The 115,343-nt window shown below is 63.1% G+C and carries 97 protein-coding genes (1 of these 97 running past the window's edge); 36 read left to right on the top strand and 61 right to left on the bottom strand.

Annotation, left to right across the window (positions count from 1 at the left end; translation table 11 throughout):
* On the bottom strand, positions 1–14 hold the start of the coding sequence (locus tag GTP41_RS27325) for an RAD55 family ATPase (RefSeq protein ID WP_229502736.1). It extends 196 nt beyond the left edge of the window; 14 of the gene's 210 nt are visible here — the first part of the coding sequence; the start codon lies at positions 12–14; its stop codon lies beyond the left edge, outside the window.
* Entirely contained in the window at positions 4–303 is a 300-nt protein-coding gene (locus GTP41_RS04885) for a hypothetical protein (RefSeq protein ID WP_161024453.1), read from the bottom strand. Before GTP41_RS04885 ends, GTP41_RS27325 begins: the two co-directional genes overlap by 11 nt.
* Positions 304–707: 404 nt before the next feature.
* Between GTP41_RS04885 and GTP41_RS04880 the strand changes: the two genes are divergently transcribed.
* Positions 708–1,115, top strand: a complete 408-nt coding sequence (locus GTP41_RS04880) for a response regulator (protein WP_161024452.1) — start codon at positions 708–710, stop codon at positions 1,113–1,115.
* On the opposite strand, the gene GTP41_RS04875 is transcribed toward GTP41_RS04880, so the two are convergent.
* From GTP41_RS04875 to GTP41_RS04860, 4 genes are all read right to left on the bottom strand, one after another.
* Complete coding sequence (locus GTP41_RS04875; RefSeq protein WP_161024451.1) at positions 1,078–2,088, bottom strand: GGDEF domain-containing protein; 1,011 nt, start codon at positions 2,086–2,088, stop codon at positions 1,078–1,080. The two genes, GTP41_RS04880 and GTP41_RS04875, sit on opposite strands and share 38 nt — an antisense overlap.
* A 113-nt stretch (positions 2,089–2,201) precedes the next feature.
* Positions 2,202–2,480, bottom strand: coding sequence for a hypothetical protein (locus GTP41_RS04870; RefSeq protein WP_161024450.1), 279 nt, complete (start codon positions 2,478–2,480; stop codon positions 2,202–2,204).
* 15 nt (positions 2,481–2,495) lie between these two features.
* Complete coding sequence (locus tag GTP41_RS04865; RefSeq protein WP_161024449.1) at positions 2,496–2,843, bottom strand: hypothetical protein; 348 nt, start codon at positions 2,841–2,843, stop codon at positions 2,496–2,498.
* A gap of 25 nt (positions 2,844–2,868) precedes the next feature.
* Entirely contained in the window at positions 2,869–3,186 is a 318-nt protein-coding gene (locus GTP41_RS04860) for a hypothetical protein (protein ID WP_161024448.1), read from the bottom strand.
* A 197-nt stretch (positions 3,187–3,383) separates the two neighbouring features.
* On the opposite strand from GTP41_RS04860, the gene GTP41_RS04855 reads away from it, so the two are divergent.
* The 6 genes from GTP41_RS04855 to GTP41_RS04830 all read left to right on the top strand — a co-directional run bounded on the left by GTP41_RS04855 (position 3,384) and on the right by GTP41_RS04830 (position 6,780).
* A complete protein-coding gene (locus GTP41_RS04855; RefSeq protein WP_161024447.1) occupies positions 3,384–3,608 on the top strand; it encodes a hypothetical protein in 225 nt (74 codons plus the stop codon).
* Positions 3,609–4,288: 680 nt separating this feature from the next.
* Positions 4,289–4,558, top strand: a complete 270-nt coding sequence (locus GTP41_RS04850) for a hypothetical protein (protein WP_161024446.1) — start codon at positions 4,289–4,291, stop codon at positions 4,556–4,558.
* A gap of 36 nt (positions 4,559–4,594) precedes the next feature.
* Complete coding sequence (locus GTP41_RS04845; protein WP_202419626.1) at positions 4,595–5,722, top strand: sensor histidine kinase; 1,128 nt, start codon at positions 4,595–4,597, stop codon at positions 5,720–5,722.
* Positions 5,723–5,780: 58 nt separating this feature from the next.
* A complete protein-coding gene (locus GTP41_RS04840; RefSeq protein ID WP_202419625.1) occupies positions 5,781–6,077 on the top strand; it encodes a transcriptional regulator in 297 nt (98 codons plus the stop codon).
* Between the two features lie 68 nt (positions 6,078–6,145).
* Positions 6,146–6,358 (top strand): hypothetical protein, encoded by a 213-nt coding sequence (locus GTP41_RS04835; RefSeq protein WP_161024445.1) that lies wholly within the window; start codon positions 6,146–6,148, stop codon positions 6,356–6,358.
* A 212-nt stretch (positions 6,359–6,570) separates the two neighbouring features.
* Positions 6,571–6,780: a cold-shock protein gene (locus GTP41_RS04830; protein ID WP_161024444.1), complete on the top strand. Its 210-nt coding sequence runs from the start codon at positions 6,571–6,573 to the stop codon at positions 6,778–6,780.
* A 93-nt stretch (positions 6,781–6,873) separates the two neighbouring features.
* Here the strand turns inward: GTP41_RS04830 and GTP41_RS04825 are convergent, their stop codons facing one another.
* The 6 genes from GTP41_RS04825 to tssF all read right to left on the bottom strand — a co-directional run bounded on the left by GTP41_RS04825 (position 6,874) and on the right by tssF (position 16,452).
* Positions 6,874–7,134, bottom strand: a complete 261-nt coding sequence (locus GTP41_RS04825; protein WP_161024443.1) for a PAAR domain-containing protein — start codon at positions 7,132–7,134, stop codon at positions 6,874–6,876.
* A 22-nt stretch (positions 7,135–7,156) separates the two neighbouring features.
* The gene (locus GTP41_RS04820) at positions 7,157–8,749 is read right to left on the bottom strand and encodes a tetratricopeptide repeat protein (RefSeq protein ID WP_161024442.1); all 1,593 of its coding nucleotides are present in this window, start codon (positions 8,747–8,749) and stop codon (positions 7,157–7,159) included.
* 5 nt (positions 8,750–8,754) lie between these two features.
* Positions 8,755–10,743: a phospholipase D-like domain-containing protein gene (locus GTP41_RS04815; RefSeq protein ID WP_161024441.1), complete on the bottom strand. Its 1,989-nt coding sequence runs from the start codon at positions 10,741–10,743 to the stop codon at positions 8,755–8,757.
* A 30-nt stretch (positions 10,744–10,773) separates the two neighbouring features.
* A complete protein-coding gene (locus GTP41_RS04810; RefSeq protein ID WP_161024440.1) occupies positions 10,774–13,542 on the bottom strand; it encodes a type VI secretion system Vgr family protein in 2,769 nt (922 codons plus the stop codon).
* 82 nt (positions 13,543–13,624) lie between these two features.
* Positions 13,625–14,659: a type VI secretion system baseplate subunit TssG gene (tssG, locus tag GTP41_RS04805; protein ID WP_161024439.1), complete on the bottom strand. Its 1,035-nt coding sequence runs from the start codon at positions 14,657–14,659 to the stop codon at positions 13,625–13,627.
* Entirely contained in the window at positions 14,623–16,452 is a 1,830-nt protein-coding gene (gene tssF, locus GTP41_RS04800) for a type VI secretion system baseplate subunit TssF (RefSeq protein WP_308700832.1), read from the bottom strand. The genes tssG and tssF overlap by 37 nt, the downstream gene beginning before the upstream one ends.
* 134 nt (positions 16,453–16,586) lie before the next feature.
* Between tssF and tssK the strand changes: the two genes are divergently transcribed.
* The gene (gene tssK, locus GTP41_RS04795; protein WP_161024438.1) at positions 16,587–17,939 is read left to right on the top strand and encodes a type VI secretion system baseplate subunit TssK; all 1,353 of its coding nucleotides are present in this window, start codon (positions 16,587–16,589) and stop codon (positions 17,937–17,939) included.
* Here the strand turns inward: tssK and GTP41_RS04790 are convergent.
* The 10 genes from GTP41_RS04790 to gcvA all read right to left on the bottom strand — a co-directional run bounded on the left by GTP41_RS04790 (position 17,882) and on the right by gcvA (position 35,083).
* Positions 17,882–20,338 (bottom strand): glycoside hydrolase family 31 protein, encoded by a 2,457-nt coding sequence (locus GTP41_RS04790; protein ID WP_161024437.1) that lies wholly within the window; start codon positions 20,336–20,338, stop codon positions 17,882–17,884. The genes tssK and GTP41_RS04790 overlap by 58 nt on opposite strands.
* Positions 20,325–21,590: a sugar MFS transporter gene (locus GTP41_RS04785; RefSeq protein ID WP_161024436.1), complete on the bottom strand. Its 1,266-nt coding sequence runs from the start codon at positions 21,588–21,590 to the stop codon at positions 20,325–20,327. The genes GTP41_RS04790 and GTP41_RS04785 overlap by 14 nt, the downstream gene beginning before the upstream one ends.
* A gap of 21 nt (positions 21,591–21,611) precedes the next feature.
* Positions 21,612–24,056 carry a GH92 family glycosyl hydrolase gene (locus tag GTP41_RS04780; protein ID WP_229502753.1) on the bottom strand — a complete coding sequence of 815 codons (2,445 nt, stop codon included), beginning with the start codon at positions 24,054–24,056 and terminating at the stop codon, positions 21,612–21,614.
* A complete protein-coding gene (locus GTP41_RS04775; RefSeq protein WP_161024435.1) occupies positions 24,056–24,979 on the bottom strand; it encodes a carbohydrate kinase family protein in 924 nt (307 codons plus the stop codon). Before GTP41_RS04775 ends, GTP41_RS04780 begins: the two co-directional genes overlap by 1 nt.
* The gene (locus GTP41_RS04770; protein ID WP_161024434.1) at positions 24,972–26,189 is read right to left on the bottom strand and encodes an AGE family epimerase/isomerase; all 1,218 of its coding nucleotides are present in this window, start codon (positions 26,187–26,189) and stop codon (positions 24,972–24,974) included. Before GTP41_RS04770 ends, GTP41_RS04775 begins: the two co-directional genes overlap by 8 nt.
* Before the next feature lie 21 nt (positions 26,190–26,210).
* Positions 26,211–27,197: a LacI family DNA-binding transcriptional regulator gene (locus GTP41_RS04765; RefSeq protein ID WP_161024433.1), complete on the bottom strand. Its 987-nt coding sequence runs from the start codon at positions 27,195–27,197 to the stop codon at positions 26,211–26,213.
* A gap of 95 nt (positions 27,198–27,292) precedes the next feature.
* On the bottom strand, positions 27,293–29,926 hold the full coding sequence (locus GTP41_RS04760; protein ID WP_161024432.1) for a beta-mannosidase: 2,634 nt from the start codon (positions 29,924–29,926) through the stop codon (positions 27,293–27,295).
* A gap of 64 nt (positions 29,927–29,990) precedes the next feature.
* A complete protein-coding gene (locus tag GTP41_RS04755) occupies positions 29,991–33,068 on the bottom strand; it encodes a TonB-dependent receptor (protein WP_161024431.1) in 3,078 nt (1,025 codons plus the stop codon).
* A 207-nt stretch (positions 33,069–33,275) separates the two neighbouring features.
* Positions 33,276–33,998 carry a carbohydrate-binding family 9-like protein gene (locus tag GTP41_RS04750; protein ID WP_161024430.1) on the bottom strand — a complete coding sequence of 241 codons (723 nt, stop codon included), beginning with the start codon at positions 33,996–33,998 and terminating at the stop codon, positions 33,276–33,278.
* A 179-nt stretch (positions 33,999–34,177) separates the two neighbouring features.
* Positions 34,178–35,083: a transcriptional regulator GcvA gene (gene gcvA, locus GTP41_RS04745; protein WP_260115119.1), complete on the bottom strand. Its 906-nt coding sequence runs from the start codon at positions 35,081–35,083 to the stop codon at positions 34,178–34,180.
* Positions 35,084–35,196: 113 nt separating this feature from the next.
* Here gcvA and gcvPA point away from each other — a divergent pair, with 113 nt between their 5' ends.
* The 5 genes from gcvPA (at position 35,197) to ygjK (ending at position 44,296) form a co-directional block, all read left to right on the top strand.
* Entirely contained in the window at positions 35,197–36,579 is a 1,383-nt protein-coding gene (gcvPA, locus tag GTP41_RS04740) for an aminomethyl-transferring glycine dehydrogenase subunit GcvPA (RefSeq protein WP_161024428.1), read from the top strand.
* Positions 36,576–38,162, top strand: coding sequence for an aminomethyl-transferring glycine dehydrogenase subunit GcvPB (gene gcvPB, locus GTP41_RS04735; RefSeq protein ID WP_161024427.1), 1,587 nt, complete (start codon positions 36,576–36,578; stop codon positions 38,160–38,162). The genes gcvPA and gcvPB overlap by 4 nt, the downstream gene beginning before the upstream one ends.
* The gene (locus tag GTP41_RS04730; protein ID WP_161024426.1) at positions 38,159–39,292 is read left to right on the top strand and encodes an ATP-NAD kinase family protein; all 1,134 of its coding nucleotides are present in this window, start codon (positions 38,159–38,161) and stop codon (positions 39,290–39,292) included. The genes gcvPB and GTP41_RS04730 overlap by 4 nt, the downstream gene beginning before the upstream one ends.
* Positions 39,293–39,326: 34 nt before the next feature.
* Positions 39,327–41,840 carry a TonB-dependent receptor gene (locus GTP41_RS04725; RefSeq protein WP_161024425.1) on the top strand — a complete coding sequence of 838 codons (2,514 nt, stop codon included), beginning with the start codon at positions 39,327–39,329 and terminating at the stop codon, positions 41,838–41,840.
* A gap of 86 nt (positions 41,841–41,926) precedes the next feature.
* Entirely contained in the window at positions 41,927–44,296 is a 2,370-nt protein-coding gene (gene ygjK / locus GTP41_RS04720) for an alpha-glucosidase (RefSeq protein WP_161024424.1), read from the top strand.
* Here ygjK and GTP41_RS04715 read toward each other — a convergent pair.
* The 4 genes from GTP41_RS04715 to GTP41_RS04700 are packed head-to-tail and all read right to left on the bottom strand — an operon-like array spanning position 44,232 to position 49,907.
* Positions 44,232–45,680, bottom strand: coding sequence for an amino acid permease (locus tag GTP41_RS04715; protein ID WP_161024423.1), 1,449 nt, complete (start codon positions 45,678–45,680; stop codon positions 44,232–44,234). The genes ygjK and GTP41_RS04715 overlap by 65 nt on opposite strands.
* A gap of 7 nt (positions 45,681–45,687) precedes the next feature.
* The gene (locus tag GTP41_RS04710) at positions 45,688–46,143 is read right to left on the bottom strand and encodes a beta-galactosidase subunit beta (RefSeq protein ID WP_161024422.1); all 456 of its coding nucleotides are present in this window, start codon (positions 46,141–46,143) and stop codon (positions 45,688–45,690) included.
* Positions 46,140–49,124 (bottom strand): beta-galactosidase subunit alpha, encoded by a 2,985-nt coding sequence (gene ebgA, locus GTP41_RS04705; RefSeq protein WP_161024421.1) that lies wholly within the window; start codon positions 49,122–49,124, stop codon positions 46,140–46,142. The genes GTP41_RS04710 and ebgA overlap by 4 nt, the downstream gene beginning before the upstream one ends.
* Before the next feature lie 3 nt (positions 49,125–49,127).
* Positions 49,128–49,907, bottom strand: coding sequence for an SDR family NAD(P)-dependent oxidoreductase (locus GTP41_RS04700; RefSeq protein WP_161024420.1), 780 nt, complete (start codon positions 49,905–49,907; stop codon positions 49,128–49,130).
* Between the two features lie 185 nt (positions 49,908–50,092).
* On the opposite strand from GTP41_RS04700, the gene GTP41_RS04695 reads away from it, so the two are divergent.
* Both GTP41_RS04695 and GTP41_RS04690 read left to right on the top strand, forming a co-directional pair.
* Positions 50,093–50,380: a hypothetical protein gene (locus GTP41_RS04695; protein ID WP_161024419.1), complete on the top strand. Its 288-nt coding sequence runs from the start codon at positions 50,093–50,095 to the stop codon at positions 50,378–50,380.
* Between the two features lie 84 nt (positions 50,381–50,464).
* Positions 50,465–51,007: a hypothetical protein gene (locus GTP41_RS04690; protein WP_229502735.1), complete on the top strand. Its 543-nt coding sequence runs from the start codon at positions 50,465–50,467 to the stop codon at positions 51,005–51,007.
* On the opposite strand, the gene GTP41_RS04685 is transcribed toward GTP41_RS04690, so the two are convergent.
* From GTP41_RS04685 to GTP41_RS04670, 4 genes are all read right to left on the bottom strand, one after another.
* Entirely contained in the window at positions 50,954–51,547 is a 594-nt protein-coding gene (locus GTP41_RS04685) for a hypothetical protein (RefSeq protein ID WP_161024418.1), read from the bottom strand. The two genes, GTP41_RS04690 and GTP41_RS04685, sit on opposite strands and share 54 nt — an antisense overlap.
* Positions 51,548–51,558: 11 nt before the next feature.
* Positions 51,559–52,494 carry a WD40 repeat domain-containing protein gene (locus tag GTP41_RS04680; RefSeq protein ID WP_161024417.1) on the bottom strand — a complete coding sequence of 312 codons (936 nt, stop codon included), beginning with the start codon at positions 52,492–52,494 and terminating at the stop codon, positions 51,559–51,561.
* Positions 52,491–53,627, bottom strand: coding sequence for a 3D domain-containing protein (locus tag GTP41_RS04675; RefSeq protein ID WP_161024416.1), 1,137 nt, complete (start codon positions 53,625–53,627; stop codon positions 52,491–52,493). The genes GTP41_RS04680 and GTP41_RS04675 overlap by 4 nt, the downstream gene beginning before the upstream one ends.
* A gap of 118 nt (positions 53,628–53,745) precedes the next feature.
* Positions 53,746–56,061: a DNA polymerase II gene (locus GTP41_RS04670; RefSeq protein WP_161024415.1), complete on the bottom strand. Its 2,316-nt coding sequence runs from the start codon at positions 56,059–56,061 to the stop codon at positions 53,746–53,748.
* Between the two features lie 118 nt (positions 56,062–56,179).
* Here GTP41_RS04670 and GTP41_RS04665 point away from each other — a divergent pair, with 118 nt between their 5' ends.
* Entirely contained in the window at positions 56,180–56,659 is a 480-nt protein-coding gene (locus GTP41_RS04665) for a porin (protein ID WP_161024414.1), read from the top strand.
* Between the two features lie 49 nt (positions 56,660–56,708).
* On the opposite strand, the gene GTP41_RS04660 is transcribed toward GTP41_RS04665, so the two are convergent.
* Positions 56,709–58,049: a S41 family peptidase gene (locus GTP41_RS04660; RefSeq protein ID WP_161024413.1), complete on the bottom strand. Its 1,341-nt coding sequence runs from the start codon at positions 58,047–58,049 to the stop codon at positions 56,709–56,711.
* A gap of 142 nt (positions 58,050–58,191) precedes the next feature.
* Between GTP41_RS04660 and GTP41_RS04655 the strand changes: the two genes are divergently transcribed.
* A complete protein-coding gene (locus GTP41_RS04655) occupies positions 58,192–60,549 on the top strand; it encodes a S9 family peptidase (RefSeq protein ID WP_229502734.1) in 2,358 nt (785 codons plus the stop codon).
* A gap of 66 nt (positions 60,550–60,615) precedes the next feature.
* Here GTP41_RS04655 and GTP41_RS04650 read toward each other — a convergent pair whose 3' ends face one another.
* The 3 genes from GTP41_RS04650 to GTP41_RS04640 are packed head-to-tail and all read right to left on the bottom strand — an operon-like array spanning position 60,616 to position 63,519.
* Positions 60,616–61,065: an acyl-CoA thioesterase gene (locus GTP41_RS04650; RefSeq protein WP_161024412.1), complete on the bottom strand. Its 450-nt coding sequence runs from the start codon at positions 61,063–61,065 to the stop codon at positions 60,616–60,618.
* A gap of 16 nt (positions 61,066–61,081) precedes the next feature.
* Positions 61,082–62,311, bottom strand: a complete 1,230-nt coding sequence (locus tag GTP41_RS04645) for a M20/M25/M40 family metallo-hydrolase (RefSeq protein ID WP_161024411.1) — start codon at positions 62,309–62,311, stop codon at positions 61,082–61,084.
* Positions 62,311–63,519 (bottom strand): urate hydroxylase PuuD, encoded by a 1,209-nt coding sequence (locus tag GTP41_RS04640; protein WP_161024410.1) that lies wholly within the window; start codon positions 63,517–63,519, stop codon positions 62,311–62,313. The genes GTP41_RS04645 and GTP41_RS04640 overlap by 1 nt, the downstream gene beginning before the upstream one ends.
* A gap of 113 nt (positions 63,520–63,632) precedes the next feature.
* Here GTP41_RS04640 and GTP41_RS04635 point away from each other — a divergent pair, with 113 nt between their 5' ends.
* On the top strand, positions 63,633–64,562 hold the full coding sequence (locus GTP41_RS04635; RefSeq protein WP_161024409.1) for a LysR family transcriptional regulator: 930 nt from the start codon (positions 63,633–63,635) through the stop codon (positions 64,560–64,562).
* Between the two features lie 52 nt (positions 64,563–64,614).
* On the top strand, positions 64,615–66,384 hold the full coding sequence (locus tag GTP41_RS04630) for an allantoate amidohydrolase (protein ID WP_161024408.1): 1,770 nt from the start codon (positions 64,615–64,617) through the stop codon (positions 66,382–66,384).
* Here GTP41_RS04630 and GTP41_RS04625 read toward each other — a convergent pair.
* From GTP41_RS04625 to GTP41_RS04605, 5 genes are read right to left on the bottom strand one after another with little or no spacing between them, the layout of a single operon-like run.
* A complete protein-coding gene (locus GTP41_RS04625; protein WP_202419623.1) occupies positions 66,359–67,297 on the bottom strand; it encodes an alpha/beta hydrolase family protein in 939 nt (312 codons plus the stop codon). The genes GTP41_RS04630 and GTP41_RS04625 overlap by 26 nt on opposite strands.
* A gap of 38 nt (positions 67,298–67,335) precedes the next feature.
* The gene (locus tag GTP41_RS04620; protein WP_161024407.1) at positions 67,336–68,424 is read right to left on the bottom strand and encodes a CaiB/BaiF CoA transferase family protein; all 1,089 of its coding nucleotides are present in this window, start codon (positions 68,422–68,424) and stop codon (positions 67,336–67,338) included.
* A 1-nt stretch (position 68,425) separates the two neighbouring features.
* A complete protein-coding gene (locus GTP41_RS04615) occupies positions 68,426–70,558 on the bottom strand; it encodes an FAD-dependent oxidoreductase (RefSeq protein WP_161024406.1) in 2,133 nt (710 codons plus the stop codon).
* 12 nt (positions 70,559–70,570) lie between these two features.
* On the bottom strand, positions 70,571–71,776 hold the full coding sequence (locus GTP41_RS04610) for an acetyl-CoA C-acetyltransferase (RefSeq protein ID WP_161024405.1): 1,206 nt from the start codon (positions 71,774–71,776) through the stop codon (positions 70,571–70,573).
* A 10-nt stretch (positions 71,777–71,786) separates the two neighbouring features.
* Positions 71,787–72,923: an acyl-CoA dehydrogenase family protein gene (locus GTP41_RS04605; RefSeq protein ID WP_161024404.1), complete on the bottom strand. Its 1,137-nt coding sequence runs from the start codon at positions 72,921–72,923 to the stop codon at positions 71,787–71,789.
* Positions 72,924–73,017: 94 nt separating this feature from the next.
* On the opposite strand from GTP41_RS04605, the gene GTP41_RS04600 reads away from it, so the two are divergent.
* Entirely contained in the window at positions 73,018–73,653 is a 636-nt protein-coding gene (locus GTP41_RS04600; RefSeq protein WP_161024403.1) for a TetR/AcrR family transcriptional regulator, read from the top strand.
* A 9-nt stretch (positions 73,654–73,662) separates the two neighbouring features.
* On the opposite strand, the gene GTP41_RS04595 is transcribed toward GTP41_RS04600, so the two are convergent.
* The 8 genes from GTP41_RS04595 to aptA all read right to left on the bottom strand — a co-directional run bounded on the left by GTP41_RS04595 (position 73,663) and on the right by aptA (position 84,589).
* Positions 73,663–74,898 (bottom strand): Zn-dependent hydrolase, encoded by a 1,236-nt coding sequence (locus GTP41_RS04595; protein ID WP_161024402.1) that lies wholly within the window; start codon positions 74,896–74,898, stop codon positions 73,663–73,665.
* Between the two features lie 37 nt (positions 74,899–74,935).
* A complete protein-coding gene (gene hydA, locus GTP41_RS04590) occupies positions 74,936–76,327 on the bottom strand; it encodes a dihydropyrimidinase (RefSeq protein WP_161024401.1) in 1,392 nt (463 codons plus the stop codon).
* Between the two features lie 2 nt (positions 76,328–76,329).
* Positions 76,330–77,808 carry an NCS1 family nucleobase:cation symporter-1 gene (locus tag GTP41_RS04585; RefSeq protein WP_161024400.1) on the bottom strand — a complete coding sequence of 493 codons (1,479 nt, stop codon included), beginning with the start codon at positions 77,806–77,808 and terminating at the stop codon, positions 76,330–76,332.
* Complete coding sequence (preA, locus tag GTP41_RS04580) at positions 77,805–79,091, bottom strand: NAD-dependent dihydropyrimidine dehydrogenase subunit PreA (protein ID WP_161024399.1); 1,287 nt, start codon at positions 79,089–79,091, stop codon at positions 77,805–77,807. The genes GTP41_RS04585 and preA overlap by 4 nt, the downstream gene beginning before the upstream one ends.
* Positions 79,091–80,458 (bottom strand): NAD(P)-dependent oxidoreductase, encoded by a 1,368-nt coding sequence (locus GTP41_RS04575; RefSeq protein ID WP_161024398.1) that lies wholly within the window; start codon positions 80,456–80,458, stop codon positions 79,091–79,093. The genes preA and GTP41_RS04575 overlap by 1 nt, the downstream gene beginning before the upstream one ends.
* A 12-nt stretch (positions 80,459–80,470) precedes the next feature.
* Positions 80,471–81,973: a CoA-acylating methylmalonate-semialdehyde dehydrogenase gene (locus GTP41_RS04570; RefSeq protein ID WP_161024397.1), complete on the bottom strand. Its 1,503-nt coding sequence runs from the start codon at positions 81,971–81,973 to the stop codon at positions 80,471–80,473.
* A 15-nt stretch (positions 81,974–81,988) separates the two neighbouring features.
* On the bottom strand, positions 81,989–83,104 hold the full coding sequence (ald, locus tag GTP41_RS04565) for an alanine dehydrogenase (RefSeq protein WP_161024396.1): 1,116 nt from the start codon (positions 83,102–83,104) through the stop codon (positions 81,989–81,991).
* A gap of 168 nt (positions 83,105–83,272) precedes the next feature.
* Positions 83,273–84,589: an omega-aminotransferase AptA gene (aptA, locus tag GTP41_RS04560; protein ID WP_161024395.1), complete on the bottom strand. Its 1,317-nt coding sequence runs from the start codon at positions 84,587–84,589 to the stop codon at positions 83,273–83,275.
* A 155-nt stretch (positions 84,590–84,744) separates the two neighbouring features.
* Between aptA and GTP41_RS04555 the strand changes: the two genes are divergently transcribed.
* Positions 84,745–86,199, top strand: a complete 1,455-nt coding sequence (locus GTP41_RS04555; RefSeq protein WP_161024394.1) for an aminotransferase-like domain-containing protein — start codon at positions 84,745–84,747, stop codon at positions 86,197–86,199.
* Positions 86,186–86,812, top strand: coding sequence for a TetR/AcrR family transcriptional regulator (locus tag GTP41_RS04550; RefSeq protein ID WP_161024393.1), 627 nt, complete (start codon positions 86,186–86,188; stop codon positions 86,810–86,812). The genes GTP41_RS04555 and GTP41_RS04550 overlap by 14 nt, the downstream gene beginning before the upstream one ends.
* On the opposite strand, the gene GTP41_RS04545 is transcribed toward GTP41_RS04550, so the two are convergent.
* The 3 genes from GTP41_RS04545 to GTP41_RS04535 are packed head-to-tail and all read right to left on the bottom strand — an operon-like array spanning position 86,809 to position 88,836.
* Positions 86,809–87,762 (bottom strand): diguanylate cyclase domain-containing protein, encoded by a 954-nt coding sequence (locus GTP41_RS04545; protein ID WP_161024392.1) that lies wholly within the window; start codon positions 87,760–87,762, stop codon positions 86,809–86,811. The two genes, GTP41_RS04550 and GTP41_RS04545, sit on opposite strands and share 4 nt — an antisense overlap.
* Before the next feature lie 16 nt (positions 87,763–87,778).
* Positions 87,779–88,462 (bottom strand): hypothetical protein, encoded by a 684-nt coding sequence (locus GTP41_RS04540; protein ID WP_161024391.1) that lies wholly within the window; start codon positions 88,460–88,462, stop codon positions 87,779–87,781.
* Positions 88,462–88,836 (bottom strand): VOC family protein, encoded by a 375-nt coding sequence (locus GTP41_RS04535; protein WP_161024390.1) that lies wholly within the window; start codon positions 88,834–88,836, stop codon positions 88,462–88,464. Before GTP41_RS04535 ends, GTP41_RS04540 begins: the two co-directional genes overlap by 1 nt.
* A gap of 79 nt (positions 88,837–88,915) precedes the next feature.
* Between GTP41_RS04535 and GTP41_RS04530 the strand changes: the two genes are divergently transcribed.
* The 6 genes from GTP41_RS04530 to GTP41_RS04505 all read left to right on the top strand — a co-directional run bounded on the left by GTP41_RS04530 (position 88,916) and on the right by GTP41_RS04505 (position 92,416).
* Entirely contained in the window at positions 88,916–89,467 is a 552-nt protein-coding gene (locus GTP41_RS04530) for a GNAT family N-acetyltransferase (RefSeq protein ID WP_161024389.1), read from the top strand.
* Between the two features lie 117 nt (positions 89,468–89,584).
* The gene (locus GTP41_RS04525; RefSeq protein ID WP_161024388.1) at positions 89,585–89,824 is read left to right on the top strand and encodes a hypothetical protein; all 240 of its coding nucleotides are present in this window, start codon (positions 89,585–89,587) and stop codon (positions 89,822–89,824) included.
* The gene (locus GTP41_RS04520; RefSeq protein WP_161024387.1) at positions 89,817–90,713 is read left to right on the top strand and encodes a sensor histidine kinase; all 897 of its coding nucleotides are present in this window, start codon (positions 89,817–89,819) and stop codon (positions 90,711–90,713) included. Before GTP41_RS04525 ends, GTP41_RS04520 begins: the two co-directional genes overlap by 8 nt.
* Positions 90,714–90,716: 3 nt before the next feature.
* Positions 90,717–91,514 (top strand): LytR/AlgR family response regulator transcription factor, encoded by a 798-nt coding sequence (locus tag GTP41_RS04515; protein WP_161024386.1) that lies wholly within the window; start codon positions 90,717–90,719, stop codon positions 91,512–91,514.
* 78 nt (positions 91,515–91,592) lie between these two features.
* Entirely contained in the window at positions 91,593–92,018 is a 426-nt protein-coding gene (locus tag GTP41_RS04510) for a VOC family protein (protein WP_161024385.1), read from the top strand.
* Positions 92,018–92,416: a VOC family protein gene (locus tag GTP41_RS04505; RefSeq protein ID WP_161024384.1), complete on the top strand. Its 399-nt coding sequence runs from the start codon at positions 92,018–92,020 to the stop codon at positions 92,414–92,416. Before GTP41_RS04510 ends, GTP41_RS04505 begins: the two co-directional genes overlap by 1 nt.
* Position 92,417: 1 nt before the next feature.
* On the opposite strand, the gene GTP41_RS04500 is transcribed toward GTP41_RS04505, so the two are convergent.
* The 7 genes from GTP41_RS04500 to xapA all read right to left on the bottom strand — a co-directional run bounded on the left by GTP41_RS04500 (position 92,418) and on the right by xapA (position 101,080).
* Positions 92,418–93,632, bottom strand: a complete 1,215-nt coding sequence (locus tag GTP41_RS04500) for a nucleoside deaminase (protein WP_161024383.1) — start codon at positions 93,630–93,632, stop codon at positions 92,418–92,420.
* A gap of 2 nt (positions 93,633–93,634) precedes the next feature.
* Positions 93,635–94,039: a cytidine deaminase gene (locus tag GTP41_RS04495; protein ID WP_161024382.1), complete on the bottom strand. Its 405-nt coding sequence runs from the start codon at positions 94,037–94,039 to the stop codon at positions 93,635–93,637.
* 111 nt (positions 94,040–94,150) lie between these two features.
* A complete protein-coding gene (gene deoA, locus GTP41_RS04490; RefSeq protein ID WP_161024381.1) occupies positions 94,151–95,473 on the bottom strand; it encodes a thymidine phosphorylase in 1,323 nt (440 codons plus the stop codon).
* 90 nt (positions 95,474–95,563) lie between these two features.
* Positions 95,564–97,951, bottom strand: a complete 2,388-nt coding sequence (locus GTP41_RS04485) for an aldehyde dehydrogenase family protein (protein ID WP_371867274.1) — start codon at positions 97,949–97,951, stop codon at positions 95,564–95,566.
* Between the two features lie 12 nt (positions 97,952–97,963).
* Positions 97,964–98,926 (bottom strand): deoxyribose-phosphate aldolase, encoded by a 963-nt coding sequence (deoC, locus tag GTP41_RS04480; protein ID WP_161024380.1) that lies wholly within the window; start codon positions 98,924–98,926, stop codon positions 97,964–97,966.
* On the bottom strand, positions 98,923–100,116 hold the full coding sequence (locus GTP41_RS04475) for a phosphopentomutase (RefSeq protein WP_161024379.1): 1,194 nt from the start codon (positions 100,114–100,116) through the stop codon (positions 98,923–98,925). The genes deoC and GTP41_RS04475 overlap by 4 nt, the downstream gene beginning before the upstream one ends.
* A gap of 124 nt (positions 100,117–100,240) precedes the next feature.
* The gene (gene xapA / locus GTP41_RS04470; RefSeq protein ID WP_161024378.1) at positions 100,241–101,080 is read right to left on the bottom strand and encodes a xanthosine phosphorylase; all 840 of its coding nucleotides are present in this window, start codon (positions 101,078–101,080) and stop codon (positions 100,241–100,243) included.
* A gap of 222 nt (positions 101,081–101,302) precedes the next feature.
* On the opposite strand from xapA, the gene GTP41_RS04465 reads away from it, so the two are divergent.
* The 3 genes from GTP41_RS04465 to GTP41_RS04455 are packed head-to-tail and all read left to right on the top strand — an operon-like array spanning position 101,303 to position 104,220.
* Positions 101,303–102,403 carry a carbohydrate kinase gene (locus GTP41_RS04465; protein ID WP_161024377.1) on the top strand — a complete coding sequence of 367 codons (1,101 nt, stop codon included), beginning with the start codon at positions 101,303–101,305 and terminating at the stop codon, positions 102,401–102,403.
* 3 nt (positions 102,404–102,406) lie between these two features.
* Complete coding sequence (locus GTP41_RS04460) at positions 102,407–103,333, top strand: pseudouridine-5'-phosphate glycosidase (protein ID WP_161024376.1); 927 nt, start codon at positions 102,407–102,409, stop codon at positions 103,331–103,333.
* Positions 103,318–104,220, top strand: coding sequence for a LysR family transcriptional regulator (locus GTP41_RS04455; RefSeq protein ID WP_161024375.1), 903 nt, complete (start codon positions 103,318–103,320; stop codon positions 104,218–104,220). The genes GTP41_RS04460 and GTP41_RS04455 overlap by 16 nt, the downstream gene beginning before the upstream one ends.
* 361 nt (positions 104,221–104,581) lie before the next feature.
* Here GTP41_RS04455 and pcp read toward each other — a convergent pair whose 3' ends face one another.
* The 4 genes from pcp to GTP41_RS04435 form a co-directional block, all read right to left on the bottom strand.
* Positions 104,582–105,238: a pyroglutamyl-peptidase I gene (gene pcp / locus GTP41_RS04450; RefSeq protein ID WP_161024374.1), complete on the bottom strand. Its 657-nt coding sequence runs from the start codon at positions 105,236–105,238 to the stop codon at positions 104,582–104,584.
* Entirely contained in the window at positions 105,235–106,185 is a 951-nt protein-coding gene (locus tag GTP41_RS04445) for a DUF979 domain-containing protein (RefSeq protein WP_161024373.1), read from the bottom strand. Before GTP41_RS04445 ends, pcp begins: the two co-directional genes overlap by 4 nt.
* The gene (locus GTP41_RS04440) at positions 106,182–106,880 is read right to left on the bottom strand and encodes a DUF969 domain-containing protein (protein ID WP_161024372.1); all 699 of its coding nucleotides are present in this window, start codon (positions 106,878–106,880) and stop codon (positions 106,182–106,184) included. The genes GTP41_RS04445 and GTP41_RS04440 overlap by 4 nt, the downstream gene beginning before the upstream one ends.
* Positions 106,881–106,961: 81 nt before the next feature.
* Positions 106,962–109,211 (bottom strand): TonB-dependent receptor, encoded by a 2,250-nt coding sequence (locus GTP41_RS04435; RefSeq protein ID WP_161024371.1) that lies wholly within the window; start codon positions 109,209–109,211, stop codon positions 106,962–106,964.
* Between the two features lie 390 nt (positions 109,212–109,601).
* Here GTP41_RS04435 and GTP41_RS04430 point away from each other — a divergent pair, with 390 nt between their 5' ends.
* The 5 genes from GTP41_RS04430 to GTP41_RS04410 all read left to right on the top strand — a co-directional run bounded on the left by GTP41_RS04430 (position 109,602) and on the right by GTP41_RS04410 (position 115,264).
* Entirely contained in the window at positions 109,602–110,600 is a 999-nt protein-coding gene (locus GTP41_RS04430) for a BMP family lipoprotein (protein ID WP_161024370.1), read from the top strand.
* An 81-nt stretch (positions 110,601–110,681) separates the two neighbouring features.
* Complete coding sequence (locus GTP41_RS04425) at positions 110,682–112,211, top strand: ABC transporter ATP-binding protein (RefSeq protein WP_161024369.1); 1,530 nt, start codon at positions 110,682–110,684, stop codon at positions 112,209–112,211.
* Between the two features lie 2 nt (positions 112,212–112,213).
* On the top strand, positions 112,214–113,296 hold the full coding sequence (locus GTP41_RS04420; protein WP_161024368.1) for an ABC transporter permease: 1,083 nt from the start codon (positions 112,214–112,216) through the stop codon (positions 113,294–113,296).
* A gap of 4 nt (positions 113,297–113,300) precedes the next feature.
* The gene (locus GTP41_RS04415) at positions 113,301–114,272 is read left to right on the top strand and encodes an ABC transporter permease (RefSeq protein WP_161024367.1); all 972 of its coding nucleotides are present in this window, start codon (positions 113,301–113,303) and stop codon (positions 114,270–114,272) included.
* Positions 114,273–114,397: 125 nt separating this feature from the next.
* The gene (locus GTP41_RS04410) at positions 114,398–115,264 is read left to right on the top strand and encodes a transporter substrate-binding domain-containing protein (protein WP_161024366.1); all 867 of its coding nucleotides are present in this window, start codon (positions 114,398–114,400) and stop codon (positions 115,262–115,264) included.
* Positions 115,265–115,343: the final 79 nt, after the last annotated feature.

Raw genomic sequence — 115,343 nt, 5'->3', positions numbered from 1 at the left:
ACCTTATTGCTCATGCTTGAAATCCTCGCCCCAGGCACCCAGGGCATCGTCTCCCCACGCCGCACGCAAAATGCCGACGGTCAGGGAATCGCCAATTAATGAAGCCACGAGGTCAATGAAACTGGCCAGCAGGCACACGCTGGCAGCCAGTGCTTCCTCATGGGTACGGGTGGCCAGTTTCGCCCGTAGATTGTCCAGTCCAGCCTCAGTGCTGGAAGCCGATTCTGCTTTGATCCATTGAAAAGACTGCGCTGTCAAGAAGAGGGTTCGCTCCAGCAAGTAACTAAAGCCGTCGTCGCTCACCAGTGATGCTACTTGCGCGCGCAAGGGCCGCAGCAGTGTCAGCAGCCCGCTGCCTGGCTCGCCAGCAGGCAAGGAGGATAGTAGCGCCGTGATCTGTTGGTGCCGGGCCCGAGGGTTTTCCATAAGAATCTGAATACACAGCGAAGTTGATCCGGTTGGACATTGCATGCATTCAGCCAGGACAATGCCGCAACGTCCTGTGCAATTGGCTGGAAGTCATTCGAGAACGGTTGCAATGTTAAATCATATACCATTCCCCCTCCCTACGATAGGCTAACCTTCAAAGTGTGCGCTATCGTGCGACAGGGGCTGGCCGGCACCACTATCCTGACGTTTCCAAACATTACATATGAGCCATTTCCTCGCTCTAGCCTATCGTGTAGGGGTCGCAATGACACTAGACCATGGAAACGGACAACTTTCGTTCACGGGTACTGCTGGTCGACGACAACCGGGATGCGGTCGACATGGTGTCGCAACTTCTCCAGTTCTATGACATCGACAATAAGGTCGCCTACGATGGCCTGACGGCCATCGCGCTGCTCACGGCCTGGCCGGCCGATATCGTTTTCATGGATATTCAAATGCCCGGCCTGAACGGGTACGAGACAGCGGCAGCCATGCATGCATTGCCTGGCTGCGCGGAATTGCCGATTGTCGCCTGGACTGGCTGGGATGGCTGCGGCAGCAGCGACGCCGTGCTCGCGGCACAAATGGTGCATCGCCTGGACAAACCATTCGAACTCAGCGAACTACTGGCCTTGATCGGGCGTTTCAGCGCGCAGGCGATGCCTGGGCCGCCGGCTGCATAACCTGGTCGGTCAGGCCACGCTTCTGGCGGTACATTTCCGCATCGGCACGCGCCAGGTAGCCGGACAACGGTTCCTGACTGGCGATATCGCAATTGATCACGCCAATGCTCAGCGACATCAGGTGGCGGTCATCACGGCAAGCATTGAACTGCGCAATCTTGGCATCGATGCGTTCGATGATGGCACGCGGCGTCGCATTGTCAAACGTGAAGGCCGCAAACTCATCCCCGCCCACCCGCCCTACTACATCGGCATGGCGAAAGGCACTGCTGAAGATGGTTGCCGCATCGCGTATCAAAACATCGCCGGCCGCATGCCCAAATTTATCGTTGACCAGCTTTAAGCCATTCACGTCGGCGAAGATCACCGCACATGCCAAGCCCTGCCGGCGCGCAATGAGCAAGCATTGCTCCGATTTGGCCAGGAAGCCGCGCCGATTCTGCAGGCTGGTCAGTTCATCCAGCGCGGCCTGCTCGCGCACCTCCAGCATTTCATGCTCGCTGGCCCGCAGTTCTTCCACGTGGCGCGACTCAGTCACTGCCCGGATCTTGAATTGCTCATCATCCCGATGCATCTGGGCCAACAGGCTAGCTAAACGGGCCCCGGCAAGTTCAGCAAGGCAGGGCAGCAGCTGGCGCGCATTCCGCAGTACCGCCCGCGCGGGCGGTGCTTTCCAGCGCAGCGCAATATGTCCGCCGCTCACGCCGTCGGTAAACGGCGCCGCGATTTCCCGCCCATCGTCAAGCGTCATCGCGGCGCCAGAGCCTTCATGCGCACTGGCAGCGGCCGCCTGGCGCACGCGCTGGCAAATGCCATGGTTCAACTCAAGGTGAACGTCTTGCCGCACCAGATCCAGGCAATAGCAGCTATCGCCGCTGTCGCCGCTGACTACGATCAGGATCGCGTCGGGGCCCAATTCCGACAAGTTTTTCCCGACTGTACGCAGGATAGATTCGATATCGTTGGCGCCCATCAGTCCCCTGGCAATGCGCAGGAGCGAGGTCAGTACGTTTTTGGTCGGAGAGCGCGAGCAGTCCTGTTGATGCGCACCATGCAGTATCGGGAGCTTACTCATCGCAGCCGGGCTCAGTTCCGCCCCGCCGCTTCAGGGGCTGCACGGCGCTCCCGGCTGGCCTGCAAGCGACTGCGCGCGTCGCGCACCTTCAAACGCTTTTCCCACCAGCCGTAGTCGCACAAGGTCTCCTTGGCGAGCGCGACGCAGTGCTCATAATCGGGCGACTGCTCGGCACACGTTGGCACCGGGGGTTCAATGCCCTGCGCCATACAGTAGCGCACGGCATCATCGAGATCCCCCTCTTCCAAGAGATCGCGGCACACCGTTGAATGAATGAGTGCGAAATTCACGCTAACCACCCTTGGCTACAAATTCGGATGCCGCGCCGCAAAGGCGATCGCGTCACATAGTTGGCCGTAGCGATACCCGCCATACAGGTAGTGTCCCTCGATAAAGGTGATGCCGTGCATGCGCATCATGCTCTCGTCCGCGTCATCCGGATGGTAAGCCGCCCGCCAGTCGGGCTGGAAAGCTGTATCGCGCTTGAAGCTCGCCTTGCCATGCTCGGCGACCGCATAGCGCAAGGCATCGCGGAACACATCGTAATGATGCTGGCGGAAAACATAGCGCCTCCCATCAAAAGAGATCTCGAAGCGCGCCGCCAGGCTCTCGTCCGATTCCTGGCGCTCGCCGCTAATATTCTGACTTTCCATGATCTTGCTCCTCAGCGCAGCCGCGCTATGGCAGTTGGTGCTTCATCGCCTCGGACTCGCTGGCCGCAATACGTTCCTCGCGGACACTAACCGGATCGCCGGAATCATCCACCAGACCAGCCGCACGCTCTGCATCGGCATGGGCGCCGGCGGCTTCATTCCCTTCGAGCATCTCCTCGTCCACCGGGGGGCGCAGCATATCGCGCAGCATGCCGCGCAGCTCGGCCAGGTCAGGCTTGAGCCCACGCCGGCGGCGCTGGCGGATGTAGTGTTGAATTTCTGATTCCTGTTCGGCGCTGAGAGGCAGGCCACGGAAGGAGAATTCCGGTCCAGGGTCATTCATGAAGACGCTCCTGCTTGGTAACTTCAGACCAGTGTACGCCTAATCCCCCGCGGGCGTCGGCCTGCAGCTTGTGCTTGCCAATCCATGCTTTACCTATGCTGCCCAGCGTCCGATACGAAATACCAATGGCCCGAGCATCCGCAAGGTGCTAACTTCCCTAATCCAGCGAGTGGGATCACACGCGAAGCGAGGAAATCATGGGCACCATCTATTCTGACCGCAGGCTCGACGAAGAACAGTTTCGCCACCTGGACCATGCGATTACACTGGCTCGTACGCATGGCTGGCACTACGCAGTCGTGTACCTGCGCAATCATCACGTTGCGGACTCGACTATCCAGCGCGTCCTGTTTGGCGAGTGGCAACTGCGGCGGGTACCCGCCAACACGCTCATCATCTATCAAAGCATGGCGGCATGCTGATGGCAGGCCTACCTGCGCTGCCAGCGCCGGTCATGCCACCTCATTAGCAGCTGCGCCGTGACCCCGTGGCCGCGGATCGAGGCAGCCACCACGCCCAGGGGCAATGTCACCAGGTCCTGTGCGCCAGCGCCCGCCACGCCATGATTCAAGGCGAACTCCAGGTAGTACACCGAACCGATGCCACGGATGCCCAGTCATCCGACCAGCATCTTCTTGCGCAGGGGAATGCCCGCCCCGGCCATCCCCAGCACCATCGATACCGGGCGCACTACCAGGAGCGAGAGCGGGGCGAACCACCATAAGCTGCCGGGGCTTCCCCGCGCGCGTCATGGCGCCGCTGGCATGATGCGAATTGGTTGCCGATTCCGCCATGCCCTTCCTCATCGCCCGCGTACCGCTAAACGAGAAGTTGCGCGCGCTGCGCAGCGAAAGCCTATCAACGCAGCGGCATCGTTGATCGGGTGCAGGTCGATCACTGAAACGCCGAATGGCCCCAACAAGAGGCCAAGCCCCAGGAAGACCATCGCACCGCTGAGCGGAAGGCGGGACACCAGGGTTCCCGCCAACATCATCGCGATCAGGATCAGGCTGCCATCAGGGCCCCGCAGCGTTAGCACAGGCAAATGAACGTGCGTCCCCTTCCCTCGACAGCGCCTATAATGAAATGATGGGAGGCTGGCATGGGAAGAATGCTGCAGTGGAAGGCTTCATATCGCCGAGCAGATGGCAGTCATGGCCGCGTTTATCTTGACCCAAGCAAAGTTCCCCTTGGCGTCGCGCTCATGGATTCCATCCTTCGCTGGGATACCGATCAGCACTACCAGGTGACAGCGGCAGCGGCGCCTGCCGATCGGCTCACGCAAGCAAGAGCATTCTTTATGCTGAACCACATAACTGCATTATGTGTGCGGTCGCTGGACGATGAGATCGATGCGACTTCCGATGCGTGACACAGCATCACCCCCAGTTCCGACACAGGAGGCGGTATGCTGCACAATTTCCTCACTAATAATCGCAGCGAGCTGATTGCCCGTTGCCGGGACAAGGTGGCCAGACGCGAGCATTCCGCCACACCACAGCAATTGTTACATGGGATCCCACTGTTTCTGGACCAGTTGATCGTTGCCTTGCGCAGGGAAGCAGCGGCGTCCGGCGACCCCGTCGGCACGCCTGGCACAACCACGACCGACGTCAGTGCGCAAGCGGCAATCGGCGCATCGGCCACACTGCACGGCAAGGACATGCTGGACCTGGGCTTCAACGTTGACGAAGTGGTGCATAACTACGGCGACCTGTGCCAGGCTATAAGCGACCTGGCCGTCGAACGCGATGCGCCCTTTACGGTCGACGAATTCCGGACACTGAATCATTGCCTTGACGTCGCCATCGCGCATGCCGTCACCGCCTTCAGCCAGCAACACGAGGTGCAGGCGGCGGATCGCCATGACGCCGAAGAGAACCAGCGCATGGGCTTCTTTGTGCACGAACTACGCAACCACTTGGGCACGGCGCAGCTCGCACTTGCCGCCTGCAAAACGGGTAATCTGCCTTTGGACGGCGCCACCGGCAGCATCCTGGCACGCAGCTGCAATGGCATGGGCATCATGATCGACGGCGCCATTGAACTGGTGCGCGACGCGCACCAGCGTGAGGCACAAAGCCGGTTCGCGCTGGCCGACTTCATCGCCGAAGCGGAGGCGACAACGTCGCTGGCGGCCAGCGCCAAAGAATGCCGCCTGCAGGTGCCAACGGTGGACCGGCGCCTGGCCGTCCAGGGCAACCGGCCAATGCTGCTTGCAGCGCTGGTCAACCTGCTGCAAAACGCCTTTAAATACACCCATTCAAACACGGTAGTAACGTTGACCTGTCACGCGGTTGGCGACAGCATTCTGATTGAAGTGGCGGATCACTGCGGCGGTATTGGCGCCGGCCTGGCGCAACGCATGTTCCAGCCATTTGAGCAGGGCGCTGGAGACCGCACGGGCCTGGGATTGGGCCTGACCATCGCCCGGCAATTTGTGGAGGACAATGGCGGCCGCCTGAGCGTGCGCGATGTGCCTGAGGTAGGCTGCGTCTTTACCATCACCCTGCCCTATTGCACTATGCCAGAGTAGTTCCCGACAGCGGCGCCAGCGCCTATACTGTAAGTGCTAGTTCACTGTAGGAGGTACCATGCAACTGATCGAAACCGACGATGTCGCGGAATTCGAAGCCATCCTGCGCAGGCACCGGATGGCACGTAGCGACTTTTCATTGAGTGCCACCGACACTACCGACCCCAAAACCGACGAGATACCTGCATTGCAAGGCGAGCTTACGGTCCGCCGTACCTCCACCGGCCAGGTCCGGCAATACCTCATCAGTGACAGCACGTCATGGCTGGAGCTGTTCCGCAACGACATCCGTGGCGGCGCTTTCGTCGGCCAGGATAGCCTCGGCACGTGCGCCCACATGAAACGCCAAGGCTAGGCGATACGTGATAAACATAGTAATCGCGGGCCGTTGTGCAATACTCCATGCATACAAGGGAGGGCGCAATGGACCAGCTGACCAAGCCAACACGGCGTGAGGACTTGTGGACCGCGGAGACGGTGCAGTATGGCGTCACCCTGCGCACCATTATCGGGCTGGCCGAGGCGCAACGCTATTTGCTCTCGCGCTGCGTGCCGCTTCATGTCGTGGAACGAGTCCTATCCGTCGCCGAGCAACCACGCCGGATGCTACAGCGCATCGAGATCACCGCCGCATAGGCAGCCACGTTACGTCGAAATCGTTAGGTGTGCAACCCAAAGACATGTATATTGAATGCAGTGCGTATGAAGCACCGCAAATAGTTGCTGGTCTCCCTCCTGTCTTGCCGCCTGCGGCAACTCCCGTCTGATTCCCTCGCTTGCTGTCCTTGCTTGTTGGCGCATTTCGCCGGGCTTAGCCCGACTCAACACATCTTTTAAGAGGTTCACTCATGACTACGCAAACCGGAATCGTAAAATGGTTCAATGATGCCAAGGGCTTTGGCTTTATCACACCTGACGCGGGCGGCCCAGACCTGTTCGTCCATTTCCAGAATATTCGCTCGAATGGCTTCAAATCGCTGGCTGAAAACCAGCGCGTCTCGTTCGACCGCAGCCCAGGGCCGAAAGGCGAAAAGGCTACCAACGTGGCGGCATCCTGACTTCGCAGGCAGGTAAATAGTTCCTTCAACTTGCCGCGCACAATCCAAGACGCCGGGTTGTGCGTGAACGCGGGGCACACCAGCGGCCATATATCACCATGTGAGCGATGCGATCAACTTCGCGCCGCATGCGGTCGAATCTCCATCATATGCATATGGTTTCGACTCGTGTTTTGCCCCATCGCCTCTCGCTTCGATTGGATAGGTGCCTTTGCATTGCGGACAAAATGTCATATCCGATTTTAGCGCCGCCTCCTTTCCCATAACTTTGGTGCCCGACGACGTGCTGATAACTTGGCCGCCATGATCAGTTTTGTCGTTCACGCGAATTACCCCACGGCCTTCATGTTTCATCTTTCCCTCCTTAGCATTTCGTTCATAGCAAGTTCACCGGCTCGGAGTCCATCAGATGCCAAGTAATCTCCGGCACAGGAATTGGGAAAAGCCAATCGCGCTGGGGATCGGGAAATGCTTGCCCCTTAACGAGCCAAGCCTGCCGCCAATACAAATTGATGGCAGCATGCAAAGGGTGGTCTGGAGGTACCCAAGGCTGCCAGGTTCCCGAAACCGGACAAATGGCCCCTGATGGGAGGGAGATCGGGGGCTCCGGTCGCCGAACTATTCGAACCATGCCCGCAGGAGCCTGTGGATCCACTGCGCCATGGTCATGCTTGATCGTGTCCCAGCGCCGCCAGACGATGCCGGCAACCGGGCCATGCGCGGATGTAAAACGCTGGAACTCTTCACCTCGCCGGTATAGCCCTGGTGGAACGGCCGCCAGTTGCGCACCCTCTTGCGCACTCAAGCCGGTGCCAAGCGGTTGCCAATAGCCCTCTACGGGTGCGATTGGGGCCTGTGTGTCCTGGCCCGTATCGCGCAAGGCGAATGCAGCATCGAGGTGGAAGCGACCGGAGCGCTGGGATGATGCGCTCGCCTGTGGTGGTATCGGTTGCGGACTTACTCCACGTGCGGCGTTGAGCAGCGTGTCGCGGTCGCCGTTCCAAGGGGGCAGTATGGCGGGAGGGAGTGGCAGAACCCTGTCAAGGTTAGGAAAGCGGTCGCTAGGATCAAAGCCAAGAGCCTCAGCAAATAGTCGATATCGCTCCGAACGGGCCGGGTCGATATGCGGTGCCGCCATCTCTTCCATTTCAAACGGCTTCCCGAACTCTATCAGCAGCGAATTCGCGCAAGCCTCAGAACCCAACTTAACCCCCGCATGCAGTACAACTAAAGCACGCGCCCTGTCTTCGTGGGTCGTCTCTCTGAAAGGCTGATTCGTATGAGAGAGAGCTAACTGATATGCCGCATCCGCATCACCCTGCCCGTAGGCGCACTCGAGCATTTTCCTGCCAACAGGAAGATTGCCCCAAAACGAACCATCCGGATCATCCCATATAGCATTCAACTTTCTCCCGAGATATGCCATCGCTGCGGGATTTCCCATTTCAGCGGCCCTTTGCCAGAACGCATAGGCACGCGTCGCGTCAGCTTTCACGCCTGTGCCGTTCATGTAATACGTTCCCATTCGATCGTATGCCGCGGGAACACCGAGGCGCATCGCTTCTTCAACAAGTTCAACGGCAGCCTTTTCACCATGCTCGGGATCGTGTCCCGCCAGATACAGACTGGCTAGGTTAAGGATCGCTTTCCAATGCCGCCGTTCAGCTGCCTGACGAGTAAGCTGGACAATCTTCCTATAATCACGTCGGGGAGGGTATATTTCTGCACTATCAAGTGCGAGCGCCTCCCGGAACCATAGGTCGGCTTGCGCATCAATGGGGGGCAGCCGCTGCGCCTCGATCTCACACTTGAATGACGACATGTGAGGGTTGAACAGTGGTAAGTCCTGATGACGCGACGGTACACGTGCGGAGTCATTGGTATTCATTTTGCAGGCGCTCAACGCGAGTAGGAACATCAATAGAGGACGGCGAGTCCACATTGTGGATAAAAAACGAAGCAAACTCATTTTGCTCACCCCAAACGGACCAGCGACTTTCGATCATCTCCAAAAGGGAGTAACAGACCCGAGATATCCAAGCCCATGCCTTTCCGGGTTTGGTTAATCCACATACGCTCGGTCCAGAGACGAAACGTGACAGATATCTCTCCTGCGCTTCCATGACCGCCGCTAAGTTCTTGCCCGCCAAACTGAGCCCAGATGCGGCGACGCAGTTCACGCACTTTATCTGGAGCGATCGCTGCTAGGTTGATCTCACTATCAACCGCCATACTCCGCTGATTCAAGTTCGCACTGCCCAGCGTCACATAAGTGTCGTCTATCAAGAGCAGTTTCGAGTGAATATAGATTTCTCGATAGCGCCATGTTCCATTTTTTGAATCACAGGCGTAGAGCATGGCGGTGCAAATCTTCAAGCCATAACTGTCTTGGAGCATTTTCAGACTCGGCTTCTCAATGCGATTTGCGTCCACGACTACTTCTGGCAAGGCGGGGGCGAAGGAAAATGGTTGGCCGATACCCCCCATGAACGTAGGCTTTTGCTCATTACTGGCCTTGATCATCCCGCATTGCCCAGTCATGCCCTCTTGTTGCCCCAGCGTAGCCAGTGTGTCGTAGGTGCGCGGTATCATGCTTCCTCGCTCTGGACGGGGTATCACTATAAAGACGTGAAGAAGTGGCATATCACGCTCTGATTTCCCGCTAGCTCCGCTTACGGAATTCCACTTATCCATGACAGTTTTACGCGTCTTCATGAGGCGTTGCGCCCACTCCGTGTACTGGAAATACTGGTTTTCCAAGTAAATGTAACCCGTCCCAAGCGCCGCTTGATCGGTCGCCTGAAAGTAGGCGTCCCTAATAGTCTTATCTTTCTCAGCCGGTTGGGTTCTTACAATCTGCACAGTCGAATCACCTGTTCTGGCCTTACGCAAACAAGTCTCTGGCATACTTGCCGGTTTCACTTTTCCGCTGGCGCGATCCGTCGGTTTTGATGCGCCGAGGCGCTCCCAAGCCTTAATGAAGTTCTGATGAACAGAAAGCAGCGCGCGCCCTCCATCAATTCGGCAGGCATAGTCCCGCATTGGCCTAACATACTTACATCCGGGCGTCGCCACGCCACCGACAGTAACTTCGAATTCCCGTCTCGGATCATCCAAACGGTGCTGTGAAGAATCCCAATAGTCGGTGAGCGAATTTAGTCCCATAACGTACCCGACCGCCCCCCTTCCTTCATCATGAAAAAGATCAATCAGGATTGGCTTCTGGTGATGGGTACCAAAACGAACCAGGCCTTGCCGTTCAAGGCCGAATCGGGCGCCATTTGATGGCTGGTTCGGTTCACTTAAAAGACTCTTTGCGATGGCATCTGCGTCTCCGCTATGCATGCGAACTTCAATGTTTTCCAGCTTTTCAAGATGCTTCCCAAACGCTGCATCGTACCAATCCATGCAGTAATTGCGCCGAGCCAGAGTCGAAAGCTCCAAAGAGTTAAGATCAGTTCTAGGCCTTCCCATCAAATCCACTCGTGCCAGTGCAAGGCTATGCAGCGCATTGGTCGGTCGACGCGTCGTGTGAAGGCTACGACGCCTGGAGTCTACAGCGTGGGTGTATCCCGGCATGTTGCGTGGATTAGCCAGTCGGACTGCATACGCGTCGTACCACACCAGTAAACGCACCTTGACGCCACGCCTGCCAGCTGCGATCAACAAGTCGCCGTAGGTCTCCCCTCTTGGCCAGTGGTCGCCACCGTTTCGAATTAACTCCATGCCCGGATCGAATCCCCAACAACAGAGGTCGATGCTCGCCTTGGCGGTTTCGATACTCTTGGCGATGTCCGCAAATGCGTCTTGGCCCCCAATGAAAAAGGTTAGCTTATTGTTATGTGATATGGGATGAGTGCCGGCCATGTTGGCCTTCTCCAGCAACCACTGCGGCGTGCTGGTCGAGGTGCGTTTTACCTCGTCGATGTGTGTAGTTTCGGTCCTCTTGATCGGATCTGCCATAGCTGCCCCCTGTTCGATTCTTAACGCACCTCAGTCGTGCTGCCGTCCATCCGTGGTGTCATCCATTGCGCGGAAGCCTTGGTTGGAGAGGGTTTCTTCGCTCTGTTCCCCTTCCTTCTGTTCTTCAAACCTGTCTGACACATCCAATAAAAAGTCTTCGCCGTTTGCCAGCGAGATCTTGTAGTTCGGGGTTCCATCCTCGTGCGGGATGACGATGCGTCCCAATCTATCCGTCAGCCCCTCCTTGATCTTGACTCCGCCTTTGAGAACTTCGTATGGGACGTCGGCTAGCGGCGCTCCCGTTCCATGTCGCCGTATGCTGCTATGCAGCTCGCCCTGTTTCGGCTCAGAGGCTTCTTCCTCTGGAGGCTGGGGACGGTTACGTGGGCTGAGGGTCTCCAGGTTGCCGTGAAAGATCGTGGGCGATGGAGTGAAGAACTGCACTTTCTCGCTGATCTCGATCATTGAGCTAGCGCCGTGCAGGCGCACTCCCTTCCGTCCGCGAATCTCGACCCAGTCCGATTCGCTAATCAGTGAAAGAACCTTTTTCGCGACAGCTTCGATGTCGTCATCTTTGGCGCGTATAGATACCTTTCCAGATGCAGCTATTAGCTTCATTCCGGCTTTGCGAACAAATAGCCTGAACGTTTCGCCGATACTGGCAAACAAGCTGTCGCCGGCAGCCAAGGACAGGCTTCTGCCGGTTGTCAGCGCTGTATGCTCTTCGCTAGCGATATGGGTCGAGCGCGCCGATGTGGTCTCGATGCCTGCGGGACTTGCTATCAGTAGGTGTGGGTCCTTGAACTCGGAACAGCCCTCTCCAGCTCCATCTCCTTCGATGTCTGCGTTCTGGGAATCGATGGCACTTGCAGCGGCAGCTTGCTGACCTTGGCCCTCCTGAGCCTTGTACTGTTTCGCTTCTTCGGCGAGGGACTTGTGCCTGTCGCTGGCTGCCACCAAGCGGCTTAGGGTTTCCTGCATACTCGTCGCGTGCGACGCTGCATTGGGACGACACTCCGTCGTAATCAACATGCCCTTCCCCGCTCGCATCACGCCCCATGCATTGGTAGTCAGCTCCCATCCCTCACCGCGTGCATCCATCCGGCCTTGCGCATTCTCGATCCGGGTGATGCTGCCTAAAGAAAGCTGGCTGCATTGATGGTCGCTTTTGAGCTGGACTTGCATCGCGTCCTTGGTGTCGTCCAGGATCAGGTGGTTGCTTTGCCCGCCGTTCGCGCTCTTTAACTCGCGGCTGCGTAATCCGCTCAACGCCTGCTGGCCAGGTAGGTGCCAAGGCGGCATGTTCTGGCGGTTGTAGACCACGCCGACCACGATTGGCCTGTCGATATTGCCGTCCATGAACTGGACGACGACTTCCTGGCCGATGCGCGGCAGGCACATTTGACCGAGATTTGCTCCAGCCATGGGCATCATGACGCGTATCCAGGGCGAGCTGGCCTGGTCGAAGGTTCCAATCCGGTCCCAATGGAATTGCAGTTTTACGCGGCCTAAGTCGTCGGTGTAGATGTCCTCACCGGCTGGGCCGACGACAAGGGCTGTTTGCACGCCAGGATTGACGCATGCTTCGCTGTTGTGGCGGAGCCCTGGACGCCAGGAAATGTCGCCGCGTATGCAGGTCAGGGTGTTGTTGTACTCCGACTTGCCATCGCGCCCCGCCGGGTAGTTGTTGCTGGCGGTGTGTTCGACCGAGACGATCAGGTAATTGCGCGAGGCGATGCTGGGTTTCGGCCTGTCGCCTGGAGTGGGGCGGCGTTCTTCTGCGCTGAAGTGGCCGGCGAGTGTAAACAGGCGACCTGGCTGCGCGGCGCGATCATTGCCGCTGGCCTCGAAGTACTGGGTGTTGCGCTCGCGACCTTCCAGCCTGCGCCGTGCCAGCGCATCGCCTTCGTCGCGCTCGGAGTAGGCGTAGGCGCCGGCGTTTTCATACAGCTCGTAGTCGTCTGCCGCATCGCCCTGGAGATTGAGCGAGTCGGCGCTGGCAACCTGAGGCAGCGGGCTCTCATAGTCAAAGCTGGCGAGGGACAGCTTGCTGGAGCCCAGCTGTCGCGTGGCTTGCCAGTCGCGGATGCCATCGCCATCCTGCGGGCCGACCTGGGCGCGGAAGTGCATGGCGTCATCTGCACCGCTGACGTGTGCGGCGTCGATAGCGTCGGCCTGCAAAGAGCTGTCGCTGAGGACCAGCGTATGGCCGTCGGCCCTATGCTCGTAGCTGTAGTAAAGGCCTGCGTCCTCCCAGCGGCGGTGCAGGTGGTTGTAATCGGTTTCATTGTGCTGGTTGGCGACGGTGAGCTTCTTGTCGGCGTACTCAAGGCTCATCCTGGTGCGCCAATCGCGCTGGCGGTAGTTGGCGAAAGTGGTTTCTGTCAGTTCGAGTACGCTGCGGTAGTGGAATGAGACGTTGTCCTTGCGCAGTTTGGCGAAAGCCAGCCAGGGCTCCAGGACCATCTGGTAATAGGCGAAGCCGCCATCTGTTTTGACGAAGCGGAACGAGCTCACATACCCATTCATGTAACGCAGGCTCCCGTCTTCGCGCACCAGCGAGATAGTCACCATCCTGGCCATCATGCTTTTGAGCGTAATATGCACGTCGTCCGATAAAACCTCGGCTTCGATGCGGAAGTCGCGCGACAGCTCTTCGCGCATATGGACTTTGTTGACCAGCATCGTCGCGCGCGGGCCGTCTTCGCGGGGTAGATCCATGCGTATCAGGCGATTGTGCTGCGATTGGGCGCCGAATACGGACAACGCCTTGATGCCTGCCTCCACGATGCCGTCCATCTTTGCTCCTTCGCGCGATGTTGTGGTCCTTACGCCCCTTGGAAACTATAGGTGGGCGACGCTGGCCAGGTTTTGATAAGCCTCAAACTGCTGCGCTGCGACGGCTTGGCTTGGGTAGCAGGTAGTCAATCGATGCCCTGCTTACCTTTCCGCTGCGGCCAACCAGAAAGGCGTCCCATGCCAGGCGCCGCGCGGCACCTGGCATGCTTCGCAATACCACACGCTGAATGCAAGATGGTCGAAGCAGGAGCCGCACCGCAACCTCCACCTTATCCAGCCCGAATAACGCCAATACGTCCGCTAGCGCTAAGGCGGCCGGTTCGCGCGGCAGGAAGCGCTCCACATCCTCCGGTTCAAGCGGGCCAATGTTCAGCCGTATGGCTGTATCCCTCCGCCTGATTCGTCGTCCCAAGGCAGCGCCATAGCCCAGGCGCGCAACGCTTCCACCAAGCTTGCTTCGCTTACTGTCAGGTATCACGTCCCACGCGGCGACAAAGGATTCGAGCTGGATTGGTACGTCAAAGTACGTGGTCAGAACGCGCGAGACGGAGGTCGGCGCCACAGGACGCGTGCCCAGAATCGCTGCGTAATAACCCAAAAAGTGAGGCGCGACGCCTGGCAGGCCGCCAAACGCTTCGGGTGGAATTCCCGCAAGGGCCGTCAAGAACGGCAGCTGCTCATCCCGGCCTTGCAGGTTGAGCGATTGCTCCAGCCGGTGTTTGGCCCAGGCGTTGAAGTACAGTGTCACCATCCGCTGGGAGAACAGATTGAAGAAGGCATGCGGAGCTTCGTCCGAGTTTCTGTGACGGGCCGCTGCTATGCGCTCTGTCATATGCAAGGGCAGTGTCCCACATACGCCCAGCAAGCCGAAGAAGCTGGGCGTCAAAGTGATCCGCGCGCCATCGCCGCGCAGCGCGGAAACTTCGCTGGGTGGAAAGCTCAAAGACAGGCTGTTCTCAAATCGCAGCACTTCGGCCATCACGCGCTCTGGCGGCATTCCGTTCTGGCCCACCCAACGGAGCAGGATGCGCATCGCCTGTACAAACTGGAAGCGCTCAGGCGCTTCAAGCAGCTCCTGGATTACGCTAAGGTCTGATAGCCGCTGCGTGGTTGGCATCGCATAAGCTCCTTTTCGGTCTGCCGTGATATCACTACAAGTTCGATAAAGCTGTTCACCTGTGCGTACAATCCGAGAAACTGGTCTACTACTTCGACAAATAGCGACAAGCCGCTTCCAACGAAGGCTTCTTCATCCAGCGTCAGTCGCACTTCTGTCCCGTGTACCAGCGAGGTGCCGAACTTGTTGCGTAGCCAGGTAGCGGTCTCGCGGCTTGCCAGTCCAACGATGCCCTCGATCTGCCGGCTCGAAACCGGTGACTGCGGCAAGTCGTACAAGGACAGCATTGCGCGAAAGGCCGGCAGTCCGTCCTGGCATAAACCATGGTGGTTCAATGCCAGGTGCGATATCAGCCGCCAATGCAAGCCGAAGCCGCGCCCCCAGCGCAGCGCCTTGCTTGGCTTGCGCAGGAAGCGCGCGGCAAAGCCGGCGGCGTCACGGATCGGTGTCAGGCTGCCGTCACGCTCGCCTTCGCGCAAAAGGTGCGGCAAGTCGCGGTTGGTGCAGTTCATTTGAATCGACAGGCTGGCGCTTTCCACCGCCTCCGGATTGAAATCGCCATCCATGAGCGTTATGCGCTTTTCCTGGCCTGGACTGATTTCAGCGAGCGCATCATCGTGGCGAAGCATCCAGTAGTGTCGATTTACAGCAGGGTCATCACCATAGCGCTGCGAGTAGAGGGGGCGGAACTCGGTGACGGTCTCCTGCCGTTCGCGCCGGCGGACCATGGTGACTGACTCGATCGAATACACCTCGTAGGCCTCCGGATGCGTTGCGTCGGCGGAAAGGACGTAGTCGGCTGTCCGGTGCGTTACGGCGACAGGTTGGCAGGGGCGTTGGAACAGGTTGACTGCGGGACTGCAGCCCAATAGGAGGTTGGTCTCCGACAGCATTGCAAGCAGTCGAGCCAGATGCGAATCAGGCCGGATGCCGCCGATGGCAAGGTGCAGAGTGAGCGAGCTACCATTCTGGGGCAGATGCGTGCGAAAAGGCGCTAAGTCGATATCGAAAAATCCGAACTTCTCGGGGTAGGCAAAGTACTCGCTGAAAATGCGGTAGGCGGCGTGCGAGCGGGCATCGAATGGTGTCAGTGCCTCGGCTTCGGCGAATCCGACTCGCTTCAATGGTGCGGTCTTCAGGGGAATCCAGCGTCCGGCTTCCACCTCGATGAATGCACCCACCGTCCGCATGAACAGGGCGTCCCTCAGGGCTGCGCAAAACGATGGCTCGCCGTCGATGAAGACGCGCAGTGCGCCCAGTTGCGTTGGCAGGCCTCCTTCAATGCGGATGCTTAGTGTTGAACAGGCAGTATGGGGCATCGCCATGCCGGCGGGCGGCCGCGCAAGCGCTTCGAAGCGTGCGTCAGTCAGTCGTGCCGGGGTCAGGGTAATGTCATACGCGGTCTGGAATCGGCATCGCACGCCGCGAACCATGGCGGTGTCCATCTCTGTGCCTCGCGGGATAACGAGCATCGGTGCGGCGTCTGCCGATCTGGCGCTGGGATAGCTCGCGCGAACGATCGAGCATGAGGGAAACGGTCGCAGGAAATGCGGGAAAAGCGTTTCGAGGAATGCCTCGGTGAACTCCGGGTAGCTGTCGTCAAGCTTCTTGGCTATCCGAGCCGATAGCAAGGCTGTCGATTGAATCAACTGCTCTATATGCGGATCTGGGCAGGTATCTTCGTCCAGCTGCAGCTTGCCGCCTACGCTGGGATAGCGTTCGCAAAACTCGCGACCGAGCTCGCGCAGATAGACCAGTTCCCGTTCGAAGTATGGCAGCAAGTCCTCCATCATCGCTCCTCGTTTGGCGTGCAAGCATCAGGCAATCGTCGCACAGCAAAAAGAGTGGCCTATGAGATTTGTCAATAAACTTCATGGAGAAGGCTTCAAACTCAATGGACGTGCAACGCCTGTCTAAGGAGAACAGAATGACCTTGTCATTGAAAGTACTGTGGTCCGAGGGCTTAACGCTGGATGCCCAGCACTTCCAACAACTTGACCGTTACCACGAGGCCAGGCTGCAGCACATTGCGTCTGTGCTGAACCCGTTCTCCTGGGGTGTACAAAAGGCCCGCTGGACGATCGAGGGCGGCAGCAATAGCCTGCTCCATGCGCACGCATTGACGATTATCTTCAGGGATGGCGAAATCTATCAAGCGCCCTTCCCTGACGAACTGCCCTTGCCGATCGACCTTGGCACGCTGGATCCCGACGAGCAATGCTTCGTCTTCTATGCGGCGCTGCCATTGCAAAAGGCCCACGGCGGGAACCTGTCGGGATCAGATGCCCCGCGCGATAGCGCAAGGTATGCCTCGGTTGAGGAGGAGACGCCAGATCTCTATACAGACGGAATCAACGTCAGCGTCACCTACCTCACCAAGAGCGTTCGCCTGCTGACCCATCTGGACGTTCGCGATGGCTATGACTGCATCCCTTTGCTGAGAGCCCGGCGCAAGGCAGATAGCACCTTTGAGATTGATCCCACGTTTATACCACCTTGCGTTTCGGTCAGCGCCAGTCCCGCATTGGAGGAAATCCTGCGCAGCCTTATCGGCAATCTGAGCGCAAAGTGCGAATCGCTTTATCGCCTTCAGCGCCAGCCACGCGGCCACACGATCGAGGTACCCAGCGGCGATGCATCATCCTTCTGGATGCTGAACATCGCGTTAGGTGCAAGTGCAGTCTTGATGCATATCGCAAAGTCCGGGCATACCCATCCCGAGCGCTTGTTCGAGCGCCTGCGGGAACTTGCCGGAAGCTTGATGGCTTTCTCGCGGAAGTACACCATCTCGGACCTGCCCGCATACAGCCACGAAGATCCCGCTCCAGCGTTCCACGCCATGAGTTCAATGATCCGCGATCTGCTGGATACTGTCGTCAGCTCAAAGTACATCACCATTCCATTGACCGTCAGCGACAACAGCATGCGGTATCAGCAGGGACGGCTGGATAGCAGCCTGGCCGCGGGGAAGGCTTCGTTCTATATCTCGGTCAGCGCCAACATGCCGGCACTGAACCTGGTGGCCGAGGTGCCACGCCAGCTCAAGGTGGCCTCGCCGGATGCGATCGACGGTCTGGTTAGAAATGCCTTGCCGGGGGTGCAGCTGGTCTACATGCCACAAGTACCAACGGAGGTTCCGGTTCGACCCGACACCTATCATTTCTCGCTTGAGAACAGAGGTGAGCTTTATGAGGCAATGTTGAAATCCCAGGCAGTTGCCATCTACGCCCCCAGCACCTTCTCAGACCTGAAACTGGAGCTATTTGCCATTACCGCTTGACGGTTGCGGTCTTTCGACATCAATCGCCCCGCTGGCCATATCCGGAGCCAGAACCACGCGACTCGTTGCTGGAGCATTGATTTCTGATCCATAGACATGAAGCGCCAGCGCTTTCCACCACGGCTTCCAGTCGCCTTGCGCTGTTCGAACACCACGCGCACGCCGGTCGGCGATTCTTCACAGCGGATTCTCTGGCGCAGGTAAGCGCCGCGCTGATAGCCAAGGCTGGTGCCGTCGTCGGCGTAGATCTCGCCCGCGCAGTCGGGGCCGGGATAGATGTGGAGCTCCAGTGCGCCTTCCGGTGTGGCTGTGGTGCTTTGCACGAGCGGCTGCTTGGGGATGATTGCGCCGGGGCGGACGTAGATCGGAAGCCTGGCGATGTCGGGGGTGAGGCTTTCGCTGTCGCCTGCAAGGCGGCGGCCGGTCCAGTAGTCGTACCAGCCCTTGGCCGGCAATTCCACTTTGTAGTCCCCGGGCGATTCAGGCGTGGGCGACGGTGCTACCAGCAGGTCATTGCCGAGCATGAACTGGTCTTCGGTGCCGCCAAGGCGGTCGCCTTTTGCGAGCACCTGCGGGATGTTGAGGAAGACTGGGCGCAGCATGGGGATGCCGCTGCGGCTGTTCTCTTCCGCTGCGGCGTAAAAATAGGGCATGAGCCGGTAGCGTTCCTCGATGAAGCGGCGGCGGATCTCGACATGCGTGGCGTCGCCGACCCATGGTTCCTGGGCAGGGCGGTTGGTTTCGGCGTGGGCGCGGAACAGGGGCGTGAAGGCGCCGATCTGGAACCAGCGGGTGAGAAGTTCCGGCGATGGATGCTCGCCGGCGTAGCCGCCGACGTCGTTGCCGGCGAAGGAGAAGCCGCTCATGCCGAGGTTGAGCAACTGGTGGATGCCCATTTTGAGGTGCTGCCAGCTCGACGCGTTGTCGCCGGTCCAGGTGGCAGCGTAGCGCTGGCCGCCGGCGTAGGTGGCGCGGGTCAGCACGAAGGGGCGGAGGTCGGGCTGCAGCCGGCTCACGCCTTCGTATGTGGCGCGGGAGTTCAGTTGGCCGTAGACGTTGTGCAGTTCGGCGTGGCTGGTGCTGCGCGGTGCGAAGTCGTCGCTTTCGATCCGGTGCACCACGTCGAGCGGCATGGTTTTGCTGGCGACGTTGAAGATGGAGGGCTCGTTCATGTCGTTCCAGAATCCGGCCACGCCATCAGCCAGGAAGCCTGCGTACAGGTCGCCCCACCAGCGGCGTGCTTTGGCGCGGCTGAAGTCGGGGAACACGGAGGCGCCCGGCCAGACATCGCCTGAGTAGTACTTTCCGTCAGGGAGTTTCAGGAACACGTCTTGCGCCGCCCCGCTGTCGTAGGCGGCGTAGCCCTGCCCCGGTGCGTTGGCGATGTGCGGGTCGGTGATCAGCACCAGGCGCAGGCCTTGCGCGCGCAGGTCGCTGGCGAGCTGGCGCACGTCTGAGAAGGCGTTGCGGTTGACGGTGAACGGGCGCGCGCGGTCCTGGTAGTCGATATCCATATAGATCACATCGGCGGGCAGGCGTTCGGCGCGCAGGCGCTGGGCGATGGCGCGCACTTCGGCGTCGGTCTTGTAGCTCCACTTGGATTGCTGAAAGCCGAGCGCCCATTGCGGCGGCAAGGGCGCGGTTCCGGTCAGACGGGCGTACTGCTGCAGCACGTCCTTGGGCGCGGGGCCGGACATCACGTAGTAATCGACTGGGCCGCCTTCCGCGCTGATGGCAAGCACGTCGCGCTCGGTCTTGCCGAAATCGAAGGTGCTGCGCCATGTGTTGTCGAGGAATACACCGTAGGCTTGGCCCCGGTCGCCAACTGCCATGAAGAACGGAATCGATTTATATAAGGGGTCGGTAGCCTGGTTGAACTTGTAAGCGTCCGAGTTCCACATGGTGTAGGCGCCGCCTTTGCGGTCGAAGGTGCCGGTCTTATCACCAAGGCCGAAAACATGGTCGGCGCCGGCTAGCTTGCCGCGCAGGCGGAATCCGCCTGTCGCGGACAGGGCCGAGCGGCCGGCCAGATCGGCAAGCAGTACCTTGCCGTTGCCGTCCAATACTTCGGTTTGCAGCGTACGGTGGTTGATGCGTGCGCTGATGCCCGCTCCACGCAGCTGCAGCGCTTCGCGGTTGCGGCTCACATGCAGCGGATGGCGTGCCGCGCGCGTGGCGGCGGACACCGCCCATGAGGCGTCTTCCGGCAGCTTGCCACGGCCCATGCGGATGCGCATGATACCGCTGGCGGGGGTGCTGACTTCCAGTACGACGCCGCCGCTCGCGAGGACGAAGCGGTCAACTGTTTCGGCGCGCAGTGCGCCTGCGGAGAACAGCGCCGTCAGCAGCGCCAGGAGTGGTGCTGCGCGGCGGCGCGGGCGCGGACTACTTGGGCGCATACATGGACGCGTATTTGGCGCCGAAGTACAGGATGAATGCGTAGCAGGCGGCTGGCAGGACGAAGGACAGCTGCACGCCGATCGCGTCGGCCAGCGCACCCTGCGCGAACGGTACCAGCGCGCCGCCGACGATCGCCATGCAAAGAATGCCGGAGCCCTGCCCCGTGTATTTACCCAGGCCGTGCAGTGCCATGCTGAAGATGGTTGGGAACATGATCGAGTTGCACAGGCCTACCGCCAGAATCGCCCACATGGCAACGCTGCCGGTGCCGAAGGACGCGGCCAGCACCAGGCCGATTGCCAACAGTGAGTTAACGGCCAGGGTTTTGCCCGGACTGGCCACGCGCATCACGACGAAGCCAATGAAGCGGCCAATCATGGCGCCACCCCAGTAGATGCTGACGTAGTGCGCCGCGTCGGCATGCGCCAGGCCGGCAATGTGCGCCTCGCCGAGGAAGTTGATAAGGAAGCTGCCGATGCTGACTTCCGCCCCCACGTACAGGAAGATGCCGATCGCGCCCAGCACAAGGTGGCGATGCGCCCAGGCGGAGCCGTGGCCCTCACCTGCCAGCGGTGCGTCCTCGCTGTCTGCGATCTGCGGCAGTTTGGCGAAGGCGAACAGCACGGCCAGTAGAACCAGTGCTGCGGCCAGCGCCAGGTAAGGTCCGCGCACGGTGGCTGCTTCGGCTGCGGCGCCGAGTGCCGCGCCGGCGCTGGACAGGATCAGCAGGCCGCCAATGGCCGGGCCGATGGTGGTGCCAAGGGAATTGAAGGCTTGCGTCAGGTTCAGGCGGCTGGAGGCGGTGCGGGCCGGGCCGAGCACCGTTACGTAGGGGTTGGCCGCGACCTGCAGCACGGTGATGCCGGATGCGAGCACGAAGAAGGCCAGCAGGAACAGACCGTAGCCGCCGAAGGAGGCCGGGTAGAACAGCACACATCCGCCAGCCGCGATCAGCAGGCCGGTGACGGCGCCCTTCTGATAGCCGATGCGGCGGATCAAAGCGCCCGCCGGCATGGATACGATGAAGTAGGCGCCAAAGAAGCAGAGCTGCACCAGCATGGCCTGGAAGTAGGTCAGCGTGTAGATCGCTTTCAAGTGCGGGATCAGGACATCGTTCAGCGAGGTAATCAATCCCCACATGAAGAACAGGATCGTGATGATGACCAGCGCGCTGGTGTTGGTGCCGTTCTGCACGCCGTCCGCCACTTGCGGTGGCGCGGTGGAGGCGCTGTTGTGTGCCATGTTTGCCATGCTTGTCTCCTCTTTTGTTTTTTACATGCCAGCCGGTGGGCGCGGCAGGTCGCTGCTGCGCGTGCCCCAGCCTTTGGTGTCAGGCTGCGGCGTCAGCTTGTAGCTCAGGGTGCCCGCCGCTTGCAGCTGCTCCCAGTCCAGCCATACGCGCGACAGCGGGCGGCCGCCCCATTGCACGGACTGCACGAAGCGGCGCTCGCCGGGCTTGGCCTCCGGCGCTTCGATGCGCAGGATACGGCCTTGCGGCAGGTCGATCTCGGCGCGGGCGAAGCGCGGCGCATGCAGCAGGAAGCGGCCGCTGCCCGGCGTGTCCGGGTACAGGCCCAGGGCGCTGAACAGGTACCAGGCCGACATGGTGCCCAGGTCGTCGTTGCCGGTCACGCCGCTTGGGCCGTTGCCGAACAAGGTTTCCGCCGCGCGCAGCACAGTGGTGGTTTTCCACGGTTGGCCCATCAGCGTGTACATCCACGGCGCGTGCAGGTCTGGCTCGTTGTTCGGGTTGTAGCGGAACTGGCTGTAATAGCTATAGGCACCCACCACCCACGATTTGCGTACGGCGGCGGGATCGGCGTGCACCGCATCGTAATCAAAGAACTGGTCCAGGCGGTTCAGGGCCTTGTCGGTTCCGCCCATGGCTGCGGCCAGGCCGGGCACGTCTTGCGGCACCAGCCATTGGTACTGCCATGCCGTGCCTTCGTGGAAGCCGCGCTCACCGCGCGGGTCGTACTCGCGCCCTACTTCGGCGAACCAGTTGCCGTCCTGCACGCGCGGACGAGGGAAGCCGCGCAGGCCGGTCGGGGTATCGACCACGTTCGGGTCCCATACTTTGCGCCAGTTCAGGGCGCGCTTCTCCAGGGCCTGCGCGTCTTTGGCGTGACCCAGCGACTTGGCCATCACGGCCAGCGCGCTGTCGGCCAGCGCATACTCCATGGTGGCGGAAGCGCCGTGGTGCGGGTCGATGTCCATGCCCTTGGCGACAAAGCTGCGGTCGTACTGCACAAAGCCGTTCTTCAGGTAGCTAGGGTTGCCGGCACGGCCTTGGGCGCGGTTGCGGTGCGGCGGCACGCCGAAGGCGTTTTCACGCAGGGCGGCGTAGGCTTCCCGCTCGCGGCCTTTTAGGGCGCCGTAACGCCACAGGTCAACCATGAATGGCGTGACCGGGTCGCCGGTCATCACATTGCTGTCGAAGTTGGCGTAGCCCCAGCGCGGCAGCCATCCGCCTTCGCTGCGGATCTTCAGCACGGAGTTGGCGATGTCGCGTGCGCGCTCGGGGCGCAGCAGGGCAAGCAACTGGTTCTGCGCGCGGTAGGTGTCCCACAGCGAGAAGAACTCGTAGTAGGTCCATCCTTGGGCGGTGTGGATGGCGTCGTCGTAGCCGCGATAGCGGCCGTCGGCATCGCTGCCGGTCAGCGGTTGCAGCAGTGCGTGGTACAGCGCGGTGTAGAACACGGTGCGGTCGTCGTTGCTGCCGCCTTCAACGCGTACGCTGCGCAGTTCTCGTTGCCAGGCCGCTTGCGCCTGTGTGCGCATGGCGTCAAAGCTGAGCGGCTTGGCGTCGGCCATGCCTTCCGCGCGCAGGTTGATGCGGGCGCCCTCGGCATCGACGTGGGAGATGGCGCTGACCGCCGTCACGGCGCTGCCGTGCTTCAGGTCAAAGCTTAACCAGACGCCATGTGGGCGTGCTTCGCCTTGCTGGCTGGGGCCTTTCGCGCCCGGCCAGCCGCCACGGTCGTCCCAGATGCCGTGGGCGGCAAAGGGCTGGTCGAAGACCATGCGGAACCAGGTGGTGTACTGGGCGCCGCCGCAGAAGCTCTTGGTGGTGATCTTGCCTTCGATGCTGCGCTCATCCAGCACCTTCACTTCACTGCCGACCACGGAGTGGCGTTCATTGGCCTGGCCGATATTCAGCAGCACGTGGCCGGTGCCGGCGCCGGGCGCAAAGGTGTAGCGTTCCGCTGCGGCGCGCGTCAGGGCGGTGGTTTCGGCGGTGATGCCGCCGTAGCTGGTGAGCTTGACCTTGTAGTAGCCAGCCTGGCCTACTTCGCCTTCGTGGGTGTACTCGGCGGCGTAGCGTTTCTGATCGAAGGCGCCTGGCTTGCTGGTGTCGAAATCGCCGCCTGGTCCGATGCGGCCTGTCACCGGCAGCACCGACAGTTGACCGCCCTGTTCCCAGCATCCAGCTCCGGAGAGGAAGGAGTGCCCGAAGCCGCGAATGCGCGGGTCGCTGTAGCGCCAACCGGCGTAGTGCTCGCCGATCGGGCTGACCTGGATCATGCCGAAGGGGGCGGATGCGCCGGGGAAGGTATTGCCTTCGTCCTGGGTTCCGATAAAGGTGTTGACCGGGCGCTCGGAGGTCTGCGCGGCGAGTGGCACTGCCATGACTGGCAGGAGCGCAATCAGGGCAAGGCGCGCGAGGCGCAGCATGCGCGGGGCGTGTGTTGGAATCTCAAGCGGGGTACGGCTCATCACTTTACCTCTCCTTCGAGTACGGCGAACAAATGGTTCATGGCGGACGGCTGCGGCGGGGTGGCGCCGGCCTGCTGGCAGGCGGCGGAGCCGGCGGCCAGTGCTGCGTGCAGGTGCGATTGCAGCGTGCGGCCTGGATGACGCGCAAGGCTGTGCAGGAGGCCGGCCACGCTGGCGTCGCCTGCGCCCACGGTGTCCACCACCGTGACGGCAGGTGCGCGCGCGTCGGCGCGTTGCGGGCCGTGGTACAGGGTGGCGCCCTGGCCACCGCGCGTCAGCAGGCAGTATGCGTCGGGCTTGAGGGCGCGCAGCTGCTCTAGCGCGGCGTCGAGCGACAGGCCGGGGAACAGGCCGCGCAGGTCGTCGTCGGAGACTTTGACCACGTCGGCCAACGCCGCCATGCGCTGCAGGGTCGGCGTGTAGCGCTCGTCCATCAGGTTGCGGAAGTTGGGGTCGTAGCTGATCGCCACGCCCTGCCCTTTCAGTTGCTCCGCCAGCGCGACCAGGGTCGATGCCAGCGGTTCGCGCGCCAGGCTGATGCCGCCGAAGTGAGCCCAGCGCAGCGCGCCGGACCAGCCATCCGGCAGCGCGGCGGGGTCGAAATGCAGGTCGGCGGAATCGTCGCCGATGAAGAAGTAGCGTGGCGGCTCGCCTTGTTCCACGATCGCCAGCAGCGGCGAACGGTCCACGCGCTGCAGCAGGCGCATATCCAGTCCCACCGCTTCGCTGGCGTCCCACAAGGCATTGCCGAACCTGTCGCGGCTAATGGCGCCGGCAAAAGCGGTGCGTTCGCCCAGCCCGGCCAATGCCCGCGCCACGTTCCAGACCGAGCCGCCGACGCGGCTTGCCCACTGTTCTTCGCCCTGCTGGATCATGTCGGTCAGCGCCTCGCCGGCGCACAGCATCAGCGGCGCGTCATGCATGGCCGCCCTCCGCCAGCGCCTTCACGATGTCGTAGCAGGCGCCCATGGTGTGGTAATCCACCTTGCCGGCGGGGCTCTTTTCGTCGCTCAGTTTGCGGTTCTCGCGGTCCAGGATGCGGAACCACGCGCCATGCTCGTGGTCGACCATATGGGTCCAGCTGTATTCCCACAGGCGCTGGTACCAGTCCCAGTAGTCGGCGTTGCCGGTGCGCTGCGCCAGCATGGCTGCCGCCGCCGCGCTTTCGGCCTGCACCCAGAAGTACTTGTGCCAGTCGCAAATGGCCAGGTCCGGCGCCAGCGAGTAGCACAGCCCCCCATGCTCGGCGTCCCAGCCCTTTTCCAGCGCCACGCGGAACAGGCGTTCCGCGGTGGGCAGCAGCCAGCCCAGGTCTTCTTTCAACACGCTGCTACCCCACTTTTCCAGTTGCAGCAGCAACTTGGCCCATTCGGTGAAATGGCCCGGCTGGTAGCCCCAGGGGCGGAACAGGTTTTCCGGATCGTCGAAGTTGAAGCGCCAGTCCGGCTGCCATTCCTCGTTGTAGTGCTCCCAAATCAGTCCGCCGCAGCGCTGCGCCTGGCGTTGCGTGATGTTGAACGCCACGGTGTAGGCGCGCTCCAGGTAGCGCCGTTCGCTGGTCGCCTGAAAGGCCGCCAGCAATGCCTCGCAGGCGTGCATATTGGCATTCTGCCCGCGATAGCTGGACAACATGCTCCAATCGGCGCTGGCTTCATCGGCGTACAGGCCGGATTGCGGGTCCCAAAAGCGGCGCTCCATCAGCTCGAAGGTCTCGCCGATCCATGGGCGCGCTTCTTCCACGCCGGCCAAGGTGGCGTGCGCGTAAGCCAGTAGCACAAAAGCCTGGCCGTAGGCATGCTGGGTGCCGTCCTCCACGCGGCGGCCGTCCAGCATCCAGGCATAGCCGTCGCCGTCCGACCGGCGGTGCGCTTCGCGCAGGAAGCGCACCGCATGGCGCGCGCCTTCCAGGTATGCCGGGTCGTGGAAGTGGCGGTAGGCCATGGCGTAGGTGAAGACAAAGCGCGTGCTGCTTACCAGGTGGCGGTGCTGCGCGTCGTAAATGCTGCCATCGTCCTTGAAGAAGTGGAAAAGGCCACCGGCCGGATCGATTGCGCGCGGGTGGTAGAAGCGCATGGTGTGCTGCGCATGGGCGAGCAGAACGGCCGGGCTGCGAAAGTTCGGGAAATTAGGCATGGGATTTCAGGGTTGGGGGTGTTAGTCGTCGAAGCTGCTCTCGCGCACAATCATCTGGACCGGCACGGTGATCTGGGATGGTCCTTCGTCCTGCTTGTTCAGCAGCAGCTCGATGCCCGCCTTGCCCAGTTCTTCCTTGTCGACATGGATGGTGCTGAGCGGTGGGATGGCGGCGGCCGCGGCGGCGATATCGTCGAAACCGACAATGGCAATGTCGTGCGGGATCTTCATGCCCTCGCCCAGGCAGTACTTCATGGCCGCCAGCGCCGTGCTGTCGTTGTAGCAGAAGACAGCGTCGGCCGGCTTGGGCAAACTCAGGATGCTGCGCATGGCTTCCACCACGCCCTCGTCGCCTTCGCCCATGGTTGGCACGATAACTTCCAGGTTGGGGTCGGCATGCACCTTGGCGTCGAACAGCGCCTGGCGGAAGCCGCGATTGCGTTGCTGGATGCTGTAATGCGCGAGAGAGCCGGAGAGCATGGCAATGCGTTTACGGCCGCAACGCAGCAGGTGCTGGGTCGCCAGGTAGCCGCCGCGCATATTGTCCGGGTTGACGGAGGTGAAGCCGCGCCAGTGCATATCCACCAGCACAATCGGCTTGCCGACTTGCTGCAGGGTTGCCAGCACTTCCGGCTCGAAGAAGCCGGCGCAAACAATGGCGTCCGGCTGGTGCAGGCGGATCTGCGCCAGCACCGGCTCCGCCGGGCCGACGGCGATAAAGGACAGGGCGACACCTTCGCGCCGGCAGGCGGCTTCCGCCCCCTGCAGCACCGGCGAGAAAAAGGGGCTGGAGGCGAGCGTATTGTGCTGGTTGTGCAGCAGGAAGGCGATGCGGCGGATGCGGCCCTTTTTCAGCTGGCCGAAATCGTAGCCCAGGCGCATGGCGGCTTCGCGCACCTTGTTGCGCGTTTCCTCTGTCATGCCGACCTGGTTTTTCAGCGCGCGCGACACCGTGCCGATGGATAGACCGGTGGCTTCCGCAATGCCGCGCAGGGTAACCTGGCTCATGGATCTTGTCTCCGAAATTCTTTTTTATTAAACGCTACTTTTTATATCAGCCGCCTATGAAGAGCGTCAATCAATGGCGTGGATTTGGCGCGCTTTTAGTTTGTTTTACTAAACACGGTACGCAGCCGCAGCGCCTTGCGCAGGGCGGCCAGCGTAGCGCGGGATGACACGCGCAGGGTCGCGCTTTCACCCGGCAGCAGGGTCAGGGCGTTATCCGCCACATCGGCCTCGATTCCGCCGAAATCGACCCATACGCCGCGCGCCAGGTTCTCCGCGCGTAGCTGCAACACAAAGCCTTTGCCGTCTTGCTGCAAGTGCGCCGACAGGCCGGGGGCTGGCCAGAGCAGATCTTTCGCCGCCTGGAAGTACACCACATGCCTCGCGACCGGCTCGCCTGCCGCTTGCAGCTCGAAAACGGCAATGGTGCTGGCCGGGTCGGCGCTGCCAAGCAGCTCGGCGTCGGTATAGCTTGCGACGCGGGTTGCCGCCAGCGCGGCCAGTGTGCGCTGCTGACGCTCATCGCGCAGCACCTTGCCGTCCAGCGTCATCAGCCGCAGCCGAAGTTCGCCCTGCACGGTGCGGGTGCGGTCGTTGAGCAGGCTGACGGTGGTTAGGCCTTCGGCGCTGCGCAGGGCGGCGACCGATACCGGGGCGAAGAAGCGGCGGGCGTGGAAATGCAAAGCCTTCCAACGCCCGAACCAGTCCACACTAGACCAGGAGGCGCCCGGCCATACGTCGTTCAGCTGCCAGTACAATGAGCCCATGGTGTACGGGCGGCTGGCCCGGTGGTGCAGCGCCGCGAGCTCGATACCTTCGGCCTGCATGACCTGGCTCAGATAGGTGAAGCTGGCGAAGTCCTTCGGCTCACCGAACTCGTAGCCCACGTATTTCAGCAGCCGCTCGTTGCCTTTTCCTGCCATGAATTTCTGGTGCGCCTCGATCACTGGCGCCGCAATGCTCTGCTCCTCGCGGCGGGCAAAGGCGTCGATGGTGCGCTGCACCGGCCACGCCTGCAGGCCGTACTCGGACATGAAACGCGGCGTGATCTGCAGGTACTGGGAGGGCGGATGCGCGGGATTGCCCCACACCTCCCAGTAATGCATGTCGCCGCTGGCTGGCGTATTGGCGACTTCGGCCAGGTCGTCGCCCGGGGAGCTGGCCCAGTAGGCGATGCCGCCGCCCTCTTCCTCCACCACCTTGCGCAAGTCGGTACCGAACAGCTGCACATAGCCGTTCCAGACTTTGCTGGCAAAGGCAGGATCGGCCGCCGTCATAGCCTTGCCAGGGCCCCAGTATTTCCAGGCGATTTCTTCCTCGTTATTGCCGCACCAGAGCACCAGGCTGGGATGGTTGCGCAAGCGGCGCACGTTGTCGCGTGCTTCGGCGACCACGTTGGCGCGGAAGGCGTCGTCATACGCCGGCTGCATGCCGCCGCCGAACATGAAGTCCTGCCAGACCAGCAGACCGAATTCATCTGCCAGGTCGAAGAATTCATCGCTCTCGTAGTAGCCGCCGCCCCAGCTGCGAATAAAGTTCATATTGGCGTCCCGCGCGGATTGCAGAACGCGGCGCAGTTGCGCCTTGCCGACACGGGGCTGGAACATGTCAAACGGAATCGTGTTGGCGCCTTTGGCAAAAATTGGAATGCCATTGACGGCAAAGTAGAAGCTCTTTCCTTTCGCATCCGGCTCGCGGCGCAACTCTACGCTGCGCAAGCCGGTACGGGCGTTGGCGCGGGCCACGATGCCTTTGCCATCCAGCACCTCTACCTCATAGCGGTAGAGCGGCTGCGCGCCATAGCCAGTGGGGAACCAGCGCTGCGGTTGCGCGATCCGCAAGGGAAGCTCCAGGCGGTTGGCGCCCGCCAGCATGGCGACTTGGCGTTGCGCCGCCAGCATGCGCGCTCCATCCGGTGCGGTTTGCCACAGGCGCACTCCGAATTCACCAGGGTGGATCGCGTCCGCCGACAGAACAGCGACGATATCGGCGTAGCCCTCTTCCACACGGTCCTGGCGCAGTTGCAGGTTGTCGATACGAACCGCATTCCAGCTGTGCAGGACGACCGGCTTCCAGATGCCGGCGGTAACATAGCGCGGCCCCCAGTCCCAGCCATAGTGGTAACCGGGCTTGCGCGCAAAGTTGGCGGTCATCGCGTCCGGCGGTTCATCGCCGTAGGGCGACGGGTAGTTGCCGGCCAGTTTGTGCGGCATGGCCTGCACTTGCGGCAGCAGCTTATTGATCGGGGAACGCAATACGATGCGCAGCTCATTGCCTTTGGCGCGCAGCTTTCCCTGCACCGGCACACGCCAGGTGCGGAAGGCATTGTCGGCATCAAGCAGCTTTTCGCCATTCAGCCAGGCCTCGGCAAAGGTATCCAGCCCTTCAAAAACCAGGTCGCTGCGGGCGGCGTTAATTGCGGCGCGCGGAGCGTCGAAACGGGTACGGTATTCCCAGTCCGCAAGCCCAATCCATTGCAGGCCAGCTTCGGGAGCACCGATATACGGGTCGGGAATCAACCTGTGCGCGTACAGGTCGGTATGCACGGTGCCGGGCACCTTGGCGGCGCGCCATTGTGCTCCCGTGGTGAGCTGGCGAAAGGCCCAGCCTTGGTCGATGGTGAAGCGAGCCGGCGCGGCCAGTTCGTGTGCGGCTGCCGCCATTGCCATCGCGGCGAGCCAGATACCAAGCAGCAGTCGCGTAAAAGGCACGGAAATCGAATGCGTGGGCATGGCGGGCATCCTGGGCAGAAAAAAACTCCCCGGCCCGAAGGCGCGAGGAGGAACTACAGGGGGATCAGAACTTGTAGTTCAGGCCAAAGTAAGCAATGCGGCCGGCATAGCTGTTGCCGTAGAAGCGATCCTTGGTGTCATCGCCCAGGTGCGAGCGCGATTCTTCCTTGGTCAGGTTCAGCACCGATGCGGACAAGCTCAGTTGCTTGCTGATGTTGTACGCAAAGTTCAGGTCAACCTGGCTGTATGGCTCCGAATACACGCTAACGCCGTTGACCAGGCCACCCACCACTTCACCACGGCGGTTATACGACGCCCGCGCCAGGAAGCTGTCGGTTTCATAGAACACCGTCAGGTTGGCCTGGTTCTTCGCGCTGCCGACCAGGGGCGACTTGCCGACTTCTTCGCCATCGCCCAGGACGATCGCAGCCTGGTTCGTCTTGTTGTAGGTGTAGTTGAACTGGAAGCCCAGGCCGGACGCCAGCGTATGCTGGGCGAACAGCTCCACGCCTTGCGACACGCCGTCACGGCCACCGGCAGTGGTCGAATAGCTTTGCACCAGCACGCTCTTGCCCGCAACGTCCATGGTCACGTCGCGCACCACCGGCACCGTGAAGTTGCTCACGTTCTTGCGGAACACGTTGGCACCAAGGACCGAACCGCGCTGGAAGTACCACTCTGCGCCCAGGTCGAACTGGGTCGCCTTGTACGGCTCCAGCTGCTTGTTGCTGCCCTCGCCGAACCAGCCTTGCTTGTCGCCACCGCCGATCAGGCGACGGTCGTTCACGTATTCCTGGCTGTAGAACTGCAGGCCGCCCGGGTAGGCGATGTCGCTATAGCTTGGCCGCGCAACCACTTTCGATGCGGCAGCGCGCAACAGCAGGTCCTGGCGCAGCTCATACGCCAGGTTCAGGCTAGGCAGCACGTCCGTGTAGCTGCGGTCGAGCGAACTGATGGCGAACGAGCGGTTGCGCGCGGTGCTGTCCGGCAGGCGGGTAAAGCCGCTGGTGCAACCGGAACCGGCAGGCGCACCTGCTGCAGGCAAGCCGCCCGGCAGGCAAGGCGCGGGCGCGCCGTTCGGACCGTTGAAGAAGTAGTCGTTGAAGCTCTCCACCTGGTCGGTCGAATCGGCATGCTGCTTGGTGCGCACCACCCTCAGGCCCACGTTGCCGCGCAGACGCTCCGTCTTGATGTTGGCCTGCAGGTAGGTCGCCAGGATCTTTTCGTCCACGTTGTAGACGAAGTTGTCCTCATTGCGGGTCTGCATCGCACCGTAAGTCTTATCCAGGTGGGCGATGTACGCGGGATAGTTAATCGCCGGGAAGGCGCTGGCATTGATGCCGCCCGCCAGGTGGCCCAGCGACTCGGCGTACAGGAACTCGGGGCGGAACTTGTTCGCACTGGAGTCGCAGCCAGCCTGGTAGCGCTTATCGTAGTTCTTCGGATCGGCGCCCTGGCATACCCAGTAGTTGTTACCGGTGCTGCGGTGGATGCCGCCATCGCGATACTTGGCGCCGAACTGCAGGCTATCCAGCCATCCGCTCTCGTTGCGCCAGGTAAGGTCGGCCTGGGCGTAATTCTGCTCGGTGCTGTTCTTGGTCCAGGAGGAGGAAGTGGAGCCAAGGTCGATTTCGCCGATACCCTTGCGCAGGTTTTCCATCAGCTGCGGCGAGAACGTCATGCTCGGGGTGCCAACCGTGCTCCAGGCACTGGCGTAATTGCCCAGGGTCCAGCTGCCATCCGCATTCTGCAAGCGCGGCTTGATCGGCATCGCCATTTGCATTTCCGGACCGCCCTTAGCCCAGGTGCGGCCGAACTTCACGCTGGCATCCAGCGACTGGCCGCGCCATTCGGCTTCAAAGTCGGCGCTTTGGGATAAGGACTTCTCACGGTTGTAGCTGCCCGTGATTTGCGGCGTCGGCACCGTGCAGTCGTCCGGCCCCCAGCCGCCAGGCTTCTGGCCGCCGGCCGCCGCCTGCGCTTCGCTGCAGTAGTAGGTCTTGCCGGGATGGATGCTGTACTGGGCGCCGGTGACGATGGTGCCGCTGCGGTCGAAGGTCAGGCCATCGAGCAGTCGGCCGCCAGGCCAGTTGCCGTCGCCGTCGTAGCGCGCGATATTCCATTCCGGGACCTTGAGGGTATTCGTCTGGGAATCCTGCGACAGGTCAAAGCGGAAATAGTTGGCGGTCAGGGTCAGGTTGCGCATCGGCTTGAACTGCACCGTGGCCTGCGCGCCTTTGCGCTCACGCTCCTCCGACTTCACATTCATATTGACCGAAGTCGGCATCATGAAATTCTGGTAGTACTTGCCGTTCTGGTCGTAGAAGCCGGACTGCCCCCACCAGAAGGAATTCAGGCCGGATGGCTTGCCGTTCACATCGACCGGCGGATTTTTGCGGTAGCTGTCCGCATACCATTGCCAGTTCTCGGTGCTGGCGCCCATGGTGCGGGTGGTGCGCTTTTGCTGGGTGTAGCCGACCAGCACGCCCAGGCGGTTGTCGTCGTCATGCCAGGCGTACTGGCCGGAGAACTGGCCGTCGGTCTTCTTGGTGGTATCGGCCCAGGTGCCTTCGGCGGAAACGAAGCCGCTGTTGGACTTCACGTCCAGCGGGCGGCGCGTGCGCAGGATCACGGTGCCGCCGATGCCGCCTTCATCCAGGCGCGCTTCCGGGGTTTTGTACAGCTCCGCGCCGGACAGCATATTGGACGGCATCAGCATGTAGTTGAACGAGCGAGTCGGGTCGCCGTTCGATTCGGCGGTGGCGATGTAGTTGCCGTTCAACTGGGTCAGGGTCAGCTCGGACGACAGGCCGCGCACGCTGACGTTCTTGCCCTCGCCGCCGCTACGGTCGATGATCACGCCCGGCACGCGTTGCAGCGCGTCCGCCACGTTCTTGTCGGGGAATTTACCGATATCTTCGGCGGTGATCACCTCCACGATCGAATTGGCGTCGCGCTTCTGGTCAAGGCTCTTTTCGATGGCGTAGCGGTAGCCGGTCACCACCACCGTCGATTCAGGCTGCGCGGAGGCAGTTTGGGCATGGGCTGCGGAAAGCGTCAGCAAGGCGCCGCTCACGGCCAAGGCAATCGGCGTGGCGCGGCAGCGGCGCTGCGTTAAGGCTGGATGATTCCTGAACATCATGTAGGTCTCCTAGTTGTACCCTTTGCGGGCTTTGTTTTGGAGGGATTTACTAAACCCTCTGGATGCCGCCCACATGTCGGCAGGCATCTCGATCCATCTAGGAAAAACCTTACAAAGGAAGCCAGACTAGTTCAATAAACTTTCCATTTTCTAATGATGTTTAGTTTTGATTAGTAAACAGCGGTGCGTCCTATTTACGACAGTCGCTCAGCGCGATTTGCCGGAAAAGTGCAGGAATCCCCAGCGCTGCGGCACATGCATATTGACCACGCCTTGCGGCGACCATACCCAGTTGTCCTCCTTCTTCTTCCCCGCCGTCCATTGCACGCGGCTGAAGTTGATACGCCAGCTTGTGCCGGCCGTGGGCTGCGGCACCTGCTGGCGCGAAGCGAAGGCGGTCAGCGGGATCGCCATCTCCACCGTCCAGCCCTGGTCCTTGTCGCGCGGATTGTTCAGGGTGCCCTGGACGCCGATGGCGGTTTTCAGTCCTTCGATGTCCCAGCTGTTATCGGCCTTGCCGTCCTCGCTGTACGGCTTGGGCAGGAACAGGTCCCAGCCGGTGTTTAGCGCGTTGATCTCGAACTCGTAATAGCTCTTTGTCGCCGGCAGCGGTTTGAGGAAGACTTCGAAGTCATTGTCCTTGAAGATCACCGAATCGCGTTGCGTCAGCGTCGCCTTCACGTCCGGCTCTTCCAGCTCGGCGGCGATATACAGGTAGTGATCGTCCCATAGCATTTTCACGCGTGTGCGGTACTTGGGGCGCGGCTTGCTGTCGCCTTTAATATCGATGAAATCGGACGTCCAGGGCGCATTGCGCCACGCCGGATCATTAATGTTCCCGTCGACCTGGATGGGGGATTGGGCGCGCAGGCATTCGTAAGAAAGCGGCGCGCCGAGGGCGGCGGCAAGTGCGGCGGTGAACGCGATCATCGTTTATCTCCTTGCATATCGGGGCCCAAAATTTATAGCAAGGAGCTAAGCGCCATTCAACATGCAGGCCCCGAAATGCCCCCTTTTTAGTTGACTTTACTAAACACCGGGCCCGGCCGAACAATGAGTGAGCGAGACCATCCTCGACACGGTCCGCGATACATCTGGAGAGCCCCCCCCTAAACGCCTTTCTCCTGTGCGTGCGCCTCGTTGCGCAGGAAGTCCGAGAACCATTCCAGCGCCTCATGTTCGGCGCGGCTGGTACGCCAGCACATGTAATACGCGCCTTGCGCGGTCAGCGTTTCACTAAACGGGCTGACCAGGGTGCCGCGCTGCAGGTCGTCGCGGATCAGGGCCATGCGGCCAAGGGCAATGCCCTGGCCATTCAGCGCGGCCTGCATCAGCGCATTGCTGTCGTCGATTAAAGGCCCGCGCAAGGCGAGGGATGGCGCCAGGCCAGCCCGTTCGAACCAGCGTTCCCAGTCGTCGCAGCTGTCCTCGTGCAGCAGGGTGTAATGGGCCAGGTCGGCGGGGCCTTTCAGCGGCGGGCCGTCCTTTAGCAGCGCCGGCGAACACACCGGCAGCAGCTCGGTACCGAACAGGCGTTCGCACTCCACACCCGGCCACTTGCCGTCGCCCCAGCGGATCGCCAGGTCGATGCCGTCGCGTCCCAGGTCGGTATGCATCACCGTGTGCACCAGGCGCACTTCGAGCTGGCTGTGGGCGGCAAGGAAGCGGTCCAGCCGCCCCACCAGCCAGCGCGAGCTGAAGGCGGGCGTCACCGCCACCGTCAGCCGCCTGCGCGCGCGGCCCTCGCCTTGCGCCAGCTGCGCCAGCACGCGGTCGATGCGGCCGAAGGCGTCGATCACGCTGCGTTGCAGGATCGCCCCCTCCCCGGTCAGCGTAATGGCGCGCGTCATGCGCTTGAACAGTTTGATCTGCAACGCCTCTTCCAGTGTTTTGATCTGGTGGCTGACGGCCGCCTGCGAAATGCACAACTCGTCGGCGGCGCGGGTAAAACTCATGTGCCGCGCAGTGACCTCGAACGTTTTTAACTGCCGCAACAGACTGGAAGAGTGAACCATGGGGTGCTCCATGCATAAACTTTTCTAATGTATCGCATGCATACTGATCATTTGTCAACGTTATTTCGCTCATACAAGATGGGGCATCCAATCCCCGCTCAACAGGAAATGACATGGCAACCCATCCCTACATTCCCAACTCCGTGCCGGAAGTGCGCGACGCCATGCTGCGCGCCGTCGGCGCCGCCAGCACCGAAGAATTCTTTGCCGATATCCCGGCCGCCCTGCGCATGCAAGGCCCGCTTGCCATCCCCGCGCCGCATCTTTCCGAAGCGCGCCTGAAGCGCCATGTGGATGGCCTGCTGCGCAAGAACACGCACTGCGCCAGCCAGCTTAGCTTCCTGGGCGGCGGCTGCTACCAGCACCACGTGCCAGCCGTGTGCGATGAAGTCAACGGCCGCAGCGAATTCGCCACCGCCTATGCCGGCGAACCCTATGACGACCATGGCCGCTTCCAGGCCCTGTTCGAGTACTGCAGCATGATGGGCGAGCTGCTGGAGATGGACGTGGTCAATGTGCCGGTGTACGACGGCATGCAGGCGGCGGCAACCACCGTGCGCATGGCGGGCCGGCACACCGGGCGCCGCCGGGTGGTGGTCGCCGGCCATATCAATCCGGACAAGCTGGCCGTGATGCAGAACTACGGCCGCGCTGATCTGGATTTCGTGCTGGCCCCGTTCGACCGCGCCTCCGGCCTGCTCGATATGGCTGCGCTGGCAGGCCTGCTTGACCGCGACACCGCCGCGCTCTACGTGGACATCCCTTCCTTCCTCGGCACCATCGACGACGGCGCGGCGCTGGCTGCCGCCGCGCATGCCGTGGGCGCGCTGCTGGTGGTTGGTGTCGACCCGGTGTCGCTCGGGGTGCTGGCGCCGCCCGCCAGCTATGGCGCCGATATTGTGTGCGGCGATATCCAGCCGCTCGGCATCCACATGAATTACGGCGGCGGCCAGGGCGGCTTCATCGCAAGCCACGACGACCCGGCCATCGTCATGCAATACCCCTCGCGCCTGTTCGGCGTTGTGCCAACCAGCGTGCCCGGCGAGTACGGCTTTGGCGACGTCGCCTACAGCCGCACTTCGTTCGACAAACGCGAGAACGGCAATGAATTCGTCGGCACCGCCGCCGCGCTGTGGGGCATTACCGCCGGCGTGTTCCTGGCGCTGATGGGGCCACAGGGCATGGTTGAGCTGGCGACGGGCATCGTCCAGCGCACCGCTTACGCCAAGCAGCGCCTGGCGCGCATACCCGGCGTGCGGGTGACGCATGAAGGCAGCTGCCATTTCCGCGAGTTCGTCGTCAACTTCGAAGGCACCGGGCTGCCGGTGGCGGCCATCAATGCGGCCCTGCTCAAGCAGGGCGTGTTCGGCGGCCACGATTTGAGTACCGACTTCCCGGCATTGGGACAGTCGGCCTTGTACGCCTTTTCGGAAGTCCACACGCAGGAAGATATCGACCAGCTTTGCGCAACGTTAGAGAAAGTAATCGGCCAATGAAACCAATGGACAATATCGCCGCCCACCGCAAACAGCAGCCGCGCCGCTACCACCAGGCGCGCTGGGATGAACCAGTCATCTTCGAATTGAGCCAGCCGGGCGAACGCGGCATCCTGCTGCCGGAAGTGGAGCCCGAAATCGCCCGCGCCGCGGGGCAAGCGCTGGCGGCACTGCCGGCCTCAATGCGACGCCAGAACCCTCCCCGCCTGCCGGAGATGTCGCAGAACCGCGTGCTGCGCCACTACCTGCGCCTGTCGCAGGAAACCCTGGGCGCCGACCTGAATGTCGATGTCGGCCAGGGCACCTGCACCATGAAGTACAACCCCAAGATCAACGACCAGCTGGCGCGCCAGCCGGCCATGACCGAGCTGCACCCGCGCCAGCCGGACAGCACCGTGCAGGGCATGCTGGAGGTGATCGCCAAGCTGGAAGGCGTGATGTGCGAAGTGTCGGGCATGGACACGGTATCGCTGCAGGCACGCGGCGGCTCGCAGGCGATCTTCGCCAATATGTCGATGGTGCGCGCCTGGCACGAAAGCCGCGGCGAAGCAGCGCAGCGCGACGAAGTTATCACCACCATCTTCTCCCACCCGTCCGACGCGGCCTGCGCCAAGCTGGTGGGCTACAAGGTCATCACCATCTACCCCGATGCCGACGGCTACCCCGACCTGGAAGCGCTGAAGGCGGCCATCTCGCCGCGCACCGCCGCGCTGGTGATCACCAACCCGGAAGACACGGGCATCTTCAACAGCCGCATCCGCGAGTTCGTCGACGCCGTGCACGCCGTGGGCGGCCTGTGCGTGTACGACCAGGCCAATGCCAACGGCCTGCTGGGCATTGCCCGCGCGCGCGAGGCGGGCTTCGACCTGTGTCACTTCAACCTGCACAAGACCTTCGCCACGCCGCACGCCTGCGGCGGGCCGGCCGTGGGCGCCGTCTGCTGCACCGCGGCGTTGGCGCCCTTCCTGCCCGGCCCACTGGTGCGCGAGAAGGATGGCTGCTACCAGCTGGTGCCCGGCGGCGCGCAATCGATCGGCAAGATCAGCAGCTTTGCCGGCGCCGCCGGCATCATCCTGCGCGCCTATGCCTGGGTCATGAACCTGGGGGCGGACGGCTTGCGTGCCGTGTCCGAGATCGCGGTACTGAACAACAACTACATGATGCATGAGTTGTTGAAGATCGACGGCATGAGCGCGCCCTACGCCCCTGGCAAGCGCCGCATCGAACAAGTGCGCTACAGCTGGAAGGCCTTGTGCGACGCAACCGGCGTGACGTCGGAGGAAATCGGCTTCCGCGCCGCCGACTTTGGCCTGCACTACTGGACCAGCCACCACCCCTACCTGGTGCCGGAACCGGCCACCATCGAGCCGACCGAGTCCTACTCGCGCACCGACCTGGATGAGTTCATCAGCGTGATGCGCCACATTGCCGGCGAGGCGCGCAGCAATCCGGACCTGGTGAAGACCGCGCCGCACAACTGCCCGACCCACCGCGTGCAGGGCGAAATGCTGGACGATCCGGAACGCTGGGGCATCACCTGGCGCGCCTACCAGCGCAAACTGGGCGAGCGCGGGCTGGCATGAAGCTTGGGCTGGTGGTTAATCCCTGGGCCGGCATCGGCGGCCCGGCCGGGCTGAAAGGCTCGGACGGCGCCGATTGCGTGCAGGCCGCGCTGGCGGCGTGCAGCCTGCCGCAAGTACCGGCGCGCCTGGCCGCCATGTTCGAGGCGCTGGGCGAGACTGCGCACGGCTTCTGCTGGTACGCCGCCGACGGCGCCATGGGCCTGGCCGCTTTGCAGGCGGCCGGCTTGCAGGCCAGCGCCGTGGTGCCGGTCACGTCGCCATCGCAAGCGGCGGACACGCGCCGCGCCAGCTGCCTGCTGGCCAGCATGGGCATCGACCTGTTGCTTTTCGCCGGCGGCGACGGCACCGCGCGCGATGTGCTGGACGGCCTGCGCGATGCCGGCGCCAGCGAAACCCTTCCGGTACTGGGGCTGCCGGCCGGGGTCAAGATGCAATCGGCGGTCTTCGCCAACCACCCCACCGCCGCCGGCCAGCTGCTGCGCCAACTGCAACAGGGTGGCCTGGCCATGCATAGCGAAGCGGAAGTGATGGACCTGGACGAGGAAGCGCTGCGTCGCGGCCGGATCCTGCCGCGCCTGTACGGCTACCTTCAGCTGCCGCTGGCACCCGCCCTGACGCAGGGCGGCAAAGCGCGCCATGCCAGCGGCGACGGCGCGCAGCGCCTGGCGATCGCGCGCAGCTTCGCCGAGGCGATGGACCCGCGTGCGCTGTACATGGTGGGGCCGGGCTCCACTACCCAAGCCTTGTTGCAAGTGCTGGGCGTGGAGGGCAGCCTGCTCGGCGTGGACGCGGTGCTGGGCGACGGCACTTTGCTGGCGCGCGATGCCACGCGCCTGGAGCTGGAAGACCTGGCCGCCGCGCGCGAAGCGCCGCTGCACCTGGTGCTGTCGCCGATCGGCGGCCAGGGCATGGTGCTGGGGCGCGGCAACCAGCAAATTTCATCGCGTCTGCTGCGAGCTGCGGGCAAACGCGGGCTGCACGTGCTGGCGCCGCGCGACAAGCTGTTGTCGCTGCACGGCGGCGTGCTGCGCATCGACAGCGGCGACGCGCAGCTCGATGCGGAATTCAACGGGTATCTGCCCGTGATGACTGGGTACCGGGAACAGACCATGTGGCCTGTTTCGGTGTAGTAGCAATCACTAAAACAATCTAGAGGAGAACCAGATGAGACAAAAGAAAGTGCTGACCCTGGCGGTGGCCGCGGCATTGGCCCACATGGCGGCCATGCACGGCGCGCAGGCACAGTCGGCCGCCGACAATGCTAGCGCTACCGAGAAGGCCGCGCCGATCCAGGAAGTGGTCGTCACCGGCACCACCGCCAAGAATCGCACCAAGCTTGAATCCTCGGTGGCCATCACCACGCTGGACTCCGATAAACTGGTCAAGCTGGCGCCGCACAGCCTGGCCGATTCGCTGCAGCAGGTGCCCGGCCTGTGGGTCGAAGCATCGGGCGGCGAAGTCTCGAACAATGTGTCGCCGCGCGGCCTGAGCGGCGGTGCGGCCTTCCAGTTCATCAGCCTGCAGGAAGACGGGCTGCCGGTGATCTATGACGGCGAACTGGTGGACGTGCTGCTGCGCGAAGACCTGACCATCAAGCGTTTTGAAGCGATTCGCGGCGGCACCTCAGCCATCCTCTCGACCAACGGCCCGGCCGCCATCGTCAACTTCATCAGCCACAAAGGCACGCAGAAGCCGCAAGGCGAGGCTAAAGTCACGGTCGGCGACTACGGTTTCCTGCGCACCGAGGGTGTGTTCTCCGGCCCGATCAACGAGGACTGGAGCTACGCGGCGGGCGGCTACTACCGGCGCGGCAAGGGCGTGCGCCCGATCGGCATGACCGCCGACCATGGCGGCCAGTTCCGCCTGAACCTCACGCGCCGCCTGGCGGCCGGTGAGCTGAACCTGTCGGCCAAGTACGTCAACGACCATAACACCTTCTACCTGCCGATCCCGCTCACCAACCCGGCCAAGCCGCGCGGCGTGCCGGGTGTCGACCCGCATTACGGCTCGCTGGACGGCCCGGACGTGGCGCGCATCACCAACCAGACCACCAACGGCACCCAGACCACCGACCTTAAAACCGGCTTCCATGTGCTGGCCAAGGTGCTCGGCGCCGACCTGCAGCACGACATCGGCGGCGACTGGTCCTTCCGCAACAATGCGCGCTACACCCGCTACGACGTGGCGCCGCACTCGGTGTTCAATGGCCCCAACAGCTACCTGGTACGCGCCAGCAACCGCCTCGACCCGGCGCAATACGCCGACGTCGCCGGCCTGCTGAGCCGCTTCGGCGGCACCGCGCGCCTGGCCTACGCCGGCACCGGCCAACTGGTCGACAATCCCGCCACCCTGAACGGCAACGGCTTCACCACCGACGCGGTGGCCGAGACCCGCTTCCGTTCCCTCAGCCATTTCGTCGACAAGCTGTCGCTGACCAAGGAAAACGAGAACAACAGCTTCACCGCCGGCATCCTGTTCGCATCGCAAAAGCTGCATGAGGACTCCGACTACGGCGCGCGCATCCTGACCGAGGTGCGCGACCAGCCGAAACGCCTGGACATCGTCGCGGTGGATGCCAACAACAAGATCCTGGGCTACCTGTCCGACAAGGGCGTGCTGCGCAATGCATTCTTCTACGAGCGCCATAAGGGCGATATGAACTCCACCTCCCTGTTCGTCAACGACGAATGGAAGGTCAACAAGAACCTGCGCATCGACGGCGGCGTGCGCTACGAGATTGCCCGCTACGACGTGCAGGATGAAGGCGTGAATGCCGCCGGCAGCGAAGTGCCCGGCACCAGCCTGGTGGGCGGCACGCCGATTCCGGGCGCCTTCAACCCGGACGGTTCGGACAAGGACAACATCATCGCCAACAACTATATGCGCCGCGCAGGAACCGGCGAGTGGACGCGCAAGAAGAAGACGATCAAGGAATCGTCCTACACCGCTGGCTTCAACTATGCGTTCAACGACCATATCGCCGCCTATGGCCGTTACGCCAGCGGCACCAATATGCCGACCCTGTACAGCACCGACAGCTTCGTGGACGGCGCAAGCCGCCTGAGTTTCACCGAGGCGGGCGTACGCTACATGTCGCCCATGTGGACGACTTCGGCCACCCTGTTCCACACCAAGTTCGACAACCTGTCCTTCGGCGAAACCAACCAGCAAACCGGCGACTTCCGCCAGGTCTTCGTCAAGACGCTGTCCACCGGCGTGGAGCTGGAAGGCATCTTCAAGCCGCACAAACGCTTCTCGCTGGAGTATGTAGCCACGATCCAGGATGCCACCATCGACGGCATCGATCCGAACGCCGAGGAAGCAAAGCAGAACGGCAACCAGGTGATGCGCACGCCAAACACCCAGGTGCGCCTGATCCCTACCCTGCACTTCGACTTTGGCGATATCTTCCTGGTGTACAGCCATATCGGCAAGCGCTTCGCCGACTTTGAAAACTCGCTGGCCCTGCCGAAGTACCATGTGCTGGACCTGGGCGCCGAATTCAGGATCGACAAGCAGTGGAAGCTGAACCTGAAGGTGAACAATGTGACCAATGAGATCGGCCTGACCGAGGGCAACCCGCGCAGCGGCTTTAACCAAAGCTCGAACGGCAGCCTGTTCTACGCGCGTCCGATCCTGGGCCGCCACGCCACCCTGTCGTTGTCGTACAAATTCTAAGCTGGCCAAGGCCGGACGCAGGCAGCGTCCGGCCTTTTTCGCAACACCCGTGTTACCCTCCCCCCAACTCGTTCCCTACTTCGCATATGTCTTCAGCCGTCCGCAAACTGCTGCTGGTCGCAGCATGCACCGCCGCCTGGGCCGCCCACGCCCAGCATCCTTCCATCAACCGCCACGGCGTTCCCACCGCCGCGCGCGACTTCGACGCCGAGCAAAACCAGCGCTTCAACCCGATGTTCGATGCGGGCAGCTGGCACGGCTACCTGCTGCCCGATTCACCCTCGCTGGCCGGCACCTTCAGCGGCCCGATGGTGGTGGCGGAGGAGTACAGCCTGTTCATTTCCTCGGCACTGGAGCGCATCTCCCTTACCGACCGCCGCAGCGGCCGCAGCTTCGACCCCGCCCAGGCCCGCTGGAGCAACAGTGCGCGCCCCGGCGTGCTAAGCCAGCGCCTGGAGTGGCCGGGGCTGGTGCTGGAAGTGGACCTGCACTTCGCCGATTCGCACAGCGCACTGGTGCGCTATCGTCTGCACAACACGTCCTCCAAGCCGCTCGCCCTGCGCGCGCACTGGCAGGGCGAGTTGATGGAACAATGGGAAGATGGAAAAGGCAGCATCGCCGCGCGCCAGCCCGCCTGGAAGCCGCAACTCATCCAGGATGCCGGCGGCATCAGCATCGTATTCGGCAAAGTGCGCGATGCCGCCAACGTCATGACCAGCGGCCGCTCGCGCTACCGCATTGAACGCAGCATCCACGCGCAAGACCGCGTGGATGGCCAGCGCTACGCCAGCAGCGCCGACCTTCCCCTGCTCGGCGCCGGCCGCAGGCAAGCGCTCTACAGCGCCTACAGCTACCAGCTCGACAATGCCGACGCCGGCATCAGCGCCGCATCGCTGCTGGCCAGCCCCGCGCGCATGGAACGCGCCATCGCCGCCAACCAGCGCCGCTGGTCGAAATGGCTGACTCGCCTGCCCGCCTCCCCGCTCAGCGTGAAGGCATTGGAGACCCTGATCGGCAACTGGCGCGCGCCGCGGGGCGCCATCCGCCACGACGCCATGGTCCCCTCCACCACCGCGCGCTGGTTCAACGGCGCCTGGACCTGGGACACGTGGAAGCAAGCTTACGCCCTGGCCGCCATCGACCCAAGCCTTGCCGCCAACACCGTGCGCGCCCTGTTCGACTACCAGATCCAGCCCAATGACCCGGTCCGTCCGCAAGACGCGGGCATGTTGCCCGACAACGTGTTCTACAACAGCGACGCCCAGCGCGGCGGCGACGGCGGCAATTGGAACGAACGCGACACCAAGCCGCCGCTGGCAGCATGGGTGGCCTGGGAAATCTACCGCCATTCCAAAGACCGCGCCTGGCTAAAGGAAATGCAACCCAAGCTGGAGTCCTACCACCGCTGGTGGTACCGCAACCGCGACCACGACCAGAACGGCCTGGCCGAATACGGCGCCACCGTGCACCCGCTGCACAACGACAGCGAAGGCCGGCTGCGCTTCCGTGTCAAGCCGCTCACCGCAGGCGGCGCGCCGCTGCAAGGCTGCCGCGAAGGCCAGGACGGCATGCAGGACTGCCTCGGCCTGGACGCCTACAACCGCATCGTCGAACAAGGCCGCTATGCCGCCATCGACCTGCCGGTGCAGCATGCCGCCGGTTGGGAATCCGGCATGGATAACGCCGCCCGCTTTGGCTTCATCGAACCCGGCGCCCTGCAGCGCTACGCCGACAAAGCGCATGGCGGCGACCTGCCCGCCGCGCGGCACGACTGGCAGGTACGCGTGGTGGAAAACCGCGACAGCAAGGGCAAGCTCGTGGGCTACTCGATCGACCAGGAATCGGCGGACCTGAACGCTTTCCTCTACCGCGAAAAGCTGATCCTGGCCGATATCGCCCACGCGCTGGGCGACGCACGCGCCGCCGCCGACTGGCGCGCACAGGCCGGCAAGCTGCGCACGCTGGTCAACACCCGCTTCTTCGACCAGGCCAGCGGCTTCTATTACGACCGCCAGCTGGGCGGCAAGCTGTTGACCATGCGCGGGCGCGGCCCGGAAGGCTGGACCGCCCTATGGGCCGGCGCCGCCGAACAGGCGCAAGCAGACGCCGTGATCGCCAAAATGCTGGATCCGGCCGAATTTGCCACTCCGGTCCCAATGCCGACCGCCGCCGTCTCCAACCCTTCCTACGCGCCGGACATCTACTGGCGCGGCCGCGTATGGCTGGACCAGCTCTACTTCGGCACGGTCGCCCTGCGCCGATACGGCCGCGCGCAGGAAGCGGACGCCATGGCGGCCCGCTTCACCGCCGGTGCCGAAGGCTTGCTGGGCGACGCGCCGATCCGGGAAAACTACAATCCCGAGACTGGCCACATGCAAGGCGCAACGAATTTCAGCTGGAGCGCCGCGCACCTGCTGATGCTGGCACGCGAGTCGGCGGCAACGCCAGCGAAGTAAGCTGGCTGCGCTCGAACTGGCGGTACTTCCAGAAGGCCCAGCCCAGGAACAGGACCACGCCGCCCACGTTGTAGCCCAGCGTGAGCAGCAGGTTCTGCCCGGCCGGGAAGATGGCAGCGATGAAGGCGACGCCGGAGAATGCCAGCAGCGCGCCGGAGACGAGCAAGCCCATGCGGCGCGATCCCATGCGGAAGTCGCGCGGCAGGTGGTCCAGCCGCAAACGCAGATGGAAGTAGGCCGCCATGATGATCAGCGGCGGCAGCAGCGCGGTGGCCGCCGTCATATTGATCACCACGTTCAGCAGCTGGTTGACATTGCCCGAGCCCAGCGCCGGGATGACCAGCAAAGGCACCACCACCGCAAACTGGATCCACGCCGCGCGCTCCGGCATATCGTGCCGGTTCAGCGCAATGGCGCGCTCGCCGAAGATGCCTTTCGGGATCTCGGAGAACAGCGCCTTGACCGGCGCCGCCGTCCACACCATCAGCGTGCCGAAAGAGCCGAGCAGCATCACCGCCCCCACCACCCGGTTCAGCAACAGGGAAGAGACCTGATGATGCGCGCCCAGCGCGCCGAACACCTGGAACACGCCCGAGGTATAACTGAGCTTTGAAGCCGGCACGTAGAGGTTGAGCACCAGCGCCGACACCGAGTACAGCACGCCAATCAGCAAGCCGGCAAAAATGATGGTGCGCACAAAGGTGCGCGCGCCGCCCCGCACATCGTTCAGGAAGACGCCGACCGATTCGGCACCGCCGGCGGCGAACAGTATCCACGCCATCGCGCCCATGAAAGCCCAATTGAAGGTCGGCGTCATCGTCGCCACTGACACCGGAGTGGCCGGCTGCACACCGCCGATCCAGTCCATCAGGCTCAGTGTCACGAAGCCGAACGCCAGCAGCAGCACCAGGGAGCTGCCGACCGAGGTCACCCGCCCCACCCACGCCGCACCCTTGGTCGACACCCAGGTGGCAAAGGCGAACAGCATGATCGACAGCAGTACCGTCACCATCGGCGTCAATTGCACCTCGTAGCCAAGCCAGGCATACGAGGCGTACACCAGGATGTTCGGCAGCACGGAGGTGAAGTAGAACAGGTTGACGAACCAGTAGCAGTAAGCTCCGACAAAGGCCCACTTATCCCCCATCGAGGATCGTATCCACTGGTAGATGCCGGATTTGGCGTCTTTGTTCAAACTGACGAATTCGGCGATGATCAGCACATAGGGGATGAAGAACACCGCCGTGGCGAGCAGGAAGCACGGCACCGCCGCCGTTCCGATGGCGATATTGCTGTTGACGACATTGCGGATGTTGAAGATTGCCGCCACCGCCATCGATAGCAGCATGAAGCGACCAATCTGGGTATTGCCGGGAATCGCCATGCTCAACTCACTTATTGTGGAAAGTCGCGCCTTCTATCGTCACCATCAGCACCATTTTGCGCAGGTGGTCTGAACCAAGCAGCTGGTAGGCGTAGTCGTTGTCAAAGATCAGCAGCTGGCCTGGACTGGCGGCATGACGCCCCGCGACCGCACCGCTGAATGTCTCGCGGTCGGTTTCGTCGCTGTACGGCGCCAGGCGCTGCAAGCCCGGCTTGGGCGCATAGGCCACCGTCTCGCTGCCAGACAGGTAGTAGTGGATCTCCACGTAGCGCCGGTTGCCGGTAAAGCACTCCGCTGCGGGCGCCGCGCCATCCACCAGGCGGTACACCAGGGAATCGCCGATGGAATGGCACACACCGGGATTAAGCCGGTGCAGGTTGGCGATGGCCTCCATGCAGCGCCGCCACCTTTTCGCCGAATGGTAGCGCTGGCCGAACTCCTCCACGCTGTTGACGATGATCATGCGCGGTCCTCCCCATTTAGCGGCGACAGGTCCAGCCGGTAGCTGAACTCCTCCAGATACACGCGGTAGGAGTCCAGCACCTCGGAACCCCAGGAGTTGGAACCCAGGCCGCTCACCTTGTAATCCAGGTTGACGGTCCAGAAGCCTTCCTCGCGCAGAGCATTGTCGTGGCGCGTGGCAGCGATCTGCTCCGCACTGTAAGGCCACACGCTGAAGTTCATTCCCTGCGGCGCATCGATGCGCAACCCCTTGCCGTCGGTGCGCTGCAGCTTGGCCCAAGCCACATCCATGCGGTTGCCATTGTCCTGCGGCTTGGGATAGTGCTCGAACAGGTCGGCCGCCGCGCTGCGATAGCGGTCGATGATATTGCAGGCCTTGCTGTCCGGGTAATTCTCCCCGGGTCCGCGGCCAAAGTACTCGACCTGCTCCAACTGGCGGTGCACACCCAGCGCAAGGCCGATCTTCGGAATCATGTCGCGCATGCCGCCGTACGGCTTGCCGGACAGGGTGAGCTGCACCCGTCCCGCGCCGTCCACGCGATAGTGGTAGCGGCAGCGCATGCCGTAGCCGAGCACTGGCGGCGCCACCTGGCAATCGACAATCACCTCCAGCGCATCGTCATGGCGGAGCACCTCCATGCCGCGCAGGTGCTCCTGCATGATGTTGAGGTGCTGCGGCAGCCACAGCGCTTCGTTCTCCTGCTTGTGGTTGTCGATGCAGGGTTTATAGAAGGCCAGTTGCGGCGGCCTTGCCAGCAGCGCCATGCCGCCCGCCTCCCATTCCGTCAGCCTTCCGGTCAGCTTGCAGAACACCAGGTGGAAGCCGATGCCTTCCACGCGGTATTCCAGGCGATGCTCGGTCAGCGCAGGCGGCGCCAGGGGCGCATTCACTAGTTCGAGTGCCGGTGCGGCCGGTACTGGCAGCGCGAACTGGTACCGCGCCAGCTCATGCTGCGCGGCGCTAAAAGCTGTCGCCTGCTCGCGGACCACATGCACATTCAGGTGGCAGCGCGCGTGACCGGCAGGCGGCGCGGGAATGCGCAGTTCCTGGCGCTGCCCCGGCTGCAGCGGCGGCAACGGCAGGCGGTCCTGCCAAAGCAGTTCGCCTTCCGCTTTCACCTGCAGCAGCAGGCAGATGCCATCCAGGCTGCTGAACCAGTAACGGTTCTCCACTTCCAGCAAGCCGGCGGCGGCATCGATGGCGCGCACCTTCACCGGGGCGATCACCTGCTTGTACTCGCGCAGCCCTGGGCCCGGCCGCTGGTCGGGGTAAATCAGGCCATCGCAGCAGAAATTGCCGCTGTTCGGGTAGTCGCCGTAATCGCCGCCGAAGGCATAGAACGGCCGACCCGGCACGCCGGGCTGCAGGATGGCATGATCGCACCACTCCCATACATAATGCCCCTGCAGGTGCGGATGCCGGTCAAACACCGCCTGGTACTCGGACAGCCCGCCCGGCCCGTTGCCCATGGCATGCGCGTATTCGCACAGGATGCGCGGCTTGTCCATCGGGTACTCGCCAAAGGCGTTCATCATCTGCACTCGCGAATACATGGTGCTGACCACGTCGCATACTTCCGCGTCGCGGTCTTCCTCGTAATGGATCAAGCGGGTGGGATCGATCTCGCGGCAACGCGCCGCCATCGCGCGGATATTGCAACCGTAGCCGGATTCGTTCGCCAGCGACCACATGATGATGGAGGGATGGTTCTTCTGCGCGTGCACGTGGCGCTCGATGCGGTCGACGAAGGCCGCCTCCCACGCCGGGTCGTCCGTGACCTGACTCAGGTTGCCGATGTTGACGAAACCGTGCGTTTCCACATCGGTTTCCGCCATCACGAACAGGCCGTACTGGTCGCATAGCTCGTAGAAACGCGGATCGTTGGGGTAATGCGCGGTGCGCACCGAGTTGATATTGTGCTGTTTCATCAGCACGATATCCTGCTCGGCGCGCGCCATGCTTACGGCGCGGCCGCGCAGATGGTCGTTGTCGTGGCGGTTCACGCCATGCAGCTTGAGGTAGCGACCATTCACGTGCATCAAACCGTCGCGCACCTCGACCTCGCGGAAGCCGACCCGCAGCGGCACCACTTCCAGCAGCGTGCCGGCATCGTCGTACAGGCTGATCTCCAGCCGGTATAAATAGGGGTCTTCCGCGTTCCACTGGCGCGGCTCCGGCACATTGGCCTCCCACGCCAGTTCACGGCCTCCGCCGCGCTGCAGTTCGCGCGCGCCGTCGAACAATGCCCACTCAAGACGCCACCCGGCGGCTGCCGATACGGCGACCGCGCAGGACAGGCGGGCGTCGCGGTAGCCGGCATCGAAACGCGTCTGCACGCAAACATCCTGCAGGTGAATGGCGCCCTTGCCTACCAGGTAGACATCGCGGAAGATGCCGGCGGTCCACCACATATCCTGGTCTTCCAGGTAGCTGGAATCGGCCCATTGCAGCACGCGCACACTGAGCAGGTTAACGCCGTCCACCAAAAAGTCGGTGATGTCGAATTCCGCCGCCAGCCGGCTGCCCTTGCTCATGCCGGCATAGCTGCCGTTCACGTGGACTTCGAAATACGTCTCCACGCCGTCGAAACGCAGCACCACGCGTTGGCCACGCCATTCCGGCCCCAAGGTCCAGCGGCACTGGTAGGCGCCGGTCGGGTTGGAGGATGGCACGTAGGGCGGGTCCACCGGGAACGGCATGCCGTCGTCGGTGTACTGCAGCTGTCCATGGCCCTGCATCTGCCACATGCCCGGCACCTCGATCGTGCCCCAACCATCCATAAACTCGCTATAGAACTGCGGCGGCACCTGCAGCGGATGGTCGAAGCAGGCAAAGCGCCAGTCCCCGCTAAGCGACAGGAAGCGGCGGCTACGCTCGCGCTCAAAACTGCGCGCAGTGTCGGCGTCGGCGTAGGCGAAGAAATAGGCGTGCGGAGGCAGCCGGTTCTCCCCCAGCAGCTGGTGGTTCTCCCACTTGTTCATGGTTTATGCGGAGCCGGCCAGGCCGCCGCCGTCCACCACCAGTGCGTCGCCGGTGACAAAGGAGGATCGATCCGATGCGAGGAACAACACAGCCTGCGCGATTTCCGGCGGCTGGCCCACGCGCATCAGCGGACGGCCAGCGCCAGCCGCCACCAGGGCGTTCTGTTCCAGGCCAAGCTGCTGCGCCTCATTGCGCAGCATGGGCGTATCGGTATCGCCCGGACAGACGCAGTTGACGCGGATATTCTGCGGGCCGTGGTCGACCGCCATGGCCTTGGTCATGATCACCACTGCGCCTTTGGAAGCGCAGTAGGATACCGCATCCTTGCCGCCCACCAGGCCCCAGCCCGAAGCGGTGTTGATAATGCTGCCGCCGCCCTGTTGCTGCATCACCGGCACGGCATATTTGCACATCAGGAAGATCGATTTGACGTTCACCGCCATCACCTGGTCCCATTCCTGCTCGGTGGTATGGACCACGTTGGCGCGGCGGGTAATCCCGGCGTTGTTGAACAACACATCGAGCCGGCCGTAGCGCGCCACGGCTGCCGCCACGGCCGCTTCGCAGTCCGCCGCCAGCGCCACGTCGGTGCGGATGAAGGAGGCGCGCGCCCCGCTCGCGGCGAGCGCCGCCGCCGCCAGTTCGCCGGCTGCCCCGTCGCGGTCGGCGATCAGCACCGTGGCCCCCTCGCGCGCAAACAATTCCGCCGTGGCGCGGCCAATGCCCGAAGCGCCGCCAGTCACCAACGCCACTTTCCCTGCCAGTTCACCCGTCTGTTGCATGTACCGTCTCCGCTGTTTTGATTGTCGTGCCATGTTGCCCTTTTTTTCATGCACCCACAAATGAATCCTCTGCATCGCATGCATAACCTTGGCTAATGCATGGCAGCACCGCGCCGCATACCGGGCGCATCATGGCTTCACATTCGCGGAATACATTAGGTTCTCCACACAAGCAGGAGAGCATCATGGCAATTCCCAGGCAGCTGGCCTGCGTCGGCCTCGGCACCGGCGCGCTACTGTTGATCCCTTTGGCGGCAATGCAGTTCACCGACGAGGTGCGCTGGACCCTGGTGGATTTCATCCTCGCGGGCGCGCTGCTGGCCGGCATGGGCGCCTGTTACGTGCTGCTGGCCAGCCGCATGCACGACAGGGCGCAGAAAGCCGTGCTGGCGATCGTACTCGGCATCGGCCTGCTGGCGGTCTGGATGGAATTGGCCGTGGGCGTCTTCGGTACGCCCCTGGCAGGCAGCTGACAACGCTGGTTTTTATATAGTTGGTTGCAACAGGACGTGCATTTTCGGTAAGATCTACAGCATCGTCCATGACAAAGCGATTCTATGACCAACCTTCGCCAGAATTACGCGATGATCATCGCCACGATGGTCATGTATGGCGCCGCGTTGTTCATCAATGAGTTGATGTTCAAGCAGCTGGAATTCGCCGAAGGAATCAACTGGATCTACCTGCCGGCCGGGGTGCGCTTGCTGGCCACCCTGCTCTTTGCGGAGGCTGGCGCAATCGGGCTGCTGCTGGTGTCGTGGCTGTACTGCTTCCTCTTCCTTTTCCCGGACGATCCGGTGCGCGCTTTCGCCGGCGGCCTGCTGTCCAGTGTCGCGCCTTACCTGGTCTACCTGGGCGCCAGGCGCTGGCTGGACCTTAAGGGCTCACTGGCCAGTCTGTCGCCGCTGCAGGTGCTGGTTTGCGCTGTGGCCTTTTCGCTGGCCAGCCCCCTGCTGCACCACATCTGGTTCGCCCTGTATGAAGGCCGCGAGCATCTGCTGCACAGCTTCGCCGTGATGGCTCTGGGCGATTTTTTCGGCACTGTCCTACTGCTCTTCTTCACCAAATGGGTCATGCGCCTGTCGCAGCCCGGCCGCTGAGACCCACGCCGCCAGCCCGGCCAGCAGCAGCCACGCGCTGCCTGGAAGCGGCAGCCCGACGACCGCCTCCACCACGCTGAATTGCGCGTTGTCGAACGATGCCAGCTGCAGCAGTCCGCCCGTGGTGGCAACAGGCACCAGCAGGGTAAGCGATGCCGGCGCCGGGCCGAACGCATGGGCCCCGTCAAATCCCGCCAGCCCGGCGGCGCTGAAATCAAGGAAGTCGCCATTGAATTGATCGAGGAAGCCGGCTGTCCCGTTGTTCTGGTTGACGAAGAAAAACACCTGCTCCCGCGCGAACAATGGCGCCTGCCCTGCCAGCACGACGCTGAGGTGCGGCAATGGCAAGAGCCAGATTCCCTGGTCAATCTCGAAGACATCGTCGGCATCGCCCAGCGCCGTGACCTGGATGCCGGCGCCGGTGAACCCGACGCCGCCCAGCGTCCCATCGGCGCTACCCGTCAGGGTGTAGCGCAAGGGTCCGGCTGCGGCATAGCCCGCAACGAACAGCCACAAGATGAGGCAAATCAGGCGTTTCATGGCAGCCTCCTTCAGTCGGAATCATCAAGGGCGGTGCGGCGCGGCAGGCGGGACAAAGCGCAGTCCTGGCACCACCAGTCGGCCCGTCCCGACAGCACGCCGGCTTCCCGCTGAAGCGCACGGCGCATGCTGCGGGCTGCGCCCAAGGGATCGTTGCGCTCCTGCGCCGGCGGCAACGCCGCGCCCTGGCGCTGCCCCGGCGCGCTGCCTTTCGCTGCCGGTGTTGCTGCTGCCGCCAGCATCGGCTGCAGCATGGCATGGGCGGCGCCGGTCTTCCAGCGCAGCAGGTAGTTCCGGCCCTGCTCATCGGACATGGGCGCCGATAGCTGCCGGCTGTCGCTGGACCATACGGGACGGCCGGTAAAGTCCACGCGCCCGTCCGCCGATTCGAACACCGCCCTGCCGTCAACCAGCAGCGTCGACCGCCGCTGCGCCCTGCCGGAGAAATGTGGCCGCCCGGCGATGGTGGCGACATGCAGGCCGTCCGGCGAGAAAGCGGCGCCATACCAATCATCGGCCAGGGCGGACAACTGCTGCCCGCTCGCCGCGTCGAAGACCAGGTATTCGGTGGAGGTGGGGTTGACGCTGCCGCTGACGACCAGACGGCCACCGTCGAGCCATTCCATGGCCTCGGCGACGCGCATCCCGCCCGCCACCTCGCCCGCCGCGACCGGCTTGACCACTCTCTGCAGCAGCAACTGGCCATGCTGATCGATGATGCTCAGCTTGCCCTCTTCCCAATAGGCCAGGCGCTGGCCGTCGGGCGACCAGACCGGCAGTGCTTTGCTGCGCCCGTTTTGCTGGAAGCATGTGGCGGCCGCGCCGGAGCGTTGGATACAAATCGCATCGCCCCGCACTACCGCTGTGCGCAGGGCCGGCGTTTCGGCAGCGGCGGCAGCGGCAGCGGCGGCGATGAGCGGGATGAACAGGTTTAGCAGGGCATTCATTGCATCTCCCTCCCCGGGCAGGACGCTTGCGGCGTCTGGCAGGCGCCAACGCCAAGCGGATTGGCGTAACCGGCGCAAGCGGCCCTGCCGGCTCCATTGTAAAGATCCAGCCGGTAGCCACGGATCGCGCCACCCGTATCGTTGGCCAGCAAGCCGGTCCCCGTGCCATCGACATCCACCAGCACGCCGCGGCCCGGTATGATTGCCCGGTCGCGCGCCACAGTCTGCCCCGCAACCACGGGCGTCCCATCGGCGCCGTTGACCGAGGCCACGGCCACGAACTGCCGCGTATTGACGTTGTAGTTGATATAGCCGCCGCCATTCAATTGCCCCGATCCCTGCAAGCGAACATTGGCGATGAACGCGGCGCAGTACGTGCCCTGCAGGCCGCCCGGATTGAGCACCGTGCCGGAATAGCGCGTGCCGTAGATGGTGGTCGCGCTGCAGGCGTTCGGCTGCGTGCCGTAGTCGGATTCCAGCGCCAGCATATAGCAGGACATGCCGAAGGTCGCCACGCGGTTCAGGTTATTCCGCGCCTCTGCCCCATTCAGCTGGTAGCGCGCAATCAGCCGCGCCAGGCCGCCCGGCGTGGGTGCGCCGCCCGATGCCGGGGCGGTGAAAGTGATGTCGTTCGGATTGCTGGTCGGCGTAACGCCGTTGGCCATGGCCACCACGGCATGGTTGCTGCCGCTGATAGCCTCGGTGCCAAAGGCGAAGCTGCCGCCCGTCGGCGTACCGGTGGCGCGCGCTGTGGTGAGCGTGGTGCGCGCCAGGGAAATGAAGGGGCCGGTCTTGTTCCAGGTGTCCGCCCCGCTGCTGCCGTCGTCATTCCGGTAGGTGCCGCTAGCCGTCATGCAATCGGAGGCAAACGTCAGCGTCTCGGAAAAGCCCTGGCAATCCTGTCCGCCGTTGTAGCGCGCCCGCACCGTAAAGCCGGTCGTGCCGTTCAGCGTAATGCTCAAGCTGTGGTTTGCCGAGCAATACGGGAACTTGCCCGTCCCCGTCAGTGCCGACGTGATCGCAAACTGGCCGCCGAATATATCGGTCCAGGTGCCGGGCACCGTGCAGTCGGCTGCCTTTGCCGATGCGCCCACCAAGAGCAGGAGCCATCCCCCCATGCAATGGATCTTCATGGCTTGTCCTCCGTTGAGTTTCATAACTCAGCTTAGGAGGGCCTTGGCTTTTTTTCTATTTTAATTATTGGGTAATTTTTCCTATATCCGGGTTCGGATTTCCCAGGCGAGCGCGGCGCTAGAACAAGGCTTGCTGCGCCGTCGTCAGCGCCGAGAAGCTCTCCTTCAACGGCAGCAGGATCGCATCGGCGATCGGCAGCAGCTGCTTATCCAGATAATGCTGGTAGTCGATTGGCGAACGCAGAACCTCAAGCGGCTCCGGCCCGTTGGTGGTGATCACGTAGCTGATACGGCCGCCGTTCTGGTAGCGCAGCGGCCTGCCCTGCGCCTTGTTGAATTCATCGGCCAGGCGCGCGGCGCGCACCTGCGGCGGCACGTTGACCTGGTATTCATCCAGCCGGTGGCGCAGGCGCTTGCGGTAGACCAGCAGCGCATCGTGCTCGCCGGCCAGCGTCTTGCGCACATACTCGCGCACGTAGTCGCGGTAAGGCTCGTCCTTGAAGATGCGCGTGAACAGCTCCTGCTGGAATTGCTGCGCCAGCGGCGTCCAGTCGCTGCGCGCGGTTTCCAGGCCGCGATAGATCATATCGCCGTCGCTGGTCAGCCCTGCGTAGCGCTTTTTGCTGCCCAGTTCCGTGCCGCGAATGGTGGGCATGAAGAACTTGCGGTAGTAAGTGTCGAATTCGATTTCGAGGTAGCAATCGAGTTTGTACTTCCGGCGCAGGCGGTCGCGCCACCACTGGTTGATTTTGGCGACCAGGCCGCGCGCAATGGCCAGCGCCTCCTCCGTTTCGTGCGGACGCTTAAGCCAGATGAAGATGGAATCGGTGTCGCCGTAAATCGCTTCATAGCCCTCCTTCTCCACCAGCTCGCGCGTAAGTTTGAGCAGCTCGTGTCCGCGCAGGGTCACCGAGGAAATCAGCTGCGGATGGTAGAAGCGGCAGTCGGTCGATCCCAGCACGCCGACAAACGAATTCATCAGCAGTTTGAGGGCGGTCGACAGCGCGTCGTTCTTCTCGCGCTTGGCGGCATCGCGCCCCTGCCAGAGCTGGGTGGTGATGGCGGGCAGGCAGTGGCGCGTGCGCGAGAACTGGGCGCCGCGCATGCCGGGCACGGTGTCGCCGCCGTCCTCCGCCTCGGCCCCGCCCTCCACCAGCCCAACCGGGTCGACCAGGAAGGAGCGGATGATGGAGGGGTACAGGCTTTTGAAGTCCAGCACCACCACCGAGTCGTACAGGCCGGGGCGCGAATCCATCACAAAGCCGCCGGGCGACGCCACCGCCGGCACCTCGCCCACGTTCGGCGCCACATAGCCTTCGCGGTGCATGCGCGGCAGGTACTGGTGGTTGAAGGCGGCAATCGATCCGCCCATATGGTCCGGCACCAGCCCGGTCACGTGCGAGCGCTCCAGGATAAAGTCCATCACCCGCGTCTTCTCGAAAATGCGCGTGACCAGCTCGCAGTCTTTCAGGTTGTAGGTGGCCAAGGCCGGCTTGTCCTCGCGGAAGCGGCGCTCGATCTCGGCCATTTTGTCGTAGTCGCTGCCGATCTCCTTGCCCTCGCCCAGCAAGGCCTGCGACACGTTTTCCAGGCTAAAGGAGGGGAAGCTCCAGGAGGCGGCGCGCAGCGCCTCGATGCCGTCGATGGCGATGCGGCCGGGGATGGTGGCGAACACATAGCCGTCGCGCGCCTGGTGCGTGCGCCATTCAACCGGGCGGCCCTCGCGCCCCAGCAGCAGCGGCACCTTGTACTTTTCCGCGTTCCTTTGCAGCGTCTGCAAGTCGAACTGCACCACGCTCCAGCCGATGATCGCGTCCGGGTCGTGCCGGCGGAACCACTCGTTCAACTTTTCAATGGCGCGGCGCGGCGTGGCGCAGTACTCCAGGTCGAAGTCCACCTGCGGTGCGGCGGCCGGCGTTTCGCCCACCATGTAGACCTGGCGCTGGCCGCAGCCTTCCAGCGCAATCGAATACAGCTCGCCGAAAGCGCTGGTTTCGATATCGAGCGACACCATGCGCAGGCGCGGGCGGTACTCCGGCGCGGGGCGCAACTTGCCGCCCTCCTCTTTCACCCCGGCGGTGATGAAGCGCTCCATCAGGTAGCGCTCCGGCGGCTTGATATCGGCCTCGTACAGGCGGATGCCGCGCTCGCCCAGCTTGCGTTCCAGCGCCAGCAACTGCTTGTAATGACTGGCGTAGATGCCCACCACCGGCTCGCGCTGGAAGGTTTTCAGCCCCACCTCGCGCAGGTCGATGCCGGACATGCCGGCGGCCAGGGTGGCGATGGTGTCGCGCAGCGCGGCGTCGGCGAAGGCCACCGAGGCCTGCTCGGTCAGCAGGACCTTGCGCGGCCCGTCGTCGGTGGCGAGCCAGAACTCGATTTCAGTGCCGTCGCGGGCATCGCGCCAGGCGCGGGTAAGGATAAATCCAGGCATAAGCCGAAATTATACTGTATGAACACACAGTAAACTTGCACTAGTGAAAAGGGCTTGCTAAAATTCAATGTTGCCCCGCAACAACGCGAGGCAAAGTACATAGAAATAGGAAATAATCATGATCAAGCACATCGCAGCCGCCGCCCTGATGGCAGCCACTTCTTTCACCGCTACCGCAGCTGAACCAGTCTCCTACTACGTTGGCGCCGACACCGGCGTGACCCGCGTTAACGACTACAGCAACGACAATAGCTACGGCGTATTCGCCGGCGTAAAAGTCAACCAAAACGTGGCGCTGGAAGCCGGCTACCGTGAACTGGGCCGCTTCCCTGCATACAGCTATGGCTTCTTCAAAGCGAAGCAAACCGCAATTTCCTTGATCGGTTCCGCACCGGTGGGCGCCGTTTCCGTGTTCGGTCGTATCGGCTTCAACACCATCAAAGTAGAAACCCGTGCTGGCAACGGCAACGATGACGGCCTGCTGCTGGGTGTAGGCGTGAGCTACAACATCAACAAGCAAATCAGCGCACGCGTTGAATACCAGCGTCCATCCAGCGACAGCAAAAACCTGAGCGTGGGTGTTTCCTACGCTTTCTAAGCGCTAGCGCTTGAAAGGAAAGCCGCCGCCCGCTGGGCTGGCGGCTTTTTTATTTGGCCTGCAACTGCGCCAGCGCCGCCTCCAGCACTTCATCGCGGCCGGCGCGCGTGCCGTCCACGGTCGGTTTGACGGCATGCTGCGGCTGCACGCCCACGCCGACAAAGGCGCGTCCGTCGGCATAGGTATCGAGCTTGGTGCAGATGCGCGCGGCGCCGCCGCCCGGCAGCTTGATGAACAGCGGCTGGCCGGTGCTGCCGCCCGTCGGTTCGCCCACCAGCGCACCGCGCTGCATGCCGTCGAAGGCCACGGCAAAATCCTCGGCCGCCGAGAAGGTGGCCGCGCTGGTCAGCACCAGCACCGGCTTGGCGTAGTGGCGCTTGGGATCCGGCTGCATCACGTCCGGCGCTTCGGAATACATCGGCATCTCCTTGCCCCAGGCGCGCCAGGACGGCTTGTAGTCGCGCGTGGCCCAGCGGCTGGTCATAAACGCCTGCGTATCCAGCGTGGCCAGGATCTTGTAGCCAACCATCGAATTGCCGCCGCCGTTGCGGCGCACGTCGATCACCAGCGCGGAGGACTTGGCGATTTCGTCGAAGGCCGCCATCCAGGCGTCGGCGGCACTGTCGTCTTCAAAGCTGTTCAGCGCCACATATGCCACGTCGCCCGGCAGCATGCTGAATTCGAACGACGGCGGATTGGCGCCGGCCGCCTTGCGCGCCGCGCGGCTTACGCGCGGCACCTGCTGCTCGAACTGCTTGCCGGCCGCGTCGCGGAACACAATGCGCGCCGCGCTGCCCTCGGCGCCGCCCAGCAGCTGGTAGCCGAAGGTGCGCAGCTCCCGGTCCTGCGGGGTGGAGGCGCTGACATAAGGGGCCACTTCGCGCGCGGCGTAGGACTTCACGTCCGAGCCGTCGATCGACACCACCTCCACGCCCGGCATGATGCCTTTGGCGCGCAGGCCTGGGTCGTACACTTCGGTCACGATGACGCGGCCTTCAATCGGCAGCGTTTTAAGCAGGGGCACGCCGAACATGCGCGCGTGCAGCTCCTGCGGCGGGAAGACGTTGGTGTGGCCGTCTTTCAGCTTGGCCACCGTTTCGGTCAGCACGCGGTAATAGTCCTCCGTGCTGCGCGTGGCGCGCACACGCGGCAAGGTCTCCAGGTACAGCTTGTCCCAGTCCAGCTTTTCCAGGGTGGCGGTGTCGAAAAAGTTATATTTCACTTCCGACCACAATTTGGACAGGCCGGCGACTTTTTCATCCTCGCTGATGTTTTCCTTGTAGGCCCCCGCCAGCGCGGCGGATTCCCAATTCATTACAGGCTGCTGCTGCGCCATTGCGCCGCCGGCCACCAGGGCCAGTACCAGCGCTGCTACATGGCTTTTTGCCATCTTGTCTCCTGGTTTTGCTGAATGCACGCCATTCTAGTGCCAAGCTGGCAAGCACGCCACCTTGTTACAAGCCTGATACTTTCCGTGGCAGGGCTGGCTGCTAGAATGCTTCCTCGAAAAAACCACTTCACATTTCGAGACTATGCGCCGACTTGCCCTCCCCCTGCTGGCAGCCTTGCTGGCAGCCCCCGCATTTGCCCAAACCCCAATCACCCTCGACCAGGCCATGTCGCATCCGGACTGGATCGGCACACCCGTGGAAACCGCGTGGTGGAGCTGGGACGGCAAGCAGATCTTCTATAAACAAAAGCGCGTCGGCTCCTCGCTGCGCGACACCTTCCAGGCCGGCGACAAACCGCGCCTGGTGCCAGACGCCGAGCTGGCCAACCTGGACAGCCCGAACCTGGTCTTCAACCGTGAGCGCACGCGTGCCATCGTGCTGCGCAACGGCGACCTGTTTGAACGCGACCTGAGATCGGGCGCCCTGGTGCAGATCAGCCGCGGCACCGCCAACGCCTCCGCCCCGCAGTACTCGGCGGACGGTGCCAGCGTGCAGTTCAAGGTCGGCAACGACTGGTTCAGCTGGAGCCGCGCCGAACGCCTGGTATCGCCGGTGGCCCTGCCGCGCGCCGCCAAAGACCCGGCCGCCGCACCGGACGAAGACTACCTGCGCGAAATGCAGCTGCGCCTGATCACCACCCTCAAGCGCCAAAAGGACGAACGCGACGAAACGCGCGCGCGCGCCAAGGAGGAACGCCAGGCCGACGCCACCCGCGCCCCGGCCCCGCTCTACTTCGGCGAGAAAGTATCGATCGACGCCTCCTCGCTCTCGCCGGACGGCCGCTGGCTGGTGGTCGCCACTTCCCCGAAAGCAAGCGAGAACGGCCGCGTCGGCAAAATGCCGCGCTACGTGACCGAATCGGGCTACGAGGAATTCGACGACCAGCGCACCCGCGTCGGCCGCAACCTGCCGCTGGCGCAGTCGCTCAAGCTGGTTGACCTGCGCACCGGTACCATCAAGGACCTGGCCTTCGACAGCCTGCCCGGGATTAGCACCGACCCGCTGGCCAGCCTGCGCGAAGCGGCCAAGCAGCCGGCCCTGAAAGGCAACCGCGCCACCCGCCTGGCCACCGATGAAGGCGACGGCATCGCCTGGAGCGACAACGGCGCCAAGGCTGCCGTGATGCTGCGCACCGTGGACAACAAGGACCGCTGGATCGCCGCCATCGACTTGCCGGCGGCCAAGCTGCAGTCGCTGCATCGTCTGACCGACAAGGCCTGGATCAACTACGCCTACAACGATTTCGGCTACCTGCCGGACAACAGCACCCTGTGGTTCATGTCCGAAGAAAGCGGCTACTCGCACCTGTACACCCTGGACGCCAGCGGCAGGCAGCGCGCGCTGACCAGCGGCAAGTGGGAAGCCTCGAACATCACCTGGAACGGCGACGGCACCCTGGCCTACATGCTGTGCAACCGCCGCACTCCCGGCCAGTACGAAGTATGCGCAGCCTCCGCCAAGGACGCCACCGTGCGCGAGGTGACGCAGCTGAACGGCGGCGTCGAGCAATTCGCCCTGTCGCCCGACCAGCGCAAGCTGCTGGTGCACTACTCCTCGGCCTACGTGCCAACGCAGCTGGCCACCGTGCCAGCCGCCGGCGGCGCCGCCACCAAGCTGACCGATACCCGCAGCGCCGAATTCAAGGCGCGTGAATGGATCCAGCCGCAGATGGTGGCCGTGCCGACCACCCACAATGCCGGCGCGCCGATCTGGTCCAAGCTGTATCGCCCGGCCACGCTGGAACCGGGCAAGAAATACCCGATCGTGCTGTTCGTGCACGGCGCGGGCTACCTGCAGAACACCCACAACCGCTATCCGCAATACTTCCGCGAGCAGATGTTCCACAACCTGCTGGTGGAAAAAGGCTACATCGTGCTGGATATGGACTACCGCGCATCCAAAGGCTATGGCCGCGATTGGCGCACCGCGATTTACCGCCAGATGGGCCACCCGGAACTGGAAGACTATGTGGACGGCGTCAAATGGCTGGCGGCCAACCACCAGGGCGATATCAGCAAAGTGGGTATTTACGGCGGCAGCTACGGCGGCTTCATGACCTTCATGGCGCTGCTTCGTGAACCGGAACTGTTCAAGGCCGGCGCCGCGCTGCGCCCGGTGACCGACTGGACCACCTACAACCACGGCTACACCGCCAACATCCTGAACACCCCGGATCTCGATCCGGAAGCCTACCGCAAGTCCTCGCCGATCGAGTACGCGGACAAGCTGAAAGGGCACCTGTTGATCGCCCACGGCATGGTGGACGACAATGTGTTCTTCCAGGATTCGGTGCGCATGGCGCAACGCTTCATCGAGCTGAAAAAGGATAACTGGGAACTTGCGGCCTACCCGCTGGAACGCCACGCCTACACCCAGCCAGAAAGCTGGTACGACCAGTACCGCCGCATCTACCAGCTGTTCGAGCGCACGCTGAAGTGATTCAGAACCGCTGAAACCGGAAAACCAGGGTCCGACCCTAAGGGGCGTACCCTGGTTTCCTGGTTCTCAAGGTTTCGCCACACTACTAGGCAAAACCTGAAAATCATCCGTCTGGTAAAGCGATTGCCAGGCAGCCAGCAAAGCCGGCGGCGGCGTCACCAATTTGCGCGCCGTCAAATCCAGCCATCCCCCCGAACTATTGATACGCGCAGCCAGCTTGCCGTCGCTGCGATAGATATCCGAGCGCAGCTGCCAACGGCTGCCATCCTGCGACAAGCCCGCCACCGCCAGCGTCACCGTAATCTGGTCCAGCAGCAGCACTTCCTTGGAATAAGAGATGTCATCCTTCATCACCACCGGACCGATGTTCAGGCGCTTGAACTCCGCCATCGGAAAGCCATTCTCCGCCAGGAACAGCATGCGGATATCGCCCGCCTTATTCAGGTAGGCCGTGTTGGCCATATGGCTGTTGAAATCCATATCGCCCCAACCGGCCATCATCTTGCGCTCAAACATCGTGACTCCTTCGTAATCAGCCCTCGGCCGCCAGGAAGTCCAGCAAAGTCAGTGCCACGATCTTGGTAGCCTTGCGCAAATCTTCCAGCAGCAGTTTTTCATCCGCCTTCTTGGCATTCGATTCGGGCACGCTGCGCGGCCCGGCACCATATAGTACAGCGGGAATGCCATGCTCGCCATACAGGCGGGCATCGGCATACAACGGCGTGCCGACGGCAGGGATATCCTCGCCCAGTACCGATTTGGCATTCTTTTGCAGGTTTGCCACCAGTTTTTCACCCGCCGGCAGCGGACGCAAAGCGTGCGACAGCAACAGACGCTTGATCTCAAGGCGGATGCCGGGCACGCCCTGCACCGCATCTTCGATCAGCTTGCGCACCTGCGCCTCCACCGCCACCGGGTCTTCCTCCGGGATCATGCGGCGATCCATCTTCATCACCACCTTGCCCGGCACCACATTGGTATTGGTGCCGCCGTCGATGCGGCCCACCAGCATGGTCGGCGAGTCAATGCCCGGGACGCTCGATTTGATTTTCTTCAGTTCCGGCAGCTGGCCGTAGATCGCGTTCAGGATCCTGGCCGCTGCCTGCAGCGCATCGTGCCCGGTTTCCGGCATGGCGCCATGGCCCGATTTGCCATGCACCGTGATTTCCAGTTGCAGGCAAGCGTTGTGCGCCGTGACGATGTTGTAGCTGAAGCCCGCCGCGATCACATAATCCGGCCTGGTCAGCTTTTCGCGCAGCAGGAAGCCGGGGCCGAGCAAGCCGCCGAATTCCTCGTCATAGGTAAAGTGCAGCTCCACCCCGCCCTTCAGCTTCACACCCAACGCCTCCAGCGCACGCACGGCAAAGATATAGGTGGCGAAATCGCACTTCGACACCGCTGCCGCGCGGCCGTAGATATAACCCTTGTCGATTACTCCGCCGTAGGGAGGATACGTCCACCCCTCGCCCGGCGGCACCACGTCGCCATGCGCATTCAAGGCGATGGTCGGGCCGCCTGCCGCGTAAGGGCGGCGGATAATCAGGTTGGTGATCGACTCCATGCCGTAGGCGCGCACCTCCTGCTCCGGCACCGCGTGCTTCTCCGCGTTCCAGCCATAGGCCTTCACCAGTTCCGCCACGGTCTCCGCATGCGGCGCGTTGTTGCCAGGCGGCGTATCGGTCGGCACGCGCAGCACTTGCTGCAACAAGGCCACTTCCTCATCGAAGTGGTCATCAATCCATTGGGTGATTTGTTGGTTCATTACTTTGCTCCCGCGGCAAACCACGCGCCTAATTCAGCGCGCTCCGCATCAGTCATATTCGTCAGGTTCCCGATCGGCATATCCTTCTGCTCCACCGCCCGCTTGTGGATCTGGGCCGCGCGCTGGCGGATCTGGTCGTCCGTATCAAACAATACGCCCGCCGGCGCCGTGGCAAAGCCAGGCTGGGTCGGCGCCGCAGCGTGGCAGGACAGGCAGCGCGCATCGATAATCGCCTTCACTTTCGCGAACTGCGCCGCCGGATAGGCCACCGCCTTGGCCGGCGCCGGCCTGGACGGCGCAATCGCCACCGCCACCGCCGCCAGCAGCGCCAGCCCGATCATCGGATAGCGCCACTCGATGCGGCCCTTATGGCGCAGGTTGAAAAAGTGGCGGATGAACACCCCCGCCGCCATGATCATGCCCAATACCAGCCACGCATACTTATGCTGGTACGTCATCGCATAGTGGTTGCTGATCATGATGAACAGCACCGGCAACGTAAAGTAATTGTTATGCACGCTGCGCTGCTTCGCCTTTACGCCGTGGATCGGGTCCGGCAGGCTGCCCGCCTGCATCGCCTGCACCATCTTGCGCTGGCCGGGGATAATCAGCATCGCCACATTGGCCACCATGATGGTGCCGATCATCGCACCGATATGGATAAAGGCCGCGCGCCCGCTCAATACCTGCGTCAAGCCATATGCCGCGGCCACCAGCAGCAGGAACACCACCAGTCCAAGCCACTTCTCGTTCTTGCCTAACGGCGAGCGGCACAGCGCGTCGTACACCACCCAGCCCAGCACCAGCGATCCAATGCCGATGCCGACCGCCTGCAGGCTGGAGATATCCGCCACCTGCTTATCCACCATCATCGCCTGCGCATTGAAGTAATACGCAATCGTCAGCAGCGCAATGCCGGACAGCCAGGTGGTATAAGCCTCCCATTTAAACCAATGCAGCTCCTTCGGCAATTCCGCCGGCGCCACCAGATACTTTTGCGGGTTATAGAAACCGCCCCCATGCACCGCCCACAACTCGCCCGAGACACCCTTCTTCGCCAGGTCCGAGCCCGGAGCCGGAGGACGGATCGAATTATCCAGCCACACAAAATAGAACGACGCACCGATCCAGGCGATGCCGGTGATGATGTGAAGCCAACGCACCAGCAGGTTGGCCCATTCCAGGCCATAGGGCAGCAGGTATTCCATGCAAATCCTTGAGTTAGAAAGGTGGCAATCTAGCCAAGATACGCGCTTTCAGGTTTCGGTATCATGAAATATGTCGTATATTCAAGATATTCGATTTCATATACGTAAGCAAGATGTCCGCCCTACCGCAACACCTCGATATCCACCTGATCCGCATCCTCTACCTGCTGCTGGTGGAGAAGAACGTATCGCGTGTTGCGCTCAAGCTGAACCAGCCGCAGCCCTCCATCTCGGCCTCGCTGCGCAAGTTGCGCGAACTGACTGGCGACCCCTTGCTGGTAAGGGGCGCGCGCGGCATGGTGCCGACCCAGCACGGCGAAAGCCTGCTCAAGCCGGCCAAGCGCATCCTGGACGAAGCCGAATCGCTGTTTGTCAAAAAGACCCCCTTCGTCCCGCAGGAGGAAGCGCGCACCTTCAACATCGCCGCACCCGACTACCTGGACAGCCAATTCCTGCCGAATGTGGTGGCAATGCTACGCCGAGGCTCGCCCAAGAGCCGCGTCGTGATCCACTCCATCGGCCCCGGCACCGACTATTTGCGCCTGCTGTCGGACGGCGACATGGACCTGGTGATCGCCAACTGGGACGAACCGCCGCAGCACCTGCATATTTCCAAGCTGTTCGAAGACCCGATCATCTGCGCCATGCATGCCGCCAGCCCGTACGCCAAGCGCACCGAAAGCGACGCCATGACGCTGGAAGACTACCTCACCCTGCCCCACGTCGCCCCATCGCAGATGGTGCCCGGCTACGGCGGTGTGATCGACGCCTTCCTCGAACGGCAAGGGTTACGCCGCAACGTCGCCGTGGAATCAGCTTATTTCAGCCTGATTCCCTACATGCTCGCGCAGACCGACCTGGTACTGACCACCGGCCGCCAGTTCCTGCGCTTCTACGAAAACTCGTTGCCGCTCAAGTTTTTCAACGTACCGGTCAAATTCCCCCCGATGCGTTTCTACCAGCTCTGGCACGAACGCGTGCACCAGGCCCCCGAACACAAATGGCTGCGCGACCAAGTCACCGCCGCCGCCCGCGCCCTCTAAAATGTCCACATTTCTTCCTGACCCCAAAGTGGACAAAAAAGGAATATCGGCAATGACGACCACTCTTCTGGAATTGAACTCTTGCGATGCGGCTGAATTTGTTGAGCATCTGCGGGGGATTTACGAGCATTCGCCCTGGATTCCGGAACGGGCGGCGGGGCGGCGGCCGTTTGCTTCGCTGGCGGCGCTGAAGCTGGCTTTGCAGGCGGTTGTTGCCAATGCCAGCGAGGCGGAACAGCTTGGGCTGATCCGGGCCCATCCTGAATTGGCGGGCAAGGCGGCCGTCGCGGGACAATTGACGGCGGAATCGACCAGCGAGCAGGCCAAGTCAGGCCTGAACCTGTGCAGCGCGCAGGAGTTTGCGCGGCTGCACCAATTGAACGCGGATTACAACGCAAAGTTCGGCTTCCCTTTCATCCTGGCGGTGAAGGGTCCGACGGGACAGGGGCTGACGCGCGAGGCCGTCATCGCGACCTTTGCGCGCCGCCTGAAAAACCAGCGTACGGATGAAATGGCGGAATGCCTGCGCCAGATCCATCGCATCGCTGAAATACGCTTGAATGACCTGCTGGACGTGCAGCTGGCCTTCGGCCCGCAAATCATGCAGTGGTCGGAAGACCTGGCACAGTGGAGCGATGAGCCGGACGCGCTTACCTGCGCCTACATGACCGATGCGCACCGCGCCACCGCCGCGCAGCTTCTTTCGTGGATGCGCGCTGCCGGCATGCAGGCTGACATCGATGCGGTGGGCAACGTCACCGGCCGCTACCTGTCCGATGCGCCGGGCGCCAAGACCATCGTCACCGGCTCGCATTACGACACGGTGCGCAACGGCGGCAAGTACGATGGCCGCCTCGGCATCCTGCTGCCGATCGCCGTGGTGCGCCACCTGCGCGACAAGGGCGAGGCGCTGCCCTTCCACCTGGAGGTGATCGGCTTCGCGGAAGAAGAAGGGGTGCGCTTCCGCAGTACCTTCCTGGGCAGTAACGCCGTCACCGGCAACTTCGACATGGCGTTGCTCGATGCGCTCGACGCGGACGGCACCAGCATGCGCGCGGCGCTGGCGGCGGCGGGCCACGACCCGGCCGCCATCCCCGCCATTGCACGGCGACGCGAGGATATCGCGGCCTATGTCGAAGTCCATATCGAGCAGGGCCCGGTGCTGCTGGAGCGCGGCCTGCCGGTCGGTGTCGTGACGGCCATTGCCGGCAGCTCGCGCTTCCTGGTCGAGCTGCAGGGTGTGGCCAGCCATGCGGGCACCACGCCTATGCATATGCGTAAGGATGCTGCTGCGGCAGCGGCGGAGATCGTGCTGCTGGTCGAGCAGCGCTGCGCCCAGGGCGAAGCTTTAGTCGGCACCGTGGGACAGTTGCAGGTGCCAGGCGGCTCGGTCAATGTGATCCCCGGCGCCTGCCAGCTCTCGCTCGACATCCGCGCGGCCGACGATGCGGTGCGCGAAGCGGCCGTGCGCGATGTGCTGGATGGCCTGGCCGCCATCTGCGCGCGCCGCGCCATCGAGTTCAAAGTGGAGAAAATCGTGGAAGCCCGGGCGGCGCCTTGCGCGCCTTGGCTGATGCAGCAACTGGGTGATGCCGTGCAGCGCGCCGGCCTGCCGCGCTTCGACCTACTGTCCGGCGCCGGTCATGACGCCATGGCGATGGCGGCGCTGGCCGATGTGGCGATGCTGTTCACGCGCTGCGGCAACGGCGGCATCAGCCACAATCCGCTGGAGACGATGACTGCCGATGACGCGGAAGTCGCAGCCCAGGTGCTGCTCGACTTCCTGCGCAACTTCGCTACTTCTTACGCGCCAGCTCCCTGATATCGGCGTTAGTGATCTCGACCTCTTCGCCGCCGTTGGCGGCGTCGATGATCTTCTCGGCGATCATTTCATTGGCCGGTGCCAGGACGCTGAAGTGCGTCTTGCCTGCCACTTCGCGGAAGCGGATCGCTGGGTTCAGGTTCTTCTGGCGCATGGTATGCAGGTCTTCCACATTGCCGCCGACCGCGCCTTCCAGTACATACATGTCGCTGCGCACCGCATCCAGCCACAGGATCGGCGCGCGGCGCTTGATCTCCTCGATGTTCTTCAAGTCGTAGTAGTTGTAGTTCGCGCCGTAGTAGCTGGCCGACGCCACCGGGCCGAAGGCGAAGATGGCGCGGAACTTGTTGGTGCTGGCACCCACCAGCATCGCGAGCGTGCCGCCGGTGCTATGACCGCCCAGGTAGATGCGCTGGGGGTCGACGTGCGGCAGGCTGGCGAGATAATCCGCCGCTGCGATCACATCGTCCACTTCGCCGTAGAAGCCTTCGCGCTGGCCCGGATTATCGTTCCCGCCGCGCAGGCTAGGCAGCATCAGCACCAGCCCCTTCCTGCGGTAGGCGGCTGCACTCTGGTCGTTCTCGCGCGGCTTCGGCGTCCACATCTCGTCCAGCGAGTTGCTGTCGCCGCCGGTGATCCAGATAATGGCAGGGTACTTGCCCTTGCCTTCCGGCTTAGGCGTAATGTACGCCGCCAGCGCGCCCACCGGGGACTTGTACTGCACCCGTTCGAACACGCCTGCTGGCGGCGCGGGAATGGCGGGATACTTCTCGCCCTGGCGGATGATCTTGGTGGTAAAACCCTGGCGCGCCTGCACCAGGGCCGATTCCTGCGCAGGCTGGGCATTCGCGTGGGAAGCCAGCTGCAGTAGGCAGGCCAGCGGCAAGGCGAGGACGAGTTGCTTGAATTTCATGAAAAAGGCGGATTCTAACCCGCATCGTCCAGCAACTGCTACACCTTGCGATTCAATCGTGCGAGGATCTCTTCATTGTGCTGGCCCACGGCGGGAACCGCATTCGGCACCACCGGCGCGGGTGTGCCGCTGAAGCGCGGCGCCGCATTGGCCTGCAATACCCCGTCCGTCGAATACGTGCCGCGCGCCTGCAAATGCGGATGGCGCGCCGCTTCGGACGGCGCCAGCACCGGCGCAAAGCAGGCATCGCTGCCTTCCAGCAGCGCGCACCACTCGTCGCGCGTGCGCATGGCAAACAGTTCGGCGAAAGCGGCGCGCTGCAGCGGCCATTGTCCCGCCGCATGCTGGGCGGCGAAGCGGCGGTCGCCGGCCAGGCCGAGTTTTTCCAGCAGCAGCTGGTAGAACTTGGCCTCCAGCGCGCCGATTGTGATATCGCGCCCATCCTTGCAGCGGTAGGTGTTGAACCAGTGCGGCCCGTCCAGTACCGAGGCGGCGCGCTGCTCGCGCATCAGTCCCGTCGCCGTCAGGTCGAGCAAGAGGTTCATCATATGCGCAGAACCATCAACGATGGCGGCATCGACCACCTGCCCTTTGCCGCCGCCGCGCGCGTGCAGGATGGCTGACACGATGCCCAGCGCGAGATAGAGCGCACCGCCGCCAAGGTCGCCCACCAGCGTTGGCGGCGCGACCGGCGGTACATCGCCCGCGCCCGCATAATGCAGGGCGCCGGACAGCGCGATGTAGTTGTTGTCGTGCCCTGCCGCCTGCGCCAACGGCCCTTGCTGGCCCCAGCCCGTCATGCGGCCGTATGCAAGGCGCGGATTGCGCGCCAGGCATACATCCGGCCCCAGGCCGAGCCGCTCCATGGCGCCCGGCCGCATGCCTTCGATCAGGCCGTCGGCGTCCTCGATCAGGGCCAGCACGGTATCGACCGCCCCGGGCGCTTTCAGGTCCAGCGCCAGCGAACGTTTGCCGCGGCGCAGGATGCCCGCCGTCGGGATTTCCGCCGCACCGGGACGCTCGACCACGATCACCTCCGCGCCCAAATCCGCCAGCAGCATGCCGCAGAAAGGTCCCGGACCGATGCCCGCTATCTCCACAATCCTGACGCCGGACAGCACACCCATATCAACGCTCCGTGTAATAAGCGGCGCCGCTGGCCGCCATGGCCTTCAGCTGCGCCGGTGGGGCGAAACGCTCACCATGCGCCGCCGCCAGCCTTTCGCACTGCGCCACAAAAGCTGCGGCGCCGGCATTGTCGATCATGCTCAAAGGGCCACCCCGGAAGGGCGGGAAACCCCAGGCGAGGATGGCACCGACATCGGCGTCGCGTGCGGAGCGCAGCACGCCTTCATCCATGCAGCGCGCCGTTTCCACCGCCTGCACGACGATGAGGCGTTCGACCACGGCTGCCACGTCGGGCTGCACGGCGGCGCGCGGGAACAGCCCTGCCAGGCCGCCCCACAAGGACTTCTTGCCATCGTCGGGATAGTCGTAGAAGCCCTTGCCGGCCTTCTTGCCGATGCGGCCCAGTTCCACCATGCGCGCGGCAACTTGGTGGCCGGGGCGCGCTCTATAGGCTTCGCCCAGGTCGATGCGGGTCTGGCGGTCGATCTTCCAGATCAATTCTGAGGAAACTTCGTCAGTCAGCGCCAGCGGGCCGACCGGCATGCCGGCTTGCAGGCCGGCGTTTTCGATCAGCGCAGGCGACACGCCTTCCGCCAGCAGCGCCAGCCCCTCCAGCACATAGGTCGAGAACACGCGGCTGGTGTAGAAGCCGCGCGCATCGTTGACCACAATCGGCGCCATGCCCAGCGCACGCACCAGGTCCATCGAGCGCGCCAGCGTCGCATCGGAAGTCTGCTTGCCAACGATGATCTCCACAATCGCCATGCGGTCCACCGGCGAGAAGAAATGCAGGCCGATGAAGTTGGCCGGGCGCGCGCTGGCTTCCGCCAGGCCGCTGATCGGTAGCGTGGAAGTATTGGAAGCGAAGATCGCTTCGGCCGCCAGCACCGCCTCCGCGCGGCGCGTCACGTCGGCCTTGATGGCACGGTCCTCGAACACCGCCTCCACCACGATCTCCGCGCCGGCCAGCAGCGCGAAGTCGGTGGTTGGCGTAATGCGCGCCAGCAGCGCTTCCGCCTTCTCCGGCGTGACCTGGCCGCGCTTTTGTTGCTTCGCCAGCAGACCAGCCGAGTAGGCCTTGCCGCGTTCCGCCGCCTCCTGCGCGGTATCGACCAGCACCACGTCGATGCCCGCCTTGGCGGCGACATAGGCGATGCCCGCCCCCATCATGCCCGCGCCCAGCACGCCGATCTTGCTGTACTTCTGCTGCGGCACGCCCGCCGGGCGCGCGGCCAGCTTGTTCGCCTCGTTCATGCTGAAGAACAGCGTGCGGATCATATTCTTCGCTTCCGGCGACAGCACGGTTTGCACGAAGTAGCGCGCCTCCGTCATCAAGCCGGTATCGATATCCGTGATCAGGCCTTCGTACACGCAGGACAGGATATTGCGCGGCGCCGGGTAATTGCCGAAGGTCTTGGCGCGCAGCATGGCATTCGCCGCCATGAAGACTTGCTGCACGGCTGGCGCAGAGACAGCGCCGCCCGGAATCTTGAAGCCCTTGACGTCCCACGGCTGCTGCGCGCCGCCGGCGGCGATAGCCCCCTCCAGCCACGCGCGCGCGGCAGCCAGCTCGCTGCCTGCCGGGACGACTTCATTCAGGATGCCCAGCTCGCGCGCGGCGGCGGCAGTCAGGCGCTTGCCCTCCAACAGCAGCGGCAGCGATTTCTGGATGCCGACAAGGCGCGGCAAGCGCTGCGTACCGCCGCCGCCCGGCAGCAGGCCAAGCGTCACTTCCGGGAAGCCGAACCGCGCTTTCGGATTATCGGCCGCCACGCGGTAATGCCCGCACAGCGCCACTTCCAGGCCGCCACCCAGGGTCACGCCCGGCAGCGCCATGGCGACCGGCTTGCCGCAAGTCTCCAGCTTGCGCAGCGCGCGGTCGAGGCGCACCACGCGTTCGAATAACGCTTCCGCCGTCTTGGCGGACAGCAGCCACTCCAGGTCGCCGCCCGCGATGAAGTCAGGCTTGGCGGACGTCATCAGCACGCCCTTCACGGCGCTGTCGCCTACCACACGTTCCACCAGCTCGCACAGTACGGCGCAGCTTTCCTCGTTCAGCACATTCTGGCTGCGCCCCGGCATATTCCAGCTCAGGGTAGCGATGCCGTGGGAATCCAGGCTGTAATCAATCATTGTCCGTCTCCCTTAAATGCGCTCGATGATGGTGGCGGTGCCCATGCCCGCACCCACGCACAGCGTGGCCAGGCCGGTTTGCAGGTTGCGGCGTTCCAGCTCGTCCAGCAGGGTGCCGAGGATCATGGCCCCGGTGGCGCCCAGCGGGTGGCCCATGGCGATGGCGCCGCCGTTCACGTTCATCTTGTCGTGCGGGACGTTCATCACTTCCATAAAGCGCAGCACCACGGAGGCGAACGCCTCGTTCAGCTCATACAAGTCGATATCGGACGCCTTCATGCCGGCGCGCTTCAGCGCCTTTTCGGCGGCGTAGCTTGGGCCGGTCAGCATGATCGACGGCTCGCTGCCGATGGAGGCGAAGGAGCGGATGCGCGCGCGCGGCTTCAGCCCGGCGCGTTCGCCCGCCTCGCGGGTGCCGATCAGCACCGCTGCCGCGCCGTCCACAATGCCGGAGCTGTTGCCGGCGTGGTGCACGTGCTGCATGCGTTCGATCTCAGGATAGCGCTGGGTGATCACCGCGTCGAAACCGAAGTTGGCCCCCATCTCGGCGAACGATGCCTTCAAGGCGCCCAGCGATTCAACGCTGGTCTCGGGACGCACCATTTCATCGCGCGCCAGGATCGTCAGGCCGTTGCGGTCCAGCACCGGCACCACGGAGCGCGCGAAGCGGCCTTCCTGCCAGGCACGGTGCGCACGCTGTTGCGATTCCACCGCGTAGGCATCCACATCGCGCCGGCTGTAGCCCCAGATGGTGGCGATAGCATCCGCCGAAATACCCTGCGGGACGAAATAGGAGTCGAATGCGCTTTGCGGATCGACCGGCCAGGCGCCGCCGGAGGAGCCCATCGGCACGCGCGACATGGCCTCCACGCCGCCGCCCACCACCATATCGGACTGGCCGGACAGGACCTGCGCCGCCGCCATATTGCACGCCTCCAGCCCGGAAGCGCAGAAGCGGTTGATCTGCACGCCCGCCACGGATTCGGCATAGCCGGAGGCCAGTGCCGCCACGCGGCCGATGCAGGCACCCTGCTCGCCCACCGGCTCCACGCAACCCAGCACCACGTCGTCGATGATCGCGCTGTCGAAATGATTGCGGCCGACCAGCGCGCGCAGCGCGGTTTCCGCCAGGCGCAGCGGCGTTACGCCATGCAGTGAACCATCCTTCTTGCCCTTGCCGCGCGGGGTGCGCACGGCGTCAAAGATATACGCTTCCAAGCTGTTCTCCTTACAGGGTACGGCTGATCAGTTCTTTCATGATTTCATTGGTGCCGCCATACACGCGCTGCACGCGTGCGTCGGCCCAGGCGCGGGTGATCGGGTATTCCCACATATAGCCATAGCCGCCGTGCAGCTGCACGCACTTGTCGAGCACACGGAATTGCATCTCGGTGGTCCAGTACTTGGCCATGGAGGCGGTGGCGGCGTCCAGCTTATCTTCCAGCAGCAGCTCCATGCAACGGTCCACGAACACGCGGCACATCTGCACTTCCGTCTTGATCTCGGCCAGCGCGTGGGCGATGGTCTGAAACTCGGCGATCGGGCGCTTGAATGCCTTGCGGTCGCGCGTGTACTGCACCGTCCATTCCAGGCCGGATTCGGCGGCCTGCACCGCCATGATGGCGATCTGCATGCGCTCCCAAGGCAGTTCCTGCATCAGGTACTTGAAGCCGGCGCCCTCCTCGCCCAACAGGTTTTGCGCCGGCACGCGCACGTTCTCGAAGAACAGCTCGGACGTATCCTGCGCCTTCATGCCGGCCTTCTTCAGGCGCTTGCCTTTGCTGAAGCCGGCCATCGAGGTGTCCACCACGAACAGGCTGATGCCTTTGGCGCCCGCGCTCGGATCGGTCTTGGCGACCACGATCACGCAGTCGGCATTCCAGCCGTTGGTGATGAAGGTCTTGGAACCGTTCAGCACATAGTGCTCGCCGTCGCGGATCGCGGTGGTGGTCACGCCCTGCAGGTCGGAGCCGGTGCCCGGCTCGGTCATGGCGATGGCGCCGATCATTTCGCCGGTCGCCAGTTTGGGGATGTAATGCGATTTCAGGTACTCGCTGCCGTAATGCAGGATGTAGGGCGCCACGATTTCCGAGTGCAGCATGAAGCCGGGGCCGGAGGCGCCGACGCGCGCCTGTTCCTCGATCAGCACCATGCTGTAGCGGCGGTCCACGCCCACCCCGCCGTATTGCTCCGGCATGGTCGGGCACAGGAAGCCCGCAGCGCCGGCTTTCTGCCAGGCGTCGCGGTCCACATAGCCCTGCTCTTCCCAGCGCTCGTGGTGCGGGGCGATTTCGGTTTCCATGAAACGGCGCGCGGATTCGCGCAGCATCTCGTGTTCTTCGGTGAATAAAGTGCGAGGGATCATCGGGCAAAGTCTCCGTATTTTGTTATAGGTCAACTGACCTAGATGGTATCGGTCAGTTGACCGATTTGTCAATCGAACGGATAATCCGCGCTGTATGCGAAAAAAGACAGACACGCCCCTGCAGGCAAAGGATTCCAACACCACCACCAAGGGCTATGAGCGCGCCAGCGCCATCCTGGAAGCGGCGCGCTTGTTGCTGGCGCGCGACGGCTATGCGGCACTGGCCATGCGCAGCGTGGCGCAGCAGGTGGGCGTCAGCTTGTCCACCGTGCAGCACTACTACCCGAGCCGCGATGCCCTGATCGAAGCGCTGCTGGAGCAGACCTTCGCGCGCTACCAGGCCGGCATCGACGAGCGCGTTGCCGCCGCCGGCAGCGGGCCGCGCGTGGAATTATTCGAATCGATTATTGATTACTTCCTGGCCGACTTGCGCGACCAGGTATCGAGCGGCTTGTTCTTCGAGATCGCCGCGCTGGCCAACCGCCATCCGGTGGCCACCAAGCTGTTCGACACCATGATGACGCGCGCCCGCAAAACGCTGCGCAACCTGATCCACGAGATCGATCCCGACCTGTCGATGGCCCAGTGCGAAATCCGCGGCACGCTGATCGTGGCGCAGATGCTGGGCACCATGCTGTTCATCTCCGAAACGCGCCCACAGCACAAGGAACTGGCCGACCTGGCGCACGAGGCGACCGTCGCCATCACCCGCCTCGCATTCGGCCGCTGACCCCGAATTTCATACGACGCCGGCGCGCTCCAGCATGGCGTGCAGCAGCACGTTGCAACCCGCTTCCAGGTGCTCCTTCTTCGCGTCTTCGATTTCGTTGTGGCTGATGCCGTCCTTGCAGGGGACGAAGATCATGCCGGCGGGGGCGACGCGGGCGGCGTAGATCGCGTCATGCCCGGCGCCGGAGACCACGTCCATCGTGGAGTAGCCCAGCTTCTCGGTGGCCTTGCGCACGGCGCCGACGCAATCCGGGTGGAACGGGCATGGCGGGTAGTACGACACGCGTTCGATCTTGATCGGCAGGCCGGTGTCGGCGGAAGTCTTGTCGACGAAGGCGAGGATCTCTTCGTGCATCTTGTTCAGCAGTTCGTCGTTCACGTTGCGCAGGTCGATGCTGAATTTGACCTGGCCGGGAATCACGTTGCGGCTGTTGGGGAAGACCTGCATCATGCCGACCGTGCCGCGCCCGTACGGCGGGTAGCGGTTGGCGATGGCAACCACCTCGGGGATGATCCGGGCGGCGACCTGCATGGCGTCTTTGCGCAGGTGCATGGGCGTGGGGCCGGCGTGGGCTTCCATCCCGCTCACGGTGCAGTCGTACCAGGACAGGCCCATCACGGCGGGCACCACGCCGATCACTTTGTCGGCATCTTCCAGCACGGGGCCTTGTTCGATATGGGTTTCGAAGTAGGCGCCGATCGGGTGCTGGCCGGGGACCTGGTCGCCCTTGTAGCCGATGCGTTCCAGCTCTTCGCCGACGGTCTTGCCTTCGGTGTCTTTGGCGGCGTAGGCGTGTTCCAGGGTGAAGGCGCCGCAGAAGACGCCCGAGCCCATCATCACGGGGACAAAGCGGGAGCCTTCTTCGTTGGTCCAGAACGCGACCTCAATGGGGGCTTTGGTGCGGATGCCGCGGTCGTTCAGGGTGCGGACGACTTCGATGCCGGCTAGTACGCCGTAGTTGCCGTCGAACTTGCCGCCGGTGGGCTGGGTGTCGATGTGGCTGCCGGTCATGATGGGGGGCAGCGTGTTGTCTTCGCCGTCGCGGCGCATGAAGACATTGCCGATCTGGTCGATGGTGATCGAGAGGCCGGCGTCGCGTGCCCAACTGGTGACCAGGTCGCGGCCTTGTTTGTCGAGGTCGGTCAGGGTCAGGCGCTTGACGCCGCCTTTTTCGGTGGCGCCGATTTTGGCCAGTTCCATCAGCGAGTCCCAGAGGCGGTCGCTGTTGATTCTCAGGTCGCTCATGATTTGCTCCTTTGTCTTATTTGAACCGGGTCGCCGTTCAGGGCGCAGTCGGTACAAATGCGGGGCGGTCGATGTGGCGCCCAGCGCCTTCAACCGCCCGCAATTCGCCACGGTGGAACACAACCTTCCCCGCCGCTACCGTGGTGCTTGGAATGCCTTTGACTGTGCGTCCTTCGAACACATTAAACCCGCCCTTGGCAAACTGCGTTTTGGCGGAGATGGTACGGCTACCCGCAGGGTCCCACACCACGATATCGGCATCCGAGCCAGCAGCGATCACACCTTTGCGCGGATAAATATTGAAGATCTGCGCCGCATTGGCAGACGTCACCCGGACAAACTCGGACGGCGTCAGCTTGCCGCTGTTGACACCTTCATCCCAGATCACGGCCATGCGGTCTTCCACCCCGCCGCATCCGTTCGGGATCTTGGTGAAGTCGTTGCGGCCGGCCGCCTTCTGTTCGGCGCAGAAGGTGCAGTGGTCGGTCGCGGTGGTATGCAGGTTTCCGCCCTGAAGGCCTTGCCACAGCGCCTTCTGATGCTCGCGGCTGCGGAACGGCGGACTCATAACATGCCCCGCCGCGAAGTCAAAATCGGGATGGTCGTACACGCTGTCATCCACAATCAGGTGCCCCGCCAGCGCCTCGCCATACACACGCTGACCTGCGGCGCGTGCACGGGTGATCGCGTCCAGCGACTCCTTGCACGACACGTGCACGATATACAGCGGCGTCTTGAGCACATTCGCAATGGCGATGGCGCGGTTGGCCGCCTCCGCCTCCACGGCGGGAGGGCGCGACAACGGGTGCGCGCGCGGCCCGGTGATCCCTTGCCGCAGCAAATCCTGCTGCAACTGGTACACCAGCTCACCATTCTCGGCATGCACGGTAGGAATCGCGCCCAGCTCCAGCGCGCGGCGGAAGCTCTTCACCAGCGTTTCATCGTCCGCCATGATCGCGTTCTTGTACGCCATGAAGTGCTTGAAGCTGTTCACGCCATGCTTGCGCACCAGCGTGCCCATATCCTCATGCACCTGCTCCGACCACCACGTGATCGCCACGTGGAAGGTATAGTCGCCAGCCGCCTTCTCCGCCCAGCCGCGCCACTGGTGGTAGGCCTCCAGCAGCGGTTGCTGCGGGTTGGGGATGACGAAGTCGATAATCGTGGTATTGCCGCCGGCCAGGCCGGCAGCGGTACCGGTGAAGAAATCGTCCTGCGTGACCGTGCCCATGAACGGCAGGTTCATATGCGTATGCGGGTCGATCCCGCCCGGCATCACGTACTGGCCGCCGGCATCCACGATCTCGGCGCCCGCGGGCGCGGCGAGCCCCGGCCCCACGGCCACGATCTTGTCGCCCTCGCACAGCACGTCGGCGCGGAAAGCACGGTCCGCGTTCACTACAGTCCCGCCACGAATCAGTGTTGCCATGGTTATGCCTTCTCCGGAATTGGCGGCTGCGCGGCCTTGGCCGCCCTGCCCTTCATCATGATCCCGTACACCAGCGCCGCAATGGCGATGCCGACGAACCACGCGTACGTATAAATCAGTTTGAAGCCTTCGCCCACGTCGCCGAACGATGCGGGGAAAGCGGCGTTGAGGAAGCCCGGCACATTCGGCCCGACGCCCAGCGCAAAGGCCAGCAACGCCGCCGAGTTCCAGCCGTTGGTGTAGCTGTATTCGCCCTGCTCGTCGTACAGCGCGCCGACATTCAGCTCCGTCTTGCGGATCAGGTAGTAGTCGACGATCAGCACACCAGCAATCGGCCCCAGCAGCGCGGAGTAGCCGATCAGCCAGGTGAAGATGTATCCCTGCGTGGTTTCCAGCAGCTTCCACGGCATCATCGCCAGCGCGATGGCGGCGGTGATATAGCCGCCGGTGCGGTAGGAGATGTGCTTGGGCGACAGCGCGGAAAAGTCATACGCCGGACCGACCAGGTTGGCCGCCAGGTTGACCGACACCGTGTCGATCAGCAGGATAATCAGCGCCACCAGCACCGCCACGCCGGTCATGCGGCTGGCCAGGTCCACCGGGTCCCAAATTGCCTTGCCATACAAGACCACCGTGGCGGAAGTAACGATCACCGCCAGCGCGGCCAGCAGGCCCATAGGCACCGGCAGGCCGATCGACTGCCCCAGCACCTGGTCGCGCTGCGTCTTGGCGAAGCGGGTGAAGTCGGGGATATTCAGCGCCAGCGTGGCCCAGAAGCCGATCATCGCCGTCAGCGAAGGCCAGAACGTCGGCCAGAACTGGCCCGCCTTCTTGCCGCCTTCCACGAACTGCGAAGGCTGGTCCAGCAGCGGACCGAAGCCGCCGGCCTTCTGGTACACCCAATACAGCAGCACGAAGCAGATCAGGATTTTCAGCGGCGCGGTATACGTCTCCAGCTTGCGGATCGCGTCCATGCCGTGCACGATGTACCAGAACTGAATCGCCCAGAACGCCAGGAAGCACAGTAACTGTGCGCCGTTGATGCCCAGGCCGCTGATCTTGGCGCCGCCGATCTCGCCGCCCATCATCACGCCCAGCAGCGTATAGATCATCTGCCCGCCGAACCAGGTCTGTATACCGTACCAGCCGCAGGCCACAATGGCGCGCATCAGCGCCGGCAGCCTGGCGCCCTGCGTGCCGAACGAAGCACGCGCCAGCACCGCATACGGAATGCCGTACTTGGTGCCCGCATGGCCGATCAGCAGCATAGGCAGCAGAACAATGGTATTGGCGAGGAAGACGGTCAGCACCGCCTGCCCCGCCGACATGCCGCCTTCAATCAGGCTGGCAGCCAGCGTGTAGGCGGGGATGCACATGACCATCCCAACCCAGAGTGCAGCGAAGTGATACCAGCGCCAGGTGCGCTGCGATTCATTGGTCGGGGCCAGGTCTTCGTTCCACAGCTGGGAGTTGTCGCTCATGCAGTCTCCTTGATTTCGGCGCGAGGATTACGCGGATCCTGCGTCCAGTTCATATAAGGTTTGCCCGTTGGGACTGCGACCATCGTAATACAACCTTGCACCGGACAGGTGATCTCGCACAGGTTGCAGCCGACGCATTCCTCCTCGTTGACCTTGTAGGTGCGGGTGCCGGTGGCCTCGTCCACCAATTGGAAGATGGACTGGTGCGAGGTGTCCTCGCAGGCCACATAACAGCGGCCGCATTTGATGCAGTCGTCCTGGCTGATATGGGCGATGGACTTGTAGTTCATGTCCAGGTACTTCCAGTCGGTCGTGTTGGCGACCGCCTTACCCATGAAGTCGTCCAGCGTCTCGTAACCCTTGCTGTCCATCCAGCGCGACAGGCCGTCCTTCATTTCCTGCACGATGCGGAAGCCGTGCAGCATGGCGGCGGTGCACACCTGCACGCAGCCCGCGCCGAGGGCGATAAACTCCGCCGCGTCTTTCCAGTTGCCGATACCGCCGATGCCGGAAATCGGCAGGCCGCGTGTTTCGGGATCGCGTGCAATCTCGGCCACCATATTCAGCGCCACCGGCTTCACCGCAGGTCCGCAATAGCCGCCGTGGGTGCTGGCGCCGCCCACATTGGGGAATGCCACCATCTTGTCCAGGTCGAGCGAGGTGATGGAGTTGATGGTATTAATCAGCGACACCGCATCCGCGCCGCCCGCCTTGGCCGCGCGCGCCGGGCGGCGGATGTCGGTGATGTTCGGCGTCAGCTTCACGATCACCGGCAGCCTGGTGTGCTTCTTGCACCACGCGGTGACCTGCTCCACGTACTCCGGCACCTGGCCGACAGCGGAACCCATGCCGCGCTCCGGCATGCCGTGCGGGCAGCCAAAATTCAGTTCGATGCCGTCCGCCCCGGTGGCCTCCACCTTGGGCAGGATGGCGGCCCACGCCGCCTCCTCGCAAGGCAGCATCAGCGACACCACAATGGCACGGTCCGGCCAGGCCTTCTTCACGGCGGTGATTTCCTGCAGGTTCAGTTCCAGCGAACGGTCGGTAATCAGCTCGATATTGTTAAAGCCGATCACTTCGCGGTTCTTGCCATAGATGGCCGAGTAGCGCGAGGACACATTGACCGCCGGCGGATCCTCGCCCAGCGTTTTCCAGACCACGCCGCCCCATCCCGCCTCGAAAGCGCGGATCACGTTGTAGGCTTTGTCGGTCGGCGGTGCGGAGGCAAGCCAGAATGGGTTGGGTGCCTTGATGCCGCAGAAGTTGATGCTCAGGTCGGCCATTATGCTGCCCCCTTCTTCGATTGGATGTCGGAATGGATCGCCATGGCGGCGCGCTTGCCGTGCTCCACCGCCTGCACGGTCAAGTCCTGGCCCGGCGCAGCGCAATCGCCGCCCGCGTAAATACCCGGCAGCACGGTGCGGAAATGGTCATCCACATGGATCTTGTCGCCGTCGCGCTTCAGCAGCGCGGCCAGCGGATCGGCCAGTGCGGCCGGCTCCATCGCCTGGCCAATAGCCTTGAAGATGGCGTCAGCCTGCAGCTCGAAAGTGATGCCCGTTCCCACCAGGCGCGTGCCGTCCAGCACCGTGCGTTCGAAGCGCATGCCGCGCACGCGGCCCGCCTCGTCCAGCAGCACTTGCTGCGGCTGGGCCCAAGTCTGCATGCGCACCTGGTTGGCCTTGGCGATGTCCTGCTCGTGGTGGGTGGCGCTCATGGCGTCGAAGCCACGGCGGTAGACCATGGTCACTTCCTCCGCGCCCAGGCGCTGGATCTGCACCGCCATATCGATTGCCGTGTTGCCGGCGCCAATCACGATCGCCCGGCGCGGCACCGGCAGCTTGCTCAGGTCATCGGCCTGGCGCAGCTCGGCGATGTAGTCGACCGCCGCCATCAAGCCTGGCGCGTCCTCGCCGGTCAGGCCCAGCGCGCGGCTGGCGCCCAGGCCCAGACCCAGGAAGACCGCGTCGTACTGCGCGTGCAGGTCTTTGAGGTGCAGGTTGTCGCCCAGCTTCTGGCCATGGCGCACCTCGATGCCGCCGATCCCCAGCAGAAAGTCCACTTCCTTCTGCGCGAAATTGTCGGTCAACTTGTACTTGGCGATGCCGTATTCGTTCAGTCCGCCCGATTTCTCATGCGCCTCAAAGACCACCACATCGTTGCCCAGCATGGCCAGGCGGTGCGCGCACGACAGGCCGGCCGGGCCGGCGCCGACCACCGCGACCTTCTTGCCGGTGCTGGCGGCGCGCTGGAACGGGTGGCCGTCCAGCGTGGCGTGGTCCAGGGCGTAGCGTTGCAGCAGGCCGATTTTCACCGGCTGCCCTTCGGCGTCGTGGTTGCGCACGCAGGCATCCTCGCACAGGATCTCGGTCGGGCAGACGCGCGAGCAGCTGCCGCCCAGGATATTCTGTTCCAGGATGGTGACGGCGGCGCCGTTCACGTTCTTCTCGTGGATATTGCGGATGAAGCTCGCCACGTCGATGCCGGTCGGGCAGATGCGCGTACACGGCGCGTCGTAGCAATACAGGCAGCGCGAACTTTCAATCGCCGCCTGGCGCGCGTTCAGCGGCGGCGCCAGGTCGGTGAAATGACCGGCCAGCTCTTCGTTCGTGGCTTTCGGCTGCGGTATGTATTTGAGTGACTCGATCATTGGGTTCCTTCCTCACTTCATCTGGGGGAATGCAAATTGCGCGCCAGCGCTTGCAGTGTTTGGCCAGCGCTCCATCACGGCCTTGTGGCGGGTGTAGAAACGCACACCTTCCGGGCCATACGCGTGGTGGTCGCCGAACAGGCTGCGCTTCCAGCCGCCAAAACTATTGAACGCCATCGGCACCGGCAACGGCACGTTCACGCCCACCATGCCGACCTGGATCTGGCGCACAAACTCGCGCGCCACGCCGCCGTCGCGCGTGAACACCGCCACGCCGTTGCCATACTCGTTCTTATTGATCAGTTCTACGGCGGAGCCGATGTCCGGCAGGCGCACCATGCACAGCACCGGCCCGAAAATCTCTTCCTTGTAGATCGTCATGTCCGGCGTCACGTGGTCGAACAAGGTGCCGCCGATGAAGAAGCCGTTCGGGCGGTCGGCCACCTTATAGTCGCGGCCATCCACCACCAGGGTCGCGCCCTGCTCCACGCCCTCGCCAATCAGGCGCTCGATGCGCTGCTTGGCGGCGGCAGTGACGACCGGCCCCATTTCGGCCTCCGCCGCCATGCCGTCGCGCACTTTCAGTGCAGCCGTGCGCTCTTTCAGTGCGCCCAGCAGCTTGTCGCCCGCATCGCCCACCGCAGCCACAACGGAGATCGCCATGCAGCGCTCGCCCGCCGAACCGAAGGCGGCGCCCATCAAGGCATCTACCGCCATGTCCATGTCGGCGTCCGGCATCACCACCATGTGGTTCTTGGCGCCGCCCAGCGCCTGCACCCGCTTGCCGTGCTGCGAGCCGCGCGAGTAGATGTACTCCGCAATCGGCGTGGAGCCGACAAAGCTCACCGCCTGCACCAGCGGATGGTCGAGCAGCGCATCCACCGCCACCTTGTCGCCCTGCACCACGTTGAAGACGCCGTCCGGCAGGCCGGCTTCCTTCAACAGCCGCGCATGCAGCAGCGACGGTGACGGGTCGCGCTCGGATGGTTTGAGGATGAAGGTATTGCCGCAGGCGATAGCGATGGGGAACATCCACATCGGCACCATCACCGGGAAGTTGAACGGCGTGATGCCGGCCACCACGCCAAGCGGCATGCGCATCGACCAGGCATCGATACCGCGCGCGATCTGGTCGGTGTACTCGCCTTTCATCATCTGCGGAATGCCGACCGCGAATTCCACCATCTCGATTCCGCGCGCCACTTCACCCTTGGCGTCGGCGAACGTCTTGCCATGTTCGCGCGTCAGCATCGCCGCGAATTCGTCGGTATGCTGGTGGCACAGTTCAAGATACTTGAACAGCACCCGCGCCCGTGTCAGCGGCGGCGTGTTCGACCAGGATGGAAAGGCTGCATCGGCGGCGCGCACGGCGGCGTCGACCGCCTCCGCCGTGGCCAGTGCCACGCGCGCCACCGGTTCGCCCAGCGCGGGATTGAACACATCGCCATAGCGCCCGCTGGCCGTATCGACCTTGGCGCCATTGATAAAGTGGGTAATAGTATCGAGATTGCTCATAAAAGACTCTGTGGATTAGGCCAGCAGGGATTCCGCCGGCGCATAGGTATAGCCAAGGTCGTTCGCCACCGCTTCATAGGTGACGTTCCCCTGGCAGACATTGAGCCCGTTGCGCAGGTGCGGGTTGGCCTTCATGGCCTTGGCCCAGCCCTTGTCGGCCAGCGCAACGGCGTGGCCGATGGTGGCGTTGTTCAGCGCAAAGGTGGAGGTGCGCGCCACCGCGCCCGGCATATTCGCGACGCAGTAGTGCACCACGCCGTCCACCACGAAGGTCGGGTTCTCGTGGGTGGTGGCGTGCGAGGTTTCGAAGCAGCCGCCCTGGTCGATCGCCACGTCCACCACCACCGCCCCCGGTTTCATGCGCGCCACCATGCTGCGCGTGACCAGCTTGGGTGCGGCGGCCCCCGGCACCAGCACGCCGCCGATCACCAGGTCGGCATCGGTCACGGCATCGTCGATGGTGTGGGCGTTGGAATACATGGTCTGGATGCGGTTGCCGTACACCAGGTCGAGCTGGCGCAGGCGATCGACGTTCTTATCGAGCACGGTGACGCGGGCGCCCATGCCGACCGCGATCTGCATGGCATTGGTGCCGACCACGCCGGCACCAATAATGACCACGTGGCCGGGCGCGACGCCAGGCACGCCGCCCAGCAGCAGACCCATGCCGCCCTTGGATTTTTCAAGGTGGGCTGCGCCAGCCTGGATCGACATGCGGCCGGCCACTTCGCTCATTGGCGCGAGCAGGGGCAGGCCGCCGTTCGGGCCGGTGATGGTTTCGTAGGCGATGCAGACGGCGCCGGATTTGACCAGGGCTTTGGTTTGCTCGGGGTCGGGGGCCAGGTGCAAATAGGTATACAGGATCTGGTCCGCGCGCAGCATGGCGCATTCCTGTGGCTGGGGCTCTTTTACTTTGACGATCATTTCGGCCTTGGCGAAGATTTCCTCCGCCGTGGCGATGATTGTGGCGCCGGAGCCCACGTACATTTCGTCGGTCAGACCGATTGCAGCGCCCGCGTTGTGTTGCACCAGGACCTGGTGCCCGCGGAGTGTCAGTTCCTTGACGCTGGCCGGGGTAAGGCCAACGCGCGATTCCTGATTCTTGATCTCTTTCGGTACGCCTACCAACATGGTTGTCTCCTCTGTTTTTTTAAACCCGGTAAACCGGGGTCTGACCCATAGGGTCAGACCCCGTCTGCTCGTCTGCCGCTGGTGTTGGGTCCAGGTCTTTGGCTTTCGACGAACGTCAATAACTTAAACCCAACCCCGTAGCGTTAGTTCAGACCCCGGTTTACCGGTTTACTCAAGCGTCATCAAAACCTTCCCAATCTTCCCAAACAGCTCATCGATATGCTTCCTCTCAAACGTCAGCGGCGGCGACAGCGCAATGATGTCGCCCGTCACGCGAATCAGCACCCCGTCCGCAAACGCCTTCTTGAACGCAGCAAACGCCCGCGCCCCCGGCGCACCAGCACGTGGCGCCAGCTCAATCCCAGCCACCAGCCCGATAGTGCGAATATCAATCACATGCGGCAGTCCCTTGAGCGAATGCACCGCATCCTCCCAATACGGCTGGATCTCCTTGGCCCGATCCAGCAGCTTCTGCTCCTGGAACACCTCCAGCGTCGCCAGCGACGCCGCGCACGCCACCGGATGCCCGGTATAGGTATAGCCATGGAACAGCTCAATCCCCGGCGGGGCCTCCATGAACGCATCGTGGATGAACTTCTTGCTGAACACCGCCCCCATCGGGATCGTGCCGTTGGTCAGCCCTTTGGCCGTGGTCATCATGTCCGGCTCAACGTCGAAATAATCCGTCGCAAACGGCGTGGTCAAGCGGCCAAAGCCCGTAATCACCTCGTCGAAGATCAGCAGGATGCCGTGCTTGGTACACAGCTCGCGCAGGCGCTTCAGGTAGCCTTTAGGCGGCACCAGCACGCCAGTCGATCCCGCCACCGGCTCCACGATCACCGCAGCAATGGTGGACGCGTCATGCAGCGCAACGATGCGCTCCAGTTCATCCGCCAGGTGGGTGCCATACTCAGGCTCGCCACGGCTATAGGCATTCTTCTCGATATTGTGCGTGTGCGGCAGGTGGTCAACGCCCGGCAGCATCACGCCATATGGCTTGCGGTTGCCCGCGATACCGCCGACGGAAATACCGCCAAAGCCCACGCCGTGGTAGGCGCGCTCACGGCCGATCAGGCGCGTGCGCGATGCCTCGCCGCGCGCCTTGTGGTAGGCCAGCGCGATCTTCAGCGCGGTGTCCACCGCTTCGGAACCGGAGTTGGTGTAGAAGACATGGCCGAAGCGGTGATTGGTGAACTCCATCAGCTTTTCCGCCAGGTCGAAGGCGGCAGGGTGGCCCATCTGGAAAGTGGGCGCGAAGTCGAGCTGGCTGACCATTTCGCTCACTGCCGCCACGATCTTTGGCTGGCGGTGGCCGCAAGGCACGCACCAGAGGCCTGCAGTGCCGTCCAGCACCGAGTTGCCGTCCACGTCCTTGTAATAGACGCCCTCTGCGGAAACCAGCAGGCGCGGATTGGCCTTGAAGTCGCGGTTGTTGGTGAACGGCATCCAGAATGACGACAGCGATTGAGGCCGGGCTTCGTTCATTGCTATCTCCTGTTTTTACGACACTCAAAAAACTTTACCAGTTGGCAAAATCATGATGCAATAATAGACAGCAAGTTAACTATGGCACATATACACGCACGCGGAAACGCTCCAACCGTACAGGTAGCAAAAACAGTACAGTTCTAGAGACGAAAATGGACGACAGCGACAGCCCCACCCCTACCTGGCCCGTGCTCGCCCTCGAGCGCGCGCGCAAGGGCAGCCTGGTAGAGAAAATCGTGGACGCGATCAGCGCCATGGTGGCCAGCCGCGAGCTGCGGGTCGGCACCAAGATGCCCTCGGTACGCCAATTCGCGAAGTGTAATGGCATCAGCACCTTTACAGTTGTCGAGGCTTACGACCGCCTGGTCACGCTCGGACTGTTGTCATCGCGCCGCGGTTCCGGCTATTTTGTTGCACGCCACGACGTCCCCGCCCTGCTCGCCGCGCCCGCCATGGTGGCCGGCCCGGCAGCGGTCGATGCGCTCACCCCCGAACTGTATTCCGGCGCCTCCGAAGCGCTGCCGGTCGGCGCCGGCTGGCTGCCGCCCGAATGGTACGGCGAAGACACCATCCTCGACGCCGTGCGGCACGCCATGCGCATTCCCGCCAACCGCCTGCGCGGCTATGGCCACCCGCTCGGCTTCCCGGGCCTGCGCCAGCACATGGCCGGCACGCTCAGCGAAGAACTGTTCGCCGTCGAATCCGAACAGATCCTGCTAACGCACGGCGCCACCCACGCCTTCGACCTGATCCTGCGCACGCTGACCAAACCGGGCGACACCGTCTTCATCGAAGACCCCGGCTACAGCAACCTGCTGTCGCTGATCCGCCACCACGGCTGCCACGCCATCGGCATCCCGCGCGGCGAACACGGGCTGGATATGGACTTCCTCGCCGCCCAGGCCAAGGAAAACCAGCCCAAGCTCATGTTCGTCAACACGGTGCTGCAGAATCCATTGGGCACCAGCCTGTCGCAAGCCCAGGCCCACCGCCTGCTCGGCTTTGCCGAACAATTCGATTTCTGGCTGGTGGAGGACGACATTTACCGCGAACTCACTGCACGCGGCGAGGCATCGCTGGCGGCGATGGACGGCTTGCGCCGCGTGATCCGCGTCGGCAGCTTCTCCAAGACCCTGTCGCCGGTACTGCGCGTCGGCTCGATCTGCGCCTCGGCCTCGCTGCTGCCGGAACTGGTGCGGGTCAAGATGCTGGCCGGCCTCACCACCTCCGAGGTGAACGAGCGCGCCGTCTACCACGCCATCACCGCCCGCCCCTACAAGCGCATGGTGGAACGCTTGGTGGCGCAGCTCGCGGAAGGCCGCGAACGCACCATCGACTTGCTGGCCACCGCCGGCATGGCGCCGGTGGCAAAACCACGCGGCGGCATGTTCGTCAGCGCCGGCTGGCAGCAAGCGCCGACGCCCGAATTCAACGGCAAGACCGTGGCCGACCAGGCGCTGAAAGCAGGCATCCTGCTCGCGCCCTGCGAATTTTTCCAGCTGCGCCCGCCCGCCACGCTGTGGTTCCGTTTCAACGTCGCCTATTCAGACAGCCCGCAGTTACGCAACTTCCTGCAGGCCATAAGGAGAGAACATGGCATCAGCTAAACTGCGCCGCGAAATGAACCGCGACCGGCTGGAAGCCGACGTCGTGGCCGAAGCCGTGCGCGTATTCGCCGCGAACGGCTACGAAGGCGCCTCCGTCGCCGCCATCGCGGAGAATGTCGGGCTATCCAAGCAAAACCTGATGTACTACTTCCCCAGCAAGCAGGCGCTCTACCAGCGCGTGCTGGACGACGTGCTTGATGAGTGGCTGGCGCGCATGGCGAATATTGCAGAGCAGGACGGCGAACCCGCCGATGTGCTGCGCGCCTACATTCGCGCCAAGCTGGCCTTCTCGCGCGAACATCCGCTGGCGTCGCGCGTGTATGCGATGGAAGTGATCAGCGGCGCGCCCGTATATGGCGAAAAGATCCGCGAACGCGTGGTGCCGCTGGTGCGCAAGGATATCGACGTCTTCAAACGCTGGATCGCTGAAGGCCGCATCGCCCCCGTCAACGCCACCCACCTGCTGTTCGCGATCTGGGCGATGACCCAATCCTACGCCGACTTCTCAACGCAAATGAAGCTGGTGCTCGGCCGCGGGGAGCTGGCCGCGCAGGATTTCCACGAGGCCGAGGACACGATCACACGCATGGTCCTCGCCGCCATCCAGCGCTAGCCTGCCGGCGGCGCCGCGCGGGCCGCGAGCAGCAGATCGGACACGCCATTGCCATCCTCCGGGAACAGGGCGCTGCCAAACTGCACGACCGCATCGATCTTCTCGCCGTCGGGAAGCAGCACGGACTGCGCCGATGCGGCATGACTGAAGCGCGAGACCTGGCTTTGCACAATGCTGCGCCGCGCCGCCAGGCTCAGGATCACGCCGAACTCATCGCCGCCCAGCCGCGCCAACACGTCGCCCTCGCGGCATTCGGCGGTGAAGCGGCGCGCCAGCTCCGCCATGACCTCCTTGCGCCAGGGCCGCACGCGCGCCACCATCACGCCCACATGGCCGCCGCGCGTGATCGCATCGTCCAGCCGCACGCGCAATTGCTCATAGAAGGAAGAACGGTTGGCCAGGCCGGTTGCCGGGTCCTGCGTCACCTTGCGCTGCAGGACATGCGGGCCCTCCTGCGAGGCATGGAACATCATCGCGGCCGTCATGTCCGTGATCGCCTGCCCTAGCGCCACCTCGTCCTGGTCGAAAGGCCGAGGCTCGCGCCAGGCCAGTTTCAGCACGCCGCCGGCGTGTTCGCCGAACAGCAGCGGCAAGATCGCCATCGAACGCAGGCCCACGCGGCGGCAAGCCTCGCGGTTGACCCGCTCATCGGTTTCGGAATCAGCGCAGACGGCAGCCTGGCGCGTGGTCAGCACGTGGCCCGACAAGCTGCCCTTGATCTGCATGCGCAAGCCGAGCTGCGGCTCGGCCAGGCCGCAGGCGGCGCGGTACACCACTTCGCTGCCTTCGACCAGTTCAATCACGGCGCCGTCGGCGCCGGTCAGCTGCGCGGCCTTCAGCACCGCGCAATCCATCAAATTGCCAAACGATGGGCCCACCCGCGCCAGTTCCAGCTGCGCGTCGATGATGGCCACGAGCTTGGACGGGGGAAGATCGAGACGGTCGCTCATGGCATGCTCCTGGTCTCTACTTACTGCATAACTTCAGGTTGTGGAAGGTGGCCTTGGCGGTGCCGGCATACGCCTCGTAGTCGAGCGGCGCCAATTCTTCCTCCACCGCTTTCAGCGTCTTCATTTCAGCGGCCAGCGTCTGGGCCAGCGTGGCGCGGCAGGCAGCCGGCTGCTTCATATGATACTGCGTTAGCGCCAGGTCGTTGCGCGCGCGGTCCAGCTCCATCCAGTGCTGCAGGTGGCCGCAGGCCATATACCACTTGTTCAGGGTGTCATACGCCTGCTGGTAGCTCTTCGCCTTGTAGAGCGTGAGGAAGGACTCTTTGGACGCCTTGCTGGCAGCCGGCAAACACGCTGCCGGCGGCACCATATAGCGGCCATCAAAGGAGGCGCGGCTGCCGCACATGCCGGCGCAAGCCTCCTCGGACTGCGATGTCACTTCGATCACATTGCCCTTTTGCGCGAACGCGATGCGGCATTCGGGCTGGCCCGGCTCCTGGTCGTCCAGGCGGCCGAATGTGCCATGGATGGTGCCGCCCAGTTCACAGGTGTGCGCGTTGGCGCCAAAGGTGGAGATGGCGAATTTCTTCACGCCTTTGGCGTTGGTGGACAGGGTCAGCGTGCCGCTTCCGCCCTCGCGCTCGTATTCGACTGGCGGGGCAGCGGCAAGCAGCACCAGCAGCAGGACGGCAGAGTCCATCAGATATGCTGGTCTATCAGGATGGGATTGCCATCCGGGTCAACCGCGATAATGTAGGCTGGGCCGCTGCCCGCTTCGTCGGTCCGCGCCGCCAGCACGACACCCTGCTCTTCCAGCTGGCGTTGCAGCTGGCGCACATCGGTATAGCCAGGCACGGTCTGGGCGTTGCTGTCCCAGCCGGGGTTGAAGGTCAGCGTGTTCTTTTCGATCATGCCCTGGAACAAGCCGATGATCTGTTCACCGTCATTTTTCATGATCAGCCAGTTCTGCTCGATGTTCCCGCCAAAATCCTTGAAACCGAACTTCGCGTAAAACTCGCGCGAAGCCTTGATGTCTTTCACGTTCAGGCTCAGGGAAAATACGCCGAGTTGCATGCCGGGCTCCTACGTAAGTGGTGGACATTGCCAATCTATCATTTGCTAGAATGAAAATCCACTGACTAGTGTTGCCACCATGCCCGCCTTCGCACCATTCACCCTGTCCGCCCCGCGCCTGGAGTTACGGTCCTTAGGCCCGGAAGACGCGCCCGCCGTATTCAAGCTGTTCTCCGACCCCGAGGCCATGCGCTACTGGAGCAGCGCGCCCTGGGAGCAGCTGCAGCAGGCGCATGACTACATCGCCTCCACCCTGGCGGGCTACGAAAGCGGCGAGCACCTGCGCATGGGCCTCGACATCGGCGGCCAGCTCGCTGGCGTGATCCACCTGTACGGTTTCAACCGCCAGAACCGGCGTTGCGAAATCGGCTATATGCTGGGCCGCGAGTTTTGGGGCAGGGGCTATATGCAGGAAGGCATGGCGGCCCTGATCGACCACGCTTTCCGCGTGCTGCGCCTGCACCGTATCGAGGCCGATATCGACCCGCGCAACACGGCCTCTGCCAAACTGCTGAAAAGCTTGCATTTTGTGCACGAAGGCCATATGCGCGAGCGCTGGATCATCAACGGCGAGATCTGCGATACCGACTATTTCGGCCTGCTGCGCTCCGACTGGCTGGCGGAGCGCTAGCAATTCATCCGCCCACATAGCAGCTTATCCGCCCTACTGCGCAGTTCGTCGGATAGCCCTCCACTGTTGCCAATGAGAGGGGTACAGTTGCACCATCGAAATGCAAAGGAGGACTCGATGAAAACCATCAATAAAAGCTTCAAGGACACCGTGAAAGAAGTGTGGCACGCCTTTATCGGCATCGGCCGCCACTTCGTGCGCACGCTGGACCATATGTCCTGGCCGGCCATTGTCGCCATGTGCGTGGTGCTCGCACTGTTCCTGACCATCCTGCCGCTGGTGATCACCCTGTTCATCGCCGTGCTGATCGTGAAGCTGGCCATCAACGTTTTCGGGGACAAGAAGCAACATGGGTAACAAGGCGCGCAGCGTGCTCTCCTTTATCGGGGAGATTGGCGAAACCGCCAGCAGCATGTGGTGGGCCTTCTTCGACTGGCTGGCGCAAGTACCGTTGCGCCAGCTGGTGGTGACCTGGCTGCTCGCCTTCCTGCTCGCGCTGACGCCCGTCCTGCAACCGGAACAGGTGGCCTCGTTCATCCTGGTGTCGGCCGGCCTGAAAATCCTGGCGGGCGGCAAGCGCAAGGCCGAGCTGGAGGCCAGCAAGGCCGCCACCCAGGCCGGCAGCGAAAGCCTGGAGCGGCGCCTGGTCGAAGCCCAGATGTCGGCCCTGCAGGCCCAGGTGGAGCCGCACTTCCTGTTCAACACCCTGGCCCTGATCGGCCAACTGATCGAAACCGACCCGCCGGAAGCGGCCAAGATCCACACCCACCTGATCGAATACCTGCGCGCCACCCTGCCCCAGATGCGCTCGCGCGGCAACGGCACCCTGGGCCGCCAGATCCAGATGGCGCGTTCCTACCTGGCAATCATGCAGGCGCGCATGAAGTCGCGCCTGGCCGTCTCGCTGGACGTGCCGCCGGAACTGGAAAGCGCCACTTTCCCGCCGATGATGCTGCAGATCCTGATCGAGAATTCGATCAAGCACGGCCTGGAGCCGAAGATCGAAGGCGGCCGCATCGACATCCGCGCCAGCGCGGACGGCAATGTGCTACAAGTGGATGTGCAGGATGACGGCGTCGGCTTCAACGCCTATGCCGGCGACGGCGTCGGCCTGACCAATGTGCGCGAGCGCCTGAAGCTGATGTACGGCACGCGCGCCCAGTTGCTGATCGAACAGCCGATGGATGGCGGCTGCCGCGCCACGATCCGCATTCCATTCGCACCGGATATTTTCGCCAAGCCCTAAGCCATGACTAGCCAACCCACCGCCACCTGCATCATCGCCGACGATGAAGAGCCCATGCGCGACATGCTGCGCAAGCGCCTGCATGAAGCATGGCCGGAGCTGGAGATCGTGGCCGAAGCCGCCAATGGCATCGAAGCCATTGCGCTGGCCGGCCAGCACCAGCCGGATATCGTTTTCCTCGATATCCGCATGCCGGGCCTGAGCGGCATCGAAGCGGCGCGCATGCTGTTCAACCGCTGCCACATCGTTTTCATCACCGCTTACGACCAGTACGCGATTGAAGCGTTTGAGCAAGGAGCACTGGACTACCTGCTCAAGCCGGTCAACCTGGACCGCCTGAAAACCACCTGCACCCGCCTGCAAGGGCGCCTGGGCAAGTCGCCCAACAACATCGAACGCCAGCTCAGCCAGCTGCTCCAGCAAACCGGCCGCACGCCGGGCAGTGCGGGCATTGGCGGCGCGGCGCCCCAGCCCGAGTACCTGCACTGGATCCAGGCCCAGGTAGGCAACAGCCTGCGCATGATTTCGACCAAGGAAGTGTTGTTCTTTCGCGCCGACGAAAAATACACGCGCGTGCAAACGGCACAGGGCGAATTTCTGATACGCAAGACTTTGAAAGAGCTGGAAGACGAGCTGGACCCGAACGAATTCTGGCGCATCCATCGCTCCACCCTCGTGCGCGTGGATGCAATCGCCGAGGTCACGCGCGACCTGCGCGGACGCCAGATGGTGCGTGTGCGAAACTCCACGGAGGAACTGGAAGTCAGTCGCGGAAATACCCATTTATTCCAGCAAATGTAAGGCGCCCGCGCTCGCTTGCCCCCTGTCCGGTGCTAGTCTATATTGTCCTGACGATGCTGCCATATCAGGGAGATAACGATGACGATTCCAAAGGCTACGCGCGCGACTATCCTGCCTTGCCTGCGCTACCGCGACGCGCCCGCCGCTATCACTTGGTTGTGTAATACCTTGGGCTTCAAGGCATCGCTCGTGGTGCCGAACGAAGACGGCACCATCGCCCACGCCCAGCTTTCCTATGGCAATGGCATGGTCATGCTAAGCTCCATTTTCGACACCGATTTCGGACGCCTGCTCAAGCAACCTTCCGAGATTGGCATGGGCGTCACGCAAAGCGCCTACCTGGTCGTCAACGACGCCGACGAAGTGCACGCACGCTGCGTGCAAGCCGGGGCGCCAATCGAAATGCCCCTGCAGGATGAAGATTACGGCGGCCGTGGTTTTACCTGCCGCGATCCCGAAGGGCATGTGTGGAGCATCGGTACCTATGACCCTTGGGAGCAGTAATGGGACGCACCGTTCACTTTGAGATCCAGGCCAGCGAGCCGCAAGTCCTGATCGACTTTTACGGCAAGATGTTCGACTGGAGCTTTTCCAAATGGGAAGGCGGCGACTACTGGCTGGTCGGCACCGGCGAGGTCGGCGCGCCCGGCATCAATGGCGGCCTGCTGCCGCGCCGGGGTCCGCCGCCGCTGGAAGGGGCTTCCGTCAACGCCTTTGTCTGCACGGTGGACGTGGAAGACCTGGACAAGTCGCTGGTGCAGCTGAAGGAACTGAAAGGCGTGGTGGCCGTGCCGAAAATGCCCGTGCCAGGCGTGGGCTGGCTGGCCTATGCAAAGGACCCGGACGGCAATATCTTTGGCATGATGCAGACCGACGCCAGCGCCTCGTTCGACGCCATGTGATTCAGGCGAGCGCCGTGACCAGCGCGGCGTCCTTCACCTGGGTCGGGCGGATCCTGATCAGGTTGCGGTACAGCGGCGGCAGATGGCTGCACAATTCATGCAACGCCGTTTCCGGCATGGCCGGACGCACATACTGGAACTGCGCCGGATTATTGTGCGGCAGCGCGCCTTCCATCGTGGAACCGTAGGCGCCCAGCGCCATGAAACTCAGGGCGCTTTCGTCCGGGCCGACGGCGAAGACGAAGGTGCCATCTTTCGGGTGGCCCAGGTAGTGGCGCACTTCGGACTGGGTCGCCGCGTCGGCGCCCTCCATCAGCTTGTAGCGCAGTTGCGCGTAGGCGCGCGTGCATTCCATGAAGGCGGTGCGGATCATCGAACTTTGCTGGCGGCCGTGGCAGCACAACAGCAAATTGCCGAAGGAATCCAGCAGCGCCACCGCCTCCCCTTTCCCGCCTTGCGCCTTGTCGCGCGCCATGGCCTGCTGCAGGTAGGGCGCCAGGCCCGCATCCGGCGTGCGCGGGTCGCAGCGATAGGTCAAGGCATCCGGGAAGGCGCGCTTCAGGGCGCGGACAATGAAGTGGTCCGCCGGCAGCGTGGCCGGATCTTTCAGGTCCTGCTGCGGCGGGTCGATATTGAACAGGTCCATCACATTGGCGGACGTCGCCTCGAACACCAGCGAGCAAAGCGCCTGGGTGGGCTCGGCGATGGTCTTGCCGATGAAGAAGGGCTTGGGCGATGCCCCGGCCCCGCGCCGCGCATATGAAGAGGTACCCAGCACCGCGGGATAGGCAAAGGTCGCTTCCGCCTTCGGCTGCAAGGCTGCCGGCAGCGAAGGGAAGAAGGCGGAGCCGTTGTAGTTGATGCCGGCTTTGCCGTCCGGTGCGGCGACGACCACATTGAAGCCTGCGGCCAGCATGGCGCCGGTACACATGCAGCAGGGGTCGAGCGAAGTGACGATGGTGCAGTCTTCCGGCGGCGGCAATTCGCGGCCCTTGGCGCGCTCGGCGAAGTACCAGTCCACCAGTTGCCGCTCGCCGTGCGCGGTGGGGTCAAAGATCAGGCCATGTTTGATGACGTTGTTATGCAGCGCCTTGAGCACCGTGCCGCTGGCGTCGAGCATGACGCCCCCCACGCCGAAAGTACCCTGGGTTTTCGCTGCAATCGCTTCGGACGCCGCAATGGCGACGGCCGTTTGAACGTCGATGGCCTTTTTCACTTTTACTTCTTCAGGTCCCAGCCGCCGAAGGCTTCGGGCAGCAACTCGGCTGCGGTGGTTTCGCGGGTGTCGCCATTCAGGTTGGCCAGCACCACGGGCAGCTGGTTGCCGCCCAGTTCCAGCGTGACCTGGCGGCAGGCGCCGCAAGGAGCGATCGGGTGATCGGTTTCGCCGACCACGGCCAGCTTGGTGAAATCGCCGGGCTGGTAACCCTGCGCGATGGCGCTGAAGAAGGCGGTGCGCTCGGCGCAGTTGCACAGGCCATAGCTGGCGTTCTCCACATTACAGCCGTGGAAGATTTTGCCATCCTTGGTCAGCAGCGCTGCGCCGACCTTGAAGTTGGAATATGGGGTGTAGGCTTTCAGGCGCGCGGCCTTGGCTTCTACGATGAGTTGGTCGTTGTTCATGTTGTCTCCAAACCGGTAAACCAGTGTCTGACCCATAGGGTCAGACACTTCGTCACGCGGCAGTCGCAGGCCAGTGTCTGACCCTATGGGTCAGACACTGGTTTACCGGTTTTAAGGGCGAATAGTACGATAAACAATCGGATTCGCCACCGGCGCCGCATCCGCAATGGTATAGGCAGCCTGCACCTCGCGCACCGCCTGCTCCGCAGCTTCCTGCGTCCGCGCATGCACCATGGCCAGCGGCTGGCCCGCCTGCAACGGCTGCCCCAGCTCCACCAAATCAGTCAGGCCCACAGCAAAGTCAATCGCATCCGTCGGACGGCGACGGCCACCGCCCAGCGACACCACCGCCAGCCCGATATCGCGGCAAACGGTCGACGCAGCATAACCCGCACGCGGCGCCGGCACCGGTACCACGATCGGCGCCTTCTCCAGGTGCTTATCCATATTCTCCACCAGGTCGGCAGGCCCACCCAGCGCAGCCACCATGCGCGAGAAGCGTTCAGCAGCCTCACCCGAATCCAGCGCGTGCTGCAGCTTGGCGCGTGCATCCGCCTCGTTCGCCGCCAGCTTACCCATCACCAGCATTTCAGCGCACAGCGCCATGGTGACTTCATGCAGGCGCGCCGGACGGAACTTGCCGGTCAGGTAATCAATCGCACCGCGCACTTCCACAGCATTGCCGGCCCACGGCGACAGCGATTCATTCATATCGGTCAGCAGGGCCGAGGTCAGCGTGCCCGCGCCATTACCCACCTTGACGATGGATTCGGCCAGTTCAACCGACTTCTCATAAGTCGGCATGAACGCGCCGGAACCTGCCTTCACATCCATCGCCAGCACGTCCAGGCCGGCGGCCAGCTTCTTCGACAGGATGGAGCCGGTGATCATGGCCACCGATTCCACGGTCGCGGTCACGTCGCGGATCGAGTAGAAACGCTTGTCGGACGGCGCCAGCGAGGCGGTCTGGCCGATGATGGCCACGCCGACGTTCTTCACCACGTCACGGAACTTTTCGTTGGTCGGGACGGTGGAGTAGCCGGGGATGGAGTCGAACTTGTCCAGGGTGCCGCCGGTGTGGCCCAGGCCGCGGCCGGAGATCATCGGGACGAAGCCGCCGCAGGCCGCGATCATCGGGCCGAGCATCAGGGAGACCACGTCGCCCACGCCACCGGTGGAGTGCTTGTCCATCACCGGACCTGGCAGGTTCAGCGATTTCCAGTCCAGCACTTCGCCGGAGTCGCGCATAGCCAGGGTGAACGCCACGCGCTCGTCCATGGACATGTCGTTGAAGAAGACGGCCATCGCCAGCGCGGCGATCTGGCCTTCGCTGACGCTGTTGTCGGTGATGCCTTTGACGAAGAATTGGATTTCTTCTTTGCTCAGCACGCCACCGTCGCGTTTTTTACGGATGATTTCCTGGGGGAGGAACATTTTTTTATCTCTTTCTTTTTACTTCAGACCCGGTAAACCTGGGTCAGACCCAAGGGTCAGACCCTTGGGTCTGACCCGGCTTTACCGGGTTTAAACGCCGTAAGGAATCCAGATATTCTTAACCTGCGACGCATGCGCCAGCACAACACGACCGCCCGCCTGCGCGGTCGAGAACCAGTCACGGCCCTTGGCGCCACCGGTCCAGGTACGCTTCAGCGACGCAGCCGACAGCTTCTCCACTTCCGCGCAGCCAGCCGCCGAACCGTCATGGCGCCACACAGCATCCACATCCGCGTGCGACGCCAGCGTGCGCGCCAGTTCATCCGCCGAACCGGTCACGATATTCACCACGCCGCCCGGCAGGTCCGAGGTATCGAACACCTGGTACAGGTCAGTCACCGACAGCGGATACGCCTCGGAAGGCACGGCCACCACGCGATTACCCACGGCGATAGCCGGAGCCACCAGCGAGATAAAGCCCAGCAGCGGATTCTCATTCGGGCACACGATACCGATCACGCCAACCGCTTCATTCAGCGCCACGGTGATGCCGTGCATTGGCGGCTGATGCGCCAGGCCGTCGTACTTGTCGGCCCACGCCGCCCAGTAGAACAGGCGCTCGATGGAAGCTTGCACTTCCTTCTCGGCGTTCTTGGTGCCGGTCTGCGCAGCGATACGCTCGGCGAATTCCGCGCCGCGCGCGGCCAGGTTTTCAGCGATGTAGTACAGCACTTGCGCGCGGTTGTGCGCAGTCGCCTTGGTCCAGCCGGTCGCCTTGTGCGCGGCTTCCACAGCGTTGCGGATATCCTTGCGGTTACCCTCGCCCACTTCGCCCAGGAACTTGCCGTCGGCGCCGTGGATGGCGCGCGAGTACGCGCCGTCAGGGCGGGCCTGCTTGCCGCCGATGTACAGCTTGGCCGTGCGGTCCACGGCAAACGGATCGGCCGATGGGGTGAACTCGGTTTCCGGTTTGGCAGGCTTCTTGAAGGTCGGCGCCGCCGGACGGGCATCTTCCGACACCGGCACCAGGTACTCGAACATGCCTTCGCGGCCGCCTTCACGGCCGTAGCCGGATTCCTTGTAGCCGCCGAAACCGCAAGCAGCGTCGAACTGGTTGGCGGTGTTAATCCACACCACGCCGGCCTTGATGGCAGGCGCCACGTCCAGCGCCAGCGAAATGTTCTCGGTCCAGACGCAGGAAGCCAGGCCGTACACGGTATTGTTCGCCAGCTGCACCGCTTCAGCCGGGGTACGGAAGCTCATCGCGACCAGCACCGGGCCAAAGATTTCAGCCTGCGCCACGGCGGCCGAAGTCGACGCGCCGGTGATCAGGGTTGGCGGGAACCACGAACCGGTTGCAGGCACTTCGCAGCCGGCCGGCTGGTACACCTCGCAACCTTCGGCGCGGGCGGAGTCCACCAGTGCGGCGATGCGCTGCTGCTGGATCGGATCGACCAGCGCGCCGATATCCATCGACTTGTCGAGCGGGGAACCCAGGCGCAGGTTGTCCATGCGCGCTTTCAGTTTTTTCAGGAAGCGCTCCTGCACCGACTCCTGCACCAGCAGGCGCGAACCGGCGCAGCAAACCTGGCCCTGGTTGAACCAGATCGAATCGACCAGGCCTTCCACCGCGGCGTCCAGGTCGGCGTCTTCGAAGACGATGAACGGCGACTTGCCGCCCAGTTCCAGCGACAGCTTCTTGCCGGTGCCGGCGGTGGCTTCGCGGATGAGGCGGCCCACTTCGGTGGAGCCGGTGAAGGCCAGCTTGTCGATGCCCTGGTGCGCCACCAGCGCTTCGCCGGTACGGCCGTCGCCGGTCACGATATTCACCACACCGGCAGGCACGCCGGCCTGCACGCAGATGTCGGCGAACAGCATCGCGGTCAGCGGCGTGAATTCAGCCGGCTTGAAGACGATGGTGTTGCCGGCTGCCATGGCGGGAGCGATTTTCCACGCCAGCATCAGCAGCGGGAAGTTCCACGGCACGATCTGGCCGACCACGCCCACGGCGCGGTGGCCCGGGAACTCTTCGTCCAGCAGTTGCGCCCAGCCGGCATGGTAGTAGAAGTGACGCGCCACCAGCGGCAGGTCGGCGTCGCGGGTTTCGCGGATGGTCTTGCCGTTGTCCAGCGTTTCCAGCACCGCGAACAGGCGCGCATGCTTTTGCATCAGGCGTGCGATCGCGTACATGATCTTGGCACGGCCATGGCCGCCCAGCGCCTGCCAGGCCGGCAGCGCTTTGCGCGCGGCGGTGACGGCGCGCGCCACATCGACCGCGCTGGCCTGGGTCAGGTCGGCCAGGTGCGAGCCGTCGGCAGGATTGATGCTGGCGAAGGTTTCGCCCGGCTCGGTCCACGCGTTATCGATAAACAGGCCGAATTTGCGGGAGCGCTGCTCCAGCCACGCTTGCGCTTCTTTCTGGCTTTCTGGTGCAGGGCCGTAGTCCATGGTGTTGAGGATCTCGTTAATAGTTGGCATGGCGGTGTCTTCTTATGGTTGCGCGTGGCGATGGGCGGCGGAGTAGTTGCCGGTCACGTAGTGCTCCAGCTGGCGCTCGATGTCGGTCAGCAGGGAGGAAGCACCGATACGGAACAGGTGCGGCTCCAGCCATTCATTGCCCAATTCTTCCTTCATCACGGTCATGTACTGCAGCGCCGCCTTGGCGGTGCCGACGCCGCCCGCAGGCTTGTAGCCCACCTTGAAGCCGGTGCGCTCGTGGTATTCGCGGATCGCGCGCACCATCACCAGCGATACCGGGATGGTGGCGTTGACGCCTTCCTTGCCGGTCGAGGTCTTGATGAAGTCAGCGCCTGCCATCATGCAGACCCAGGATGCCTTGGCCACGTTTTCCAGGGTGACCAGGTCGCCGGTGGCCAGGATCGCCTTCACGTGCGCTTCGCCGCAGGCTTTGCGGTACGCCAGCATCTCGTCGTACAGGGCTTGCCAGTTGCCGGTCAGGACGTGCTGGCGGGTGATCACGATGTCGATCTCTTTGGCGCCGGCAGCCACCGACAGTTCGATCTCGCGCACCTTGGTTTCCATGCTGGTCAGGCCGGCCGGGAAGCCGGTCGACACTGCAGCGATAGGCAGGCGGCCTTTCAGCACCGCGTCGGCGTGCTGGATCATCTCGTGGTACACGCAGACCGCGCCGGTCATCAAGTTACGCTCTTGCAGGCCCAGTGCTTCCACCAGGTCCTGGCGCAGCGGGCGCATGGCCTTCATGCACAGGCGCTCCACGCGGCCCGGGGTGTCGTCGCCGGCCAGGGTGGTCAGGTCGATCAGTTCGATCGCTTTTACCAGCCAGGCAGCCTGGTACTCTTTCTTCACGGTGCGGCGGTTCGCCAGCGATGCGGCGCGGCGGTCCGCGGCGGCTTTGTTCACGTGGATGTGATTCAGCCAGCCCAAATCAAGGCCAATGGCCTCGTTGCGCTTGAAGTCGGTAATGATGGTCATAGCAGGTTGGTTCCGTTGGAAAGAGGTTTCACGCCCAGGTGATGCGCGATGGTCTGGCCGATGTCGGAGAAGGTCTCCGAGATGCCGAGCGACTGCGGCTTCACATTCGGGCCGAAGAACAGCACAGGAATATGTTCGCGGGTGTGGTCGGAGCCCGGCGCGGTCGGATCGCAGCCGTGGTCGGCGGTGATCACGCACAGGTCGCCGTCTTTCAGGTTGGCGATGAATTCAGGCAGGCGCGCATCCATTTCGTGCAGCGCGTTCGAGTAGCCCGCAACGTCGCGGCGGTGGCCGAAGTGCATGTCGAAATCGACGAAGTTGACGAAAGTGAGCGACTTGTCGCCCGCTTCGCGCTGCGCTTCCAGCAGCTTGTCGAACAGCGCCATATTGTCCGGGCCCTTCAGCACGCGGCTCACGCCTTGCGCGGCGTAGATATCGCTGATCTTGCCCAGTGCGATCACCTCGCCGCCTTCGTTCTTCACGTGGTCCAGCAGGGTCGGCGCGCTTGGCGGCACGGCGTAGTCGTGGCGGTTGGCGGTGCGCTTGTAGTTGCCGTTCGCGCCCAGGAATGGGCGGGCGATGACGCGGCCGATGTTGTACGGCTTGACCAGCTCGTAAGCCTTTTCGCACATATCGTACAGGCGCTCCAGGCCGAAATGCTCTTCGTGGCATGCGATCTGCAGCACCGAGTCGGCCGAGGTGTACAGGATCGGCTTGCCGGTGGCGACGTGCTCGTCGCCCAGGTCGGTGATGATGGTGGTGCCGGAAGCGTGGCAGTTGCCCAGGAAGCCCGGCACGCCGGTCAGTTCCTGCAGCTTGTCGGTCAGCTCTTTCGGGAAGGACGGCACTTCTTTCGGGAAGTAGCCCCAATCGAACAGCACCGGCACGCCGGCGATTTCCCAGTGGCCGGACTGGGTGTCCTTGCCGGTGGACTGTTCGCGTGCAGCGCCGTAGGCGCCGGTAAAGCCCTCACGCAGATTGAAACCGGCAGCCCATTCGCCCGACGCGGTATGCGCGGCGGCGGCCAGGCCGATTTTTTCCATGGTGGGGAGGGACATTGGCTTGCCTTCGCTGGCAGCCCATTTGGCGATGTGGCCGAAGGTGTTATAAGCCTGGTCGCCGTATTTGGCGGCATCCGGCGTTGCGCCGAGGCCGAAGGAGTCTAACAACAGGATGAATGCACGGGACATGGGTGCCTCTCTTGAAACCATAAATTCGGTGTCTGACCCACAGGGTCCGACACCTGTATGCCACGGCCGCTGGCCGTCGATCTTCCTGTGTCTGACCCCGTGGGTCAGACACAGGTTTACCGGTTTAGGCCTTAGGCGATTTGCCGACGTTCTCCAGGAACTGCAAGATCAGCTTGATCAGCGACTCCGCGCCGATGGCGGCGTACTTCAGGGTCTGCTCATGCGACAGCTGGAACGGCGACAGGCCCTCAGCCAGGTTGGTAATGACGGACACGCCCACCACTTTCAAACCGCAGTGACGCGCAGGCACCACCTCCGGCACCACCGACATACCCACCACGTCCGCACCCAGGGTCTTGAACGCGCGGATTTCAGCTGGCGTCTCAAAGTTCGGGCCAGGATAGGCAATGTACACACCCTCATGCAGGGTGATCGACTTCTCCGCAGCGCTGGCCTGCAGCAGCTTGCGCAGGTCCGCATCGTAGGCATTCGCCATCGAGAAGAAGCGCGGGCCGAAACGTTCATCGTTCGGGCCGATCATCGCGCTGCCTGGCAGGAAGTTGATATGGTCGTTCAGCGCCACCAGCGAACCGGCGTCCACTTCCGGACGCAGCGAACCCGCAGCATTGGTCACGAACAGCATCTCGCAGCCCAGCAGCTTGATGGTGCGCACGGCGGAGGTCATCACCGCCGGACCGTAGCCCTCGTAGAAGTGGCCGCGGCCTTTCAGGCACACCACCTGCACGCCTGCCAGCGTGCCCATCACCAGCTGGCCGGCGTGGCCGTGCACGGTGGAGATCGGGAAGCCTGGCAGCTCGTCAAAGCTGATCGACACGGAATCGGTCATCTGCTCGGCCAGCACGCCCAGGCCGGAGCCCAGGATCATGGCAACGCGTGGCTGGAAATTGGCCGGCATGCGAGCGCGGATGATAGCGGCTGCCTGGAAAGGGGTATTGGAAGACATGGAGTTCCTCGTTTTTGTAATCTTTAGGTGAGCTGGCCAGAACAGGCCTGTGAACGTACCACGACACTATGCATCATCGACTATATGTATGGCAAATACCATTTTTCTTTATTATTTATATGCAAGCGATATAAATCTAGGTTTATTATAGGGAGGCCTTCCGTTTGACAGGCAACAGACAAATGTTTAGCATCGCAAACAAATGTTTATAGCGAGCTTTTCGTGAGCGATCTCTCCCGCAAGGAACAGCTGTACCAGCTGATCCGCGCCAATCCCTTCATCTCCCAGCAAGAGCTGGCGGAGCAGCTCGCCCTGTCGCGCTCGGCCGTGGCCGGCCACGTCGCCAGCCTGATCCGCGAACGCAAGCTGCTCGGCCGCGCCTACGTGTTGCGCAATGAACGCACCGTACTCTGCATCGGCGCCGCCTGCCTCGACCGCAAGCTGCGCCCGCACGCGCCGCTGCAAATGGCCACCTCCAACCCGGCTTGCGCTGAGGAAAGTTTCGGCGGCGTGGCCCGCAATATCGCCGCCAACCTGGCCCAGCTCGGCCTGCCCTGCTCCCTCCTGACCGCCCTGGGCGACGATTCCTCCGGCCGCGCCCTGCGCGCCCAGGTGGAAGCGGCCGGCATCGGCATGGAAGGCAGCCTGCAGGTCAACGGCATTGGCAGCGGCACCTACACCGCCGTGCTGGACGCCTCCGGCGAAATGGTGGTGGCGCTGGCCGACATGGCCATCTTCGATCAACTGACACCGGGCTGGATCGCCAGCCGCCAGCCGCAGCGCAACGCCGCCGGCATGGTGGTGGCCGACCTGAACCTGCCCGTGGAATCGGTCGCCATGCTGCTGGCCGACGCGCGCGCCTCCGGCGTGCCGCTGGTGGTGGTCGCCGTGTCGCAGCCGAAAATGGCGCGCCTGCCGCACGACTTGCAAGGCCTGTCGCTGCTGATCCTGAATCGCGGCGAACTGGAAACCCGTGCCGGCCGCGCCCTGCCGACCGAAGCCGACGTGCAGGCGGCCTGCCACGAACTGCAAGCGGCCGGCGCGCAGGACATCATCGTCACCTGCGGCGCCAGCGGCGTCTATCACACCCTGGGCCAGGCCCTGCACTGGCTGCCGGCGCACGACGCGCAGGTGGTCGACGTGACCGGCGCCGGCGACGCCTTCTCCGCCGCGGTGGTCTGGTCGCTGCTGCAAGACCCCGCACACCTTACCCTGGCCTGCGAGCGTGGCTTGAAAGCCGCCGCCATTACGCTGGCCAGCCCACACACCGTATCGCCGGAACTGAGCGCAGACCTGCTCGCCGCCGCGCTTATCGAGGAGTAAACCATGCACCAATTCCTGTCCTTCTCCCCTGAAGTAGCCCACGCCCGCGCCACCGGCCAGCCGATCGTGGCGCTGGAATCGACCATCATCTCGCACGGCATGCCCTACCCGCAGAACGTGCAGACCGCGCGCGAAGTGGAACAGATCATCCGCGACGCGGGCGCGGTGCCGGCCACCATCGCCATCATCGGCGGCAAGATCTGTATCGGCCTGACCGACGAGCAGCTGGAGCAGCTGGGCAACTCGCCGGACGCCATCAAGGTGTCGCGCCGCGACCTGGCCTACGTCCTGTCGCAGCACAAGCTGGGCGCCACCACCGTGGCCGCGACCATGATCTGCGCCCAGCTGGCCGGCATCAAGGTCTTCGTCACCGGCGGCATCGGCGGCGTGCATCGCGGCGCCGAAACCAGCATGGATATTTCGGCCGACCTGCAGGAACTGGGCCAGACCAATGTGGCCGTGGTGTGCGCAGGCGTGAAGTCCATCCTCGACATCGGCCTGACGCTGGAATACCTGGAAACCCACGGCGTGCCGGTGGTCTCGGTCGGCCAGCCCGGCTTCCCGGCCTTCTTCACGCGCGAGAGCGGCTTCAATGCCGACTTCCAGCTCGATACCGCGACCGAGCAGGCATCCTTCATCGCCACCAAGTGGGCGCTGGGCCTGAATGGCGGCGTGGTGGTCTCCGCGCCGGTGCCGGACGCGGACGCCATGCCGAAGGACGAAATCGACGCCATCACCGTGCGCGCCCTGCAGGAAGCGGAACAGAACGGCGTGACCGGCAAGAAGGTCACCCCCTTCCTGCTGGCCCGCATCAAGACCCTGACCGAAGGCCGCAGCCTGATGACCAATATCGCACTGGTGAAAAACAACGCGCGTGTCGGCGCAGCCCTGGCGCGTGCGCTGCAGGAGCATCCATGTCCATCGACCTGAAGCAGTTAAAGTACTTCCTGGCCGTGGCTGAAGAGAAGAGCTTCAGCCGCGCGGCGGAACGCCTGCATATTTCGCAGCCGCCGCTGTCGCAGCAAATCATGAAGCTGGAAGCGGAGCTGGGCGTGAAGCTGTTCGCGCGCACCACCCGCACCTTCGAACTGACCGTGGCCGGCAAGGCGCTGATGCAGGAGGCGTCCGACCTGCTGGCAAAAATGCGCATGACCATCGACACCGTGCGCCAGATCGACCGCGGCGAAGTGGGCCGCCTGCGCGTGGGCATCGTCGGTTCGGCGATGTGGGGCCCGATCCCGTCGATGCTGGAAGAATTCCAGAGCAAGTACCCGCGCGTGACCTGGACCATCCACGAATCCGGCCCGACGGTGCAGTACGACGCGCTGCGCGCCAAGCAGATCGACGTCGGCTTCTGGCGCGAGCCGAAGCTGGACGACGACGAGCTGCGGCGCGATAACCTGAAGCAGGAGCTGTGCTTCAAGGAGAACGTGTGCGTGGCGGTGAACGAGCACCATCCGCTGGCGAAGATGGATGCGATTGAGCTGATGGATATCGCCGACGAGCCGATGCTGACCCTGGCCCTGGACAAGTCGGCCTTCCCGCGCTACCTGATCCAGTGCTGCATCAACGCCGGCTTCCACCCGGAGATTTTCCAGGAAGCGCACGAGCCGCAGACGCTGCTGGCCATGGTCGGCGCCGGCCTCGGTGTCACGCTGATGCCGGAAACCACCGCGCGCATCGGCTGGCCCGGCGTGGTGTTCCTGCCGATCCGCACCAACGCGCCGTCGGCCAACCTGTACATCACCTACACCACGCTGGACGACGCACCGGTCGTACGCGCCTTCCTCAACATCCTGCGCCCGCCCAGCGCCTAAGCCCCGCCGTCCGCCGAACAGGGGTCTGACCCTTGGGTCAGACCCTGCTTTCCGGGTTTCAAAGATACCCCGCACTCCTGAGCCAGTCGCGCCCCCTGTCATCCAACGCAGCACGGATGACTTCGGGCGGCAAGCTATACACCGTAGCCCAGGTCGCCCGACCATCCGCCGCAGTCGACGGAAAACTGACCGTTTCAATCGGCCAATAGTATTTACGTTTCAACGCCCTGACGATTGCTGCAAGCGTCACGCGTCCACGCAGCGGCTCACGACCTGTCTGGTCAACGTTCGAGAGCAGTACCGCAAGCACAGCACCACGCACCGTCCGTGGGCCCGGGAAAATGGGAGGTTTAGCCATAGTCTAGTGCGTCGCGCCTGCGGCAACCGATGTGTCGCGCGAAACGGCGAGGGAAGTTTGCACGGCGATACGCAAGCCCTCGATCATCTGCGCCAGCGACATGCTGGCCATGCCGGGGTGGCGCGCCGCCTGCTCCGGCAGGTAGGGAATATGGATGAAGCCACCGCGCACGCCAGCGCGGTCGGCCAGCGCATGCATCAGGCCATAAAACACGTGGTTGCAGACAAAGGTGCCGGCCGTCTGCGACACGGAGGCCGGCAAGCCAGCCGCCCGCAGCGCAGCCACAACCGCCTTGATCGGCAGCGTGGAGAAATAAGCCGCCGGGCCGCCAGGCACGATCGGTGCATCGACCAACTGTTGCTCCGCATTGTCTTTGATCGGCGCATCGTCGACATTGATCGCCACCCGCTCAACGGTCAGGTCGACGCGGCCGCCCGCCTGCCCCACCGCGATCACCAGCACCGGCCGCACCTCATCCAGCAGCGCAGACATGGCCGCATTCGCCGCGCCGAACACGCAAGGCAGCTGGCGCGCGACGACACGGAACGCCTCGTCCCCGGCGCCGCCCTGCCAGCCATCCAGCGCCCGCACGGTCTCCCAGGCGGGATTGATCGGTTCCTTGTTAAACGGCTCAAAGCCGGTCAGCAGCACAGTCTTCATAGGAGGAAGTACAAAAGGATAATGTTCGCGCCGAGCAGCGGCAGCGCGGTAGGGATTTGCGCCTTGATCACGGCATTCCGGTCCGGCAGGTCGAGCAGCGCGGTCGGGATGATGTTGAAGTTGGCGGCCATCGGCGTCATCAGGGTACCGCAATACGCGCTGAACATGCCAATCGCTGCCATCACCGCCGGGTTGCCGCCATACTGCGCCACCAGCACCGGCACACCCACGCCGCCCGCCATTACAGGGAAAGCGGCAAAGCCATTCCCCATCACAATCGTGAACAGCGCCATGCCGATGCAAAACAGCGCAACCGCCGCCAGCTTGGAGTCGGCGCCTACCAGCCCGGTGGACACCTGCGCCACCGCCTTACCCACGCCAGCCTCGCTAAACAGCAAGCCTAGCACCGCCAGCATATGCGGCAGCACAATCGACCAGCTCATGGCATCGACCAGGCGGCGCGCCTCGCGGCCAGCCTGCAGCGGTGTGGAACGGGTCAGCCAGCAAGCGACAGCCACTGCCGCCACGGCGGCGCAGCCCAGGCTCACCAGCGTCAGGTGCTTTGGGTCCAATACGAACAATTCACCGATGCGCACGTCTTTCAACAAGGTGGCGCCGGCCATGGTCACGGCAGGAATCACCAGCGCGGGGATGAACAGGCGGTGCCGCAAGCGTGCGGCACTGGCGCGGCGCGCATCATCGGGCAACACATCTGGCTTGCCGCTGCGGACACCGCCAAAGCCGGCCAGCACCGCCATCACGATCATGGCCAGGCCCGCCATGGCTGGCGGCAGGCGTTCGCCGGCCAGGTAAATCATGGCATACAGCGCCCAGAACAAGCCCGTGGTCCAGCGGCGCGGGTTGCTGCGGTCGCCGAACGACATCAGGGCGACCATCGCCAGCATGATGCCGAGCAGGTAGTAAAAGTATTCGACGCGGATGATCATGCGACGCTCCTGCGCAGGTAGCGATCCAGCCGATTCAGGTTCCAGGCGTGGATGATGAAAGCGCAAATGGCAGTAGGAATGCCCCACAGCGCCATATGCAGCGGATCGACTTCGATCCCCTCCGCGCGCAGCACGGTTTGCATCAGTACGATGGCGCCAAAGGCGACAAATATATCCTCGCCGAAGAACAGGCCGACATTGTCCGTCGCCGCCGCCATGGCGCGAATGCGGTAGCGCTGCTCCTCGCCAAGCGTCTTGCCCTGCGCGGCAAGCTGCACCTCCGCCGCGCCCTCCGCCATCGGCGCCACCACCGGCCGCACCATCGAGGGGTGGCCGCCCAGCGCAGTCAGCCCCATGGCGGCCGACGTTTCACGCACGAACAGGTAGACGATCAGCAAACGTCCCGCCGTGGCCGAGCGCACACGCGAAATCGCCGCCTGCGCATGCTCGCGCAAGCCAAAACGCTCCAGCAACCCGATCGCGGCCAGCGGCAGCAGGTAGATCATCGGCAGGTTGCGCGTTTTGACGAAAGCCGTGCCGAGCGAGGCAAGCAGCGCCTCCACCGGCATCAAGGCCGCGAAGCCCGTTGTAAAGCACGCCGCCACGACCACCAGCACCGGGTGCAGCCGCAGCAGGAAACCAAGCACGATCACGGCCACGCCAAGCAGCGGCCACATATTCACAGCAGTTTGCATTACCCCTCCCCCAAGGAGGCACCATGATACAAAAAAAAACGCGCACCGAAGTGCGCGTTGTTCACAGGGAGTGTGAATCGGTCAGAAGGTAGCCTTGAACTGCACGCCGTAAGTGCGTGGCTCGTTCACGATACCGGTCAGGTTGTTGATCGAAATCGCGCCCAGGGCCTGGATACGGTTGGTGATGTTGCGGCCGTATGCGGCGATTTCGTAGTTATCCCACTTGTAGCCAATGCGCAGGCCGCCTTCCAGCAGGGACTTGGCCTTGTACTCAACCGCTTCGTACAGGAAGAAGTTGTAGGTGCTGCGGTAAGCCCAGTCGGTGTAGGCATACAACTCGCCGTTACCGACAGCGGTGCTGTACTTCAGGCTGAAGTTATGCTGCCAGCGCGGTGCGCGCGGCAGGTCGTTGCCATTCAGGCTGGCGGTCAGCGGGAATGGGCCTTGCGGATCGAGCACGGTGCAAATCTTGAAGCCGCCGCCGCAATTGGAATCGAAGACTTTCGCATCCTTGATTTCGGTGTCGTTGTAGCTGCTGCCGAAGGTGCCGCTGAAACCGTAGCCCAGGTTGGCCTGCAGGTCCAGCTCCACGCCCTGGCCGGTCACCTTGTCGGCGTTGATCAGGCGGTTCATGTTGACGGCGCCGCTGCCTGCGGTCAGCTGCTTGTCATCCATGTCGTAACGGAAGAAAGTCAGCGAAGCGCGTGCGCGGCGGTTCATCAGGTCAGCCTTCACGCCGAACTCGTAGGACAGCGCCTTCTCGGCCTTGGCCATGGTTGGCATGTCGCCGATGCCGTACAGGCGGCCCTGCATGGAGGGCGCGCGGTAACCGGTCGCGATGCGGCCGAACAGGTTGATGTCCTTATCCAGGGTGTAAGTGCCGCTCAGGTCCCAGCTCACGTTGTGCGACGTATCGGCCAGGGTCTGGCGCCAGACAGGCTTGTTCGGTTCAATACGCTGCGCAATGAAGTCCTTCTTGTCGGTCGTGTAGCGCAGGCCGGCACGCATCTTGAAGTCGTTGCTGACCGCGTAATTCAAGGTACCGAAGGCGGCCCAGGAACGCGCGTCCTGGAACTGCTGCGTGTACTCCGGGTTCAGCGAGCTGTTATTGAAGGTATTGAAGCTGATCGAATCGATCTGGATGTTCTCGTTGAAGAAGAACAGGCCGCCGATCCACTGCAGAGGACCCTTGCCGTTCGATTCAGCACGGAACTCCTGCGTGAACTGACGGTGGTTCGGCATCAGGTCAGCCGTCTCCAGCGGGAACGGGATACCGCCGAATGGGCCCACCGGCGGGTTGAAGTCAGCACCATAGCCGCCATCCACGTCGGCGCGGCTGTACAGGTCCAGTTTTTCGTAGCCGGTAATCGAATGCAGGGTCACGTTTGGCAGGTCCCAGCGCAGGCGGATGCTGCCGCCGCGGGTCTTCAGCCACTGGTTGTTGAAACCGTCGCTCGGGTAGGAGTAGTAATCGAAGCCGTCCACCAGTTCATTGGTGCCTTTTTTCAGGATATTGGCGCGGAACAGCGTCGCGGTGGTATCCATATTGCGGGCGTGGATATTGAACAGCGCCGAGAAATCCTTGCTAGGCTTGACCAGCGCTTGCAGGCGCACGGCGTGATCGTCATAGCCTTCGAAGTCCTGGGTGCCGGTCGGGCGTGGATTGTGCACGCGGTCGTCGCGGTGCTGGCTCTGGGCGGAGAAGCGGAACGCCAGGGTGTCATTCACGGGCAGGTTGAAGGCGCCTTCCAGGTTGCGCATGCCTTCCTTGCCGAAACCGATGTTGGCATAGCCCTCGGTCTTGCCGAGCACTGGCTTGGCGGAGTCGAACTTGATCACGCCAGCCGGCGAGTTACGGCCGAACAGGGTGCCTTGCGGGCCGCGCAGCACTTCGATCTGGTCCACGTCGAACACCGGGAAACCCTTCAGCATCGGGTTTTCCATCACGATATCGTCCATTACCAGGCCCACTGGCTGGGAGGCGTTCAGGTCGAAGTCGGTGTTACCCAGACCACGGATATAGAAACGCGGGAAAGTACGGCCGTAATCGGACTCAACCGACACGGAAGGCGAACGGCCGTTCAGGAAACGGATGTCCTGGCCGCCGGAGGTCAGCACGTCCAGCTTCTCGCCTTTCACGGTGGCAATTGCCATCGGCACATCCTTGATGTTCTCGGCGCGGCGCTGGGCGGTAACGATCACGGTTTCCAGCTGGCCGGGCTGTTTTACTTCTTCAGCTGGCTGCTGCGCTTCCTGGGCGCTAACGGAGTGGAGGGGAAATGCACCGGCGACGGCCAGAGCGATCAGGGAATGCTTGAGGCGTTTATCCATACCCAATGTTCCTATCTTTAGAGAAAAGTAACGGAATGTTGCAATGGCGCGGATGCTAGCACGAAAGGATTGAAGCGAAGTTGCTTTCGAATCAAGTGTTATTTAGTTGCACTGGATATAAATAAGCAAGTAAAAACGTATTTGCCATACATATAGCGCCTGTTGCATAGTAACGAACCACGAATCCATGCCCTGAGAAGCGGATTCAGCCAGACGAATGCGTGTTTGCAGTTTGATTACGTGCCCAAGAATTAATCAAGGGTACATAGTGAAAATTTGCATTAGTATGTTGTTGGCAAGCTACATGGTGCCGTGGCTTGCTTTGGCGCGAAAAAGCGTCCGAGGCACTCCATAAAAATATACAATATCGAACTTCCACGGAGCCCTTACATGAAAATCAAACAACTTAGCATGATGATCGCCGCAGTTGCGGTTGCAGCCAGCGCGAACGCGGCTGATCCGAAGCTGGGCATCGTGTACGACGCCGGCGGCAAGTTCGACAAGTCGTTCAACCAGTCCGCATTCGAAGGCGCCGAGCGCTTCAAGAAGGACACCGGTATTAAGTACATTGAAGTCCAGGCGAGCAGCGACACCCAGGCAGAGCAGGTGATGCGCGGCCTGGCACGTAAAAAGCTGGACCTGATCGCCGCCATCGGCTTCGCCCAGACCCAGGCGGTGCAGAAAGTCGCAAAAGAATTCCCGAACGTGAAGTTCGTGCTGATTGACGGCGTAGCCCAAGGTAATAACGTCAATTCCGTGACGTTCAAGGAAGAAGAAGGTTCCTACCTGGTGGGTGTGGCCGCTGCCATGGCCTCCAAGACCAAGAAACTGGGCTTCATCGGGGGCATCGACATTCCGCTGATCCGCACTTTCGCCTGCGGCTATGCCCAGGGCGCCAAGTCGGTCGACAAGAAATCCGAAGTGATCTCGAACATGGTCGGCACCACCTCCGCCGCCTGGAACGATCCGGCCAAGGGTGGTGAGCTGGCGCGCGCGCAGTTCGACCGTGGCGTGGACGTGGTGTTCGCGGTGGCCGGCGGTTCCGGCATGGGCACCCTGCAGACCGCCAAGGAAAAAGGCAAGCTGTCGATCGGCGTCGATTCCAACCAGAACCACCTGTACCCGGGCTCCGTGCTGACCTCCATGGTCAAGCGCGTGGATAACGCCGTGTACGACTCCTTCATGCAGATGAAGAACGGCACCTGGAAGGCCGGCGTGACCGCCAAGGGCCTGAAGGAAGGCGGCGTGGATTGGGCGCTGGACGCGCACAACCGCAAATTGATTACCCCAGAGATCGAAAAGAAAGTATTGGGCGCGCGTAAGGACATCATTGACGGCAAGACCAAAGTCATCGATATCCGCACCACCAATGCCGCCTGCCCGGCCTAACAAGCAGTTCCATTAAAAAGAACGCGCCGACGGGATATCCCGTCCGGCGCGTTTTTCAGTAAATAAGACCGAAAAATCCTTATGACGCCAGCAGTAGAATTCCGCAATATCTCCAAGCACTTTGGGGCGGTAAAGGCGAATACGGACGTCAGTTTTTCCATCGCCAAAGGGGCCATCCATGGCCTGGTGGGGGAAAATGGCGCCGGCAAGTCGACCTTGATGAGCATCCTTTACGGCTATTACCGCGCAGATGGCGGTGAGATTCTGCTGGACGGTAAGGTGCAACACATCCACAACTCGCACGAGGCGATCACGCTCGGCATTGGCATGGTGCACCAGCACTTCATGCTGGTCGAGAACATGACCGTGCTGGACAACGTGATGCTGGGCAGCGAAGGCGGTTTCCGCCTGCGCGAACACCGCGCCGCCGTCGAGAAAAAGCTGCGCGAAATCTGCGAACGCTACCGCCTGGACGTTGATCCGCTGGCCACCATCCACGACCTGTCCGTGGGCGCCCAGCAGCGCGTCGAAATCCTGAAGCAGATCTACCGCTCGGCCAACATCCTGATCCTGGACGAGCCGACCGCCGTGCTGACCGCGCAGGAAACCGAATCGCTGTTCGAGATCCTCAAGCTGTTCAAGGAACAAGGCAAGACCATCATCCTGATCACCCACAAGCTGCAGGAGATCAAGGACATCACCGACACCGTGACCGTGATGCGTGGCGGCCGTGTGGTCGGCGCCGTGCAGACCGCCGACACCAGCAAGGAAGAACTGGCGCAGATGATGGTCGGCCGCCCGATCGAAAACAACCTGCCGCGCGGCGCCTACAATCCCGGCAAGCCGGTGCTGGAAGTGCGCAACCTGCAACTGGCCGACGACAACGGCGTCAAGCTGCTGCAGGACATCGGCTTCACCCTGCGCGCCGGCGAGATCGTGGCGATTGCCGGCGTGTCCGGCAACGGCCAGTCCGAGCTGATGGAAATCCTGTCCGGCATGAAGCTGCCGACCTCCGGCGAGGTGGATTTTGAAGGCAAGCCCCTGCCCTTCGCCGGCCGCAGCGACGCCGACGGCCTGCCGACCAAGTTCCGCGAACTGGGCATTGGCCACGTGCCGGAAGACCGCCTGCGCGACGGCGTGATCAAGGCCTTCTCGGTCATGCACAACACCTTCTTCGGCTACCAGGACAAGGTCAAGAACAAGTGGGGCCTGATCGACTTCAAGGGCATCGCCCAGCGCTGCGCCGGCCTGCTGAAGGAGTTCGACGTGCGCCCGGCCAATCCAGACCTGCGTATCGGCCTGCTCTCCGGCGGTAACCAGCAGAAGGTCGTGATCGCGCGCGAAGTGCTGGCCAAGCCCAAGCTGATGCTGGTCGGCCAGCCGACCCGCGGCGTGGACATCGGCACCATCGAATCCATCCACACCCAGCTGCTCGCCCTGCGCGACCAGGGCGTGGCGATCCTGCTGGTATCGGTGGAACTGGAAGAAGTGCGCGCCCTGGCCGACCGCATCCTCGTGATGTGCGGCGGCAAAATCACCGGCGAACTGAAAATCGACGAATTCGACACCACCCGCATCGGCCTGCTGATGGGTGGCATGCAAAAACACTGACCATGACCACTAACGATCTGCCACGCTGGGCAACCGGCTTTGTCCTGCCCATCCTCAACCTGCTGTCCGCCATGCTGGTGGCCGCGCTTGCCATCCACCTGATGGGCGAAGACCCGCTGGAGTCGATGCACATCCTGATCAACAGCGCGATCATCAACCCGGAAGGTTTGAGCTACACCCTGTTCTACGCCTCGACCCTGGTCTTCACCGGCCTGGCCGTATCGATCGCGATGCAGGCCGGCCTGTTCAACATCGGCGCCGAAGGCCAGATGTACTTCGGCGGCCTGGGCCTGACCCTGGCCCTGCTGGCGTTCGACGCCTCCCTGCCCTGGTTCCTGCTGATCCCGGTCGGCATGCTCGGCGCCGCCCTGTTCGGCGGCCTGTGGGCCTTCGTCCCCGGCTACCTGCAGGCCAAACGCGGCTCGCACATCGTGGTCACCACCATCATGTTCAACTTCATCTGCGCCTCGCTGATGAACTTCGTGATCGTCAAGTACCTGATCCCGCCGGGCGAACAGAACACCGCCTCGCGCGTGTTCTCGGCCGCGGCGGAGATGCCTCGCCTGAACGACTGGTTCCCCGTGCTGGGCGAAACCCCGCTGAATATCAGCTTCTTCCTCGCCCTCATCGCCCTGGTGGTGTACGGCGTGGTGATGAACCGCTCCGCCTGGGGCTACAAGGTGCGCGCGCTGGGCCTGAACCAGCACGCCGCGCACTACGCCGGCGTGAAGATCAGCGCCATGATCATCATTGTCATGCTGATTTCCGGCGCGCTGGCCGGCTTGGGTGCGGTCAACTCCATCATGGGCTCGACCCACTACCTGTCGCTCAACTTCGTCGGCGGCGCCGGCTTTGTCGGCATCGCCATTGCGCTGATGGGCCGCCAGCACCCGGTCGGCATCCTGCTGTCGGCCATCCTGTTCGGCGCCCTGACCCAGGGCGGCTTCGACCTGTCGCTGGAAAAACCGAACATCCCGACCGAAACCTTCATCTTCATCCAGGGCTTGATCATCTTGTTCTGCGGCGCCATGGAATACCTGTACGCCCCAGTCCTCATCAAGCTGCTCAAAGCACGCAAAGGTTAAGACCATGATTTTCGAAGATCTCCACCTGGGCTCCATCCTCGTCTCCACCGTGCGCAACGCGCCGGTGCTGATTTTCGCCGCCATGGCCGGCCTGTTCGCGGAACGCTCCGGCGTGATCGACATCGGCCTGGAAGGCAAGATCCTGGCCTCCGCCTTCGTCTCCGCCGCCGTCGCCTTCGCCACCAAGAACCCATGGCTCGGCATCCTGGCCGGCATGGGCGTCTCCGTCGCGCTGGCCATGCTGCAAGGCTTCGTCGCCATCACCCAGAAGGGCAACCAGCTGGTCGGCGGCATCGCCATCAACATCGCCATGAGCGGCCTGACCTTCGTGGTCGCGCAATACTTCTTCCAGCAAGGCGGCCGCACCCCCGACCTGGGCGAAGCGCGCCTGTTCGACGTGGTGCTGCCGGGCAGCGCCGCCGTCGAACACATTCCCTTCCTCGGCTGGTTCTACACCAAGCTGATTGGCGGCCACTCGGTGCTGGTCTACCTGGCCTTCATCCTGGTACCGCTGGTGCACTGGTTCCTGTACCACTCGCGCTTCGGCCTGCGCCTGCGCGCCTGCGGCGAAAACCCGCACGCCGCCGACGCCGCCGGCGTCTCCGTGGAACGCACCCGCTACGCCGCCATGCTGATCGCCGGCACCCTGTGCTCGTTCTCGGGCGCCTACCTGGCCATTGTGCAATCGGGCTTCTTCCTGCGCGACATGTCCGCCGGCGCCGGCTACCTGGCGCTGACCGCCATGGTGTTCGGCAACTGGCGCCCGGTCTACACCTTCCTCGGCTGCCTGATGTTCGGTTTCTTCGGCGCCGTGCAGATCCAGCTGGAAGGCGTCGACCTGCCGGTGATCGGCCGCATCCCAGGCGCCCTGATCCAGATGGTGCCGTACGTGGTGACCGTGATCGTACTGGCCGGCCTGATGGCCAAGTCGGTGGCGCCAAAAGCCATCGGCGTACCGTTCGTCAAGTCGCGCTAAAAAATTCGGGGTCAGGTCTGACAATCGGACGGGACGGCCGACCGGTTTTGCTACGCAAAATGTCCGATTGTCAGACCTGACCCCGAATTTTGTTTTATATTGCAAGGTGACTGGGGAGCGCCGCCATGATCCGACGACTGTTGCTGCTTGTACTATGTTGTATCTGCTCTAACCTGCGCGCGGCTAACTCGGAGTTGGTGTTCCCCCAGTACTTCGCGGTCGTCGATAGCCGCAACGAGTTCGACTGGCTCGTGCTGCAGGCGGCGCTGGAACGCACCTCCGCCAGCCATGGCCCCTACTCCATCAGCCCATCGCGCGAGCCGTTCTCCATCCCCCGCATGCTGCAGGAACTGGCCATGCCGGGCGGCCGCATCAACGTCATCGCGCGCGCCAGCGACCGCGAACTCGAATCCCGTTTCCAACCGATCCGCATACCGATCGACCGCGGCCTGATGGGCATGCGCCTGCTCCTGGTGCGCAAGGCCGACCTGCCGCGCTTTGCCGCCATGCGTAACCTGGCCGACCTGAAGCGCTTGAGCGCCGGCCAGGGCAAGGGCTGGGTGGATACCGAAGTGCTGGCCGCCGCCGGCATCAGCGTGGTGGAAACGCCGCGTCCCGGCAGCCTGCTGGGCATGCTCGTGGCGGGGCGCTTCGACTTCTTCCCGCGCGCGCTGGATGAGGCGCCGCGCGAATACGACGCCAACCGCAAACTACATCCCGGCATCGCGATCGAACCGACGCTGATGCTGCGCTACCCTTTGCCGCGCTACTTCTTCGTGCGGCGCGACGCCGAAGGCGACAAGCTGGCACAGCGCATCCGCATCGGCATGGAGATGATGGTGAAGGATGGCAGCCTGGCCGCCCTGTTCCAGAAACACAAAGGCCCGCTGGTGGCGCGGGCCCAAATCGGAAAACGGCGCATCATCGACCTGCCAAACCCCTCGTTGCCGCCGGAGACTCCGCTCCAGCGCAGCGAGCTGTGGTTTAAATAGATTCGGGGTCAGGTCTGACAATCGGACAATCTATGCGCGAAGCGCATAGATTGTCCGATTGTCAGACCTGACCCCGAAT

It is taken from the genome of Pseudoduganella guangdongensis (assembly GCF_009857475.1).
Classification (GTDB): domain Bacteria; phylum Pseudomonadota; class Gammaproteobacteria; order Burkholderiales; family Burkholderiaceae_D; genus Rugamonas; species Rugamonas guangdongensis.
Note: the sequence above shows the minus strand (reverse complement) of the source record. Positions and strands in the feature narration are given on the sequence as shown.

Coding starts and splice junctions, on each gene's coding strand:
- GTP41_RS04880 (WP_161024452.1), top strand. CDS start 708: ATGGAAACGGACAACTTTCGTTCACGGGTACTGCTGGTCGACGACAAC.
- GTP41_RS04875 (WP_161024451.1), bottom strand. CDS start 2,088: ATGGGCGCCAACGATATCGAATCTATCCTGCGTACAGTCGGGAAAAAC.
- GTP41_RS04865 (WP_161024449.1), bottom strand. CDS start 2,843: ATGGAAAGTCAGAATATTAGCGGCGAGCGCCAGGAATCGGACGAGAGC.
- GTP41_RS04860 (WP_161024448.1), bottom strand. CDS start 3,186: ATGAATGACCCTGGACCGGAATTCTCCTTCCGTGGCCTGCCTCTCAGC.
- GTP41_RS04855 (WP_161024447.1), top strand. CDS start 3,384: ATGGGCACCATCTATTCTGACCGCAGGCTCGACGAAGAACAGTTTCGC.
- GTP41_RS04850 (WP_161024446.1), top strand. CDS start 4,289: ATGGGAAGAATGCTGCAGTGGAAGGCTTCATATCGCCGAGCAGATGGC.
- GTP41_RS04845 (WP_202419626.1), top strand. CDS start 4,595: ATGCTGCACAATTTCCTCACTAATAATCGCAGCGAGCTGATTGCCCGT.
- GTP41_RS04840 (WP_202419625.1), top strand. CDS start 5,781: ATGCAACTGATCGAAACCGACGATGTCGCGGAATTCGAAGCCATCCTG.
- GTP41_RS04835 (WP_161024445.1), top strand. CDS start 6,146: ATGGACCAGCTGACCAAGCCAACACGGCGTGAGGACTTGTGGACCGCG.
- GTP41_RS04830 (WP_161024444.1), top strand. CDS start 6,571: ATGACTACGCAAACCGGAATCGTAAAATGGTTCAATGATGCCAAGGGC.
- GTP41_RS04825 (WP_161024443.1), bottom strand. CDS start 7,134: ATGAAACATGAAGGCCGTGGGGTAATTCGCGTGAACGACAAAACTGAT.
- GTP41_RS04820 (WP_161024442.1), bottom strand. CDS start 8,749: ATGAGTTTGCTTCGTTTTTTATCCACAATGTGGACTCGCCGTCCTCTA.
- GTP41_RS04815 (WP_161024441.1), bottom strand. CDS start 10,743: ATGGCAGATCCGATCAAGAGGACCGAAACTACACACATCGACGAGGTA.
- GTP41_RS04810 (WP_161024440.1), bottom strand. CDS start 13,542: ATGGACGGCATCGTGGAGGCAGGCATCAAGGCGTTGTCCGTATTCGGC.
- tssG (WP_161024439.1), bottom strand. CDS start 14,659: ATGCCAACCACGCAGCGGCTATCAGACCTTAGCGTAATCCAGGAGCTG.
- tssF (WP_308700832.1), bottom strand. CDS start 16,452: ATGATGGAGGACTTGCTGCCATACTTCGAACGGGAACTGGTCTATCTG.
- tssK (WP_161024438.1), top strand. CDS start 16,587: ATGACCTTGTCATTGAAAGTACTGTGGTCCGAGGGCTTAACGCTGGAT.
- GTP41_RS04790 (WP_161024437.1), bottom strand. CDS start 20,338: ATGCGCCCAAGTAGTCCGCGCCCGCGCCGCCGCGCAGCACCACTCCTG.
- GTP41_RS04785 (WP_161024436.1), bottom strand. CDS start 21,590: ATGGCAAACATGGCACACAACAGCGCCTCCACCGCGCCACCGCAAGTG.
- GTP41_RS04780 (WP_229502753.1), bottom strand. CDS start 24,056: ATGAGCCGTACCCCGCTTGAGATTCCAACACACGCCCCGCGCATGCTG.
- GTP41_RS04775 (WP_161024435.1), bottom strand. CDS start 24,979: ATGCATGACGCGCCGCTGATGCTGTGCGCCGGCGAGGCGCTGACCGAC.
- GTP41_RS04770 (WP_161024434.1), bottom strand. CDS start 26,189: ATGCCTAATTTCCCGAACTTTCGCAGCCCGGCCGTTCTGCTCGCCCAT.
- GTP41_RS04765 (WP_161024433.1), bottom strand. CDS start 27,197: ATGAGCCAGGTTACCCTGCGCGGCATTGCGGAAGCCACCGGTCTATCC.
- GTP41_RS04760 (WP_161024432.1), bottom strand. CDS start 29,926: ATGCCCACGCATTCGATTTCCGTGCCTTTTACGCGACTGCTGCTTGGT.
- GTP41_RS04755 (WP_161024431.1), bottom strand. CDS start 33,068: ATGATGTTCAGGAATCATCCAGCCTTAACGCAGCGCCGCTGCCGCGCC.
- GTP41_RS04750 (WP_161024430.1), bottom strand. CDS start 33,998: ATGATCGCGTTCACCGCCGCACTTGCCGCCGCCCTCGGCGCGCCGCTT.
- gcvA (WP_260115119.1), bottom strand. CDS start 35,083: ATGGTTCACTCTTCCAGTCTGTTGCGGCAGTTAAAAACGTTCGAGGTC.
- gcvPA (WP_161024428.1), top strand. CDS start 35,197: ATGGCAACCCATCCCTACATTCCCAACTCCGTGCCGGAAGTGCGCGAC.
- gcvPB (WP_161024427.1), top strand. CDS start 36,576: ATGAAACCAATGGACAATATCGCCGCCCACCGCAAACAGCAGCCGCGC.
- GTP41_RS04730 (WP_161024426.1), top strand. CDS start 38,159: ATGAAGCTTGGGCTGGTGGTTAATCCCTGGGCCGGCATCGGCGGCCCG.
- GTP41_RS04725 (WP_161024425.1), top strand. CDS start 39,327: ATGAGACAAAAGAAAGTGCTGACCCTGGCGGTGGCCGCGGCATTGGCC.
- ygjK (WP_161024424.1), top strand. CDS start 41,927: ATGTCTTCAGCCGTCCGCAAACTGCTGCTGGTCGCAGCATGCACCGCC.
- GTP41_RS04715 (WP_161024423.1), bottom strand. CDS start 45,680: ATGGCGATTCCCGGCAATACCCAGATTGGTCGCTTCATGCTGCTATCG.
- GTP41_RS04710 (WP_161024422.1), bottom strand. CDS start 46,143: ATGATCATCGTCAACAGCGTGGAGGAGTTCGGCCAGCGCTACCATTCG.
- ebgA (WP_161024421.1), bottom strand. CDS start 49,124: ATGAACAAGTGGGAGAACCACCAGCTGCTGGGGGAGAACCGGCTGCCT.
- GTP41_RS04700 (WP_161024420.1), bottom strand. CDS start 49,907: ATGCAACAGACGGGTGAACTGGCAGGGAAAGTGGCGTTGGTGACTGGC.
- GTP41_RS04695 (WP_161024419.1), top strand. CDS start 50,093: ATGGCAATTCCCAGGCAGCTGGCCTGCGTCGGCCTCGGCACCGGCGCG.
- GTP41_RS04690 (WP_229502735.1), top strand. CDS start 50,465: ATGACCAACCTTCGCCAGAATTACGCGATGATCATCGCCACGATGGTC.
- GTP41_RS04685 (WP_161024418.1), bottom strand. CDS start 51,547: ATGAAACGCCTGATTTGCCTCATCTTGTGGCTGTTCGTTGCGGGCTAT.
- GTP41_RS04680 (WP_161024417.1), bottom strand. CDS start 52,494: ATGAATGCCCTGCTAAACCTGTTCATCCCGCTCATCGCCGCCGCTGCC.
- GTP41_RS04675 (WP_161024416.1), bottom strand. CDS start 53,627: ATGAAGATCCATTGCATGGGGGGATGGCTCCTGCTCTTGGTGGGCGCA.
- GTP41_RS04670 (WP_161024415.1), bottom strand. CDS start 56,061: ATGCCTGGATTTATCCTTACCCGCGCCTGGCGCGATGCCCGCGACGGC.
- GTP41_RS04665 (WP_161024414.1), top strand. CDS start 56,180: ATGATCAAGCACATCGCAGCCGCCGCCCTGATGGCAGCCACTTCTTTC.
- GTP41_RS04660 (WP_161024413.1), bottom strand. CDS start 58,049: ATGGCAAAAAGCCATGTAGCAGCGCTGGTACTGGCCCTGGTGGCCGGC.
- GTP41_RS04655 (WP_229502734.1), top strand. CDS start 58,192: ATGCGCCGACTTGCCCTCCCCCTGCTGGCAGCCTTGCTGGCAGCCCCC.
- GTP41_RS04650 (WP_161024412.1), bottom strand. CDS start 61,065: ATGTTTGAGCGCAAGATGATGGCCGGTTGGGGCGATATGGATTTCAAC.
- GTP41_RS04645 (WP_161024411.1), bottom strand. CDS start 62,311: ATGAACCAACAAATCACCCAATGGATTGATGACCACTTCGATGAGGAA.
- GTP41_RS04640 (WP_161024410.1), bottom strand. CDS start 63,519: ATGGAATACCTGCTGCCCTATGGCCTGGAATGGGCCAACCTGCTGGTG.
- GTP41_RS04635 (WP_161024409.1), top strand. CDS start 63,633: ATGTCCGCCCTACCGCAACACCTCGATATCCACCTGATCCGCATCCTC.
- GTP41_RS04630 (WP_161024408.1), top strand. CDS start 64,615: ATGACGACCACTCTTCTGGAATTGAACTCTTGCGATGCGGCTGAATTT.
- GTP41_RS04625 (WP_202419623.1), bottom strand. CDS start 67,297: ATGAAATTCAAGCAACTCGTCCTCGCCTTGCCGCTGGCCTGCCTACTG.
- GTP41_RS04620 (WP_161024407.1), bottom strand. CDS start 68,424: ATGGGTGTGCTGTCCGGCGTCAGGATTGTGGAGATAGCGGGCATCGGT.
- GTP41_RS04615 (WP_161024406.1), bottom strand. CDS start 70,558: ATGATTGATTACAGCCTGGATTCCCACGGCATCGCTACCCTGAGCTGG.
- GTP41_RS04605 (WP_161024404.1), bottom strand. CDS start 72,923: ATGATCCCTCGCACTTTATTCACCGAAGAACACGAGATGCTGCGCGAA.
- GTP41_RS04600 (WP_161024403.1), top strand. CDS start 73,018: ATGCGAAAAAAGACAGACACGCCCCTGCAGGCAAAGGATTCCAACACC.
- GTP41_RS04595 (WP_161024402.1), bottom strand. CDS start 74,898: ATGAGCGACCTGAGAATCAACAGCGACCGCCTCTGGGACTCGCTGATG.
- hydA (WP_161024401.1), bottom strand. CDS start 76,327: ATGGCAACACTGATTCGTGGCGGGACTGTAGTGAACGCGGACCGTGCT.
- GTP41_RS04585 (WP_161024400.1), bottom strand. CDS start 77,808: ATGAGCGACAACTCCCAGCTGTGGAACGAAGACCTGGCCCCGACCAAT.
- preA (WP_161024399.1), bottom strand. CDS start 79,091: ATGGCCGACCTGAGCATCAACTTCTGCGGCATCAAGGCACCCAACCCA.
- GTP41_RS04575 (WP_161024398.1), bottom strand. CDS start 80,458: ATGATCGAGTCACTCAAATACATACCGCAGCCGAAAGCCACGAACGAA.
- GTP41_RS04570 (WP_161024397.1), bottom strand. CDS start 81,973: ATGAGCAATCTCGATACTATTACCCACTTTATCAATGGCGCCAAGGTC.
- ald (WP_161024396.1), bottom strand. CDS start 83,104: ATGTTGGTAGGCGTACCGAAAGAGATCAAGAATCAGGAATCGCGCGTT.
- aptA (WP_161024395.1), bottom strand. CDS start 84,589: ATGAACGAAGCCCGGCCTCAATCGCTGTCGTCATTCTGGATGCCGTTC.
- GTP41_RS04555 (WP_161024394.1), top strand. CDS start 84,745: ATGGACGACAGCGACAGCCCCACCCCTACCTGGCCCGTGCTCGCCCTC.
- GTP41_RS04550 (WP_161024393.1), top strand. CDS start 86,186: ATGGCATCAGCTAAACTGCGCCGCGAAATGAACCGCGACCGGCTGGAA.
- GTP41_RS04545 (WP_161024392.1), bottom strand. CDS start 87,762: ATGAGCGACCGTCTCGATCTTCCCCCGTCCAAGCTCGTGGCCATCATC.
- GTP41_RS04540 (WP_161024391.1), bottom strand. CDS start 88,462: ATGGACTCTGCCGTCCTGCTGCTGGTGCTGCTTGCCGCTGCCCCGCCA.
- GTP41_RS04535 (WP_161024390.1), bottom strand. CDS start 88,836: ATGCAACTCGGCGTATTTTCCCTGAGCCTGAACGTGAAAGACATCAAG.
- GTP41_RS04530 (WP_161024389.1), top strand. CDS start 88,916: ATGCCCGCCTTCGCACCATTCACCCTGTCCGCCCCGCGCCTGGAGTTA.
- GTP41_RS04525 (WP_161024388.1), top strand. CDS start 89,585: ATGAAAACCATCAATAAAAGCTTCAAGGACACCGTGAAAGAAGTGTGG.
- GTP41_RS04520 (WP_161024387.1), top strand. CDS start 89,817: ATGGGTAACAAGGCGCGCAGCGTGCTCTCCTTTATCGGGGAGATTGGC.
- GTP41_RS04515 (WP_161024386.1), top strand. CDS start 90,717: ATGACTAGCCAACCCACCGCCACCTGCATCATCGCCGACGATGAAGAG.
- GTP41_RS04510 (WP_161024385.1), top strand. CDS start 91,593: ATGACGATTCCAAAGGCTACGCGCGCGACTATCCTGCCTTGCCTGCGC.
- GTP41_RS04505 (WP_161024384.1), top strand. CDS start 92,018: ATGGGACGCACCGTTCACTTTGAGATCCAGGCCAGCGAGCCGCAAGTC.
- GTP41_RS04495 (WP_161024382.1), bottom strand. CDS start 94,039: ATGAACAACGACCAACTCATCGTAGAAGCCAAGGCCGCGCGCCTGAAA.
- deoA (WP_161024381.1), bottom strand. CDS start 95,473: ATGTTCCTCCCCCAGGAAATCATCCGTAAAAAACGCGACGGTGGCGTG.
- GTP41_RS04485 (WP_371867274.1), bottom strand. CDS start 97,951: ATGCCAACTATTAACGAGATCCTCAACACCATGGACTACGGCCCTGCA.
- deoC (WP_161024380.1), bottom strand. CDS start 98,926: ATGACCATCATTACCGACTTCAAGCGCAACGAGGCCATTGGCCTTGAT.
- GTP41_RS04475 (WP_161024379.1), bottom strand. CDS start 100,116: ATGTCCCGTGCATTCATCCTGTTGTTAGACTCCTTCGGCCTCGGCGCA.
- xapA (WP_161024378.1), bottom strand. CDS start 101,080: ATGTCTTCCAATACCCCTTTCCAGGCAGCCGCTATCATCCGCGCTCGC.
- GTP41_RS04460 (WP_161024376.1), top strand. CDS start 102,407: ATGCACCAATTCCTGTCCTTCTCCCCTGAAGTAGCCCACGCCCGCGCC.
- GTP41_RS04455 (WP_161024375.1), top strand. CDS start 103,318: ATGTCCATCGACCTGAAGCAGTTAAAGTACTTCCTGGCCGTGGCTGAA.
- pcp (WP_161024374.1), bottom strand. CDS start 105,238: ATGAAGACTGTGCTGCTGACCGGCTTTGAGCCGTTTAACAAGGAACCG.
- GTP41_RS04445 (WP_161024373.1), bottom strand. CDS start 106,185: ATGATCATCCGCGTCGAATACTTTTACTACCTGCTCGGCATCATGCTG.
- GTP41_RS04440 (WP_161024372.1), bottom strand. CDS start 106,880: ATGCAAACTGCTGTGAATATGTGGCCGCTGCTTGGCGTGGCCGTGATC.
- GTP41_RS04435 (WP_161024371.1), bottom strand. CDS start 109,211: ATGGATAAACGCCTCAAGCATTCCCTGATCGCTCTGGCCGTCGCCGGT.
- GTP41_RS04430 (WP_161024370.1), top strand. CDS start 109,602: ATGAAAATCAAACAACTTAGCATGATGATCGCCGCAGTTGCGGTTGCA.
- GTP41_RS04425 (WP_161024369.1), top strand. CDS start 110,682: ATGACGCCAGCAGTAGAATTCCGCAATATCTCCAAGCACTTTGGGGCG.
- GTP41_RS04420 (WP_161024368.1), top strand. CDS start 112,214: ATGACCACTAACGATCTGCCACGCTGGGCAACCGGCTTTGTCCTGCCC.
- GTP41_RS04415 (WP_161024367.1), top strand. CDS start 113,301: ATGATTTTCGAAGATCTCCACCTGGGCTCCATCCTCGTCTCCACCGTG.
- GTP41_RS04410 (WP_161024366.1), top strand. CDS start 114,398: ATGATCCGACGACTGTTGCTGCTTGTACTATGTTGTATCTGCTCTAAC.